Annotated in this window: 71 protein-coding genes and 2 pseudogenes (1 of these 73 cut by a window edge); 43 read left to right on the forward strand and 30 right to left on the reverse strand. The window is 48.0% G+C overall.

The window, feature by feature from the left end:
- Together IC229_RS23965 and IC229_RS23970 are read left to right on the forward strand one after the other, a co-directional pair.
- Positions 1-1,414: the 3' portion of a glycoside hydrolase family 28 protein gene (locus IC229_RS23965; protein WP_190889611.1), read on the forward strand. 236 nt of this gene lie to the left of the window's left edge; only the last 1,414 of its 1,650 coding nucleotides appear in the window; the start codon falls outside the window, past its left edge; it ends in the stop codon at positions 1,412-1,414.
- Positions 1,415-1,481: 67 nt separating this feature from the next.
- The gene (locus IC229_RS23970; RefSeq protein WP_190889612.1) at positions 1,482-1,784 is read left to right on the forward strand and encodes a DUF1330 domain-containing protein; all 303 of its coding nucleotides are present in this window, start codon (positions 1,482-1,484) and stop codon (positions 1,782-1,784) included.
- Positions 1,785-1,910: 126 nt separating this feature from the next.
- Here IC229_RS23970 and IC229_RS23975 read toward each other — a convergent pair whose 3' ends face one another.
- Positions 1,911-2,927 carry a LacI family DNA-binding transcriptional regulator gene (locus IC229_RS23975; protein WP_190889614.1) on the reverse strand — a complete coding sequence of 339 codons (1,017 nt, stop codon included), beginning with the start codon at positions 2,925-2,927 and terminating at the stop codon, positions 1,911-1,913.
- Positions 2,928-3,256: 329 nt separating this feature from the next.
- Here IC229_RS23975 and uxaC point away from each other — a divergent pair, with 329 nt between their 5' ends.
- From uxaC to IC229_RS23990, 3 genes are all read left to right on the forward strand, one after another.
- Positions 3,257-4,687, forward strand: a complete 1,431-nt coding sequence (gene uxaC, locus IC229_RS23980) for a glucuronate isomerase (RefSeq protein ID WP_190889621.1) — start codon at positions 3,257-3,259, stop codon at positions 4,685-4,687.
- Between the two features lie 433 nt (positions 4,688-5,120).
- On the forward strand, positions 5,121-6,146 hold the full coding sequence (locus IC229_RS23985) for a sugar kinase (protein ID WP_190889622.1): 1,026 nt from the start codon (positions 5,121-5,123) through the stop codon (positions 6,144-6,146).
- 7 nt (positions 6,147-6,153) lie between these two features.
- Positions 6,154-6,822 (forward strand): beta/alpha barrel domain-containing protein, encoded by a 669-nt coding sequence (locus IC229_RS23990; protein WP_190889624.1) that lies wholly within the window; start codon positions 6,154-6,156, stop codon positions 6,820-6,822.
- A 75-nt stretch (positions 6,823-6,897) separates the two neighbouring features.
- Here the strand turns inward: IC229_RS23990 and IC229_RS23995 are convergent, their stop codons facing one another.
- On the reverse strand, positions 6,898-7,287 hold the full coding sequence (locus IC229_RS23995) for a winged helix-turn-helix transcriptional regulator (protein ID WP_190889626.1): 390 nt from the start codon (positions 7,285-7,287) through the stop codon (positions 6,898-6,900).
- Between the two features lie 149 nt (positions 7,288-7,436).
- On the opposite strand from IC229_RS23995, the gene IC229_RS24000 reads away from it, so the two are divergent.
- A complete protein-coding gene (locus IC229_RS24000; RefSeq protein WP_223834167.1) occupies positions 7,437-7,796 on the forward strand; it encodes a DoxX family protein in 360 nt (119 codons plus the stop codon).
- Positions 7,797-7,802: 6 nt separating this feature from the next.
- On the opposite strand, the gene IC229_RS24005 is transcribed toward IC229_RS24000, so the two are convergent.
- A complete protein-coding gene (locus IC229_RS24005; RefSeq protein ID WP_190889627.1) occupies positions 7,803-8,531 on the reverse strand; it encodes a LytR/AlgR family response regulator transcription factor in 729 nt (242 codons plus the stop codon).
- Positions 8,532-8,550: 19 nt separating this feature from the next.
- On the reverse strand, positions 8,551-9,672 hold the full coding sequence (locus IC229_RS24010; RefSeq protein WP_190889629.1) for a sensor histidine kinase: 1,122 nt from the start codon (positions 9,670-9,672) through the stop codon (positions 8,551-8,553).
- Positions 9,673-9,930: 258 nt separating this feature from the next.
- On the opposite strand from IC229_RS24010, the gene IC229_RS24015 reads away from it, so the two are divergent.
- The 14 genes from IC229_RS24015 to IC229_RS24080 all read left to right on the forward strand — a co-directional run bounded on the left by IC229_RS24015 (position 9,931) and on the right by IC229_RS24080 (position 28,976).
- Complete coding sequence (locus tag IC229_RS24015; protein WP_190889631.1) at positions 9,931-10,407, forward strand: (2Fe-2S)-binding protein; 477 nt, start codon at positions 9,931-9,933, stop codon at positions 10,405-10,407.
- Positions 10,404-12,566 carry a xanthine dehydrogenase family protein molybdopterin-binding subunit gene (locus tag IC229_RS24020; protein WP_190889633.1) on the forward strand — a complete coding sequence of 721 codons (2,163 nt, stop codon included), beginning with the start codon at positions 10,404-10,406 and terminating at the stop codon, positions 12,564-12,566. The genes IC229_RS24015 and IC229_RS24020 overlap by 4 nt, the downstream gene beginning before the upstream one ends.
- A gap of 86 nt (positions 12,567-12,652) precedes the next feature.
- A complete protein-coding gene (locus tag IC229_RS24025; RefSeq protein WP_190889635.1) occupies positions 12,653-14,794 on the forward strand; it encodes a xanthine dehydrogenase family protein molybdopterin-binding subunit in 2,142 nt (713 codons plus the stop codon).
- A 163-nt stretch (positions 14,795-14,957) separates the two neighbouring features.
- Positions 14,958-17,036 (forward strand): glycoside hydrolase family 97 protein, encoded by a 2,079-nt coding sequence (locus IC229_RS24030; protein ID WP_190889637.1) that lies wholly within the window; start codon positions 14,958-14,960, stop codon positions 17,034-17,036.
- Between the two features lie 57 nt (positions 17,037-17,093).
- A complete protein-coding gene (locus tag IC229_RS24035; protein WP_190889639.1) occupies positions 17,094-17,678 on the forward strand; it encodes a hypothetical protein in 585 nt (194 codons plus the stop codon).
- A gap of 143 nt (positions 17,679-17,821) precedes the next feature.
- Positions 17,822-18,244 carry an OsmC family protein gene (locus IC229_RS24040; protein WP_190889641.1) on the forward strand — a complete coding sequence of 141 codons (423 nt, stop codon included), beginning with the start codon at positions 17,822-17,824 and terminating at the stop codon, positions 18,242-18,244.
- Positions 18,245-18,412: 168 nt separating this feature from the next.
- Positions 18,413-19,702 (forward strand): pectate lyase family protein, encoded by a 1,290-nt coding sequence (locus tag IC229_RS24045; RefSeq protein WP_190889759.1) that lies wholly within the window; start codon positions 18,413-18,415, stop codon positions 19,700-19,702.
- A 216-nt stretch (positions 19,703-19,918) separates the two neighbouring features.
- Positions 19,919-20,863: an RraA family protein gene (locus tag IC229_RS24050; protein ID WP_190889643.1), complete on the forward strand. Its 945-nt coding sequence runs from the start codon at positions 19,919-19,921 to the stop codon at positions 20,861-20,863.
- 165 nt (positions 20,864-21,028) lie between these two features.
- Positions 21,029-22,306, forward strand: a complete 1,278-nt coding sequence (locus tag IC229_RS24055) for a mandelate racemase/muconate lactonizing enzyme family protein (protein ID WP_190889645.1) — start codon at positions 21,029-21,031, stop codon at positions 22,304-22,306.
- Between the two features lie 160 nt (positions 22,307-22,466).
- Positions 22,467-23,768, forward strand: coding sequence for an MFS transporter (locus IC229_RS24060; protein ID WP_190889761.1), 1,302 nt, complete (start codon positions 22,467-22,469; stop codon positions 23,766-23,768).
- A 100-nt stretch (positions 23,769-23,868) separates the two neighbouring features.
- Entirely contained in the window at positions 23,869-25,080 is a 1,212-nt protein-coding gene (uxuA, locus tag IC229_RS24065) for a mannonate dehydratase (protein ID WP_223834168.1), read from the forward strand.
- A 100-nt stretch (positions 25,081-25,180) separates the two neighbouring features.
- Entirely contained in the window at positions 25,181-25,735 is a 555-nt protein-coding gene (locus IC229_RS24070) for a DUF4136 domain-containing protein (protein WP_190889647.1), read from the forward strand.
- A 341-nt stretch (positions 25,736-26,076) separates the two neighbouring features.
- Positions 26,077-28,188, forward strand: a complete 2,112-nt coding sequence (locus IC229_RS24075) for an alpha-glucuronidase family glycosyl hydrolase (RefSeq protein WP_190889649.1) — start codon at positions 26,077-26,079, stop codon at positions 28,186-28,188.
- Positions 28,188-28,976: an SDR family NAD(P)-dependent oxidoreductase gene (locus IC229_RS24080; RefSeq protein WP_190889651.1), complete on the forward strand. Its 789-nt coding sequence runs from the start codon at positions 28,188-28,190 to the stop codon at positions 28,974-28,976. The genes IC229_RS24075 and IC229_RS24080 overlap by 1 nt, the downstream gene beginning before the upstream one ends.
- 155 nt (positions 28,977-29,131) lie before the next feature.
- Here IC229_RS24080 and IC229_RS24085 read toward each other — a convergent pair whose 3' ends face one another.
- Complete coding sequence (locus tag IC229_RS24085; protein WP_190889653.1) at positions 29,132-29,587, reverse strand: DUF2147 domain-containing protein; 456 nt, start codon at positions 29,585-29,587, stop codon at positions 29,132-29,134.
- Between the two features lie 311 nt (positions 29,588-29,898).
- Here IC229_RS24085 and IC229_RS24090 point away from each other — a divergent pair, with 311 nt between their 5' ends.
- On the forward strand, positions 29,899-31,428 hold the full coding sequence (locus tag IC229_RS24090; protein ID WP_190889654.1) for a PD40 domain-containing protein: 1,530 nt from the start codon (positions 29,899-29,901) through the stop codon (positions 31,426-31,428).
- Positions 31,429-31,502: 74 nt separating this feature from the next.
- On the opposite strand, the gene IC229_RS24095 is transcribed toward IC229_RS24090, so the two are convergent.
- Positions 31,503-31,949, reverse strand: a complete 447-nt coding sequence (locus IC229_RS24095; RefSeq protein ID WP_190889656.1) for a hypothetical protein — start codon at positions 31,947-31,949, stop codon at positions 31,503-31,505.
- Positions 31,950-32,044: 95 nt separating this feature from the next.
- Between IC229_RS24095 and IC229_RS24100 the strand changes: the two genes are divergently transcribed.
- The 6 genes from IC229_RS24100 to treZ all read left to right on the forward strand — a co-directional run bounded on the left by IC229_RS24100 (position 32,045) and on the right by treZ (position 42,426).
- Positions 32,045-32,341, forward strand: coding sequence for an SCP2 sterol-binding domain-containing protein (locus IC229_RS24100; protein ID WP_190889658.1), 297 nt, complete (start codon positions 32,045-32,047; stop codon positions 32,339-32,341).
- A 96-nt stretch (positions 32,342-32,437) separates the two neighbouring features.
- Positions 32,438-33,874, forward strand: coding sequence for a Gfo/Idh/MocA family protein (locus IC229_RS24105; protein ID WP_190889659.1), 1,437 nt, complete (start codon positions 32,438-32,440; stop codon positions 33,872-33,874).
- 409 nt (positions 33,875-34,283) lie between these two features.
- Positions 34,284-35,810, forward strand: coding sequence for a T9SS type A sorting domain-containing protein (locus tag IC229_RS24110; protein WP_190889661.1), 1,527 nt, complete (start codon positions 34,284-34,286; stop codon positions 35,808-35,810).
- Positions 35,811-35,988: 178 nt separating this feature from the next.
- A complete protein-coding gene (locus tag IC229_RS24115) occupies positions 35,989-38,316 on the forward strand; it encodes an alpha-amylase family protein (protein WP_190889663.1) in 2,328 nt (775 codons plus the stop codon).
- 154 nt (positions 38,317-38,470) lie between these two features.
- Positions 38,471-40,444, forward strand: a complete 1,974-nt coding sequence (locus IC229_RS24120) for a sensor histidine kinase (protein ID WP_223834169.1) — start codon at positions 38,471-38,473, stop codon at positions 40,442-40,444.
- A 122-nt stretch (positions 40,445-40,566) separates the two neighbouring features.
- Complete coding sequence (treZ, locus tag IC229_RS24125) at positions 40,567-42,426, forward strand: malto-oligosyltrehalose trehalohydrolase (RefSeq protein ID WP_190889664.1); 1,860 nt, start codon at positions 40,567-40,569, stop codon at positions 42,424-42,426.
- A 365-nt stretch (positions 42,427-42,791) separates the two neighbouring features.
- Here the strand turns inward: treZ and IC229_RS24130 are convergent, their stop codons facing one another.
- From IC229_RS24130 to IC229_RS24150, 5 genes are all read right to left on the reverse strand, one after another.
- The gene (locus IC229_RS24130; RefSeq protein ID WP_190889666.1) at positions 42,792-43,535 is read right to left on the reverse strand and encodes a hypothetical protein; all 744 of its coding nucleotides are present in this window, start codon (positions 43,533-43,535) and stop codon (positions 42,792-42,794) included.
- Between the two features lie 124 nt (positions 43,536-43,659).
- On the reverse strand, positions 43,660-44,367 hold the full coding sequence (locus IC229_RS24135) for a LytTR family DNA-binding domain-containing protein (RefSeq protein ID WP_223834170.1): 708 nt from the start codon (positions 44,365-44,367) through the stop codon (positions 43,660-43,662).
- Between the two features lie 213 nt (positions 44,368-44,580).
- Positions 44,581-45,585, reverse strand: coding sequence for an SGNH/GDSL hydrolase family protein (locus IC229_RS24140; RefSeq protein ID WP_190889670.1), 1,005 nt, complete (start codon positions 45,583-45,585; stop codon positions 44,581-44,583).
- 266 nt (positions 45,586-45,851) lie between these two features.
- Positions 45,852-47,120: an AGE family epimerase/isomerase gene (locus IC229_RS24145; protein ID WP_190889671.1), complete on the reverse strand. Its 1,269-nt coding sequence runs from the start codon at positions 47,118-47,120 to the stop codon at positions 45,852-45,854.
- Positions 47,113-48,126: a bifunctional heptose 7-phosphate kinase/heptose 1-phosphate adenyltransferase gene (locus IC229_RS24150; protein WP_190889673.1), complete on the reverse strand. Its 1,014-nt coding sequence runs from the start codon at positions 48,124-48,126 to the stop codon at positions 47,113-47,115. The genes IC229_RS24145 and IC229_RS24150 overlap by 8 nt, the downstream gene beginning before the upstream one ends.
- A 241-nt stretch (positions 48,127-48,367) precedes the next feature.
- Here IC229_RS24150 and IC229_RS24155 point away from each other — a divergent pair, with 241 nt between their 5' ends.
- From IC229_RS24155 to araA, 3 genes are all read left to right on the forward strand, one after another.
- Positions 48,368-49,069 carry an NUDIX hydrolase gene (locus IC229_RS24155; RefSeq protein ID WP_190889675.1) on the forward strand — a complete coding sequence of 234 codons (702 nt, stop codon included), beginning with the start codon at positions 48,368-48,370 and terminating at the stop codon, positions 49,067-49,069.
- Between the two features lie 103 nt (positions 49,070-49,172).
- Positions 49,173-50,834, forward strand: a complete 1,662-nt coding sequence (locus IC229_RS24160; RefSeq protein ID WP_190889676.1) for a ribulokinase — start codon at positions 49,173-49,175, stop codon at positions 50,832-50,834.
- A gap of 72 nt (positions 50,835-50,906) precedes the next feature.
- On the forward strand, positions 50,907-52,397 hold the full coding sequence (gene araA, locus IC229_RS24165; protein WP_190889678.1) for an L-arabinose isomerase: 1,491 nt from the start codon (positions 50,907-50,909) through the stop codon (positions 52,395-52,397).
- A 97-nt stretch (positions 52,398-52,494) separates the two neighbouring features.
- Here araA and IC229_RS24170 read toward each other — a convergent pair whose 3' ends face one another.
- Complete coding sequence (locus IC229_RS24170) at positions 52,495-54,492, reverse strand: T9SS type B sorting domain-containing protein (protein ID WP_190889680.1); 1,998 nt, start codon at positions 54,490-54,492, stop codon at positions 52,495-52,497.
- Between the two features lie 356 nt (positions 54,493-54,848).
- Entirely contained in the window at positions 54,849-55,361 is a 513-nt protein-coding gene (locus tag IC229_RS24175; RefSeq protein ID WP_190889681.1) for a DUF2480 family protein, read from the reverse strand.
- A gap of 202 nt (positions 55,362-55,563) precedes the next feature.
- On the opposite strand from IC229_RS24175, the gene dnaN reads away from it, so the two are divergent.
- Both dnaN and IC229_RS24185 read left to right on the forward strand, forming a co-directional pair.
- Positions 55,564-56,685, forward strand: a complete 1,122-nt coding sequence (gene dnaN / locus IC229_RS24180) for a DNA polymerase III subunit beta (RefSeq protein ID WP_190889683.1) — start codon at positions 55,564-55,566, stop codon at positions 56,683-56,685.
- 142 nt (positions 56,686-56,827) lie between these two features.
- Positions 56,828-58,111 (forward strand): TCR/Tet family MFS transporter, encoded by a 1,284-nt coding sequence (locus IC229_RS24185; protein WP_190889684.1) that lies wholly within the window; start codon positions 56,828-56,830, stop codon positions 58,109-58,111.
- On the opposite strand, the gene IC229_RS24190 is transcribed toward IC229_RS24185, so the two are convergent.
- From IC229_RS24190 to IC229_RS24205, 4 genes are read right to left on the reverse strand one after another with little or no spacing between them, the layout of a single operon-like run.
- Positions 58,049-58,354 (reverse strand): hypothetical protein, encoded by a 306-nt coding sequence (locus IC229_RS24190; protein WP_190889686.1) that lies wholly within the window; start codon positions 58,352-58,354, stop codon positions 58,049-58,051. The genes IC229_RS24185 and IC229_RS24190 overlap by 63 nt on opposite strands.
- Positions 58,354-59,025: a hypothetical protein gene (locus IC229_RS24195; RefSeq protein ID WP_190889688.1), complete on the reverse strand. Its 672-nt coding sequence runs from the start codon at positions 59,023-59,025 to the stop codon at positions 58,354-58,356. Before IC229_RS24195 ends, IC229_RS24190 begins: the two co-directional genes overlap by 1 nt.
- Before the next feature lie 35 nt (positions 59,026-59,060).
- Complete coding sequence (locus IC229_RS24200; protein ID WP_190889690.1) at positions 59,061-59,237, reverse strand: hypothetical protein; 177 nt, start codon at positions 59,235-59,237, stop codon at positions 59,061-59,063.
- A 29-nt stretch (positions 59,238-59,266) separates the two neighbouring features.
- Complete coding sequence (locus IC229_RS24205) at positions 59,267-60,349, reverse strand: MFS transporter (protein WP_190889691.1); 1,083 nt, start codon at positions 60,347-60,349, stop codon at positions 59,267-59,269.
- A 383-nt stretch (positions 60,350-60,732) separates the two neighbouring features.
- On the opposite strand from IC229_RS24205, the gene IC229_RS24210 reads away from it, so the two are divergent.
- Positions 60,733-64,266, forward strand: coding sequence for a YCF48-related protein (locus IC229_RS24210; RefSeq protein ID WP_190889693.1), 3,534 nt, complete (start codon positions 60,733-60,735; stop codon positions 64,264-64,266).
- Positions 64,267-64,342: 76 nt separating this feature from the next.
- On the opposite strand, the gene IC229_RS24215 is transcribed toward IC229_RS24210, so the two are convergent.
- The 6 genes from IC229_RS24215 to IC229_RS24240 all read right to left on the reverse strand — a co-directional run bounded on the left by IC229_RS24215 (position 64,343) and on the right by IC229_RS24240 (position 69,460).
- Complete coding sequence (locus IC229_RS24215) at positions 64,343-64,903, reverse strand: YceI family protein (RefSeq protein WP_190889695.1); 561 nt, start codon at positions 64,901-64,903, stop codon at positions 64,343-64,345.
- 3 nt (positions 64,904-64,906) lie between these two features.
- Positions 64,907-65,593, reverse strand: coding sequence for a hypothetical protein (locus IC229_RS24220; protein ID WP_190889696.1), 687 nt, complete (start codon positions 65,591-65,593; stop codon positions 64,907-64,909).
- Between the two features lie 18 nt (positions 65,594-65,611).
- Complete coding sequence (locus IC229_RS24225; protein WP_190889698.1) at positions 65,612-66,124, reverse strand: QcrA and Rieske domain-containing protein; 513 nt, start codon at positions 66,122-66,124, stop codon at positions 65,612-65,614.
- A 73-nt stretch (positions 66,125-66,197) separates the two neighbouring features.
- Entirely contained in the window at positions 66,198-67,847 is a 1,650-nt protein-coding gene (locus IC229_RS24230) for a porin family protein (RefSeq protein WP_190889700.1), read from the reverse strand.
- Positions 67,828-68,406: an RNA polymerase sigma factor gene (locus IC229_RS24235; protein ID WP_190889701.1), complete on the reverse strand. Its 579-nt coding sequence runs from the start codon at positions 68,404-68,406 to the stop codon at positions 67,828-67,830. Before IC229_RS24235 ends, IC229_RS24230 begins: the two co-directional genes overlap by 20 nt.
- A gap of 205 nt (positions 68,407-68,611) precedes the next feature.
- On the reverse strand, positions 68,612-69,460 hold the full coding sequence (locus IC229_RS24240; protein ID WP_190889703.1) for a hypothetical protein: 849 nt from the start codon (positions 69,458-69,460) through the stop codon (positions 68,612-68,614).
- Positions 69,461-69,692: 232 nt separating this feature from the next.
- Here IC229_RS24240 and IC229_RS36165 point away from each other — a divergent pair, with 232 nt between their 5' ends.
- Positions 69,693-69,833, forward strand: a complete 141-nt coding sequence (locus IC229_RS36165; protein ID WP_394355983.1) for a TilS substrate C-terminal domain-containing protein — start codon at positions 69,693-69,695, stop codon at positions 69,831-69,833.
- Positions 69,834-69,885: 52 nt separating this feature from the next.
- Here IC229_RS36165 and IC229_RS35795 read toward each other — a convergent pair.
- Positions 69,886-70,842, reverse strand: a pseudogene (locus IC229_RS35795) (App1 family protein); the annotation flags it as partial.
- A 290-nt stretch (positions 70,843-71,132) separates the two neighbouring features.
- On the opposite strand from IC229_RS35795, the gene IC229_RS24250 reads away from it, so the two are divergent.
- The 8 genes from IC229_RS24250 (at position 71,133) to IC229_RS24285 (ending at position 79,391) form a co-directional block, all read left to right on the forward strand.
- Positions 71,133-71,513, forward strand: a complete 381-nt coding sequence (locus tag IC229_RS24250; RefSeq protein WP_190889719.1) for a Rid family detoxifying hydrolase — start codon at positions 71,133-71,135, stop codon at positions 71,511-71,513.
- A 78-nt stretch (positions 71,514-71,591) separates the two neighbouring features.
- Positions 71,592-73,133, forward strand: coding sequence for a glutamate--tRNA ligase (gltX, locus tag IC229_RS24255; RefSeq protein WP_190889721.1), 1,542 nt, complete (start codon positions 71,592-71,594; stop codon positions 73,131-73,133).
- Positions 73,134-73,197: 64 nt separating this feature from the next.
- Positions 73,198-73,491 carry a hypothetical protein gene (locus IC229_RS24260; protein WP_190889722.1) on the forward strand — a complete coding sequence of 98 codons (294 nt, stop codon included), beginning with the start codon at positions 73,198-73,200 and terminating at the stop codon, positions 73,489-73,491.
- A gap of 138 nt (positions 73,492-73,629) precedes the next feature.
- Positions 73,630-74,409: a TIGR00266 family protein gene (locus tag IC229_RS24265; protein ID WP_190889724.1), complete on the forward strand. Its 780-nt coding sequence runs from the start codon at positions 73,630-73,632 to the stop codon at positions 74,407-74,409.
- A gap of 143 nt (positions 74,410-74,552) precedes the next feature.
- The gene (locus tag IC229_RS24270; RefSeq protein WP_190889726.1) at positions 74,553-74,843 is read left to right on the forward strand and encodes a hypothetical protein; all 291 of its coding nucleotides are present in this window, start codon (positions 74,553-74,555) and stop codon (positions 74,841-74,843) included.
- Between the two features lie 213 nt (positions 74,844-75,056).
- Entirely contained in the window at positions 75,057-75,644 is a 588-nt protein-coding gene (gldD, locus tag IC229_RS24275; protein ID WP_190889727.1) for a gliding motility lipoprotein GldD, read from the forward strand.
- A gap of 14 nt (positions 75,645-75,658) precedes the next feature.
- Entirely contained in the window at positions 75,659-76,078 is a 420-nt protein-coding gene (locus tag IC229_RS24280; RefSeq protein ID WP_190889729.1) for a c-type cytochrome, read from the forward strand.
- A gap of 97 nt (positions 76,079-76,175) precedes the next feature.
- On the forward strand, positions 76,176-79,391 hold the full coding sequence (locus tag IC229_RS24285; protein ID WP_190889732.1) for a ligand-binding sensor domain-containing protein: 3,216 nt from the start codon (positions 76,176-76,178) through the stop codon (positions 79,389-79,391).
- Between the two features lie 14 nt (positions 79,392-79,405).
- Here IC229_RS24285 and IC229_RS24290 read toward each other — a convergent pair whose 3' ends face one another.
- The 6 genes from IC229_RS24290 to IC229_RS24315 all read right to left on the reverse strand — a co-directional run bounded on the left by IC229_RS24290 (position 79,406) and on the right by IC229_RS24315 (position 88,281).
- Positions 79,406-80,335, reverse strand: a complete 930-nt coding sequence (locus IC229_RS24290; protein WP_190889734.1) for an alpha/beta fold hydrolase — start codon at positions 80,333-80,335, stop codon at positions 79,406-79,408.
- Positions 80,336-80,625: 290 nt separating this feature from the next.
- On the reverse strand, positions 80,626-83,397 hold the full coding sequence (locus IC229_RS24295; protein ID WP_190889742.1) for a putative Ig domain-containing protein: 2,772 nt from the start codon (positions 83,395-83,397) through the stop codon (positions 80,626-80,628).
- A gap of 502 nt (positions 83,398-83,899) precedes the next feature.
- Positions 83,900-85,510: an acyl-CoA carboxylase subunit beta gene (locus tag IC229_RS24300; protein ID WP_190889744.1), complete on the reverse strand. Its 1,611-nt coding sequence runs from the start codon at positions 85,508-85,510 to the stop codon at positions 83,900-83,902.
- 31 nt (positions 85,511-85,541) lie between these two features.
- The gene (locus tag IC229_RS24305) at positions 85,542-86,129 is read right to left on the reverse strand and encodes a Uma2 family endonuclease (protein WP_190889746.1); all 588 of its coding nucleotides are present in this window, start codon (positions 86,127-86,129) and stop codon (positions 85,542-85,544) included.
- Between the two features lie 121 nt (positions 86,130-86,250).
- Positions 86,251-87,258, reverse strand: coding sequence for an MlaD family protein (locus tag IC229_RS24310; RefSeq protein ID WP_190889748.1), 1,008 nt, complete (start codon positions 87,256-87,258; stop codon positions 86,251-86,253).
- A gap of 180 nt (positions 87,259-87,438) precedes the next feature.
- Complete coding sequence (locus tag IC229_RS24315) at positions 87,439-88,281, reverse strand: N-acetylmuramoyl-L-alanine amidase family protein (protein WP_223834171.1); 843 nt, start codon at positions 88,279-88,281, stop codon at positions 87,439-87,441.
- A 157-nt stretch (positions 88,282-88,438) separates the two neighbouring features.
- Here IC229_RS24315 and IC229_RS24320 point away from each other — a divergent pair.
- Positions 88,439-88,713: pseudogene (locus IC229_RS24320) on the forward strand (hypothetical protein); the annotation flags it as partial.

Genomic DNA, 88,713 nt, shown 5'->3' on the forward strand with positions numbered 1-88,713 from the left:
GATACCGCGCGGTCTCTGGTTAACCGGCCCTGTTACGTTGAAAAGCAACGTTAACCTGCATCTGGCCGAGGGCGCTCTACTCCAGTTCAGCGACCAACGTAGCATTTATCCGCTGGTCAGTACAAACTGGGAGGGTGAAGATGCCGTTCGGAATCAGGCTCCGATTTCAGGGACCGATCTAGAAAATATTGCGATTACGGGCAAAGGCATTCTCGATGGCGCAGGCGATGTCTGGCGCATGGTGAAACGTAGCAAAATGACCGACGACCAATGGGCGAAATTAGTCGCATCGGGCGGGGTTGTGAACGACAAAAAGGACATGTGGTATCCATCGGAACAGTCGTTTAAAGGTGCAAACATGGCGGTTAAGAAGTCGGGCCAACCGATGACGTATTACGAGGGGATCAAAGATTTTTTGCGGCCCAATATGCTTAGTTTGCTACGTTGCAAACGCATTTTGCTCGAAGGCGTTACGTTCCAGAATTCGCCCGCCTGGTGCCTTCATCCGCTTCTGTGCGAGCACTTTACGCTACGTAAAGTAACCGTTAAAAATCCGTGGTATGCCCAGAACGGCGACGGCCTCGACCTGGAATCCTGCCGCAACGGACTGGTGGAAGATTGTACGTTCGACGTAGGCGACGATGGTATTTGCATCAAGTCGGGGCGGGATGAGCAGGGTCGTAAACGCGGTATTCCGACGGAGAATATCATCGTACGGAACTGCCGGGTTTATCATGCTCACGGCGGCTTCGTGATTGGCAGCGAAATGTCGGGTGGAGTTCGCAACCTCTACGTATCAAACTGTCAGTTCATGGGCACCGACGTAGGACTTCGTTTCAAAACGACGCGTGGTCGCGGTGGCGTTGTCGAAAACATTTTCGTAGATGGTATCGACATGACTAACATTGCTGGTGAAGCCATTCTGTTCGATATGTATTACGCGGCCAAAGATCCGGTACCGCAGCATGGCGAAAGTAATGAACTTCCCGAAATTCCTGTCCAGCCGTTGTCTGAAGGAACGCCCCAGTTTCGGTCGTTTCAGATTCGGAACGTAACGTGTAAGGGCGCTGAAACGGGCATTTTGGTACGCGGTTTACCCGAAATGGCCGTGAAAGATATTCTAATCGAAAATGCGGTTCTGCAAAGTCGGAAAGGGCTTGTCTGCATTGAAGCCGAGAATATTCGACTGAAGAACGTAGCGCTACTCACGCCCGCCAAAACGGTAATGCAGCTTCAAAACAGCCGGAGCATCACACTCGACAACATTCGCTACGTTGATAAAGCTGACCTGCTGATGCACGTATCGGGCGACCGTACTAAAGAGATCCGTTTGTTAAATACTGATACATCTCGCGCCAAAAAAGCCGTCGAAACAGCCAGTAACGTACCAGCTAATGCGCTGACGATGAAGTGAGATAATGATTTTCTGATTTTAGTTGGCGGTAAATTTTCCAGATATTGCCATACAAACCCTGTTTTGTATGATTTACTTTACACAGTTGATTTACGTCAAAGAAGGCCAGGAAGCCGTGTTTCACGAATTCGAAGACGTAGCAATCCCTCTGATTACGAAGTACAATGGCCAGCTTCTGCTACGTATCCGGCCCTCCAACGATGCCTACATTGAGCACCAGATGGATAAACCATATGAAATTCACTTGGTGAAATTCGACACGGAGCAGGATTTTCACGCCTTCAGTCAGGATGAAAGCCGGAAGCAGTTTTTGCACCTGAAAGAGCAGTCGGTCAAAACTGCCATTCTCATTCAGGGAGTGAAACTCTGAGAATTGTGGTAGTTAATTTTTGTCATCCTGACGCAGGAAGGATCTTAAGGTGTCCTTGCAAGAGTGCCTGGGAACGTTAAGATCCTTCCTGCGTCAGGATGACAAAAATCGGAATGACAAAAATAATTACTTCCCAGCCGGCTGCGATGATGCGCGTATGACCATGGTTGTTGGAATTCGATTTGTGCCGGGCTGAATGTCTTTTTGCTTGCCTTCAATCAGATTAATAAGTTGCTCGGCAGCCATCTGACCAATTTCCAGAGCGGGTTGTTCGACTGTACTCATCGGCGGAGCCAGCAAATCGGCGACTGGTAAGTTGGTGAAACCAATCAGTGAAACCTGCTCAGGAATGGCTATATTTCGGCTTTTCAGCGCGGCCAGACAACTGGTTGAGAGCCGGTCACTGGCAGCAAAAAAGGCGTCAGGATTATAGCTAAGTAGCTCATCGATAATTGGTTCTACTTCATTCTGACCGAAACTCGCATAACGTATCAGATTCTCGTCGTAAGGAATTTCGTATTTTTCAAGAGCCGCCCGATAACCCGCCAGACGCTCCTGCGTGATGGAAATATGGGGCGGAATCGCAAGATGGGCAATACGTCGGCGTCCCGTCTGAATCAGGTGTTCGGTAGCAGCAAAAGCGCCCCCAAAATTATCGGCCGTCACACACAAAATATCCAGGTCATTTACCACCCGATCAAAGAGCACGATGGGCAGTTTCCGTTGCTGAAGCTCCTTAATCTGCGACACATCGGACGTACTGCTTGACAATGAAATCAACAAACCGTCGACCTTCCGGGCGACGGCCTGTTGCAGTGTTATCATTTCCTGTTCGTACGACTCGTGACTTTGAAAAATGATAACGTGGTATCCCCGATCATGGGCAGCGGCTTCGATACCGTTGATGACCTGCGAGAAGAAGTTGTTGGCAATCTGAGGAACAATCACACCAATAACCCGACTTCGGTTCTCTTTCAGGCTAAGTGCAATAGGATTAGGACGATAGTTAAGCCGTTCGGCGTACTCAGTGACTAATCGTTTGGTTTCCGGATTGATTTCATAGCTATCCCGCAACGCTCTTGAAACCGTCGACGTAGAGAGATTTAAATCCCGGGCAATATCTTTTATGGTGACAGTAACCAAAATAAAATATTAGTAAAATACAAAAACACTAATATGATTGCAGCTCGGGCGGTGGATAAATGGCTGGTCAAATAGCCGATTGGCACACATTACTCATTTCTAAAATGAAAAACTGACAACGTTCCCGATAACGATTGCGTGAATAAATATCTTGAAAAATTTCAATATAAAAAACATCCTCAGTAGTCTTACTTCCTAAGTTTAGAAAAACAACTGTAAATGATCCATTGTCTTTCCTACAAAAAAGACAATTTTCGTCTATATTTCTCTGCATCAGGTTTCATAATGAATTCAATAGCTGCGCAATCGCTCATTCCAATAATACCATCATGAAAAAGCCCTTTCTGAACGATGATTTTTTGCTGCAAACCGAATCGGCCCGGCAGCTCTATCATGATTTTGCGAAGTCGATGCCGATCATCGATTACCATTGCCACCTCCCACCCGACCAGATTGCCGAAAACAGACAGTTCGACAATATCACGCAAATCTGGCTTTACGGCGACCACTACAAATGGCGGGCCATGCGTACTAACGGCATCAACGAACGCTATTGCACAGGTAACGCCGACGATTTCAGTAAGTTTCAGAAATGGGCCGAAACGGTTCCGTACACCCTTCGGAACCCGCTTTACCACTGGACGCATCTGGAATTACAACGGTATTTCGGAATCACCGAACCACTGAATGGTAAAAACGCCCGACAGGTGTATGATGCCTGTACCGAGCAGTTGCAATCGCCCGATTTTTCGGTTCGGAATCTGCTACGTCGGATGAACGTCGAAACGGTTTGCACGACCGACGACCCCGTTGATACGTTGGAACATCATAAAAAACTGGCCGACGAAGGATTTGAAATTGGCGTACTGCCGACGTTCCGTCCTGATAAATCGATGACGGTGGAAGACAGTGCTACGTTCAATCAGTATGTTAATCGGCTGGAAGCGGCTAGCAACGTAGCAGTTACTACGTTCGATGATTTTCTGGCTGCGCTACGTCAGCGGCACGATTTCTTTGCTGGGATGGGCTGTAAACTCTCCGACCACGGTCTTGAACAGATTTACGCCGAAGATTATACCGAGAGTGAAATCAAAGCGATTTTCGGCAAAATTCGCTCGGGAGCGGAACTGACGAATACAGAAGTGCTGAAATTTAAATCGGCCATGCTGGTATATCTGGCGGAGATGGACTGGGAAAAAGGCTGGACGCAGCAGTTTCACCTCGGCGCGTTACGTAACAACAACAGTCGGATGCTACGTCAGCTTGGCCCCGACACAGGCTGGGACAGCATCGGCGATTTCTCGCAGGCCCGTGCCATGTCTCGCTTCCTCGACCGACTGGACACCAACGACAAACTGGCCAAAACCATTATTTATAACCTGAATCCTGCCGACAATGATCTGATTGCCACCATGATTGGCAATTTCAATGATGGTTCGGTAGCCGGTAAAGTACAATTTGGTTCGGGCTGGTGGTTCCTGGATCAGAAAGACGGCATGGAACGCCAAATCAACGCACTCTCGAACATGGGCTTGCTGAGTCGATTTGTAGGAATGCTGACCGATTCGCGGAGTTTTCTGTCGTATCCACGTCACGAGTACTTCCGCCGGATTCTGTGCAATCTCCTCGGCAATGACATCGAAAACGGCGAGATCCCTGACGATATGGAATGGACCGGCCAGGTGGTGCAAAACATCTGCTACGGCAATGCAAAATCGTATTTCGGATTTACGAGTAAGCCACAGGAATTAGCTGTTTAATTTTAAAAAGTTGTAGAGCTGTAGAGTTATAGGGTTATAAAGTTTAAATACGAACCTGTTTACACTTTTAAAAGAGCTGAAAATGAGGTTTTTTGTCATGCTGACGAAGGAAGCATCTCAAGGCATCATAAGACTCAACTAAGTAATCTTTAAGATGCTTCCTTCGTCAGCATGATAAAAATGGCATCGGAGCAAAAGTTTAAACAGTCTTTACTTATGATGCCAACTCTATAACCTGAGCCTGTTCAAACGTTCAGACGCAATTCTAAAAGGAGTGTTTTTGTCATGCTGACGCAGGAAGCATCTTGAGGCATCCTAAAGTACTAATGAGGAAAGTTTAAGATGCTTCCTGCGTCAGCATGACAAAAACCGCACTCGAATTAAAGTTTAAACAGGTTCCCTTATAACTCTAAAACTTTACAACTTTTAAAAAATGCAAGTTTGTTGTTTTGGTGAATTATTGTTGCGGTTTTCCCCGATTGCTCAGGGTGAGTGGATTCGTCAAACGTCTATGCCCGTATTTGTGGGCGGAGCCGAACTGAACGTAGCAACTGCCCTGGCCACTTGGGAAATCCCGGTAAAATACAGCTCAGTACTTCCGCAAAATTCACTGGCCGACGACATTATCAGCTACGTAGCGAATAAAGGTATCGACCCATCGGGCATTGTTCGATTTGGGGAGCGTGTCGGTTGTTATTACCTCCCGCAGGGTACCGATTTGAAAAACGCAGGTGTCATTTACGACCGCGCTTATTCCGCTTTTTCCGAATTAAAACCAGGTAAGGTTGACTGGAACGCCGTTCTGGAAAACACAAGCTGGCTTCATGTCAGCGCCATTAGCCCGGCTTTAAACGCAGACGTAGCAGCAGCCTGTGAAGAACTGGTAGCCATAGCATCGGCCAAAGGAATTACCGTTTCGATAGATCTGAACCATCGGGCGCGGCTCTGGCAATACGGCGTTTTGCCAGTCGATATGATGCCGGGAATTGTGCAGCACTGCGACGTAGTGATGGGAAATATTTGGGCGGCCAACGCTTTATTGGGCATTTCGGTCGATGACGACATCCATGCTAAAGGGCAGCAGTCAGACTACGTAGCACACGCCCTCGCTACATCGGAAGCGATTCAGACACGTTTCCCAAAATGTAAAGTTGTCGCCAATACGTTCCGGTTCGACGTAGCACCGACCGGCCTTCGGTATTATACTACGTTATATAAAGATGGTGAGCAGTACGTATCGCCGGAGTTATTGACCGATTCTGTGGTCGACCGGGTTGGCAGTGGCGATTGTTTCATGGCGGGACTGATTTATGGGCTTTATAAGCAACACAGTCCACAGGAGGTGCTTAACTTTGCGGCCGAAGCCGCTTTTGGCAAATTGCAGGAAATGGGCGATGCCACTAATCAGACTGTCGACACAATTAAGCGACGTCAACAATTGCTCACTTCGCTAATTTAAACCGATTATGCCCGCATTTTCTTCCGATACTATTCTCGATCTGGTTACTAATCATCCGATTGTACCGGTTTTTTATCATGCCGATGCCGCCCACGCGCAAAGCATCGTACAGGCCTGTTACGACGGTGGCCTACGTGTGTTTGAATTCACGAACCGGGGTGACAGAGCCCTGCCGGTATTCACACAACTCGCCGGATACGTAGCAAAAAACTGCCCTGATATGGCCCTGGGCATCGGCACCATCCTGACGCCGGAAGATGCCACCAAATTCATCGAAGCTGGTGCTGCGTTTGTGGTCCAGCCGGTTACGACAGCTGCTGTGGGCGATGTTTGCCGGGAAAAAGGTGTCCCCTGGATGCCCGCCGGTTCAACGCTCAACGAAATTTATCAGGCTACGTTGCTGGGCGCCAGGTTGGTGAAAGTGTTTCCCGGTAACGTAGTAGGGCCAGATTTCATCAAAGCCATCAAAGGTCCAATGCCCTGGCTGCAACTGATGGTAACTGGTGGCGTTGAACCAACTTACGAAAGCATCAACGCCTGGTTTAAAGCGGGCGTAACGGCCGTAGGTATGGGGTCTCAATTATTCGCCGGAGACGGTGCCAATCCAGACGTGTTACGTGAACGCGTGGATTCCCTGGTTCAAATTGTCAGGCCTTTTATTAGTAAAGCCAAATAGGCCCCGACAGGCTCTGGCCGCTTCGGCGGTCCGACGCTTCGGCCCGTGCCTGTCGGGGCCCACTATCACTACATTTTACTCGTTTCTCAGAATACGCGCTCGATGCTGGATGCCCCAATTTCGTAGGGCTTCAATAATATCATCCAGCGAGCTGCTGTATTCCGTCAGTTCATATTCAACCGTAACGGGCGTGGTTGTATACACGTTACGTATCACGAACTGATTCATTTCCAGCTCTTTCAATTCTTTGCTCAGCACTTTGGCCGTAATGCCCGTCACGGTCCGCTGCAACTCACGAAATCGTTTGGGTCCGGTGCTCAAGCCAATAATAATCGGCAGTTTCCATTTTCCATTCAGGACGTAGAGCGCGTCCTGCACCGCCATCAGACTTTGCGAACATTCCCGCTCGGTATGCGGGTTATGGAGTCGCGTCACGAGCGATGGTTCTTCAACGAGTGTGCTCATAGAATAAAGATACTACACCCTAACGAATTGATAATGTGGTATCCTAAACGATACTGGTATCCTTTGGTATACTGCTACCAAATGGATACTTCCGTTGAGTAGGTTTGCTTCATCAACCGCAGCGCAAACGGCTGCCTTAAATCACTCTAATGATGAACTCGAAAAGCAAACGTATCATAACCATCGTTGTTACAGCACTGGCGGCCGGGATGGTTGTTCTTAGTGGTATTATGAAGTTAACACAATCGGCGCAGGTCATGGAAGGTCTCAATAAAGTGGGCGTTGGGCCGTATGTGATTCTGCTGGGTTGTATGGAGATTGGCTTCACGCTGCTCTATCTCTACCCCAAAACGATGAAACTGGGTTTTATTCTACTATCCTGCTACTTCGCCGGCGCTCTGGCAACTGAACTCTCGCACGGAACACCGTTTAACGCCATTACACCAATCGCGTTAGTATGGATTAGTGCTTTCCTGCGCGATAGAACGACATTTTTGCCAACGACATAGTCAACTTCACTTCTTCCACAACTTATCCGACAGCACCTGATTCATAACCTGGTCGCGGTAGTTGCGACTGATGGGAATACGGTGGGTCTGGATGAAAATCTCATTACCTTCAATGCCTTCTATTTTGGGAATCGAAACCATGTAGGATTTATGCACCCTAAGAAACCCATGTCCATCTAGATTTTGCTCTAAGCTTTTCATATTCAGCAGCGTTACGTATTTCCCTTTGCTCGTAAAAATCGTTACGTAATTCTGCAAACCCTCCACAAACAGAATATCATCGAAGAAGATTTTCTCGTACTTATTACCGCATTTGACAAAGAAATAATCGTCGCTGGTTTCTGATTTCGGTGCGCCCAGCGCAGTCGATTGGTTCAGAAGTTTGTGGTATTCTCTGGCTTTATTGGCCGACTTAAAAAACCGGTCGAACGTAATGGGTTTCAGCAGGTAATCCAGTACGTTGAGTTGAAAACCTTCCAGCGCAAAACTCGGATAGGCCGTTGTGAGAACAACCATCGGCGGTTTGGGTACCATTTTCAGGAAATCAATCCCACTCATTTTGGGCATCTGAATATCCAGAAAAATCAGGTCAACCGATTGCTGTTCCAATACGTTGATAAGCTCCAGCGGGTTTTCGCAGGTACCAGTCAACTGCAGAAAATCAACCTCCCGAACGTAGCTGGCCAGCCCCTCGCGCGCCAACGGTTCATCATCGACAATAACACAGTTCAGCATTGTTATGGAGGTTAAATTATCAGGCAACCTGCAACGTAGCAGCTTGCGCTATTTCGGTCAGTTTCAGCCGTAGTGCTACGTTGAAACTCATCTTATCCTGCTGAATATCCAGTTCATATTGGCCAGGATACAGCAAATCCAGTCGACGCTGTACGTTCTTCAGGCCAATACCTCCGTAGTGAACGGCTTCCTGATGTTGACTAAACGTAGTACTATTCGATACAACCAAATTCAACTGCTGGCCTTCCAGCGCCAGTTTGATACGTATCCAGTTTGGTCGGTCGCTGTCTTTTGATACGTGCTTAAAGGCATTTTCGACAAACGTCATCACGATAAACGGCGCGATGCCCAAGTGATCGGAATAACCCGACTCGATGTCAACGGTAACCGTTACGTTGTTATTCTGCCGAAGTCGCTCCAGTTCAATAAAATTTTCCAGATAGGCAATCTCGCGACCCAACGGTATCTGCTGATCATTACACTCATAAAGCTGATACCGAAGCAGTTCCGAAAATTTAGCCAGCGAATTCGACGCCATATCCGGGTTTTTGTGAATCAGAAAAAAGATCGAATTGATCGTGTTGAACAGGAAGTGCGGATTGAACTGATTTTTCAGGAATTTAAGTTCAGTTTCCAGTTTTTCTTTTTCCAGCAACTGCTGTCGATTACGTGTCTGAATCCAGCTTTTCGTCAGCTTAATGCTCATTGCCAACGTCATACTGGCCATCGTCGAGGGCAATGCATTTCCCAGAAACTGATAATAGCAGGCCGATTCACCAAACAATTCCTGTATGGTTTTCCCACTGACAAAGGCACTAAAATAATACCCACCGGCTATGCAGAACGTAGCAAACAATATCGTCAACAGCAAATAGAGAATGTACGGGGTAAATCGGCTTTTTTCCAGGTATCGGGGAATCAGGAAATACAAGTTGAAGTAGACGGCCAGCGCCTGAAAAATGACGTAGAAACTGTATTTAAGCGTGTAAGGCAGGATTACAATCGTCTGAAGAACCGCTACCGGATTTCCCCACGTAATGACCCACGAGATATAATGATACAAAAACCAGAATGGCAGGTGGTAGAGTTTGTACCTAAAAAACCAGCTCTGACTCAATTGATTATAGGATAAGGCACGCATGTCCGTCAGCACGATTTACTCGATAACAATTGCCACAAGTTACGTGAATCAGCCAGAACTATGCTGCTCCATTCTATGAACGGCCAGAACTAATTGACCAATTACCCAGCCTGAAGGACAACCTGCACGTCAACAACCATTTCTAAAATTCCGCGATTTTCCTGCTGTTCGTCAACTAAATCGAGTCAGTTGTCAATCCATTTTTTTATTCAGCTAAGCCCATTTTTTCTTTGATACGTTGGTCTAAATACGACTGTTATGCCTTTGTATCAATTATCCATCAACGGAAAAAAGTATAGGGTTAACGCTGATGCTCAGATGCCTTTACTTTGGGTCATTCGGGAACTGGTTGGCCTTACGGGTACGAAATATGGCTGTGGCATCGCTCAGTGTGGCGCTTGTACGGTGCATCTTAAAGGTGCTCCGGTACGTTCCTGTTCCTTTCCGGTATCGGCTGTACTGAATCAACCCATCACCACTATTGAAGGGATTTCGAATGATAATTCTCACCCGGTGCAAAAAGCATGGATTGACGAGCAGGTGCCGCAATGTGGCTATTGCCAAAGTGGGCAGATTATGTCAGCGGTTGCACTGCTGAGAGATAATCCTCATCCTTCCGATGCTGACATTAATGCGGCCATGCAGGGAAATATTTGCCGTTGTGGCACGTACCCGCGCATCCGAAAAGCCATTAAACGAGCCGCTGCTACGCTTCCTAAAACGAACGGTCAATGAAAATAATGAAGGAAATTTCTCGCCGAAATTTTATCCGCCAGACGAGTCTTTCAGGAATTGCCTTGACCCTTGGGGCTTCGGTTTCAGGAAAAACAGCGGTGGAAATCATCAATGCCCAGACGCCCGACAAAATGGGTACCGAATTGATGTCCTGGATTTCCATTGACAAGTCCGGAAAGGTAACGATTGTGAGCCATCGTTCGGAAATGGGACAGGGAACGTACCAGGCCATTCCGCAGATGATTGCCGAAGAACTGGAAGTCAATCTGGATCAGGTAACCATTTTTTTCGCACCGGCGAATCCGAAAAAATACGGCCCGCAGCCGCAGGAAGGCAGTTTTTCGGTACGTGGCTGGTATAAGCAACTGCTACAGGTTGGCGCATCAGCGCGGGAAATGCTCATCGACGTAGCGACCAAACGATGGAATGTCGCTACGTCGGAATGCTACGCGAAGAACGGCGACGTCATTCATAGACCTTCCGGCAAAAAGCTTGGCTATGGACTTCTGGTTGAAGAAGCTGCTACGTTAACGCCCCCTCAGAACGTAGAACTAAAAAGTCGGAAGGCGTATAAAATCATTGGGAAGCCGTTGCGCCGTCAGGATATTCCACTGAAAATCAACGGCACGGCTCAATTCGGACTCGACAAAAAACTACCGGGAATGCTGTATGCGGTGGTCGAACGGAGTCCGCGATTTCGGGGGAAAGTAAAACGATTCGACGATTCCAAAACGAAAGCCATACCGGGTGTAAAACAGGTTCTGACGGTCAAGCGAGCCGTTTTTGGCAGTTTGTTCGAAGGAGTCGCTGTTGTAGCCGATTCGCTTTGGGCCGCGCTGCAAGGGCGAAAAGTGTTGGTAGTCGAATGGGATGATTCGGGCTTTGATCATCCTGGTTCTGAACAGCTTGCTAGTCAGATGCGGGAGAATCTTAAAAAACCTGGGCCGTCTCCCCAATTCGAAGCTGCTTTTGAAAACGCGACTAAAAAGCTGGAAGCGGTTTACGAAACGCCTTACCAATCACACAGTTGCATGGAACCGCTCAACTGCATTGCTCACGTACAGGACAATCGCATCGAGATTTGGGGGCCCATTCAGGAAGCGAACTGGATCCAAGCCGATTTGAGTGAACGAATGGGCATTCCGAAAGAAAATGTCACCGTAAACATGACTTTTCTGGGCGGTGGTTTCGGACGTAAAGCCTTTCCCGACTACCCCCATGAAGCGGCTTTAATTTCCAAAGCCATAAATGCACCTGTTCAGGTTGTATGGACGCGGGAAGATGATATGCGTTTAGGTCCGTTTCGTCCGGGTGCTTTTTACGCATGTAGAGGTGGGATTGATAACAAAGGCCAAATCCAAGCTTTACAGACAATAACGGCCACACAATGGCTTGGCGAGGGCTGGAGTCCCGAACCCTATCCTGATCCGAAACCAGCGGGGTATAATTCAGGAAGTTTAGAAGGAATGCCAAGCCCTTATTTCAAGGCAATTCCGCATTACAGTTTTGGTGGCGTGGGGACCCGTTCGCCAATACCGGTCATGTGGTGGCGTGCCCCGATGGCCAATACAGCGGGTTTCGCGGGCGAAAGTTTCGTAGATGAACTCGCTCATCTGGCTGGTCAGGACCCGATGGATTTCCGCCGAAGTCATTTACCTGACAAACGATTTCAAGCTCTTCTTGACCAGTTGGAAGCTATTAGCAACTGGAAATCAAGAGGTAAAAATGCGGGTTGGGGCGTAGCGATTACGGAATGCTTTGGTGGTATCTGTGGTCATATCGTTCAGGTCGTTCGCAAAACCGATGGCAAACTCAACATCAATAAAGTGATTGCCTTAATCGATTGCGGCTGGTATGTCAATCCCGACATCATCCGCGCTCAGGTAGAAGGAAGCATCATTATGGGTCTGGGAGCGGCCATCAAGCATGCCACTACGTTCAACGACGGAAAAGCTGTACACCAGAATTTCAATACGTACGAAATGCCCCGCATGACCGATACGCCTGAGATTGAGGTGCATATCATGGAAAACGATGAGCCTGCCGGAGGTGTCGGCGAACCCGGCCTCCCTCCATTCGCCCCTGCCCTATGCAATGCCATTTTCGACCTGACGGGCAAACGCATCCGCACATTGCCGTTCAAACTGGAAGAAGTATAATTATGAGGCTATTTAAGGAATCAAAAGAAGCTGAAAATGAGCCTTTTTGCAACAGGAACTATCCAACGTAACGACGAAGCGATCCAATGAACAAAAACGGTCAGATAAACCGTAGAGATTTTCTAAAAATCGGTACGTTCGCCACCGGAGGTCTTTTGGTTGCTTTTACCGTACCGGATAAGATTCCTTTTGCCAAACCGACTGCTACGTCCGAAGCCGCCCTGAATGCGTTCCTACGCATCGGTACGGATAACAGCATTCACATTACGTTGTCGAAGGTTGAAATGGGGCAAGGCATCTGGACGACTTTACCGATGCTGATTGCCGAAGAACTGGATTGCGATTGGAGCCAGCTACACGTAGCACACAGCCCGCCGGGGAAAGCGGGGGATTTTCTGGAACCACCAGTCTATAAATCCACCGGCGGTTCCGAAACAACCATTCGGGAATTTGACCGCTATCGCATGGCCGGAGCCATCGCCCGAACGATGCTGGTAGCAGCCGCTGCGAAACGGTTTGGTGTACGGTCCGAAGATTGCCGAACCGAAAACAGCTACGTTATTGCTGGTAATCAACGTATCAGTTACGGCGACGTAGCAACCGAAGCGGCCAAACTACCGGTTCCGAAGGTGACACTTCGTGATCCTAAAGATTGGAAATACATTGGCAAATCGCGGAAACGGCTGGATGCACCCGAAAAAATTAACGGCAAGGCCCGCTACGGTTTTGATAGTCAGTTTCCGGGTTTATTGACCGCACTGGTGTCGCATCCACCGATTTTCGGCGCAACCGTAAAAACACTGGATGCTACGCAGGCCAAAGCAATCAAAGGCGTTCGGAACGTAGTACAGATTCCGACCGGTGTAGCGGTACTGGCCGATCATTTCTGGGCTGCCAAACAAGGTCGCGATGCGCTGAAAATCGAGTGGAATCTGGGCGAGAACGCCAATCTGGACACAAATATGCTGACTGATACGTATCGACAATTGGCCAAAACGGAAGGGTTGACCATTCAGAAAAAAGGCAACGTAACGTCGGCGCTGGCTAAATCAGAACGTAGCATTGACGCCGAATACAGCTTTCCCTACCTCGCTCACGCGCCAATGGAACCGCTGAATTGTACCGTAAAAATCGGGAAAGATTCCTGCGAAGTCTGGGCGGGTACACAATCGCCTTTGCTGCATCAGGCAGAAGTAGCAGCTTTTCTGGGACTAAAACCCGAGCAAGTCCAGTTCCATACGCCCTGTATTGGTGGCAGTTTTGGCCGACGCGGTTCCTTTAGTTCCGACTGGGTGATGGAAGCGGTACACATCGCCAAAGCCAGCGGCAAGTTTATTAAGCTTGTCTGGACACGCGAAGACGATATCAAAGGTGGCTATTACCGACCGATTTACGTGCATAATGCGCAAATTGGGATCGGTGCGGATGGCTTTCCGACTGCCTGGCAACACCGGATTGTTGGGCAATCGCTGTTCGTAAATACACCTTTGGCCGATGTCATCGCGCCTAAAGGCATCGATTATAGTTCGGTTACGACCGGCGCTCCCTATTCCAAATCCATTCCTGATTATTCGTTTGAATTGCATACTACGTCGGTAGGAGTTCCGGTGCTTCCCTGGCGATCTGTAGGCAGTACGCATACAGTTTTTGTTGTGGAAACGCTCATCGACGAACTTGCTTTCCTTGCCAAAACTGACCCGGTTGTTTATCGCCGTGCATTCTTTAAAAACTCCCCAAGGCATCTGGCCGCCCTCAATCTCGCAGCCGAAAAATCAGCATGGAGCAAACCTTTACCCAAAGGCCAATTCAGGGGAATTGCCGTTTGTGAAGCGATGGGAAGCTACGTAGCACAGGCTGTTGAATTATCCGTTGAGAATCAGGCGATCCGTGTTCATCGGGTTGTCTGCGCAATTGATTGCGGACTAGCCGTCAATCCCGATGGCGTTCGCGCCCAGATGGAAAGCGGCATTGTTTTCGGGCTTACGGCCGCCCTTTACGGCGAAATCACCATTCAGAACGGCGTGGTTCAGCAAAGCAATTTTCACGATTATCCAATGCTACGTATGAACGACACGCCCATCATCGACGTACACATTGTACCCAGCACCGGAAAAATGGGTGGGGCCGGCGAACCCGGAACAGCGCCCATCGCCCCTGCTTTGGCCAACGCCATTTTTGCCGCAACAGGTAAACGATTCCGGCAGTTGCCAATACCTGCGTTCTGGTAGAGACAAGGCATGCCTTGTCTCATTGGCGTCAGCAAAACCATCCGGTCATGAGACAGGGCATGCCTTGTCTCTACATAGCTATAGGTTAAAAAAATCACATATTTTTTGCCTATTGTTCTAAACCCACTACATTGTTGGCAGCGTTTTCTTTAGCCTAGCCAACATGCTCACTATTAAACCGATTCTACTGGTCCTGCTTATCTGGCCTGCTACGTTCCTGTTTGCCAAACCGACGTTTTCAGTCACGTCGCCCAACGATGCGCTTCGGTTATCGGTCGCCAATGGGCCAACGGGCAACGTAACGTATCAACTGACCTACAAAGGCAAAAAGGTAATTGAGCCGTCGAGCCTTGGCTTTGTGCTGAGCAAACCCAAGATATCGCTCACTCAGTTTACGATTACCGCAGCTGACTCATCCTCTAAAAACGAAACCTGGAAACCAGTCTGGGGCGAAGTCCGCGAAATTCGAAATCACTACGACGAACTGGCTCTTACGTTGACCAGTAAGGATACGATGGCAATCAAAGTAGTCGTTCGATTTCGGGTATTTGACGATGGCGTTGGTTTCCGCTACGAATTCCCTGAGCAGAAATCACTGACCCATTTTATCGTTGACGATGAGAAAACGCAGTTCGTGCTGGCCGGCGACCATAAAATCTTCTGGATACCGGGCGATTACGAAACCAACGAATATCTCTACAACACGACCCGAATAAGTGAAATCGACGCAAAAACAGCATTTGACAAGGAGAAAGATATTGCGTTAACGTCCTTCATCGGCCCCAACGCCGTCCAGTCGCCGTTGCTGATGAAAACTGGCGATGGATTGTACATCAGCATCTACGAAGCGGCCCTGATTAATTACCCGGTCATGCATTTGCAGGTGGATAAGCGTAAACTTGCGTTCACGTCGCAGTTGACGCCCGATGCGGTGGGCAATAAAGCTTATCTGCAAACACCCGCCCAAACGCCCTGGCGTACGATTCTGGTTAGCGACAGAGCTACGGATTTGTTATCGTCCAAACTGATTCTGAACCTTAATGAACCCTCAACCATTACTGACCCATCGTGGATAAAACCACAGAAATTTGTGGGTATGTGGTGGGAAATGCATGTTGGTAAAGCGACCTGGGAGAAAAAAGGCGGCAAGCACGGCGCGAACACCCAGAACGTAAAAAAATACATCGACTTTGCCGCTAAATATGGTTTCGATGGTGTATTGGTCGAAGGCTGGAATGTGGGTTGGGAAGACTGGTTTGGCAACTGGAAAGAGAACGTATTCGATTTTGTAACTCCCTACTCCGACTACAATCTGGACTCATTGACCACCTACGCGCAACAAAAAGGGGTACGTATCATCATGCACCATGAAACGTCGGGCTCCGTCACCAACTACGAACGGCGGATGGATGCGGCTTTTCAGTACATGCAAAAGGAAGGTATCAACACCGTGAAAACGGGTTACGTAGGTCGAATCATTCCGCGTGGAGAACACCATGATAGTCAATGGATGGTTGGTCATTACCAGCGCGTTGCGGAGAAAGCAGCTCAGTACAAACTCATGGTCGATTCGCATGAATCGTCGCATCCAACCGGGCTGCATCGTACGTATCCGAACTGGATGGCCAGTGAAGCCGCCCGAGGTAGTGAATTTAACAATGCGCCCACACTCGGAATCACACCTGAACACACGACCATTCTGCCTTTTACCCGATTGCTGGGCGGACCAATGGATTTTACGCCGGGGCTGTTCCGGTTCAAACTCGACCAGTTCGATTACAAACGTACCACACGGGTACGTACTACGTTGGCGAAACAACTGGCGCTCTACGTAACGATTTATAGCCCACTACAAATGGCCGCCGATTTACCCGAAAATTACGAGGCTCATCTGGACGCGTTTCAATTTATCCGTGACGTACCAGTCGATTGGGATGACACTAAAATCATTGCTGCCGAACCCGGCGATTATATCACAATTGCCCGTAAAATCAAAGGAAAAGACAGTTGGTACGTGGGCGCCATCACCGACGAAAACAGCCGTGACATCGCCATTGGACTGGACTTCTTAGAACCGGGCAAAACCTATCAGGCTACCATTTATCGAGACGCCCTCACCGCCGACTGGCAAACTAATCCAGAAGCCTACGTCATTGAAAAGAAGCCGGTAAATAGCAAAACTAAGTTACCAATTCATCTGGCCAAAGGTGGTGGTTGTGCGATTCAGTTTATCAGGAAATAAAGGGCATTCCAACCCTGATAGCTGTTGCTGAGTCTATCCGGTAAAATCGCAATAGTTATGAAAAATTTACTTGGATTTATAAGCTTATTGTTCTGTTTTTTAGCCTGTTCACGCTCGGACAAAGACCTGCTTCTCACGCCAGATGGGCCTGATGGCTCCAAGAACGTAACGGCTCTATTAAACGATTCTACCTGGTACGGGCGTGGAAATGCGTCTAAAGTAATAGCCGTAGCAGGTGATGCCTGCCGATTGAATCGATTCAACCTTTATGTCTCGAATGAACTTCCTTATCCTAAAGGAGCCAGAGAATCAGCGCCATACGACTGCATCGGCCCTTGTAATACGACTCAGCACCTTAGTTTTGAGAAAGTCCCCCTAGCAGTTGGCAAATACAATATGACCGATTTGACGGCCTGCTCACCCTATCCGCTGACAGGGGCTAGTTACGGCCTGTTGATTGGTGGCGACGCAATATTTGCCTCGTATACAGCAAAAGGTACAGATAGCGGCTGGATCGAAGTGACTAGGGCTGATACGGTGGCTAACGTAGTAGAGGGCAATTTTGAGCTGGCGCTTACGTCGCAATCAGCGAAATCGGTTCGCTTTCGAAATGGACGTTTTGCGGTTCGTTTGCAGAAATAATGTAAACGGTATCTACGATGAATAAGTAGCCGGACAGTAGGTCGTTGTAAAAACGTTTGATTTATCCAACAAAGTCGCGCTATTTTGTCCCACTCAATTCGAGAACGACAATAGTTTCGACAATCACTTAACATTCAGTTATTATGCCAATCAAACGGAATGCTTCCGCTCATTGGGAAGGCTCAGGCAAAGACGGCAAAGGAACCGTATCGACTGCCAGCACCGTACTTAATCAAACTCAGTATTCCTTCAACACGCGCTTCGCCGACGGCGTGGGTACTAACCCCGAAGAACTGGTAGCCGCAGCACATGCGGGTTGTTTTTCCATGAAACTGGCCTTTAACCTTCAGGGAGCCGGTTTTACAGCCGATTCGCTTGATACAAAATGTACAATCACGCTCGACACTGACAGCGGTAGCATCAGCGAATCGCACCTGGTTGTAACAGCAAGTGTTCCAGGTATTGATCAGGAAAAATTTCAGGAACTGGTTGATGACGCCGAAGCCAACTGCCCAATTTCCAAACTTTTCAACACGAAAATCACCGTTGAAGCGAGTTTGGCGTAACGGAAGAAGTTAGATCATGATAAAAGTAAAAAGCCGGGGCGACCTGGCTTTTTCGTTTCAAGTCTGTAGGTAACGTAACAACGTATGAAATTCCGCAAAATCTTCCCTCAATCGATACGTTGGCGGCTTTGGCAAGTCGTCGGATTAGCAGTTTTGTTGCTGCCAATTATGTCCCAAGGTCAATCCGGTTTTTCCAAATCGCTCGCTTTTCCGGGCGCAGAAGGGTTTGGCCAATACACCAGCGGTGGCCGGGGTGGTAAGGTCTTGATCGTCAAAAATCTGGATGATAGTGGGCCTGGAAGTTTCCGGGAAGCCATCGAATTTCGTGGACCACGTATCATCGTGTTTGCCGTATCGGGTACCATCGCCCTGAAATCAAAAATCCTTATCCGTCAGGGTAATCTTACCATTGCGGGCCAATCGGCGCCGGGGGATGGTATCTGTCTGAAGAATTACAACGTATCGATTGAGGCCAATAACGTTATCATTCGCTACCTGCGTTTCCGTCTGGGCGACGAAGCCAAACAGCAGGACGATGCCATTACGGGCCTTCGGCAGAAGAGAATTATCATCGACCATTGCTCCATGAGCTGGGCCACCGACGAATGTGCTTCGTTTTACGATAACGAGAATTTTACGATGCAGTGGTGCCTCATCTCCGAAAGTCTCAATAAGTCGGTTCACGAAAAAGGGGCGCACGGCTACGGCGGCATCTGGGGCGGTTTGGGCGCTACGTTCCATCATAATCTGATCGCCCATCAGCACAGCCGGACACCCCGTTTCTGCGGTTCGCGCTACCACAAGCAGCCCAAACGCGAGATAGTCGATTTCCGAAATAATGTCATTTACAATTGGGAGATCAACAGCGCGTACGGCGGTGAACAGGGTAATCATAACATGGTCAACAACTACTATAAAGCTGGCCCGGCCACACGCGATACGTTACGTAGTCGCATCATCAATCCCTTCAAACCGTATGGAAAGTTCTACGTAACAGGCAACGTAGTAGCTGGAAACGAACGTATTACCAGCAATAATCTGTCGGGCGGAATTCAGGGCGCACCTCTCGATTCGGTACTAGCGAAAACTCCCTTTTTCGTCGAACGTATCACCGAGCAAACAGCGCAACAGGCTTATGAACAGGTACTTGCCAAAGTTGGGGCCAGCCTCCGGCGCGATGCCGTCGATAGCCGCATTGTGAACGATGTCCGGCAGGGAACCGCTACGTTTGGTCGGGATCATAAAGGGATTGTTGATTCGCAAACCGACGTTGGTGGATGGCCCACACTGAAACAAACTTCAGCACCAACCGATACCGACGCCGATGGTATGCCTAATATGTGGGAAAAAGCTAAGGGATTGAACCCGAATAGTGCGGACGATGCCAGCTTGTTCACGCTGGACGAGCAGTATTCGAATATTGAGATGTATCTGAATAGTTTGGTCACTACGCCCTAACAAGTAATAAGCCTATATATTGATTGTTTTTGTCATGCTGAGGCACGAAGCATCTTAAAGTTCCTAAACCTGAGGGTAAAGAAACTTTAAGATGCTTCGTGCCTCAGCATGACAAAAACTACGCATCAATCACCGTCTGCATAAGTAAAGGGTAGAAGCGTTTAGCCTTCGTCTTATCACAACCGAATCCTCAAACCAACCTTACGCCTTAATCTGATGAAACCACAACTCGCTCTGGTAGCCCTGCTGAGCCTAAACGCCTGGAAGACGCCTGTCTTTTGCCAGCAGATTTCGAAAGAAGAACTCATTTTCTTAACGCCCGACTGGAAAGGCGAACGCTTCCCCGATGGCCGCCCAAAAGTGTCCGACGCGATTCTGAAACGAATGAAACTCGTTACGCAGGAAGAAGCCTGGGCTGTATTGAAAGGTGAGAAATACCGGTATCAATTCGCAGGAGGCTGGCAAACCATCAACCCCGACAGTGTGTTGGTGGGTAGAGCCTTGACCGCTACATTTATGCCTGGACGCCCTGATGTTCATCGGGTTACGGACGACAAAGGGCATAACAAAGATGGGCGCGTGAAATCGCAGAATGCCTGGCCTATCGATATGCTGGTGAAAGGCGATGTATACGTAGTAGATCAGTTCGGTATGCACGAAGATGGCCCCACCATCGGCGACAACCTGGGCAACTCGATTTACGCAAAAACCGGCAACGGCATCATCTACGAAGGGGCCGTCCGCGACGTAGCAGGGTTGAAAGAAATTGGTGGTTTTACGTCCTATTTCCGTAGCTATCACCCATCTCACCACAATCCCGAAGGCGATTTGAACACTACGTTGGTAGGTATCAACCGCCCGACACGTATCGGCAAAGTGATGGTGATGCCCGGCGACATAGTGCTGGGACGCGACGGTGGCGTGTGCTTCATTCCGCCACATCTGGCCGAAAAAGTGGTCAAGACCTCCGAGATCATCCGTTTGCGCGATATGTTTGGGCATCTACGCTTGCGGGAGCAGAAATATACGCCCGGCCAGATCGACTCGCGCTGGTCGGACGAGATTGAGAAAGATTTCTCGCAATGGCTCAATGCGCATCTCGATAAATTACCCGTTCCGAAAGAGCAAATTCAGGACTACTTGAAAACACGTACTTGGTGATTTTGTCATTGCTGACGAAGGAAGCATCTTAAAGCTTCCCAACGAGCTAGTAAGGTAACGATAAGATGCTTCCTCCGTCAGCATGACAAAAATTGTTTCTGACAAAAAGTTAAACAGCTTCCTGGTTTTACTCCTTTATTCCTGATAACCTTCTGACCTAATTTTATGCATACCTCTCGCCGATCTTTTTTAACCAAGAGTGCTTTAGCCAGTGTTTTCAGTGCCAGTGCGTTATCCAGTTTTGGTGAAGGGCTGGAAACCGCCGTCAACCACGCTCCGCAATCTTCAGCGCCATCCGATCTGAAAATCACCGATATCAAATGCGGCTACATACGTAACGGTCACAGTTTGTTCGTAAAAATCCATACCAACCAGGGCATCTGGGGCTGTGGAGAAGCCGTCGACGCGTCGGTTGGTACGTATCACCTGGTAAAAATGATGGGCCAACGTATCCAGGGAAAAAGTCCGCTCAACGTGCATCGGCTGTTTGAAGACGTTCGGAAGTCAGGTTTTTTCGAGGGAGCACAAGCAGGTATCTACATTTCCGTGCTGTCTGCCATTGAAACGGCTCTTTGGGATCTGGCCGGGAAAGCGCTCGGTCTGCCGGTTTATCAACTTTTAGGTGGAAAATTCCGGGATAAGGTTCGGGTTTACTGCGATACGGGTGCGTATCGCGAAACCGATACCAGTCCCGACGCTTTCGGGAAAAGTGCAAAAAAAGCCGTCGATATGGGTTTCACAGCCGTGAAATACGACATCGATGAACGTAACGATCCCAACAAATATGACCCGTATAACTGGACCGCCAGCCAGGGCGAACTGGAGCGGATGTACAACCAGATTGCCGGTGTTCGGAAGGCGGTCGGCCCCAAAATCGACATCTGCGTGGATATGCACGGTCGGTACGACGTAACAACCGGTCGGCGGGTGGCCAAGATGATGGAGCCGCTGAATCTGCTGTTTCTGGAAGAGCCCATTCCAGCCGAAAACCCCGAAGCATACCGGCAAATTCGGGAAGCTTCAAATACGCCCATCTGCGCAGGCGAAAACCACTACCTGGCTCACGGTTTCCGTAAACTACTCGAAATTGGTGCTGTCGACATCATCATGCCCGATTTGCAGAAAGCCGGTGGTTTGGGTGAAGCGCAACGTATCGCCAATCTGGCCAATCTTTACTATGTACCGTTTGCTCCGCACATGGTGGCGTCGTATCTGGGTGCCATGGCGTCGAGTCATGTCTGTGCGTCGGTGCCTAATTTCCTGATTCTGGAGTGGCAAATTTATTTCCACGAAGAGCCCATGTTTAAAGAAATCGTTACGTTCGATGGTCCGATGGTTGAAAAAGGATTTATTCCTGTATCGAACAAACCGGGTATTGGCGTGGAAATCAACGAAGAAGGCATGAAAAAATACGCTCCTAAAGACGTACCATTCTTTGTTTAGAACCGAGCTTCGGTCAATTTTATTCGACCATTCCATTGTTTGTAGACAGTAGCTAAACGGACTACCTGTGTTTTAACGTAGTAAGCCAACATTTTTTTAAATCGAGTTTCGCTCAGTGACTTCAAAACCGACCTCCTCAGCCGCTACGTCCAGTCCAGTAATGGGCAACGTATCAGGCCCTAAAACGAATTATCGCTGGATAATTGCTACGTTGCTTTTTGTGGCCACGACTATCAATTACCTCGACCGCCAGGTAATCGGTCTGCTGAAACCCATTCTGGAGCAGGAGTTCGGCTGGAGCGAGCTGGACTATGGCAATATCGTCGCCGTATTCACATTTTTCTACGGCGGCACTACGTTGCTGGCTGGCTACATCATCGACCGCATTGGCACCAAGATGGGTTACATCTGGGCCATTCTGATATGGAGTATTGCAGCTATGGGTCATGCGCTGGCCGGTGGCACGTTTGGTTTCATGGTGGCGCGGGCGCTGCTGGGTATCGGTGAGGCCGGTAACTTTCCGGCTTCCATAAAAACCGTTGCCGAATGGTTTCCGCAGAAAGAACGCGCACTGGCCGTTGGCTTTTTCAATTCGGGGGCTAATATTGGAGCGGTAGTTGCTCCGGCTATTGTTCCCCCGCTGGCATTGATGGCCGGTTGGCAAATGACATTTATTCTGACAGGAGCGTTAGGTTTTCTCTGGATCGTGGCCTGGTGGTTCTATTACGACATACCAACCCAACACAAAGGTATCAATCAGGCGGAGTTGGCGCACATTACCGAGGAAACAACCATTACCGATGCGGCTCCTGTTCAGCTACCCAGCGATGATACGGCTAAAGGTTACCCTATTTTCTCAAACAAAGCCATCTGGGGATTTATGGGCGGCAAATTCATGACTGACCCCATCTGGTGGTTTTTCCTGTTCTGGCTGCCTACGTATCTGTCGAAAATCTACAACCTCGATCTGAAGAAACTAGGCGCCCCGCTCATCGTGATCTACCTGGCCGCGACCGTCGGTAGCGTAGGCGGTGGCTGGCTCTCGTCCAGGCTGATTCAGAGCGGATGGCATCCGACGCGTGCCCGTCAATGGGCGATGGCTCTGTTCGCAATCTGCGTAACGCCCGTGATGCTCATTAGCCAGATGAACAGTTTGTGGCCCGTTATCGGCATTCTCTCGCTGGCGGTGGCTGCTCACCAGGCATGGTCGGCCAATATTTTCACCGTAGCCGCTGACCAATTCCCCAAAAGCGTACTTAGCCGCGTCGTTGGGCTGGGTACTATGGCAGGAACAATTAGCGGTTTCTTCTTCCCGCTGCTCGTTGGACAGATACTGAACCATTATACGAATCTTGGAAATCTATCGCAGGGGTACTACATCATTTTTTACATTGCCGGCTTTGCTTACCTCATCGCCTGGAGCGTCCTTTACTTCTTCATTTTCAGTAAAGTGAAAAAATAGGTTAATGAGATATGAAGTAGGATATATGAAGTATGGTATGGGTACTATACTTCATATATCCTACTTCATACATTGACAACCACACTACACAAAGTTCCTTATGTTACAAACCATGCGCTGGTTCGGGCCGAACGACCCGGTTTCGCTAATGGACATCCGCCAGGCGGGTTGCGCGGGCGTCGTGACGGCGCTTCACCAGATTCCGGTGGGCGAACTTTGGACGGTCGAAGAAATTAACCGGCGAATTCAACTAGTTGAAGCGGATAATCACCGCTATTCGCACCTGCACTGGGCCGTTGTTGAAAGTTTGCCGGTGCACGAAGACATCAAAAAAGCGCGTCCCGGACACGAGCGCTACGTTGAGAACTACAAACAATCAATTCGAAATCTGGCTTCCTGCGGCATCACAACCGTTTGTTACAATTTCATGCCCGTGCTCGATTGGTCGCGCACCAATCTGAGCTATGAGATGCCCGACGGTTCGCGCGCACTTCGGTTTGTGTGGGAAGATTTCGTCCTATTCGATCTGTTCATCCTGAAACGCCCCAACGCCGAAGCGGATTATGAACCCGAATTGATTGAAGCCGCCCGTCAGAAATTCGCCCGTTCATCAGCCGAACAGATTGCCCAGCTGACCAACACAATTCTGTTAGGTTTACCCGGTTCCGAAGAAGCGTTTTCGCTCGCTACGTTCCAGGGCTTACTAAATGAATACGCGACCATCGGCGACGAGCAACTTCGGAACAATTTGTATGCATTCATTCAGCAGGTAGCTCCGGTGGCAGAGGAAGTTGGAGTTAATCTATGCATCCACCCCGACGACCCGCCATATCCACTATTGGGCCTACCCCGCGTCGTCAGTACAGAAGCTGATTTGGCTCAATTGATGGCTGCCAGCAATGTAACGGCCAATGGTATTACGTTCTGCACCGGCTCGCTGGGCATTCGCGCCGACAACGATCTGCCCGGTATAATCGAGCGATTCGGTGAACGGATTCACTTCATTCACCTGCGAACAACCAAACGAGAAGAAGAGAATGTAGTAGGTGGCCGTCATAATTTCCACGAAGCCGACCACCTCGAAGGCGATGTCGATATGTACGCGGTCATCAAAACCATTGTGCTGGAACAGAAACGGCGGGAGATGGTCGGTGTTGGCGTTACGTCCATTCCGATGCGCCCTGACCACGGCCACCAGATGCTCGACGATTTACACAAAAAGACGTATCCGGGTTATTCGGCCATTGGTAGGCTACGCGGTTTAGCCGAACTACGAGGTCTGGAACTGGGCATACTACGTTCGTTAGATTAAAGAGCGGAAGAGCGTTAAACAATCGGATGGCTTTGCTCTTTGCTTACTTTTCTGCACAAAATTCAACAACGAATCGTTGTTTATAAAACAGCTATTCGTTATGAAAAATCAACTTGGAATTAGCATCGTCTGCCTACTTCTGGGCTTATTAACTTCCTGTTCCTCTTACCGAATTACTCGTAATCAATCGGATAACACAGCTACCTGGTCGGATTACCGCACCTATGCCTTCCTGGATACGACCCGCCTAAGCGATAGCCCTCGGACGATAACGTACCGGACAGCTATGGAGCAGCTTAAGCAGGCTGTGGCGGCTGAATTTCGGAACCTGGGTTACCAGCCAACAAAAGATAATCCTGATTTATTGGTTAATCTTGGCGCGGTGGTACAGGAGCGAACGCAGACCCGTACGACAACCATCCAGGAGGCTCCGCGCTATATCGGGCAACGACGTTATCACTGGCAAAGTCAGGAAGTGCCCGTTGGTACGTATGAGGAAGGAACTGTCAATCTGCATGTGGTCGATGCGCAGAAAAACGCGTTGGTGTGGGATGTTGCCCTGTCGAGCGTGCTTAACCGGCAGGGCCTTTCGTCTGAACAGATTAACAAGGCTGTGGCAAAACTTTTCGAGAAGTTTCCGGGACAACAGAAATAAGGCTACAGCAGATACCACACACGCAGAAAACGATCAGCTTGAGCTTGCGAGTCCGAGTTGATCGTTTTTTGGGGCAGCCGCTATAGATCGGTAAAAAAGCTTAAAGAACTACGGATTGATACGTTAATTTGCTAGCATGGCGGCCCGTTGTGCGGTACCATTCAGGAGCTTTCATCCAATCTTCTATCCAGATATCCGGCTTACGCCTGATTCCGCTCTGGTTTAAAACGGTACGTACCACGCTCCCATCTCAGTATATAAGCTCCCTGATAGCCTTCCATACGTAAACATTTACATACAGCTTTGGTTGCTGACCAATCGCCTTATCGTTCCCTTGAATTATGAAAAAATCGTTTGCCTGGCTACTCTTTCTCCTACTATTTGCCGGACGTAGCAACGCAGATGATGGGTATCGGTTGTGGCTGAAATATGACTTGATTCGCGACGCGGCCAAACGTACTACGTATGCTCAGTCGGCGCAGTTCATTGCGCTTACGGGTAACAGTCCAATTTTGCAAACGGCGGCTAATGAATTGCAAACGGGTTTGCAGGGACTGCTCGGTAAAACCATTCCAATTATTGCCAATGCAGGAAATCGGACGGGAGGAATAGTTCTTACGCTACGTAACACTCCCGACGCCGGGGCTGGTACGTTGAACGATGAAGGATATCAGATTGAACAACGTAGTAATATTCAGATTTCCGCTAAAACCGACCGAGGTGTGCTCTACGGCGTTTTTGCGCTGCTACGTTACGTTCAAACCGGCCAGTCGTTACACCGTATCACGCTGACCAGCAATCCTAAAGTTCGGTATCGATTACTCAATCACTGGGACAATACGAACGGAACCATCGAACGTGGCTACGCGGGTGAATCGCTCTGGAAATGGTTCGAACTGCCCGCTACGGTCGATTCGCGTTACCGCGATTACGCCCGCGCCAATGCGTCGCTGGGTATTAATGGCACGGTAGTCAACAATGTGAATGCCAGTGCGCGGTTTATGACCGACGAGTACATCGAAAAAGTGGCCGCGCTGGCGAACGTATTTCGCAACTACGGCATCCGTCTTTACTTATCGATTTATTTCCCCGCTCCTAAAACCATCGGTGGCCTGAAAACAGCCGATCCACTAGAGCCGGAAGTGAAAAAATGGTGGGCTGATAAGACCAAGGCGATTTACAAAGCTATTCCCGATTTTGGCGGTTTTCTGGTCAAAGCGAACTCCGAAGGCGAACCCGGCCCGCAGGATTACGGCCGCACTCACGCTGACGGAGCCAACATGCTGGCCGAAGCACTGGCACCCTACGACGGCGTAGTGATGTGGCGGGCATTTGTTTACAAAGCCGACCCCAAAGCCGATCGTTTCAAAGCTGCTTACGAAGAATTTGTCCCGCTAGACGGTAAATTCAACAAGAAAGTGATCATTCAGGTGAAGAATGGACCAATTGATTTTCAGCCTCGTGAGCCGTTTTCGCCCATCTTTGGCAACATGCCTCAAACGCCATTGTCGATGGAGTTTCAGATTACGCAGGAGTACATGGGATTTGCCACGCATACTGTTTTTGAAGCACCGTTGTTCAAGGAATGCCTCGACAGTGATACGTTCGTAAAAGGCAAAGGTTCGACGGTAGCGAAGGTAGTTGATGGGAGTTTGCATGGCTACAACGTAACAGCCATGGCCGGGGTCGCGAATACGGGCTCCGACCGAAACTGGACCGGCAATCCGATGGCGCAGGCCAACTGGTATGCTTTTGGACGGCTGGCGTGGGATCATACGCTTTCCGCCGAAGCCATCGCCCGCGAGTGGGTGACCATGTCATTAACATCAGAGCCCAAATCGGTACAGACGATCATCAATATGCTGCTAAAATCACGGGATATTTACGTAGCATATAACACTCCATTAGGTTTGTCACGTCCGTGGACGGGCGCACACTTCGCCCCCGAACCCTGGCAAAATCGAAGCTCGCGCCCCGATTGGACAGCCATTTACTACCACCGCGCCGATTCAGCAGGATTGGGTTTCGACCGAACGACAACAGGAAGCAACGCTCTGGCTCAGTATCGCCCGGAAGTACAGCAGCAATGGAACAACGTAGAGACTTGCCCCCTGCCCTATCTGCTCTGGTTTCACCACGTTCCTTGGACGAAGAAACTCACTAATGGCCGCACACTCTGGGACGAGCTTTGTGTTCATTTCTACAGCGGTGCCGATTCGGTACGTTGGATGCAGCAGCAATGGGTGCAGGTGAAACCAGCCGTTGATCCAGCGATTTTTGCCGACGTAGCAGGCCGATTATCAACGCAGTATAAAGAAGCCATCTGGTGGCGCGATGCGTGGGTGCTTTACCTTCAGCCGTTCGCCCGACAACCAATTCCAGCACCTTTCAAGAAACCAGACCGAACGCTGGATGAGGTTAAAAATCTGGTGAATATTTACCAAATGCGATAATGGAAGAACAAATCACAGAAACCCAAAAAAATCTGACTGTTTTCTCACTTGAAGGCAAACTCGCCCTGATCACTGGTGGTGGCAGCGGCATCGGTTTCGACATTGCCCGCTGTATCGTACAGGCCGGGGGGCGTGTCGTTATTACGGGTCGGCGGGAGCAGCCGCTTCAGGAAGCAACCAACGTACTGGGCGAACGTGCTACGTATCAGGTCAATGACGTAACGGAACGAGCATCGCTGAACAAGTTGGTCGAACGTATCGAAACGACGGTGGGACCGATTGATATTCTGGTTAACAACGCAGGTATCAACTTAAAAAAACCGGCTCTCGACGTAACAGATGAGGATTTCGACCGGATTGTACATACTAATCTGAACTCCGTTTTCAGCCTCACGCGGGCCTGTGCTCAACAGATGATGGCGCGTAAAAGTGGTTCGATCATCATGATTTCGTCGATGGCTGCTTACTATGGTATCGACCGGGTGGTGGCTTATGCCGCTTCAAAATCAGCTGTTGAAGGGATGGTAAAAGTATTGGCTTCGGAATTTTCGGGCAACGGCGTGCGGGTGAATGCCATCGCACCCGGATTCATCGAAACGGCCATGAGCAAAACCGCCATGAGTGGCGACCCCGACCGGTTTGCGCGCGCCATGCGCCGGACTCCGATGGGCGCTTTCGGCAAACCTGAAGATATTGGGTGGGCAGCTGTGTTTCTGGCATCTGAGGCTGCTCGCTACGTTACAGGCGTTTCGCTGCCTGTTGATGGGGGCAATTCGATTGGTTTTTAACGTAGTGTTTGCTCTTCGAATCAACCTGTAACGCTTTTTTGTCATTCTGAGGAACGAAGAATCTTAACATATCCTTACCTGAGTGGTAGGCGTTTTTAAGATTCTTCGTTCCTCAAAATGACAAAAAAGCGTTACAGGTTGATAGCTACAATTTTCTACTTCACCCGTGTCCAGGTACGCGTTTTTCCTAACATACTGATGCCCATTACGTAGCCGCGCATATCAATCGCATTTGGGTCTCTTAGGGTGATTTCGCAGCCGTAGGTTTTCCCATCTTCGGGATTATAAACCTCTCCATCGCCCCAGACATTATTGCCTTTATAACTTAAATTAGAAACCAATATCATCTGCATCAGCGGTCGGCTCCGAAGGTTTTCATCAGGATTTTCGCTATCGACTTTCGGCTTTTTCGTGACCGGGTCGATGGGTTCCTGCATCCAGACGAGTTTGCCGTAATATTTATTTCCCTGTTTATAAATCTGAACCTGGTTCCGTTTTTTAGAACTCAGCCATCGCCCCAATACGGCATCAGGGTCGTCAGATTTCGGCGCCAGGGAGGATAATGTCATACCCAGAATCATCAATAAAGCGCCAACTCGAAAAGCATTCATAAGGCAGTTAACACAACGTTTGGATATATAACGAATTACAAGCCCATTTGTCGATTCAACCTGAAAATTGCCCGAAGGTTCTCTAAATTTGGATGGGTTCATCACACCTGCGCCCTTATAGAAAGTGTTAATAAAATCCGCTGTGTCAACGCTCTACACGCAGCGTAATTTAAAGACCAATTAGCTCATCTAAAGTTTAATACGTAGACATATTTCTGCAAAAAAATTTGCCACAGAAAGTAAGTTGGCAATACCTTTTTCTTTTCTCAGGAAACACTGCTCTGGCCATCCATCCTACTCCTTTTACAAAAATGAAACAACTGTTTTTTCTCATATGGGCAGTCCTATTCTGGTCGTCTAATTTGTCAGCATCGGCCCAGCAAAATCCGGTGGGTATTTTTGACGGACAAAGCAGCAGCGGCCCGGCAGTACGTCCCGGCACAGCTACGTACAAAGCTGTTAATCAGACGTATGAGCTGAGCAGTTCCGGCACAACAGTGGGTGGTACGCAGGACGGATTTCACTTTCTGTGGAAACGTATCAAAGGCGATTTCATCGTGTATGGACGAGGGCAACTTATCGGCAAAGGCACTAATTCCGGGCGAAAAATGGGCTGGATGGCACGTAGCAGTTTATCGGCTGATGCCGCTCAAGTGAGCGCTGTGGTTCAGGGTGACGGCGCTACGTTGTTGCAGGTTCGGAAAACTGCCGGTGCTACGTCCGAAGAAAATGCTACGTCTGTAAAAAACGCCGATATCATTCAGCTTGAGCGTCGCGGTACTACGTTCACCGTGCGGGTAGCTCGTTTTGGCGAACCGTTTCAGACCCGCGACATAACGGAGCTCGATTTGGGCGAAGAGCTTTACGTTGGTTTGTTCGTCTGCGCGCCCAATCGGAACGTAACAGAAAAGGCACAGTTCGAGGATGTACGTATCAGTGTTCCAGTGAGCCTTACCGAACAGCCGAATCGCATGAATCTGGGCAGCCGACTCGAATTGCTCGACGTAGCGACGGGTAAACGAGATGTCATTCATACCGAAACTTATTCCATTCAGGCTCCTAACTGGACAAGTGATAACAAGTCATTGATTTATAATGGACGTGGCTTGATACAGGCGTTTGATTTCGCTACCAAACAGGTACGTACTGTGAACACGGGCGATGTAAAAAACAACAATAACGATCATGTCATCTCCTTCGATGGTAAACAAATAGGATTGAGCAGTGGTGTGACCGCACTCGGTGGTTCTATTATTTACACCGTACCCGTAGAAGGAGGTACGCCGAAACAGATTACCCCAAAAGGGCCTTCGTACCTGCACGGCTGGTCGCCCGATGGCAAACATCTGGTTTTCTGCGGATCGCGCGATAAGGAATTTGACGTATATAAAGTCCCCGCTGATGGTGGTCCAGAAGTTCGGTTGACCGACGCGCAAGGTCTGGACGATGGCCCCGAGTATACACCCGATGGCAAATGGATTTATTTCAATTCCAACCGCACCGGCACCATGCAAATCTGGCGCATGAAACCCGATGGCAGCGGTCAGGAAGCGGTTACGGACGGCGAATTTCACGACTGGTTCGCCCATATTTCGCCCGATGGCAAATGGATTGTTTTTCTGTCGTTTCTCAAAGACGAAGTCAAACCCGGCGAACATCCGCCCTATAAACACGTTTACCTACGTCTGATGCCCATGTCGGGCGGCAAACCCAAAGTTATTGCGTATATCTATGGAGGTCAGGGCACGATCAATACGCCATCCTGGTCGCCCGACAGCAAGCGCGTGGCGTTCGTCAGCAATACGGATGCGAGTGTCCTGAATCCGGTGGAGGTTAAGTGAGTTGGCAGGGATTGCAGGGTAGCATAGAACGCGGTACAATCCCCGCTCTGCGCTACCCTGCAATCCCTGACTAGCTAGTGCATTTCCTTCAGTGTCGTCCAGTATAATCCGACGAAAAGCAGGCTAAAAAATACACCGAACGACGTAACAAGCGCTCCAAATCCGTCCAGCGCAACAGGTAGTAGTAGTCCAGCAGCAACGCCTGCTACGTATATCCAGAAACCAACACGTAACAATCTGAACATCAGAATAGCTCCAATAAGCGTCAGCAACGAATAGGCAAATTGCGCAATGGCCAGCGACCGTACTTCGTCGGGGTCATTTGATACCGGTACGTCGCCAGTGGAGCGGTCTTCGTAATATTGTTTGGGTGTTTTTTCAGCTTCTGGAGTTGGGCGATCGATACGTTGGGTAGTAGAAACAGCATCCGTTTGCAGAAACGATACCGTAGCATCGAACAACCCCAGGGCGCAACTTAGAAAAGTAAGAATGCAGAGTACTGTTAAAAATTGAGAGCGCATAAGTAAGGCGGCCGGGCTGGCGTTCCAGCATCATGTCTGCAATAGAAACTTTATTGACTCGGTAGCGTTTTCTGAAAAACCATAAGCCAATCGCTATGACTCTTCAGGAACTGACCGACCAGATTCGGAACAAATTTACGAACGCCGACAGCATAAACGCCACCATTAAAATCGTAACCGAGCAGGGAAACATTTTTATTGATTCCAAGCAGTCGCCTGCCCAGGTCACAAATGACGACAAACCGGCCGATTGCGAACTGCACATCTCTGTGGATAACCTGGTTAAGTTAGGTACTGGCGATCTGAATCCTATGATGGCAGTAATGACAGGCAAACTGAAAATAAAAGGCGATATGGGCACCGCCATGAAAATGGGGCAGGTTATGGGATAAATTAAAGAGCGAAACACTGAATGAGTGAAAGAGTGAATAAGTAAAAATCTTAAGTTTGTATACATATACAATTATCCGCTCTTTCACTCTTTGGTTATGTCTAAACCCTCTCGCCGTAAATTTCTGGAAGGTAGCGTACTAGCTACTGCTGGCTTCTTTATTGTTCCCCGTCATGTGTTGGGCGGAAAATCTCCAGATGGTTCACGTATCATCGCACCGTCCGACAAACTCAATATCGCGGCTGTCGGTTGCGGTGGCAAAGCTGACGTCAATATCCGCCTATCGTTTAATAATGGCTCCGACAATATCGTCGCTCTGTGTGACGTAGATGATCGGCAGGCTAAAAAATTCCGGGAGCAGTTTTCCAGTGCGCCTTATTTTCAGGATTATCGGGAAATGTTCGACAAAGCCGGAAAAAGTTTCGATGCCGTTATTGTCAGCACACCCGACCACATGCACGCGCCCATCGCAATGGCGGCCATGCAGTTGGGTAAGCACGTATACGTAGAAAAACCGCTGACGCACGACATCTACGAAGCCCGCATGTTGACCGAAGCTGCTCAAAAGTACAAAGTGGTGACGCAGATGGGCAATCAGGGCAGTTCGGGCGATGCAACCCGCGTTATCGAAGCGGTCATTCAGAAAAAAATGATTGGCCACGTGCATACGGTTTATTGCTGGACAAACCGCCCAGTGTGGCCGCAGGGTGTTAAATCACCGAAAGACAAAGGTGAATCGCAGCCGGTTCCGGCCGAAGTGAACTGGCCACTTTGGCTTGGTACGGCCCCCCAGCGCGAGTATCATTCAGCCTATATGCCTACCCGCTGGCGCGGTTACTGGGATTTTGGTACGGGCGCCCTGGGCGATATGGGTTGTCATTTCATGGACGTACCGTTCCGCGCCCTCAATCTGAAATACCCAACTTCAGTCGAATGCAGCGTCGGATCGGTGTATTCTGACTTTTTTCAGGAAGCATTTTATGACGACGTCTGCCCACCTTCGTCGGCGATTCACATAACGTTTCCATCTGACAATAAGAAGGTTAAGGAAATAAAATTTTCCTGGTTCGATGGCGGCATCCGCCCCCAGTTACCTGATGGCGTGGAGTACAGTGATGTCTTCCGTGATATCGATGGTGGTATTCTCTTCATCGGAACAAAAGGCATGTTGACGGGTGGACTGTTCGGAAATAACCCGAAACTACTACCTGTGGATAAGTTTGGGGATAAAACCCTGCCAGCACCGGAGCGGCCGCTCGTGGAGGGAAAAACCGAAGGCCACCAGCAACAATGGGTAAAAGCCTGCAAACAAGGATTTGGCGCCTATACGTCCTCCTCATTCGATCAGTCCGGGCCACTCACCGAAACCGTTCTGATGGGTAATCTGGCCACACGTTCCTATCTAGCGCGCGAAGACGGCAAGTTTACGGGCCGTAAAAAGCTGTTATGGGATGGTAATGCAATGAAAATCACGAACTACGACTATGCGAATCAGTTCGTGAAGCGGCAATATAACGGCGGGTATACCTTGTAAATAGGTTGTTTAAACTTTTATTCGTGAACGGTTTTTGTCATTCTGACGCAGGAGAAATCTTAAGGTATCCTTGTTTGAGAGTCAGGATATTTTAAGATTTTTCCTGCGTCAGAATGACTAAAACGCTCGCTTGTATCCTGTATTCAAAAGTGTAAACAGGTTCAATACAAACCTTAATGTTCTATTGGAGTCAGGTTCAAGAATTAGACTCCAATAGCCCGTTACCAATGTCACGCCTTTCTGTCTTATAGGAAATCGTAGTTATGTAAAATCCATGTCAATAAAAAAGCAAGAATCAGTTTAGTGAATTTAATTAACATTTCAGTATATTTATTTGTATCATATTTGTTTGTAAAAGATTATTTTATGTATTTCAGGGCTGACTATTCCTAAGCTCTGCAAATACGCTATGAGAAAACGATACGTTGCTGCTACACTTTTCTTAAATACGTTATCCCTGATTTCGGTTGCGCAGCCTTCCATTACTCCCGCATCGGGTTACGTTTGGCAGGCCGTTAGTTCCAGTACATATACAACAGGTCCGCAGCGAACGGGCTGCAAATCTGGTACGGGTAGCTGCGGCACAAATGATAGTTCTTTTGGATTGGATCTAAAATGTCCGCCCGATTTACCCTCAACCGTCGTATCCGGTTGTCCAATTATTCAGAAGCAAATTTTCGGCAACATCGGCGAAAGCGGCAGCAACTTGAGCGGACTGACTATATCTCAAAATCCCGGTTGTGGAGGCACTACGTCGGGCAGCAACTGGCCCTCTTCCTCAACTGCTACCCGGCGCGTCACCCTGACCGAATGGACAAATCTCCACCCAGAATCATCTGTTCCAAACGGAGCTACCGCCGGAACAGTCTGCCTGCCAACTGCCGCCCGGATTGTCATCGACGACGGTTCCGTCTGCGACGGCTCGGGTGTAGGCGCGGGTGAACTTCGATTTCTGGTGATTGGTGGAAACTCAGGCGGGCAATCCAGTTTCAATATCACGGCCAACTATCAGTTAAACTGGTTGTCGAGTAAATATGGTGGTAGTGGTTCAACAGGGAATCAGACAGTTACGCAAAATCTGGTAGTGAACGATGCCGGAAATGGTAACCAGTACGATTGGGCACTACAGCAACCCAACCAGTCGTGGTATTACCCATCGGCGGGCAACAACGTAGCATCGTTTGGAACTGCTCTTCAGCAAACGTCAACCGTTCCTATTGGCAGCATCAGTCAGACTGGCGGTACGTTCACCATCGACTTTTCAGCCACAGCCGCTATTGATCTGGGTCGGGCGTTTGGCAATGCAGATGCCCGTGTAACAATTGGGCCGGGATTTCATGGTCGCGCACGCTACGAAGTTGATTACCAGTGCTGGCAGATTGTCCCGAATCCCTTGCCGGTACGTATCGTTTCGTTCAGTGCAAAAGCAGGCGATGGCCTCATCAACGTAGTATGGGAAAGTTCAATCGAGCAAAATAATAGCCATTTTATCATCGAACGTAGCGCTGATGCTACGTCATTTGAAGCGATTGGTCAGGAAAATGGCAAAGGCACTACATCATCGCGACAACAGTACGTTTTCATTGACAAATCACCCTTGAATGGGGATAATTACTACCGCTTACGACAGGTTGATACAGATGGTAGTACGTCCTATTCTAAAACTATCGGCGTCGTGTTTAACGAAAAGCAGCCTCTTTTGGAGATACTAGGAAACCCCGCTGAAATGCAGCCGATACGTATCCGTCTAAAAAACGTACGCCCCGCAAACCTCCGATTAACTTCGCTGAATGGGCAATCCGTTACGTTCGACCTTCAGGTTGAATCCGGAACCACCTATCGACTTATTCCCAAAACTTCCCTTTCAACAGGCGTGTATCTGCTAACGCTACGTGAGGGGGTGATACGTCTCAGCCAGCGCATTGTTCTGAAATAAAAGTTTCAGCAGCTTTTTAGTAGCCTGGACGTCCGGGTGAATTACTTCTTTCCGCTCCTGGACGTCCAGGCTACTAAAACTCACCTAAGAATCCAACCAGCTTTCTCAGCTAATAAAAACTAAACCCATGAAATTAGCGCACAACTTTCTCCTCCTAATTACTGGATTTACTAGTATCATGAATTCCGTAAACGCCCAGCAAGTATTGATGCAGGGGTTTTACTATGATATACCCAAAGCCCAGTGTGGAGCTGTCTGGGCTGATACAATGGGGGCCAAAGCGGCTCAATTGGCCGGATCTGGTTTCACTCACATCTGGACACCACCGTTTCAGGGAAACGGCCCAAACAGTGGCGGCTACGACCCGAAAGACTTGTACATCGGCACCAACAGCACGCTTACGGCCCTCGGCACAAAACAGCAGATTCTGAATATGGTATCCACATTTAGTAGCGCGGGAATGCAGGTCGTGGGCGATATGATTTACAACCACCGCGATGGTGGCGCTCCTGAAACCAACGATCCGGTGCTGGATTATGTCATGAACCATTCGGGCAATATGAGCAATCAGAATTGCTATCAATACGCCATGCCGTCGGATCGTTACCGACTAATTTTGCCTGTGGGTGGTTCATCAGGTAACGGTATCGGTAACTACTATGTTAACATCAGTTCCCGAACCAATACGTACTCAGGAAGCCAATATATGCTCTATGTTACTACGAACAAAATAGGTGGTTCGCGCTGGTCGCCCGTTAATCCGACAGCGGTCGTAGCTCCTGAGCAAGGCCCTGCTTACGCGATTCAGTTGGGAACAAATTACCAGGTTACGATTGATTCGAATGGCGATAATGATGAGTTTCAGATTGCACTCAATACGTCCGATTTCAACGCGACCGATACGTTGTTTATCCAGATGATCAACATCAATCCGGGCGATATTACGTCTTACTCCAATCATCGCCCCTGGAAAATCTGGTACGACCCCTTAGGTGCGTCAGGAAACGGTTCGGCGCGCGATTTGGCGGAGGTAGGTACTATGTTTTTGAGTGGCGGCATCAACCCCAGTTATAAACTTCGGGCGCAGACGTTTACCAATTTCTGCGGTTTGCTGGGTGGTGGCCCCTGCATGAATGGCAACAACTTCCGGCCCAACTGGTCGGGCGACCCGGCGTCAGATGTAAGCGCTACGTGTCTGGGTCCCGCCTGGAGTCAACAGAGTATGGATTATTTCTATGATTATGACCACCAGAATCCCGATACAAAACAAAAACTAATCGACTGGACGCTCTGGAGTTGGGATCAGGTTGGCATTCGAGGGCTGCGCATGGATGCCATCAAGCATTTTCCGGCGTCGTTCGTGGGCGATTTGCTCTGTGCCATGCACGCGGCTGGTAAAGATCCCAGCCTGATTGTAGGCGAATGGTATGGACAAGACCCTGGTCCACAGGGGAGCTGGCTTAATGAGGTATACAACAAACTAAACGCTTGTGGAGCAGGTAATCTCAATCCGAAAGTATTTGATTTTAACCTCCGCGACCAGTTGAAAAAAGCCAGCGATGGTGGTAACGGCGTCAGTACGTCATCCGATTGTAATGATTCGAACTCGTGGGATGTACGTAGCATTTTTACAGGCAGCCTGCACGATGGTAGCGGCTTCAGTCGAAACAACGTAGTGACAATGCTAAACAATCACGACTTCCGTAGCACCGACCCAACGTTTGGTGATGCGCTCATACACGACCGGGCCGACGCGATCAACAGCTACGCGTACTTACTCACCAACAATCACTTAGGCGTACCAACGGTATTCTGGCCCGACTACTACGGCTATCCAGCCACGGTAACGACCTGGAACGGTTCGACCTGTGTACCGCAGACATACATCTATTTCCCGAACTGGCCTCAAGGTGGCTTAAAAACCGAAATCGACCAGTTACTGCATGTACTAAAAACGTACATCAGCGGCTCGACCGGAATCGATTACCTTAATAAATTTGGTGGCCCTGCACTCAACTATTTCACGGGTTGCTACAAACGGACGCTCATTTATCAAAACAATGCTTCAGGTAGTATCGGTGGTAAGGAAGTACTCAACGTGATTAATTATAGCGATCAAACTGCCGATGTAGAGGTGCCGGTAGTGCAACGTAACGGTGTGGCTTCGGGTGTGATATTCAGGAACGTAGCAGGCACAACTTCAACTACTCAACCGATTGTGTCGAGCAGCGGTATGCTACGTGTTACGGTGCCTGCACATAGTTTCGGCATCTGGGTCCAGGGAGCGCCTTTACCAAGTCCGGCTATCTATACGGTACGTAACGGCTTGTGGAATGAGCCTACCACCTGGTCCTGTAATTGTTTGCCAACCAGCAGCGATGTTGTTCAGATTAAACACAACGTAACGGTACCGGCCAGCTACATCGGCGTGGCCCTTCAGATCAATTTTGACCTCGGTCAGAAGCTGATTTTTGAATCCGGCGCTAAAGTAAATGTAGGTCAGTAAATTAGTTATGCAACGTAGCGCAGTCTGTTACGTTGTAGCGCAGGTAGAAACCCTCTTTTGCTACACCATACGCTCAGGTTTCCAACTGCATTACGTTACATTATCGCCCGAAGAATCCATAAATTACCTACATTCGTGGTATTCAGAAGCACGAATGAGACATTCTCTGTACCGGTTTATATGGCTACTGAGCGGTTGCCTGATCGCTTTCCAACTGATGGGGCAACCTGTAGCCGACCAACCGATTCTGGTGCTCCCGACCGATAATCAGCCGCTTTCCCTACGCGGCCACATGGCTTATTTTCTGGACTCGCTACGTATCCGTAGCCTCGACGACGTAATGCATCCGGCCATCAGTTCTGCTTTTCGTCCCGTCGATAGCCCGGTGCCCAATTTTGGCTATATCAGTGGTATTCAGGCATCGCGCCCTATCTGGCTACGTTATCGATTACACAATCCTACCACAAAACCGCAAAAATGGCTGACTGAAATAGACTTCTGGAGTTTCGACCAGCTACAGCTTTTTGTCGTCGATGACCAGCAGAGAATTTTGTCGATTTCGCCGGTCATTGGGTGGAAAACACCAGCTAACCAACGTATCAAAAATCACCGGCATTACTGGTTCCCGCTAACAATACCAGCCGGACAGAACGTAACAGCATACCTGCGGATTTACAAACAACGGGGTGCGCAGCTTATTCCGATCAACTTCATTCCCGAATCTTCCTACGAAAGTGAGGTTCAGAAAGGGTATTTATTCTGGGGAGGGGTTTTGTTCACGCTCACGTTTGTAGCGATCATGAGCCTGATTTTTTTCCTCACTACGTTCGCGCCTATTTATTCCCGATATATTTTCTGCCTGCTCGGGCTGGTTGGTTTTTTCGTTATCAACGACGGTTTTCTGAATCAGTTCGCCTTTGATGAGCAGTTTCTGCTTCCCCGGCAAAACGTTTATTTTCTGTTTCCACTCATTCTGTTCTATTCACAGCTCACCTTTGTTCGTACTTTTTTGCCCTTGCGCCATACACCCTCGCATCGCTGGCATACCGTCGGGACGGTGGTGCTGTGGTGCTGTGTAGTTGGGCTTATTGCCCTGACGATTGAACGTTTTGTTCCGTTCACCCCGCTGGTTGAGTTGGTTGCCGTACGTCTTTTTACGATTATATACTGGATTCCGATGCCCATAATCGTAGCGTATATAATCATTAGTATTGTTCGGCGGTATCACGTTCGTGAAGCCTGGTTATACCTGATTGCGGTATTACCCTATTATACCCTCAATCTCGGACAGGTATTTTCAAATTTCGGCCTTATTCCTACGTATGAGGCTGTTGCTAATTTTGCGTATTACGCCCTTGCTGGTCTGTTTGAGGTATTTGTCCTGACCATTGGTCTAGCTTACCGCTATAAAGTGGAGCGCGACAAAACCGAGCAGCTCATTAAAGAACACACTGCTCAGCAGCAGCGAACCTACGAAGCCGAGGTCCAGACATTGGCCCTCAAAAACAACTTACTGGTTGAAAAAGAACGTATTGCCCGCGATTTACACGATAATGTCGGCGCCCACCTGGCTTTCGTCGTAACGAATCTGACCCATATCAGTGATCAGGCCGAACGCCAACCGGTTAAGGACGGTAAAAAATGGGCGAATCAGTTACGGACTATTGTGCTGCATACCCGCGAGGCCGTTAAACTCCTGCGCGAAACGATCTGGGCCATCCATCAGGAAAGCTTTACGGTAGAAGAGTTTGGTGAGCGACTCAATCAATACATCAACCGCTACGTTCACGAAACCGATGGCCTGTCGGTCGATGTGCAGTTGACGGGCTCAACAACCAAACGGCTTACGTCGTCGCAGGTGCTGAACCTATTCCGAATTGTGCAGGAAGCGCTTAATAACGTAGTGAAACACGCCCGCGCAACAGAGGCTATCGTGCAGCTAAACGTACAGGAAACCAAAGGTATAAACCTGAGTATTCACGATAATGGGCAGGGGTTCAAATTACCCGATGCAACCATTTCTGAACAACATTACGGCCTGCAAAACATGCAGAAGAGGGCCCAGGAATTGGGCGGTACGTTCCGCGTTATTGCTGATAAAGGAACCACCATCGAAGTGAACGTCTGATAAGCAGCGTCTTCCCAAAACATCTGACGCCACGGAAATCCTGATACCCCGAAACGTTTTTTTCATTTCTGCTAACACAACTGACTGATGCATAGTTTGATGCATAACCACTGATTCAACCTATGCATCAAACCTTAATTAACCGTCGAACTCTCGGCGTTACGTTCTCACCAGAAGGGGCTTGTGTACGTGTCTGGGCTCCTTTTGCACAAAGTGTCTGTCTTCGCCTTCATCAACAACAGCAAACCATTCATCTACAATCGGATGGTACGTACTGGCAAACCTCTACCCAGCAACTCCAGCCCGGCGATACGTATACATTTATTCTGAATGATACTCTCGACAGGCCCGACCCGGCTTCGCTTTCACAACCTGAGGGTGTTCACGGTCCCTCGCAGGCCATCGATACGTCGGAATTTAACTGGACGGATGCCGACTGGAAAAATCTACCGCTCGACGATTATCTGCTTTATGAACTTCATACCGGTACGTTCACGCCCGACGGTACGTTTGCGGGCATCGAAAGCCGGCTCGATTACCTGATTGAACTGGGTATCAATGCCATCGAAATCATGCCAGTTGCGCAGTTTCCAGGTACACGTAACTGGGGCTACGATGGTGTTTGCCCATATGCCGTGCAAAACTCATACGGTGGTGCAATCGGGCTGCAACAGTTAGTCGATGCCTGTCACCGAAAAGGTTTGGCAGTCGTTCTCGACGTAGTGTATAATCACATGGGTCCTGAAGGGAATTATTTTGCCGATTATGGCCCCTACTTCACCAACCGTTACCAGACGCCCTGGGGCCATGCCCTCAATTTCGATGATGATTACAGCGACAGCGTACGCCGGTATTTCATTGAGAACGTATTGATGTGGTTTCGGGATTTTCACATCGACGCGCTACGTATCGACGCGGCCCACGCCATTCACGATGCTCGTGAAGTGCATTTGCTACGTGAAATTAAGGAATATGTCGATGAATTGATTCGCCAAATGGGCCGGCAGCATTACCTGATTATCGAATCGGACCAGAACGAAACCAAATTTATTCAGGCACTGGCGCAGCAGGGTTATGGTATGGATGCTCAGTGGAACGACGAATTTCACCATGCCCTCCGGGTAACGGCTACCGGTGAGCAGAAAGGCTACTACGCTGATTATAACGGAGTTCAGCATCTGGCAAAATCCTACAAAGACGCTTACGTATACGACGGTACGTATATGCCCCGGCGGGCACGTATCGTCGGAAAATCGACGGCGGGTCATGCGGGACGACAGTTTGTGGTTTTCTCGCAAAATCACGATCACATTGGCAACCGAATGCTGGGTGAGCGACCTGCTCAGCTCGTGAGTCTGGCCATGCAGAAACTCATGGCGGGGGCCGTTATGAGCAGCCCTTATCTGCCGATGCTGTTCATGGGTGAAGAATGGGGTGAGTTGAACCCGTTTCTGTATTTCGTGAGTCATACTGATCCAAACCTGATTGAAGCTGTTCGGCAGGGGCGTCGTCGGGAGTTTGCCGCGTTTCAGGGCGTGGCCGAAGCCCCCGATGCGCAGGATGAGCGAACCTTCGGGAAATCGAAACTTAATTGGGAACTGCGCGATCAGGAGCCGCACGCTACGTTGTTCCGTTATTATCAAACCCTGCTGGCTCTCCGAAAACAATCGTCGCTACGTCATCCAGACCGTGAATCAGTAGCTGTTGTTGTTGACGAAACCAAACAAACGATTATGCTGCTGCGACAACACAAACAGGTCGATTGGGTAGCTACGTCGGGTATGGAAACGGTCGTTTGTCTCCTGAATTTTTCGAAAGAAAGTCAATCATTTACGATGCCTGTTTGCGACCGTCCCTGGCAAAAACTACTCGATTCGGCCGATCCGAAATGGCATGGGCTTGTTGCGGCTCCTGAAAATTTGAACGGCTGCGATTCGGTAGTCGTGCAGGCCGAATCCATTCTGATTTACACCAATAAATAGCCTTTACATTCGATCCAGTATTCTGAAAAAAGCGATAGGCTACCAAATTACTGGTAGCCTATCGCTTTCGGGAATATGTGGCCAAATTATTTTACGATTTTTCTCAGCATAGGTTATCGCCAGTCAGACGCAACGCGAGTAGGAGTTTTCTTAGTTAATTAACGAAAGTCGGAGGATATTGATACGTTCTAAAGTGCCGGAAAAAGTCAATATCTTATGCCTATCCTGCTGATAAACATTTGTTTTCTACTAAATAAAGATCGTTCACAAGTCACCAGTCAGGTAGTTAGTTAACTGCATGAATCGTTTGGACAGAATAACAGGAAATGCTACGTATATCCTTGCTGTAGAGAGCGTTTTGGTAGTCAGACTGACGCTACTGACAATCTGGAACGACGTAGTACTGAAATCAACTGAAGCAGGCTAACCACATGACTGAATAATACCACCGGCACAATGAAACCCGGCAACCAGACATAAGGAGCCTTCAACACGCCCACGTTTGGCTGGCCGAAAGCAAGTTGCTGGAACGGAAATGGAGCGGACAAAATCGCGTGAATGACAATATTCAGCACCAGCCCCAGCGCTACTACGTTCCAGAGAAGCAGCCAACGTAGCGAAATAGATTTCTGACGAAACACCAGCCAGGCCATCACGGGAGCCGTTAGCCCTGACAGTACGTCGAAATTGCGTCCTGCAAACGTCATCAGTTCGGGAATCTGCTGATAGAGAAACAAACTGTATAATGTCAGCTCAACCGGCACGCGCACTACGTGTACAAGCGTGAGTGTGGAGAGCGGCAACCCACGTATCCAGGCGCGGCTTTTTGGGATAATCAAAACGCCAATGATCAGCCCAAACGGCGGGCCGATTGCCAGCAAAAAGTGGGGTGGGAAGCCAGCAAGTTGTTGAAAAAAGTGTTGATAAGCCAGCCAAATTAAAAAGGTCAGCCAGCACATACAGATTATTAGCAGACTTGTAGCTTTCCGTTTCGAAACGCGCCCGACTGCTACGTAGAGAAAATACAGTGTTACAAACGTAGTGAGTACAAACTCTGCCTCTAACCAGGGAGGTGTTGATTCATGTAAGTGTGTTAAATTGGGTTGCATAAGGTTGTTGTTTTCAGGCAAGCATCAGGGCTTGCAGCTACAAAGGAAAACCCCAACCAGCTTCAAAAAACGGTATTTGTTGTGGCAAAAAATGAATGGTAGCCCAAACAACGATGAGTGGTCGCTATTCGACAGACTGCATCCATTTGTGCAGGTCAATACGTCGGTATCGGCTCACGACAACCTCCTGATGCGATTCCTGGCGGTGCAGGGCGGGTACTAACGTAACGATCAGTTTACGATTGACGTCATCCTGAACAGCGCGAACAGCTCCCAGGCTCACTATAAACTGGCGACTCAACTGAAAGAAATACCGGCCGTCAAGACTGGGAGTCAGTTGCGCAAACGATGCATAGCGCGTAGCAATCTGTAGTCCATCGGTTTTGACCAATAAAATCAGTCCACCTGCCGAATAGAAATACGCAATTTCCTCCGGGGGCAAGCGTAACTGCCCATTGCTTACGTCTACACTGACCAGAGTTTGAGAATTTGGTAACGTATTGGCATCGGCCAGAGCCAATTTACTTTCAGACGTATTATTCTGACGTTCAGCCCAAAATGCCTGCATCAGATAAAAACCAACGTAGCCCCCGTTGACAAATGTGGCTAACGTAACACAAACAACTACGCCCCTTGTTACCATAGCTGGAGTGGGCCAATGCTGCATGTATAAGCGCTGTGCCAGCGGAAACACCACTGCGAATGTTAGCAACGTAGCAACGCCACCGAGTATAATCTGAAATATAAGCCGACGAGTGGGATTCTGCCAGAAAGGCAATCGATCATCGAGCCATCTGAAAATGAACAGGTTAACTTCCCAACAGGAAAACATCACTGTAGCAACGGTCAAGAAGTACGACCAGGGAAAGTGATAGCCAGGCTGGCCGGGAAAGATCTGACTAAAAACGACATGCGAGGCTACTAATGCTGCTATGGGAATAACCGCTAATCGAAGAAAGATGCTTCTTCTGTAAGAGATAGTAGCGTTAGTAGCCACAGTTTTACGGCTTAATCATCGCAACAAATATCGTTCTTTATGGAAATTTTATTTTGTAAGTACATCTGAAATGATTTGAGCCATTACTTTATTCCCTTTTATAGTCAAATGGTCCGTCTCATCTAATAGTGTTGTTGTATTTTTACTATATTCATTAACAGGACTGACGTAACGAATATTCTCTTTTTTGAGGAACTGTTCAATTTCATCTGTCATATCAGCTAGCTCATACGTATTATTTTTATAACCAATTCCAGCTGGTAGAATAATTACACTAAATGGAACAGTAGTTTGTTCTTTTAAGGTATGTAAACTTTCAAATATTTTATCTTTTGTACCGTTAAATGCCCAGTGATAGTAGGCAGAATTATACATCACTTCTCCTTTTTTCTTTATCCGATAAATCAGTTTTCGCAAAAACCATAGTGATTTAAAAGTAGGTGGATTAAAGTAACGATAAACGCCGTTATCGGCCCCTTCATAGATCGAATTTCTTAGCGTAAAATCATTGAGATTCAGCAAATAAACAACCTCATCAAATTGATACGTTGGCTGGTATTTTTTTAACTGAGGAATCATTTGTGGAGTAGCATAACCAGGTACACCCAGATTAATCACCTGGATGTTACCTCCTCTAATATCTTCCGTTAGCTCACTTAACGTACTATCCTGACTCTGATTGATACCAAAAACAACTGAATCTCCCAGCAGACCGATACGTCGTTTTTGCTTTTGTATCGTGTCTGATTTTTCACGAACGCCCAACGGATTAATTAGCAATAGTCGTCCATCATTTATAAGATTTACTGTGGGTCTAAGTTCATAGCCCAGTTCATCATTACCTGATTTTTGGAGATAAAAAAAAGCCGAGGTTTTTACAGAATCCAGTTGCCTTTTTACAACAAAAAAGTAAAAAGCCTGGGCCACTAATTCAACCATTATAACACACAATAACAAACCAATTAGCAAAGCAACTATTGATGCTTTACGGGAGGTAGCCTCTGGCTTTTTAGAGACTGTTACGTTATTAGTGCGGACGTATTCACTATTCATATACCGATACTTGCTTACTAAATGGCTATGAACCTAACTATACAACGAAATTTAACCTAGTTATTGGCTATCGATCAGTTATGTGCCTGATTTAAAACCATGCCCAGGTCACCACAAAGATTTAATTACAGAAAACTATCAATAACAAAAATAATAAATCTTCAGAATGAGTCTGCAAGATTTATTATTTTTTTATAGGGCACTTTAGTAAAATAAGTGACGCCTTAATGCCTCATTTACTTACCTACAAACCAGAATTAATATACCTACGCCGACAGCAGCATATCCAGACGACGTATCGACTGAATTACCGAACGTACTGTGTGATAATTGATTTTCCAGGAATGGCTCATGTGCGTCCAGATGGGTACACCTTGTCGGGTCATTAGAGGCCACCACTCGCCAATTGGATGGTTAATCATTTTATCTATTACAAATCGATGAACGTTTTCATAGGCATTTCCGTATTTCTCGTCGCCGAAAATTCGATACGCATCTAAAAGACCGATGAGCACTTCGGCCTGCTGCCAGAATTCTTTTTCCCGATCATAAACTACGCCGGCATGAGAACCTTCCACAAAAACGCCCCCAAATTCCCAGTCGATTCCAAAATCAACAGCGTGTGAAAAGGATTTCAAAAGCTGTTCCTGATATTCGCTATGAGGAATGCCCAGTACGTGCAGCGCGTGCAGCAACAGCCAGGCGAATTCAACATTGTGACCATAACTGGTATTATCCTCGGCCTCCCGTTTCGCGCCATCTTCCGTGAATCGATCCCAGCCCCAGATCACGTCGAATTTTATCTGCGGTGCCACGCGCCAATCGGCCCAGAACTGTGGAATCCCGGTGCCGTGTATGGGGTGCATGATTCTCTCCGTCAGTAACGTAATGACTTCCAGCAGCTTCCGGCGATGTAATTCCTGCTGCGAGCATTCGTACAACGTAGTGAAGGCTTCCATCAGGTGCATGTGCGCATCGAGCGTTTTCCGATCTCCCCCGGCTGCACCCGGCCCTTTGAGTGTCCAGTTGCGGTGAAACATCTCGAAATAGCCACCGTAGCACGTATCAACAGCGTATTTCTGCAACAAATCGAATACCCGCTGTGCATACTCGATACCACGACTATCGCCCGTGGCAAGGGTATATTCACTCAGACAGTAAATAGCGAAACTTTGCCCGTAAACGATTTTCTGGTCGATAATTACTTCACCTTTTCGGTTGGTCATCCAGTAAAAACCACCGTGCTCTTCGTCCCACATCCGCCCAATAAGGTAATCGACTCCATGACGAGCCATTTCAGCCAGTGCACCATTGCCATACCCCGCCCGATGCGCTGACGCATACGTATAAATGGAGCGTGTTTGCGCAATGAGCGACTTTTCATCCTCACCCGAATCGTTTCCGTCTTTATCAAAATGCGTGATAAATCCACCGTTTTCCCGGTCGACCGCGCGATTCATCCAGAAAGGCAATAATTCGTCGATCAGGTGGTCATGCAGTTCCTGACGGCACTGCTCAAGGGTTTGGTTAGTCATTAGTAAAGAATTGTTTATGAATGGTAAGGATTTCGGGCAACGTAGCAGTACCCGTCTGTTGGAGTTTCTGAACCGTAACGGCGGCTGCCAGATTCGCCATTTCCAGCGCCTGATTAACCGTAGCACCAGCGCCCCGGCAAGCCGACCAGGCGGCAACCACCGTATCGCCCGCGCCAACTGTATCCAGTTCGCCCGATAAATGTAAGCCATCGACGTATTGCGCACCGTGTTGGTCCAGATACAAAATGCCAGCAGGGCCACGGGTAATTAGTAACGCTCCACCCAAATTTTCCCGCAACGTATTGCCGTTCTCCACGCACCAGTTTAGTTCGGGATGCTCTGGGGCTGCTACGTTCAGGAAACGAGCTAGTTCGTTCGTATTTACTTTCAACGTAGCACCCCGAACATACGTACCAACATCGCGCATGTCGGCCACGAATTGTACGTTTGGAAAGCGTTGAATTAAGCCATTTATCGCCGACACACGTTCCTGCGTAAGAAGTGGTTTAGCAAATTGCTGGTTGATGATCAATACGTCCAGGCTCGTTACTAACGACTCTAAACCGGTCAGCAACGTATCAAAAAACGTATCAGAAAGCGAATTGGCTGTTCCGAAATCAATACGATTGGCTTCTTCGCCAGTTTCGTTCGGTTTGGTATAAACGCAGGTATCCCAGTTTTCAGAAGCCTTCAGCAAATGTTGCGAATTGACGTTCAATGTCTGGAACAAATGCTGCATTTCGCGCCCATACAGGTCATCGCCTACGCAACCGACGGCATGAACAGTATGGATACCAAGCGCGGCCAGGTTCTGAACAACATTGCCAGCCGCGCCCAGCGACGCCTTTGGCTGGCTTCCCCAGAAAACGTCTTTTTTTGTTTCCAGCGATTGCTCGCCCGTCTGGGTCTGCAGGCTATAATAAAGATCTACGGCAAAGTCGCCGATAACGCCAATCTTCACCTCTTTGATTTGCTCAAAGAGAACCTCAATTTCGTTGGTTGTCATCTGGGCAACCCGTTTACAGTATGGTTTTTCATGTTAGCTGCAATTTTATTCGATACGCGGCTTAATCAAAAAAAATTTGCATTATTTAGCGAGAAATAATCACGGATTAGTTTTGTCATGCTGACGCTGGAAGCATCTTAAGGTGCCCAAGCGAACTAGTAAGGATACTTTAAGATGCTTCCGCTCCGGCGGCCCGGCTGCGTCAGCATGACAAAATACGCTTCTCCTCCTTCAACTGCTCATGACGCACTATTCTCATTCGAGTCGAATTTTAGTGGCGCTCGACTGCATTATTTTCGGTTTCGATGGCAACGAGCTAAATGTTTTGCTGATTAAGCGAAATTTTGAGCCTGAGAAGGGGAATTGGTCGCTCATGGGTGGGTTTCTGAATGAACAGGAAGACCTTGAACACGCTGCCCAGCGCATCTTATTCGAACTGACTGGCCTGAAAAATAACTACCTCGAACAGCTACAAACGTTTGGTGCCGTCAACCGAGACCCCGTCGAACGTACCGTTTCAGTAGTCTATTATGCCCTGATTAACAGCCAGCAACAGGATACCAACGCCCTGAAAACGCACAATGCCTATTGGATTAGCCTGACTAAAAAGCCCCGGCTCATTTTCGACCACGACCAAATGGTTGAGCAAGCGATACGTCAGCTTCGTTACAAAGCAGCCCTACACGCCATCGGTTTGGGACTAATGCCCGAAAAATTTACCATTCCGCAGTTGCAGAAACTGTATGAAGCCATTTACAACACCCAACTCGACCGCCGAAACTTCAGCCGCAAAATCATGTCGACCGATTTGCTGATTGACACTGGCGAAAAAGACGCTAATTCAGCGACCAAAAAAGGAAAGTTATACCAACTGAATACAGAAAAATATCAGCAGTACCTCACCAATTACGTTAGTTTCTTCCCGGAACTCACGCTAACGTAGCGAATCGCCTTTTTCAAAAAATAATTACGTTTCTCATTGAAAAAGCACAAGTAAGCCCTAATATTGTGTCAAACAAACACGATACGTTGACTAACTGTTAAACATGCATAATAAATACGTTATCGGCGTCGATTTTGGAACCGATTCGGTTCGGGCGCTGGTTGTGAACGCTCAAACGGGTGAGGCCGTGGGTACACACGTACATGAATACGCTCGCTGGAAACGAGGACTTTACTGTAATCCGGCAACGTCGCAGTTTCGCCAGCACCCGCTCGATTATCTGGAAGGGCTGGAAGCGGCCATCAACGGGGCATTAGCCCAGACCTCATCGGACGTTCGGCAGCAGGTGATTGGCATTTCGGTCGATACCACTGGTTCTACGCCCTGTGCGGTTGATGAAACGGGGCTACCGCTGGCACTACGTCCTGATTTTGCGGAGAATCCCAACGGCATGTTTATTCTCTGGAAAGACCACACGTCAAACGCCGAAGCGGAGGAAATCAATACGTTGGCGCACCATTGGGATACCGATTACACTAAATACGTTGGCGGAATTTACTCGTCGGAATGGTTCTGGGCGAAAATCCTTCGGACGCTACGTGTGGATGAAGAAGTTCGTCAGCACGCATTTTCCTGGATCGAACACTGCGACTGGATTTCGGCGGTATTAACAGGTAATACAAATCCGCTGACACTACGTCGCTCGCGATGTGCGGCTGGCCATAAGGCGCTCTGGCATAGCGAATTCGATGGACTTCCTTCCGACGAATTTCTGACCCGACTTGATCCATTGCTCGGTGGACTACGTAACCGACTCTTCACCGATACGTTCACCGCCGACCAGTCGATGGGAAATCTTTCAGCGGAATGGGCTGAAAAACTCAATCTTTCGACGAACGTAGTGATCGGCGTTGGCGCGTTCGACGCTCACATGGGTGCCGTCGGTGCCGAAATTGAGCCGTATGCCTTTGTACGTATCATCGGTACGTCGACCTGCGATATTCTGATGGCTCCAAATGAAGAAATCGGTCATCAGTTAATACGTGGTATCTGCGGTCAGGTCGATGGGTCAGTAGCGCCGGGAATGCTCGGTCTCGAAGCGGGGCAATCAGCTTTTGGTGATTTATATGCGTGGTTTGCGAGGCTGATAACCAATCCGGTACGGCAATTATTGGGTGATGAAGCCGCTGATACGTTGGAACGCCAGCTTATTCCACATCTGTCGGCGCAGGCTGCTACGTTGCCTGTTACCGAGAACGATGTAATTGCTCTCGATTGGATAAATGGTCGCCGAACGCCGGACGCGAATCACACATTGAAGGCAGCTTTGTTGGGTTTGAGCCTGGGTACAAATGCTGCTACGGTTTTCAAAGCTCTTGTCGAAGCAACCGCTTTTGGCTCGCGCAGTATTGTTGATCGGTTTTTGGAAGAAGGCGTTCCGATCAAGAAAGTGATTGCGATTGGTGGCGTCGCTAAAAAATCGCCGTTTGTGATGCAAACCCTCGCTGACGTACTGAATAAACCGATTCAGGTAGCCCGCGCCGACCAGGCCTGTGCGCTGGGAGCAGCCATGTGTGCGGCTGTAGCAGCTGGCGTGCATCCGACCCTGGAAGCAGCTCAGCAGGCTATGGGTTCCGGCTTCGACGCCGAATATCAACCTCGCCCTGAGACAGTTGCTACGTACGAAAAGCTGTATCAGAAATATTTGAAGTTAGGTGAATTTGTAGAAAAGGATTTTGTCATGCTGAGGCACGAAGCATCTTAAGGCCCCCAAGCTTATAAGCAAGGAAACGATAAGATGCTTCGTGCCTCAGCATGACAAAAAAATATAAACAACATGATTGATTTAAAGCAGTACGAAGTTTGGTTCATTACAGGCAGTCAGCACCTGTACGGCGAGGAAACGCTGAAACAGGTCGATGCTCATTCACATATCATTGCCGATTCGTTTAATACGTCGCCAGCCATTCCGGTCCGGGTTGTTTTCAAGCCAGTCGTCAAAACGCCTGACGAAATTTATACGATCTGTCAGGAAGCGAACGTAGCGCGTAACTGCGTCGGTATCATTACGTGGATGCACACATTTTCGCCCGCAAAAATGTGGATTCGGGGGTTAAACGTCCTGAAAAAGCCGATGCTTCACCTGCACACGCAGTTCAACCGCGATATTCCCTGGAACGACATCGACATGGATTTTATGAACCTCAACCAGTCGGCCCACGGCGACCGGGAATTTGGGTTCATCATGTCGCGGATGCGCTTAAATCGGAAGGTAGTTGTCGGCTACTGGCAGGAGCCAGACGTGATCACCAAAATAGCAGGCTGGACGCGTGTGGCCGTGGCAGCCTATGAGTTAAAAACCATGAAAGTGGTTCGATTTGGCGATAACATGCGCCAGGTCGCCGTTACCGATGGCGACAAAGTAGCCGCCGAAATGACGTTCGGTATGTCGGTAAATACGCATGGCATCGGCGATCTGGTAGCGGTCATCAATCAGGTTACAGATGCTGAAATCGACCAGTTAGTAGCCGAATATTCCGACAGTTATACATTGATGGATTCGCTACGTAAAGGCGGTGCCCAGCATGGTTCACTACGTGATGCCGCCAAGATTGAAATCGGTTTGCGGGCGTTTCTGAAAGATGGCAATTTCTCAGCCTACACCGATACGTTCGAAGACCTGCACGGCATGACCCAATTACCGGGCATACCATCCCAACGACTCATGGCCGACGGCTACGGTTTCGGGGGGGAAGGCGACTGGAAAACATCGGCAATGGTACGTACGCTGAAAGTGATGGCGGCTGGACTTCCGGGTGGCAACTCGTTCATGGAAGATTATACGTATCATTTCAATCCGGGAAATCCGCTGGTGCTCGGCTCGCACATGCTCGAAATTTGTCCATCGATAGCGGCTGCAAAACCTACCTGCGAGATTCATCCGTTGGGTATCGGAGGAAAGGCTGATCCGGTACGTTTGGTATTCAACGCTCCGGCGGGGCCAGCGATTAACGTATCGTTAATTGATATGGGTAATCGGTTCCGGTTGCTGGTCAATGAAGTCGAAGCGGTGGAAGTACCCGAAGCACTCCCCAAACTGCCCGTTGCCCGCGCCATCTGGAAACCCCTTCCCGATATGCAAACGGGTTGCGCGGCCTGGATTCTGGCTGGCGGTGCTCACCACACGGTCTACAGCCAGAATCTGACCACCGACCACATCGAAGATTTTGCCGATATTTTTGGCGTAGAACTGGTCGTGATCGATCGCAATACAAACCTGCGTCAGTTGAAAAACGAGCTTCGCTGGAGTGAAGCCGCTTATCGGTAATTTCCTAATTAAACTGTTTTTGTAGTGCATTTTTGTCATTCTGACGAAGCCGGGCCGCCGGATCGGAAGAATGACAAAAATATTGCTCAGCCCAACCTTAACGTAGCAACGTAACAACACCACGGCGGGAGATTGTAACGTTGTTGATATCGACGTATTCGAAATAATACGTATAGGCTCCCGCATCGGCTACTACGCCCTGGGACGTACCATCCCACCAGCCATCTTTTTCAAGTATCGAGAAATTTTCCCTGGAAAACATCACTTCTCCCCAACGGTTGTAAATGGCTAAGTTCCGAATGGTATAATTGATTTTATAACCGGATACCAGTTGAAAAAAATCGTTTACTCCATCACGATTCGGGGTGAAGGCATCGGGCACAAATACGTAGCAATCGCCTGATGCGCTGATACTTACCTCCCGTTTCACCGTACAGTTGGCAGCGTCTCTAACAGTTACTGTATAACTACCGACGGCCAGATTCTGAAACGTAGTGCTCGACTGATACGTTTGCCCATTCAACGAATACTGCCGGTTGCCGCTGCCCCCCGATACAGTCAGGATTAACGTACCATCCTGTTGTCCACAGGTAGATTCGCTGGTCTGCATACCGTCGATAGTTGGGGCAGACTTCGCACCCACAGTAGCTGTCTGGCTGGCCGTGCATCCGCCATCGGTCACTGTAATTGTATAGTTTCCACCGGCCAGATTCTGAAATGCAGGGCTGCTCTGTGAGGCCTTTCCATTCAGTGAATACGTCTTCGTTCCGTTACCTCCCTGAACACTAGCCGTAATGCTTCCGTTTGCCTGATTACACGTAGCATCCTTGATTTGAAAAGTATTGAAAGTAAGTTTTTTAAGACCTACTTTCACGGATCTATCCACAAGACATGCCCCATCTTTGACTGTTGCCTTGTAATCGCCACTTGCCAGATTTATAAAAACAGGTGTCAATTGATACGTTTGCCCGTTCAACGAATACTGACCCGCCCCGCTCCCACCCGTCACAACTAATGTTACTGTTCCATCGGGTTGGTTGCAACTGGCATCTGTAATCTTTACGTCATCGATACGTGGTAAACTTTTATTGCCAACCGTTATTGAGTCCGAGACAATACAATCCCCGTCCTTCACGGTCACTTTATACTTTCCGCCTACCAGATTAAAAAAAACGGGCGTAATCTGAAACGGTTGACTATTCAGGGCATATTGACTGGCCCCACTCCCACTGGCTAAAGTTAATGATATGGCTCCATCGGCGCGGCCACAACTGGCACTTGCTGAGTTTACTCGATCTAACTTCGGTGGATTTTTAGTACCTACGGTAGCCGTTTGGCTTTGCACGCAGCCGCCATCTTTTACCGTAACCGTATAGTTTTTACTGGCGAGATTTATAAAAGTAGGGCTTGGCTGAAATATCTGTCCGTCGATAGAATATTGTCGGGATGCAATCTGCGGGCCTGCGGCTATGCTCACCGATAGCACTCCGTCTGTACGACCGCAACTGGCCGGAAGTGCAGTTGTCGACGCTATCGTAAAGTTCTTTCCCTCGGGTGTTGCCGCTAGCGCCAGATCATCAAAATAAGCGTCATTAGTTGTTCCACTTTGACGGGTGCTACGTAGTCGTATTTTAATTTTTCGGGTTTTAACCGGCGCAATGAAGGAATAAGTAACCGGTGTCCACGTAGCATAATTATACGGACCAAGTTTATATGAACCTAGCACGACATCACCAGCATCCAGTACGTCAATATTAATAGTAGTCTGATCAGGCGGATTTTTGGCAGTAGACATGACTGACCCTATAAAGAAAAATCGCTGATTACCCAGGTCAATAGAACACGAATAATCATCTAAGGCAATAGTCTGGTTTAATTCAGCGTCGGCGGTATTGCCCGCGAAGAAATACCCCTGCCCTTCTTTTGGGCGTGGGTCAGTCGTACGCTTCGTCCACTCATTTCCAACCACTTCCACCCAGTTTGGTATTTTTCCATTTACCAGAGGCAATTCACAACCAGGATTTTTGATCAGGTTTTCTTGAGCACTGACAAGGGTAGATAATGAAAGAAATAGAATTACTATTTGAATTTTCATTATATGGTAAAAATTACATCAGAATCATTTCGTTATAAGTGGCCCAGCAAATACATAATAAATTGTTAATCAGGCCATTAATCCAAAACACATAAACTCTAATATACTACTTAATAAAATACGCGACTATAGAAAAAGCATAAATAGTCACTCCGGTATACAATTGTTACCAGAGCACTAGCAATGCACTGAAAATAGACTGCATCAATCTAAATTCTATGCAATTAGTATACCAGCATGTAATAGTTGGGAGAAGATCTTTAAGAGAAAGTAATTAAAATAGAGTCAGAAGGTAAATCTAGCTACAATAGCTGGAGCCTGACACGGCCCGCCTAATTACTCCATTTACTCAATCACTACGTCTTTAGGCGTTTGTAAAGGGGAACGGTGCTACAGGGTTCGCCAAACAGCAGGCTTTGCACCACCGGACGTAGCACGCGGGTCAGTTCGACGTAGGCTGCCGTAGGAACGGGCACTTTTGAGCAGCCTTTTACCACAACACGGGCGTCGCGATAATCATCGGGGTTGATTTGGGCGATGGCATCGAAATAAAGTTTCTCCTCCAGATCAGCTAACGTACCAAATACTACGTTGCTGGCGTAAGGCTGCAATTGCAACGTAAGCAGCATATAAGCCCAGGTTGGCACAATGGCATCTTCAGTGCAGGTAATCGCTACGTTCTTACCAGCATATTGCCCCCAGTCGTGCTCTTTCAGGAAAGCCCGAAAATCTTTCTCTTTCAGAATCAACCCCATATAGAGGTTATCTTTCAAGTCATACACCACACGCTCACCTGCGTGATAATAGTCTTCCAGATCGAGCGTAATCAGGCCGCTATTGGCCACACGATTGACAATTTCAGCTTCCATTTTTAATGAGCGAAAGAGTGAATGAGTGAAAGAGCGAATGGCTGACGCAAGCTACTTTGCGCTCTTTCACTCATTCGCTCTTTCACTCTTTACAACGGCTATTTACGGTCGAAAGGTTCTCGAAAAACTTCCATGGGCTGTCGGCTTTTTTTGCTACTTTTGTTCTTATATCCAAATACTAACCGACTTAACCGCCTGGCTAATGAAATTTATTGTTTCCTCATCTGTTCTGCTCAAAAACCTTCAGCATATCAATGGCGTCGTGGCTACCAACCCGATTGTGCCGATTCTTGAAAATTTCCTATTTCGTATTGAAGATGGCAATCTGATCGTAACAGCTTCGGACCTGCAAACGACCATGACCACGCAAATACCGGTTGAGTCGAGCGAAAACGGGTCTATTGCCATTCCTGCTAAACTTTTGCTCGATACGTTACGTAGCTTACCTGAACAGCCTGTCACGATTAATATCGATATCAATACGTTCGGCACGGAAATCCTGACCGATAATGGCCGCTATAAGCTTTCTGGTGAAAATCCAATTGATTTTCCCAAACTTCCGACGGTAAACAAGAACATGTCGGTGGATATGACATCGGACGTATTGCTGAGTGCTATTAACAATACTGTTTTTGCGACCAGCACCGACGACCTGCGCCCAGCCATGACGGGTGTCCTTCTGCAACTCACTGCAGACAACGCTACGTTCGTTGCGACCGACGGCCACCGGCTCATTCGTTACCGACGTACTGACCTCGGTTCGGCGGCTAGTACGTCCATTATTATTCCCCGGAAGGCCCTTCAATTACTCAAGGCGTCTTTGCCGGAGAATGTTCCGGTTACGGCCGAGTTCAGCCAGTCGAACGCTTCCTTTACGTTCGGCCCTACGCAGCTCATTTGCCGGTTGATCGACGAGCGTTTTCCAGATTACGAAAATGCCATTCCGACCAACAATCCGAACGTAATGACGATTGGACGTAGCGATTTGCTCAACTCACTGAAGCGGATCATGATTTACGCCAACCGCACAACGCACCAGATTCGGCTTTCCCTCAAAGCCGGCTCCCTGACCATTTCAGCCGAAGACCTCGATTACTCCAACGAAGCCAACGAAAAACTCCTCTGCGAGTACAACGGCGACGCAATGGAAATTGGCTTCAACGCCAAGCTGATGTCAGAAGTTTTAAGTAATCTGGCCGCCAAAATGGTTTCGTTGGAAATGTCAGCACCCAACCGGGCCGGTCTGCTCATCCCAGCCGATAAGGAAGAAAACGAAGATATTCTGATGCTGGTGATGCCTGTAATGCTGAATACTTACGCGTAAAAAAAATAATGACGGGGCCGCCCGTGCGGTTATAAACGATGAATGGTGGGTTTGCTGACGCCAACAATTACGTAGTGCGTCAGCAAACTCACCGCTCATCGTTTATAACCGCACGGGCGGCCCCGTCATCACTCACCTTCTCATGTCCAAACAACGTAACGCCCCAGCTCTCATTTTTATTTTTATTACGTTGCTAATTGACGTAACGGGGCTGGGTATAATTATTCCGGTTTTCCCGAAGCTACTTGAACAACTTATTCACGGCAATATTAGTCAGGCAGCCAGTTGGGGAGCTTTGTTGACGCCCGCTTATGCGTTAATGCAGTTCATCTTCGCGCCGGTTTTAGGTGGATTGAGCGACCGATATGGACGTCGGCCTGTTTTGCTGTTTTCGTTGTTGGGCTTTGGTGTTGACTATCTGTTTCAGGGATTTGCGCCCAGTATCGGCTGGTTATTTTTAGGTCGGGTTTTGGCCGGGATAACCGGGGCAAGCTTCACCACAGCAACAGCCTACATTGCCGATATCAGTCCACCGGAAAAGCGAGCGCAGAACTTCGGTCTGGTAGGGGCGGCTTTTGGTGTGGGCTTCATTCTGGGACCAGCCATTGGTGGGCTTTTAGGGCAATATGGGCCACGTGTACCGTTTTTTGTAGCAGCTGGCCTAACGTTGGTCAATTTCTTTTATGGCTTGTTGATTCTTCCCGAATCGCTTTCTCCTGAAAACCGCCGTCCGTTCAACTGGAAACGGGCTAATCCACTTGGTTCACTGCTGCGGCTGGGAAAATACCCCGTTATTCTAGGCTTAGTGGCGTCGCTGGTGCTGATTTACATTGCTGGCTTCGCCGTACAGGGCACGTGGACGTTCTACACCATTGAGAAATTCAAATGGGATGAAACAACGGTAGGTTTCTCGTTAGCTACGATTGGCGTAGCATTTGCGCTGGTACAGGGCGGTTTGAGCCGGGTACTAATTCCTAAATTAGGTCAGCAGCGGTCGGTGTATGTGGGCATGATGTTCAGTGCGATTGGCTTCTTCCTGTTCGGTCTGGCGAATCAGAGCTGGATGATGTTTGCCTTTATGTTTATTTATGCATTGGGCGGTATTGCCGGACCATCCATTCAGGGAATTATTTCCAATCAGGTTCCAGCTAATGAGCAGGGCGAATTGCAGGGCGCCTTAACGAGCCTAACTAGTGTTACGTCTATCGTTGGGCCGTTCATTATGGGGAATTTGTTTTCATTCTTCACCTCACCCAAAGCGCCTACCTACCTTCCTGGCGCTCCGTTTTTTTTAGCTTCGCTCCTGATTATCATTAGCGGCTTTCTCGCCCGGCGCGGGTTAAAGCGAAATCTGGTAGTCAGTTCAGACCCACTCCAACCAGCCCAGGCCGAAACTAACAGCGTTGCAGGTAAAGCCGATAACTAAGCTATATAACCAGGATGTTTTCCACAACGAACGTACCCACAGGCTTTCCACCAAAGCCACGATACCTTCAAGCAAAAAAATGTTACCACCGAAGCTATACCAGTAATACATCAGAAATGTCCAGGTCGATGCACTTATCAACATGCCTAACCATAGGATGTTGATAAACCGGTCTTTGTGCCTCAGAAATAGAAATAAAATCGGGATCTCAATCAGCCAGGTTTTTACCAGATAAATCCACATCAGCGCTTCCGATTACGCATAAACAAGGCGCTTAGAAGCCCGACAATTGATAACCCTCCGGCTACTAACCACCCTTCGCCCACAACCGACGCTTTTGATGAGGAGGCTTTCGGTTTCAAAGACGGTGAAGGGCGCATATCCTGCTCAGTATATGGTTTTTTCTCCGTAGTCCCATCGTCATACCTATACACTACGTTGTCGTAGTCAATTTGTAACGTACTACCCGACAGCTTTTTAACAGTCAGTACGTCCTCAATTGACTTGGTCGGGTTTGATTTCGACAGCGTCGATACTGCACTTATTTTCACATCCGACCGAATTAAGTTTGGGTTCGACTCAAAATAGCGCTGTAGTTTATCCCTGATGCTTTGATTTCGTGCCTGTTGATATGCTCTGAGACTATCTTCCCGAAAATGATTCTTGGCTATGGCACAAATGACGGGTCGGCTGAGGTGGTAGAAATGAACGCATTCGCCAGATTTGATAATCGCATAATTAGGTGTCGGAAACGGGTAGTAAGCGATAAATACGTACTTGGGATACTGATTGATATTCGCTAATCGAAAACAGTAGCTCACACTACGTCGATCATACGGAATAACATCGGCCCAGGCACAACGTATTACGTTAGCCAATAGCAGACTCAGAAAAATTAGTCGTTTGATTTTCATATGAGTAGCCAGAACAGCGTTTTTCAGAAAGGCGATTAACTATTTCGCTGCCTGCGAAGTTGGCGAACAAGTAACAGAACCGCCACAGCAACAATCCCAATAACCAATGCACTATTCAACATGGGAGAGCCTGTTGGTCTTGGATCAACAAGATCAGCAAACGTAGTGGAGCATGTGCTGAATAACAGAATCAAAAGGGCGTATTTTTTCATGGCAATAAGGGTTTAAAAGTTTGAATAAATCATTTGGTACGTAGTGAAAGTTCTTTATCCGTCGATAAAAAGACGTAGTATAATCCCCAGGTTAACAAGCCTAAAAGTAGCAATTGAGTGAACAGAGAAAAGTAAGAATCCAGCGGTAAAAACGAGACTGCTCCGCCTAACGCAATGGCCAGCCCGAACGTAGCACCGCTTACTGTGGCCGGTACGTTAGGTAAAAGGCGTTGCAAAGCCACTACGCTGATGGGCGTCAACGACTGAAGCAAGCCCGTTCCGACCAAAAGCCAGAACAGCTTTCGATACCCGAAACTCAGCGACGGGATAGCAATCGCCAGCGCGAACAGCGCATACACTCGCCACGGAATTCGGTCGGCCAGCCAGCCACCAACTAGTTTCCCGGTCATCGCTGCCAGTGCTACGTATAACAGCCAGTCGTACTGCTCGGCATGCAGCAATTGAATCACATTCCAGACCGCCGAACGTAGCGCAATGGCCACCAGCAACAGAATCATTACGTAGTCGTGGTTGTCCAGGTGCGGTTTTTCGGGGAAAATTGTTTGCTGAGTCTCCGTCGGGAACGTAGCGCTACGTAGTACAAGCCCGATGGTCAGCAATCCAGTCATGAGCAGATAACCGACGCCCTGCCAGTGCATCGCTCCCGACCAGCCACCCAGCGCAAGACCTAATACGCCAAAACCTGAGAATATCCCAACGAAGCGAGCCTGTTGCGGAAAGCTGATCAACGTAACGGCGCCCCCTGCTACATGGTAAATCGCTGAGCTAACACCCGCCAATACAACAGCCGCCCATACGTAGTGAGCCAACGAAAGGCCTAAAGCCGCCATCATCCCCACTGACGCCAGTATTGACCATTTTCGATACGTCCCAACACAGTCGAGCCAGATTCCGGCGGGCAGTTGGCCACCAAACGCCAGAATGTTGTATAGAAGAACGGCACTGCCTGTCTCAACAAAACGGGATGTATGGCTAAAGCTTCCGATTAAATATCCGGCTGCTGCATCCGAAAAACCATGCCCGAGCCCTAGCGTCAATACGGTGGTTCGGTAGTTTGCAACTTTTGTCGATACGTTTGCCCAGGTGCACATAATTTCTATAGCGTGTTGAACAGAACAAAGGTCGGATACGTATCACGCTTTTGAAATGGAGGAAAACCTATATTTTACTGTAAGATAACCTATATATTTTCAACACAGGTCTAATAAAACGTAAGCCTTTATTTTATCACTATTCCGGCTTACAAATTCAGTAAACGCTCTTCCAGAATATTCTTTTAAAATGATTTATAAGGCAAAGTTTCTTTTTGTAAATACAATTTCTACAGTTATTTTTGATGTTTATATGCACGCTATAATTTGCTGATGTACAGTGATTTGATCAAACTGAATTCATTTATTATTTCGGCTTGACAACATAAACAAATTATCAAGTTTGCATATTTTTTTAGTCCACACCAATCCATATAATTAATATGAATCCACACGTTTTACGTTCCAGAATTACTACGTCCTTTTCTGCGACAAAGTCAATCACACAAAAATTCGTTGCCATTATTCTAGCCAGCATTTGCATACCGGCTTTTGGGCAGGTGTCTATATCGGCCAATACCAATTCGTTGTGTGAAGGCCCGCCTGTTTCTATCTCACTAACCAACAGTAATCCCAGCTTCTTCACGACTGGAAGTTTGCAACGTAACGGTACAACGGTAGCTAGTACTACGAATGGTCAACTAAACTATACAACGACTCTGCCCGGAGCCTACCAATTTGTTTATAATGAAAAGAGCGGCTTTAGCGATGTCTACGCGGGCCAAAGCACGTTTTTAGAGTTTACCGATATGTATTTTTTGAATACATCAACAGGTTTTGTTTTATCTGGGCAAGGCATTCATAAAACGAGCAATGGTGGTAAAACATGGAGTAAGACAGCCGTAGGAAATAATTTCAACACAGCTGTTCATTTCAGTGATAGCCAAAACGGTTGGGTAGTTGGCTGGGGCGGTAATATCAACCGAACAACCGATGGAGGTGCTACCTGGGTTACACAACCCATCAATTTTGGGTATGAGCTCTATGATGTTTTTGCTACGTCGTCGACAACAGGCTGGGTTGTAGGTCGAAAAAATAAAGTGCTATATACCAGTAATGGCGGTGGCACCTGGACGGACGTTAACCTGTCTATTCCGTACGATGATGCATCTGTACAGGGCATATATTTCATCAATCAAAATACTGGCTGGATTGTTGGTCAGGGTGGTATTATCCGAAAAACAACCAACGGGGGAAGCAACTGGACATCCCAGTCCTTGCCGAGCCCTTATGCACAATTGTGGATCACGGATGTCTCTTTCGTAGATGCAAACACGGGATGGGTATCTACTGTATACGGAGGAGTGTTTAAGACGACCAACGGTGGTGCAAGCTGGACTTTACAACGAGCTGAAAGCCAGAATTCACCACAAGGAACCAGCAGAATTCGGTTTAATGACGCCAATACAGGTTTTTATAACTTGAATTCAGTGGTATATCGATCAACGGATGGCGGAACGAACTGGACGCCTATAGGCAATCCGACATTTTCTTACACACATCCCAATATTCTATCTTCCTTTTGGTTTTTTTCTGCCACCGAAGGTTTTACGGCGACAGCAGGTCACTTGTATAAATATTATGCTAGTCTTCCCGACCGAACTAATATTATTTCCATAACTCCAACGCCCACCATAAACGCAAATGCAACCAATATATGCGCTAATCAGCCAGTACAACTTTCGAGCAATTCGGTATTGCCGGGCACTGCCCTACAATGGTTAAAGGATGAAGTACCTGTTGCATCAGCCACCAGCCTAACCTATTCACCCAGCCAACCCGGTAACTATAAATTGCAAGCGACACAATCAGTTGATAGTTGGCAAGTTGCCGGTAATGGCTATTATTCATTCATTGATCCTACAAACGGCTGGACGCTCAACCCGGGTGCTGGAGGAACGAACAATCAGGTGCGTCGAACCACAGATGGCGGGCAAACATCTAATACGTATAGCACGGTAGATGGCTATTTAAGTAGTATATACTTTGTTAATACGTCGAATGGATGGATTACGGGTAGGGAGGATGGAGTAGGATATCCCCCCGCTTTCATTGCCAGATCGACCGATGGGGGCATGTCATGGACGAAAACACCTGTTAACATAGACTATTCAGTACTAAATGGTATCTATTTTACAGATGCCAGTCATGGCTGGATATTTGGTCAAAAATACGCATCGAATACCCCATATGCGGAATATCAGGCGTTAATCCTGCGTACTACAGACGGTGGTAATACCTGGATACAGCAATCGAGTGTGAACCAGTTTGTTAAAGCATCTAAAGCATTTTTCGTCAATAATACGACAGGCTGGATTGCCGGTAAGTATGGCGAGTCGGCTGTGGCCTTGCTAAAAACCACCGATGGCGGTAATACCTGGACACAACAACTGGTAATAGACGACGCATTTGATATAAATCTGTTTTTTAAAGATGCTGCTACGGGCTGGGTGTCAATTCCAGGTCAATTTATCTTAATGACAACCAATGGAGGTAGCACCTGGACCGCTCCATCTACACAGACTAATGCTGGACCATTATTTTTTGAGGATGTTCTAAATGGTGTAATGGTATCTGGTAGTAATCTGTTCAGAACATCCGACGGTGGGCAAACCTGGCAACATAAAGCTACTTCGCCCATTGGGCTAACTTCTGCAAAATTTTTCACTAGTAACTCGCTATATGCTTTTGGTGCCAACGGTGATTTTTACCGAATTGTGAACCAGCCTTATACCTGTATTTCTGCCCCAATCGCAATTGGGACGCTTTGTTGTACAAGTATGGAAACCGTAAAAACCGGCGTCTGGAACGACCCTACAGTTTGGTCCTGTGGGCGAGTTCCTAAATTTTCAGATACGCTGACAATACGTTCAGGCCATATTATTTCACTGAATGAAACAGGCTACGTTAAGAAACTAACGATTCTGGGAACGCTACGTAAAGGTTCCGGCGCACAGATGCGTATGTCGATCATACCTCCTTCGGCACTGAATCTGAGCGGTAATATGAACTTTGGACAAATTAATGTCGGGCAAACTGCCAGTCGAACGCTCGTTATTCAAAATACAGGTTCCGACGTAACGGTTACAGGACTTACTCTACCATCTGGCTTTTCAGGTTCCTGGAATGGTATACTGGCAATGGGAAGTTCGCAGTCAGTGGTTATTACGTTTGCCCCTGGCGCGGCTGGTACGTTCGATGGTCAGCTTACAGTAAATACTACGTCTGTCGTAACGGGTAACACAATTAGCTTGACTGCCTCTGCCACAGTGAATACACTCCTGAATGGTTTGGTTTTATACCTGCCTTTTAATGGAAATGCGAACGATGCCAGTGGTAACGGCAATCATGGCATTCTAACAGGTGCTGTGATTATTAATGACCGATTCGGCAATTCAAATCAGGCCTGTGGCTTCATCCGATCAAATGGAACCTACCTCCGCGTACCCAATAGTCCGAGTCTGGATATTACAGGTTCTGGCCTGACGATCTGTGCCTGGATAAACCCTGTTTGGAATGGTAGTGGCATTAATATGCAGGTTGTCTCGAAGGCGCAGGATGCTTCTAATCGTAAGTTTGGATTAGGAACCGGAGGTCCTTCACTCATGAATTTTGAACTTAAAACCACAACCGGTACAACCGATCAGGACTGGGGTTGTGGTAGCTGTAACCTACAGGAATCTGTTTGGCAATTTGTAACCGTTACGTACGATGGGAGCAATATGAGGTGGTATAAAAATGGCTCGCTTATTTACCAGACCACCAAAACAGGAACCATTGTCAGCACGAACACCGATTTAATTATCGGCAGCTTTGCAGACCGAACGCAGTCCTATTTCAACGGGTCTATGGATGAGATTCGGATTTACAACCGGGCGCTGACAAACACCGAAATTCAACAGCTTTATCAGTTATAAATAAGTGCTCTTTCTGCTTTTAAACCACAGAGGTTCGCAAAGTTATTCTTTGCGAACCTCTGTGGTTTAAAAGGCATTATAAACTAAACACAATATTGAAACGTAGCACCATACCATCTTCAACTTTCATACCCATGAGCGATGGCCGTTCAACACCGTAATCAGTCATATTTACCGGAAACTGACCCGTTAGCGTCATTTTCCCACCTGCCTCTTTATGCGTAGCCTGCAACGTAACAGGTTTGGGGACACCATGAAACGTCAGCGTACCCTGGGCCGATAACGTACCGTCTTCGGCAGTTTTAATAGTCGAGCTGGTAAACGTTACGTTCGGAAACTTAATCCCATCGAGCACCTCCATAGCGTGCGAATCGCGGTTGTTGTTATCGCTGTCGAACGAAGATACTTTTATCGAAACCGCAATACTTTCGGGTTGCTTGGTTTCGTCGTTGTACATCATGGCGCAGTTAACCTCCTTGCTTACCCCTTCCCAACTGTGAAGCGGGTGTTTAGCAGCATACGTAATGGTCGATTGTCCTTTGTCGGCCATCACTTTGCGTTTGGCCATTGGCGCAGTAAAGGCAAAAAAAGCCCAGGTGGCTAAAAGTAAGCCACTCAAAATCAGGTATTTTTTCATAGCTTAAAAAGTTAATGAAACAATTGAAGCAGCATAGGCACCGAACGTAGTATAAGCGGCCGCCCGGTGATACGGTTTAAGTTCTGGGTTACTCTGAATCATATGCGCCAGAATATTCGTGGTTACCATTCCGGTCAAATGCACAATAGCCAGGTATTTATGCAGTTTAATGGTCGTAAATCCCTTGCGGGCACCAACTACCGGCGGTGGTGTCGTCAGCGATAAGGCCAACGTAGTGCCATAAGCGATGTTGATATACGTAGCAGTACGTTCATGCCATTTTTTTGTATCGGTATATTCCTGACCTTTAGCGTTATAGAGTTTGGCTCCCAGCAAACCCTGCGCAATAAATCCGGCCAGTGTTACAAACCCGCCAATCTGGTGCATGCCGAGCATGGTACGTCGCACTTTAAGCTCCTTTGCCCGACCTTCGGGAGTAAGCGGAGCCACTTTCATACTACGTAGTAATCCCTTCGGCCCCCAGAAGACTCGTTGCGTAAAAATCATTTTATGCGGAAGCAACTCCTGTTTATCAGTCGAATCGGAAAGGCTGGCCAGCAGATCGTCATCCGACGATTTTGGTTCAGCCGCAGGCGCGCGGGACGAATCCCGGCGCACCGCTGTCGAATCCTGAGCCTGTAGCGAACCTACCTCAAGCCATAAAAGCGTGACAAAAATGATGTATTTCATCGCGTTGATTGTTGAAAATTAGGCAGTCACTGTCAGCGTATTTCCGTCTGAAGAGAGATTTGCTTTGTATTGAGTTAAAGCCTGGGTGGCTGGGCCCACTTTAACAGCACCTGTTACTGCATACTCAGAACCGTGATTGGAGCAGTAAATATCGTCCTGTGTAGCTCGATACTGAACCTCTGTTCCCTCATGGGTACAGGTTTTCGAAAGCGCAATAACGGACCCGCTTTTTACTTTCGCTACGATAATACCGCCAACAATAGCGTACTGACCCGCTGTTTTCAGTTTACTATACGTAGAAGAGGTCAGATCCAGCGTAAAATTAACGGCCCCTTTCGACGCATCAGCATTCCCGGTAAAACCACTTCCGGTGGGGTTACCGGTAGACGGCGTTGGATCACTGTTACTTTTTGAACAGGATGTCAACGTAGTACCCATGCAATAGAACGCCATTAAGGCTGCGCTACTCAGGCCTAGACTGCGCATAAATTCTCCGCGCTTCATTTGTTCGGTCGTTGGATTGCTTTTCATGGCGTTATAGTTAAATTTAGTGTATTTACATGAATTAACGAACAACTCGATTTCGCTTGTACACTCACGGGTTTTACAGTTTATAGCGAATCGAAAAAAATGCACCCGTACTCAATAAATCAATTTTGTAATAGCCGACCTTCTTTATCGGCACTTTTATGAACGGCTCTACCTGCCAGGATAATCGTTTACTTATAGACCGTTCGTATCCAATCGAGAAGTTGAGGTTGCTGAGGCCGTAGCCACCACTGCGGGCAGTGGTATCTGTCGGATTACCTGCATAAGAATGGTAATACTTATATGAGTAATCTTCCTTATTCATAATATAGCTTGTCAGTCCACTACTAATGAACCAACGGGTTGGCTGTCGGCCGTTATCACGAGGTTTTACTAAAACATCATAACGTAGGTTTATCGGGATGTCGAGCATATTACACCGACCATCTACTCCAGCGAAATTGGCCGGGTATCTTTTAATTTCAGACGGCAGATTGTAATAGTCATATTCGCCCGGCAGCGCCTTGTACACTTTCGTGCTCTGAATCACACCCGCCTGAACACTCCAGCGCGACGCGAATCGGTACTCCAGCAACAAGCCCACATTGGTACCCGGTCGTGTAAAGTTTTTCAGACCAATTGAACTCAAGTCCGGCGCTACTACGAATCGCACACTCAAACCGCGTTGAACCGTTACGTTGGGTATAACCTTACGTACTGTTGTATCAGGATGAGCTTCTACCGGTCGACCAACAAACGACAGGTTCTTGGGCCAACGCGCCGATTTACTGGCCAGCTCGTTTATGTTCATTAGCGCAACGGCTTCGGGTTCAGCTTCCACCGACTCGGCCAACGTAGCGCTACGTGGTTCATCGGCAGGTGGCATACCTGCATTCGACTTTCTGGCGGCATCCGGTTGGTTATCAAACGATACAGAAGGAGTCATTACATTCCCATCCCGGCGGGCATAGATCCGTCTGCGATTTGTAAAAACACTACGTTGTTGGGTAAAGGAACCGATAGTCGATACGTTGGTTTGCGATGAACGATTTACGCGTCCTTTTGCTTTACGTCCGGCCAAAGGTGCTACGTTACGTAACGACGACTTTACTACGTTGGCGCTCTTTACTGACTTATACGTCGATGTTACTGGTTTCGTTGCAGTCCGGAAGTCAGACGCGGACGAAGCAGGCGAGTTCGCAGGGGTAACCGCTACGTTATCAGCAGCTTTTGGCAAAATCTTTTGTTCATCGGTCAACTTTACCTGACTGGTGGAATTCGCTTCCGGTGTCCGTCCATCGGTCGATTCCGCCCGATTAGTCGATGGCTGAACGTCGCTGGCGGGCTGTTCTACGGCCTGTTTCTGCGGCTCAGTTGGCTGTTCAGTATCGGCTAATCGGGACGTTTCGATTTGATGTGACCCTTTAGCTGTTGTATTCCCTTCCGGCTGTTGGCTGACGACTGTCGATGACAAAGCGTTACGTTCGCCACTAGTTACCTTTTGATACACGAACCATCCTCCACCCGTCAGCAGCAACAGCAGCACAACAGGCAACCCCCAACGTAGCAGATTCTTCCAGAGCAGGGCTCCGGCAGGTCTGGTCTGGTCGGTCGAATCCAGCAGGGCGCTCATCTTAGGCCATGCTCCTGGATCGTGAGTAGGTTCGAACTCTTCAGCCGACTTTCTGAAGAGCTCATCCAATTGGTCATCGGTTAGCTCTGACATACTCGTCGTAGTTTATCTGCTTCAATAGTACGCGTAGGTTTTCCCGCGCCCGGGCTAAGTTTGACTTCGACGCCCCGACCGAAATACCAAGCTGGCTGGCAATTTCTTCGTGCGTGAATCCATCGATTACATACAAGTTAAATACAAGCCGATACGCGGGCGACAGCCGTTGAATCAGGGCCATTAAATCTTCGTGTGCCAGTTGACTATACGCGTCAGCCGCTTCCGAAGCCACCGTTTTCTCAACAAAATCAACTGATTCCTGATGATGATGCTTCACTTCCTGGCGGTAATGATCCACGGCTGCATTGATCATGATTCGCCGAAGCCAACCTTTAAATGGTTGGGCCGGGTCGTACTGATCCAGTCGGGTAAATACCTTCAGGAACCCATCGTTGAGGACTTCCAGCGCACCGTCTCGGGTGGGTGCATACCGCAGACAAACACTCATGGCATATCCATAGAATTGCCGATATAGCAACTCCTGACTTTGCCGCTGGTTACGTAAGCAGCCAGCAAGCAAGTCGGATAAAGCAGGTATGTTCGATGCGTTGGACAAGCTATTCCACGTTTGGGTTACATGTAATCAGGCAATCAATAAGATTCTGTCGGCTTAAAAGTATAACTTTAAGTGAATGAATAATGTAGAATGAATAATTAATAATGAATTCCAGGCCGATAATCCTCAAGATCATTACTCATTATGCATTATTCATTCTACATTTCATGCTGCTAACAGAATCGAAATTAACCCAGTTACTTTATTAATTCGGCGCTTCCACCGTTGTACTGTTCACTACAGGCCATACGCCGGGTTTCGGCACGCTCACCCCTTTTGTGGCACCCCGCTGATTATTATCGGGACCGAAGAGATAAAGCGGCCATCCTTTGTACGTTAGTTGCGTTTTGCCAACAGCCGTAATGGTTGCAAAATCAGACTTTTTAAGCGCCGACGGAATTTCACCAATCGTAGCCGACGTTTCGAATATCGGCCAGGTTGGGTTGTTACTCAAATCGGCCTTCGTATACGTATTTTTATTCTTCTTGTCGGGAGCGTAAGCGTAGAGTGTACGGCCAATACTGTCGGTCAGAAAAATGGAGTTGCCCGTTCCTTCTTTAGTATCGAAGGTGTAGTTTTTGCCATCCATCCCCACCAATTGCCGCGACGCCAGCATAACCGAATAGTTTGGTTTAGCTACTAACCAGACGTTACCGACGTTTTCGCCGTTTACATCACCCGTTTTGGCATCGTTCTGGTAATAGTAGAGCGGCCAGCCTTTAAACGTTGTTTGTTTCGCCCCGTCGGCGCGGGTAATGGTCGCAAAATCACTGGCTTTCAGGCCTGTTCCCATCGAAGGGTTCTCTTTATAAAATACCGGCCAGGTTGTAGCGCAACCACCCGAGCAACTCGAGGTACCCGTTACATCGGGCGCAAAGAAATAAAGCGTTTTTCCGTTTTCACCGGCAATAACGTTACCAAGCGTCGTTGTTGCGAGCGATAAATCCGTACCACCGCCAACGGTTGTCGGGTTTTCTTCCTTACAACTCCATAGCGCAATCATCAGTAAAGCCGTTAGCACAGGCAGGCGCTTCACAAAATAGGACGTTCTCATGTCAACTGTAGTTAGATATAAAAGATTGAACAGTTGAACCGGTTCGTCCGTCAATACGGAGGGTTTTGGGAAAGGGTTGCGTAGGATGTGAAAAATTTATTCTGAACCAGAATTTAACGGATTTAGGGATTTTCAGGATTTTGTCGTTCGCTTTTTTGAAGCGTATTGATTTAATCAAAATAAAATCCTGAAAATCCCTAAATCCATTAAATCCTGGTTCAGACAACTTCTTATTCTTTATCAGCCCGACGGTCGGCGCGAATTTCGGGAATGGTATCAGGATCGATCAATCCCAGCGAAGCTGCGTGTTCGGCTGCCGCTACTGTATCCGATACCAGCAACATTGGTACGTTATAGGTATCGGTTGTGCTAATCAGTTCACGAACAGCTTCATCGCGCACGTCTTCTGATACGTCACGAATGTAAATCGCCAGAATTCGACCGGGATTTTCACGAACTACCTGTGAATAAATTTCGGGGTCCTGCTGACCGCTGTCGCCGATGAGTACGAAAGGCAGTTGTGGATTCACATCCAGCACTTTACGTATCATGCCTAATTTGTGTGTATGATGCCCGCCCGATGAAAGCATTTCTTTGTTCAGGCCAAAATCACGTAGCAACAACGGGCCTTTAGGAATGCCCTGAATCCGGAAAAAATCAACTAACAAATCATACAGATTCCACGGACTACTGGATACAAAGTAAATCGGGTTGAACAACGTAGTAACCGGCCCGCTCTGCAAAGCCCGATAAAAAGCACCAATACCGGCAAATGGCAAGCGGCTATAAGCGTTACCCAGAAACGTTAGCCGGGCAGTCTGGAGTAAATTGGTGGCATCGGTTACCAGCACGGTATCGTCGATGTCGGAAATGACGCCAAACTTGCTGAACGGTGGCGAAATCATCATATAACCCGCTTTCTCTACCGGCTGTGCTACGTTGTCTGGGTTCAATTCCGTGGCAGGCTGTACTACGTTATCCAGCGCATATTGAACTGGAAACCAGGCCCGGCCCGGCGGCAGATCATCCGGCGGATTGATGGTGAGTTCAAAATAACCTTCGTTGTCAGTCACAGTTGTGTACGACGTACCAAACGCGTCAACCCGAACTGTTACGTTGGGTACTTCATCGCTTTCGAACCGTTGATACGTTGCCAGCAGATTCTGCCAGAACGTATCATGGTCGCTGGGTGTGCTCAGATCGCGCTGTCGCAAAACACGCCCTTTCAGCCAAACGGCCGTAGGGCTTCCAAAACCACGGTAGTAGACTATTTTATACGGTTTTTCAGCGTCCAGCCGACCAAAAAGCTTATTTTTCAAGCGATCAAATTGAGCATCGGCGTCGGACGCTACGTTGTGTAAGAAGTCTTTCCAGGATGCCATAGTTTATTTGATTATTTTTTGTCGTGTAGCGACCTAATGTTTGTAGAAACAGAGGAGTCCAGGTCTAACTTCCGTCGCGTAACGACCTAACAAAATCCCGCCTATTTGTTAGGTCGTTACGCGACGGAGCTAGATTAGGGACAATTTTGCTATAAACATTAGGTCGCTACGCGACGATTTATTAAGTCAAACAGTTTCTTAGTGATACCTTTGCGGTGTAATAGTTGGCAGTCGGCAGTCAATTTAGACTATCTCGACTGTATGAGTATCAGCTAATAGAAATTAAAATCATGAGCAAACAAATTGTTTATACGGATCAGGCACCAGCGCCCATTGGTCCTTATAGTCAGGCCGTAAAAATAAACGTAGCGTCTCCTGCGAGCATGTTATTCGTTTCGGGACAGGTAGCCATTGATGTAGCAGCCCAAGGCGACATTCAGGCCGAAACCCAAAAAGTAATGGAGAACATAGGTGCCATTTTGAAAGCGGCTGGCATGGATTTCTCAAACATCGTGAAGAGCAGCATTTTCGTGAAAGACATGAATAATTTCGCGGCTATTAACGAAGTATACGGCCAATTCTTCACCACCCAACCACCCGCCCGCGAAACCGTTGAAGTGGCCCGACTGCCTAAAGATGTCAATGTTGAAATTTCAGTAATAGCTATTTAAAGTGTGAAAGAGTGAATGAGTGAAAGAGCGAATATGTCGCGTCAGCCACTCTTTCGCTCTTTCACTCATTCACTCTTTATGTCAACTTCTGTTCGCGTTCGTTTTGCCCCTAGTCCGACTGGCCCACTGCACATTGGCGGGGTACGAACTGCGCTTTATAATTATTTATTCGCCCGAAAAATGGGTGGCAAAATGCTCCTGCGTATCGAAGATACCGACCAAAATCGATTTGTGCCGGGAGCCGAAGATTACATTCTGGAAAGCCTCCGCTGGGTGGGCATCGAGATCGACGAAGGTCAGGGGAGCGGTGGCCCACACGCACCGTATCGGCAATCGGAACGTAAGGACATTTACCAGAAAGAGGCCCAGCGACTAGTTGATGAAGGCAAAGCGTACTACGCCTTCGATACGGCTGAAGAACTGGACGCCATGCGGAAACGCCTTGAAGAAGCCAACGCGCCAGCCGCGCAATATAACGCCATTACACGGATGCAGATGCGTAACTCGCTGACGATGAAACCCGACGACATTCGCGCACGTATCGACGCCGGTGAGCCTTACGTTATTCGGTTAAAAACACCCCGCAAGGAAGAAGTTCGCCTGAACGATATTATTCGGGGTTGGGTAAACGTGCATTCGTCGGCCATTGATGATAAGATTTTACTGAAATCGGATGGGTTGCCAACGTATCACCTGGCTAACATTGTCGACGACCATCTGATGGGCATTACGCACGTTATTCGGGGAGAAGAATGGCTTCCGTCGGCTCCGTTGCACGTATTGCTGTATCGCTATCTGGGTTGGGAAGACACCATGCCTCAGTTCGCGCACCTACCGCTGCTGCTGAAACCAGAAGGAAACGGCAAGCTCAGCAAACGTGACGCCGATTTGGGTGGTTTCCCAATTTTTCCGTTGCAGTGGACCGATCCGGTTACGGGTCAGGTAGCGCGTGGGTTTCGCGAAGATGGGTATCTGCCGGAAGCTACCGTCAATTTTCTGGCGCTGCTGGGCTGGAATCCCGGAACGGAACAGGAGTTATTTACGATGGATGAACTGATCGCCAGTTTTGATCTGGCGCAAGTCCACAAAGCTGGGGCGCGTTTTGATATTCAGAAAGCGCAGTGGTTTAATCATCAATACGTTCGCCAGCGCCCCGATGCTGAGCTGGCTCCTATTGTACAGCAACAGGCTGAAGTTGCTGGATTTACTTGTTCAGCTGAAAAGGCCGAGAAGATTGCTGCGTTGCTGAAGGGACGTGTCAATTTTGCGCGCGACATTTTCAACGAAGCTACTACGTTATTTCAGGCACCTGCTTCGTACGATGATGCCATCGTAGCGGCTAAGTGGAACGAGGATGCCAAACGCGCCGTAACCGTTTTCCGCGACGCGCTACGTTCGTTCGAGGGCGATTTTGTGGCCGATACTATCAAGAACACCTTGGGCGACGCTATGCAGCAAGCCGGTATTAAACAGGGAAAAATCATGCAGGCAATGCGTTTGGCCCTAACTGGTCTGGGCGCTGGCCCCGATCTGATGCTGACAATGGAAATCATTGGTAAAGGGGAAACGATTAGTCGCTTGGAAACCGCGCTCGCGACACTTGTGGCACCGGCTAACTAAAAATTTTGAACCTAATAACTACACTCGTGTTTCGGTTTTAAGTTTGTACTCAAACGCAAAACTCATGGCAAAGAAAAAATCCAACCCCGACGAAAATGATAAACCACGCGTTCATAAAGAACTCGAAGGTTTTGACATTAAGATTAACTCGTTCGGTGAAATCACCACGAGTTTTGACATTGACCGTATCAATCAGTTTCTGAATAAAACCGTTGATGATAAAAAGCTCCGACACCGTACCGATCTGAATCTGAAGGGAGAAGCCGACTCCGACGAACCCGATGACAAAGACGACGATGACGAACGTCTGTTCGACGAGAGTGACAACGATTTGCCTGATGATATTAATCAACGCTAAAAAGTCCGACCTGATAAATTGCCCGGTCGGGCTTTTTTTGTGCCGTTTGTCAGAAAAAGTATCCGGAAAATGACCACGATTCTGTAGTTTTCGACTATAGTTCACTAAACTTTTGACGAATCACTAACGACTCCTAGCATGTATTCTCACGAAATCGACTACAAAATCATCGGCGAAGACATTCAAATCGTCGAGATCGAACTTGACCCCAACGAAACCGTAATTGCCGAAGCAGGTTCCATGCTGTTCATGGAAGACGGTATTACGTTCGAAACTAAAATGGGTGATGGTTCACAACCTGACCAGGGCTTTCTAGGCAAATTGTTAAATGCCGGTTCGCGCATGATTATGGGCGAATCGCTGTTTATGACTCACTTCACCAACCGGGGCGTTGGCAAGCGAAAAGTGGCTTTTGCGGCTCCTTATCCGGGAACGATCATGGCGGTTAACCTGGCGAATATCTACGGCAATACGTTGATTGTGCAGAAAGATGCCTTTTTGTGCGCGGCTCTCGGTACAAAATTGAGTATTCAGTTCAATCAGCGATTAGGCGCAGGTTTTTTCGGGGGTGAAGGTTTCATTCTGGAAAAAGTGCAGGGCGATGGCATGGCCTTTATTCATTCGGGTGGCGTAGTGGTCGAGCGGACGCTGAACAACGAAACGCTACGTGTCGATACGGGTTGCGTAGTAGGTTTTGAACCGAGTATCAGCTTCGATATTCAGCGGGCGGGTGGCCTACGTAGCATGATTTTCGGCGGAGAGGGCCTTTTCCTGGCTACGTTACGTGGTACCGGAAAAGTCTGGATTCAGTCGATGCCGATTTCCAAACTTGTACAGCGTCTGGCACCCTACAGCGCTCAGTCTCATAAAGAAGGCGGTTCGGTATTAGGAAATTTGGGGAATTTGTTTGAAGGTTAATCAGAACCGGGATTTAGGAGATTTGGGGATTTTCACGATTTTGTGTTACCAATTTTTTGAATTTTTCGGACATTTTTCCTCAAAATCGTGTTAACCATAAAAATCCTAAAAATCCATAAATCAGCTCAATCCCGGTTCAGACAATGGAAGTTATTTGCACCAACGACAGCTTTCCAGCGCCTGTGCTGGCTTTTTACGCTGAATTTGGCATACAGACGCCTAAACGTGATACGTTGTATACCATTCGGCAGGTAAAACGCCACACTACTGGCGAAACGGGTGTTCTTCTAAATGAAATAAAAAACCCGGATGTCCCTGTAAAACACCCGGTTATGGGCCAAGTATGGTTTGAGCCTACTTTCAATATCAATCGGTTTGCTACGTTGATGGGTCAGCCCGTTCGGCAGGAACAACTGGAAGATGTGAATGCATAAATACGTCAAAATCATTGTTTTGACCAAAAGCCTGACACCAAAATGCCGGGCTTTTGCGTTTTTCTAGAGTCCGAATTTGTCATGCTGAGGTACGAAGCATCTTAAAACTTCCTTACGCTCATGTCTGGATGCTTTAAGATGCTTCGTACCTCAGCATGACAAATTCACTCGCTTTTTTTTATCAAAAGTTTAAACGGCTTCAACGTATCATTCGTGTTCAAGCAACTTCTTTTTGTTTTTACTACGTTACTGGTAGCGGCCTGTAGCGGCAGTTCTTCCGACAATTATACGCCCAAACCGAAAGGCTTTCCCCGCTTCGATTTGCCCAAGCCCGTTTATAAACAGATCGAGGCAACGCATCCGTATCAGTTTGAGTACAATTCAGTTGCCCGCATTTTGCCTGATACGTTCGCCCGCTCCGAACCACACTGGATTTTCATCAATTACCCAGCCTGGCACGCCAGCGTTCAGTTGACGTATAAGCCCGTTCTGAACGACGTGAACCGGCTACGTAGCATGCTCGAAGATTCCTACAAACTAGCGGCTCGACATAATATTAAAGCGTACGCGATTGAGCAGCGAAAACTGCGGTTGAAATCCGGGCTGGAAGCTAGTATAATCGATTTGGCCGGTGAAGTTCCGAGTCAGGTTCAGTTCGTTACGACTGATTCGACGACAAACTTTTTGCGGGGAGCCTTATATTTTAACGTAGCAACGGAAAACGATTCGCTCCAGCCCGTTATTCAGTATATTCGGAACGACATTGTACATATGCTGAATACGCTAAAATGGCGCAAATAACGTATCGATTGATAATGAACGTCTTACAGAGCAAGATTTGGAAATTCTCACTTATTACATTGCTTCTGCCTGCCGCTGTTCTGGCGCAGGCGCCAGCCAAAAAACCAGCCGCTAAATCATCCGGACAGGTTATTTACGAACAACATTGCCTTACTTGCCACCAAGTAAATGGGTCGGGCGTACCTAATCTGAATCCGCCGTTACGTAACACCGATTGGGTAAACGGCGATAAAAACCGCCTGATTAACGTAGTGCTGAAAGGCTTGCAGGGACAGGAAATCGAAGGTGATATGTATGACAACGCCATGCCCGCTCACGATTTCCTGACCGACCCTCAAATCGCCGATGTACTGACTTATATACGTAGCAGTTTCGGCAATAAAGCGGGCGCCGTTACCGCCGAAGAAGTAAAAGCAACACGCAGTCAGAAATAATGTTACGTTTGCTTACCCTAATGAATCATCCCAAACTGATAAAGTGGAATCGCTTCGGCGGTAGGTTGAAAATGCACGGATTTCGATGAATTAACCAATGATGTGGATTTCTAGTTGGTTTACCCTTATCCTAACCTTACTAAAAAAGACAAAACCTATTTGCTTCAACCTGATAGGTTTCCTCCTCATTTTCTCCTGTTGCGGCTGGGCTCAATCGCCTACTGTTCCTGTTTCTTCTAATATTTTCTTTAGTCAGCTTTCAACGAAAAACGGCTTATCCTACAATCTGATCAATTGCCTCCATCAGGATCGTCAGGGTTTTATCTGGATCGGTACGTTTAATGGGCTAGATCGGTTCGACGGAACTCATTTTATCCCTTTTAAGCATAACCGCACACAGTCCAACTCGATTGCCCATAACAATATTATGGACATTTGCGAAGATAAAGCCGGTAACATCTGGGTGGCGACGGTGAACGGAGTAAGCCGCTATTCGAAAGACTCGAATACGTTCACTAATTATTTATTGGAAACAAATTCATCGGAGGCTTTTAGTAACAATGTTGTCAACAATATTCTTTGCGATCGAAACGGGACCATTTGGGCAACCTCGCTGGGCGGATTATTTGAGTTTTTGCCGGCCAAAAATCGGTTTAAAGCGTACCGGCATGATCCCGCCAATCCAGCAACCCTTTCGTCGAACCTGATCCATCGTAATTCGCTTGTTGAAGACCCCAATCATCCCAGATTGTGGTTGGGATCAGGAAAAGGGCTTAACTGTTTCGATCTGAACAAGAAGGTTTTTTACAATTACCGAAACAATCCACAACATTCGACCGCTTTCACCGATCACCGAATCTATCCGCTGGCTTTCGACCGACTTGGCCAATTGCTATTCGGTGATGAACACCAGCGACAATTACTGGCGTATAACGCAAAAAATAATCAAACTACGGCAATAACCCCTGTTTTAGCGTCGAACAAACAAGTTGAACTCGCTTCTATTTCGGCCATTTACATCGATCCGCAAAATGATATCTGGCTGAGTAGCTGGAATAATGAGATTTTCCATCGGACTTCAGCTACCAATACCTGGATCCAACTACAGCACGACGATGCCGATCCAGGTAGTATAAATTCAAACTTTTTCTGGGATGCGCTCCAGACTCGGGAGGGTGTTACGTTTGTTGGCGGTCTGTATGGTTTGTCTATTTATAAACCGAACAATGCCTATCAAACTATTTTTAATCCTGCTCTTGCTTTTCCCGAGCGCAAATCCCCGCTCCGCATTTTTTCTTTAGTTGAGGATGACGCGGGTACGGTATGGATGGGTACGAATTGGAATGGTTTGATCGCCTATAATGTAAGCAAGCAGACATTTACAACTCATCCGGTTGCTGGCCATGCTACGTTGCCTTTATCGGTAAGTACTGTTTTTCATCTGGCGATTGTCGATGATAATATCTGGGTATGCACACGTAACGGCATTCAAATTTTCAATCCCGTTACCCAACAGTATAAACCCTTCACCGGAATACCTGCGAAAGAAAAATTGCAGGAATCCTATGTCACCTGGATGTTTCAGGACAGCCGTAAAACGGTCTGGATCAGTGCTTCATCCAGATGGCTCTTCGAGTATCATCCGCAAACGAAAATATACAAACGACATAATTTAGACAGTTTATCGGGTTCTTCCGACGTAACAAACGTTACGTCCTTTGCGGAAGATAAACTGGGAAATGTCTGGTTTGGTACGTATCTGGGGCGATTATATCAATACAACAGCAATCAGCAGACATTTACGGTTCATTTGCCGAATCAGAATCAAAGACCCCGGGTACTGCAACAACCGATCAATGACCTTTGGGCCGGACCTGACAACAAAATCTGGTATGCTTCGGAAGGAGGTGGTTTGGTCCAGTATGATCCAGTGCGGAACCGGTTTAAATCCTGGATGGAAAGTGATGGTTTGCTGATGGATGTATGCAACCGAATACTGCCTGATCGTCAGGGGAATCTATGGGTCAATTCGTATGAAGGACACACCATCTTTGATCCGGTACGTGAGCGGATTGTAAATCCGCGTGTCAGGTATGGGCAACGGGAAAATAACTTCTTTTCAAATACGCAGTATCGACTTCGCAACGGTGATCTGTTATTTGTCAATACGGGTAATCTGATCCGGGTCAACCCCGACAAAATTGGTGGCGCACAAGCTGCCTCGAAGCCTGTCATCAGTAGTTTGGCCGTATTTGAAAAATCCCGCCCACTTTTTTCCGATACGTCCCCTATTGAGTTAACGTATAAAGAAAATTTTTTTACGCTGGCATTTTCGTCCCTGGCGGCTCCTGGCAGCGCTCCGATTGAGTATACGTATCGGCTGACAAACTATGACCCGGATTGGGTACGTAGTGAAAACCGAACGTTTGCTACGTATACGGGCGTAAAAGGAGGGCATTATTTGTTTCAGGTGAGAGCCCGTACGCAGCAGGGCAACTGGAGTTCGGTTCAGTCGTTACCGATTTATATTCAGCCTCCGTTCTGGCAAACAGGCTGGTTTCAGCTTGGCTTATTCGGTACGTTTATTGGCCTGTTTATCTTCATTGCCCGAAATCGGGAGAAACGACTGATGCTGCAACAAGCCGAGAAAAGTGAGTTTAAGGAACGACTTGCAGCCACGGAAATGAAAGCGTTACGTTCGCAGATGAATCCGCATTTCCTGTATAATTCATTGAATGCGATTCGGCTGTTTGTGTTGCAGAACGACAGTGATAATGCGGATAAATACCTCGTCAAATTTTCCCGATTAATGCGACTGATTCTGGATAATTCGCGTCAGGAATGGGTCACACTGGCTAGTGAACTGGAGCAACTTCAACTCTATCTGGAACTGGAGCAGCTACGTTTCGATCATAAATTCGAGTTTGTCATCGAAACAAATCCTGATCTCAACAAGGAAAGTCTGCTCATTCCGCCCATGATTATCCAGCCCTACATTGAAAATGCAATTCTTCACGGCATCGCGCATAAAACAGAAACCGGTACGATCTGGGTACGGGTACGTTCAACGCCAGACCATCTGGAATGCGTTGTGGAAGATGATGGTATTGGCCGACGTAGAGCCGCTGAACTCAAGAGCCGAACCCCAACGTCGCACCGAAGTGTCGGGCTTCAGGTGACCGCCGAACGACTTCAGCTAATTGGGCAACGTAACGGAAAACAAACGGGTGTTACGGTTATTGACAAAGAGAACGAAGACCATCAGGCAACGGGTACGCGGGTTGTGATCGAACTACCGTTAATGAACGCCTAAATCGTCAAATCATACTACGTTGTTACTACTGCGGAAGAGGCCTGTTTGAAGAACTCAAAAGCGAGTTGCAGGGCCTGCCGCGACGTTTCGATGCCATGACCCGTCTGCGGTAAAATCCGACTGGCACGCAATCCCGGAATATGAGCAGCCGCCAGTCGTTGGGTTTCTCGTGGTGGAAATAACAGATCATTTTCACCCAGAATCAAATAGATATCGGTTTGTATTCGTGCTAAATCGTGTTGAGGCAATGGAGCTGGATAATCGCCTTTGAACCGATGATTTCGCAATACATAAAGAAAATAGCAATCGATAAGATTACGATAGGCGCTGGATGGCTGATGAAAGGGCGCACAAAATATAGCCTTATTCAGAAATTTAGATATAGTGGTCGATGAAGGCCATACAACAGGAAGTATGTTGTAGAATAAATTCTGAATCGAGAGTGAAAACGGTTGTATTCCTGCCGGATTCAGCAGAATGGCTTTGTGAACCCGCTGCGGTGCTACGAGGCATAAATTGAGGCAAATCAGTCCTCCCAACGAAGCGCCAAGTATGGTTGCTTTGCTTATGTCGAGCGCATCGAGAAGTTGAGCAGCCCAATAGCCATAATCCCGACTTTTTATATTCAGGTACTGCCCATCGCTCAGGCTAGGTTGCCCGTTTACATCCACAATATAATACCGGCAATTATCGCGAAAGGGCGCCAGCACATTATCCATGTCCCAGAATAGGCCACAGGTACGGGCACCCGGAAAAAACACCAGCGTTGGTGCCTCTACCAGATGAGGATTCGCAGCCCAGACCCTGGTATTACCAAACGCTGTTTGAATAGTGAGTTGCTGATACTTGAACCCATTGAGGAGTTCAACCTCCTGATTCCAGTTTTCCAGAAACTGGACGGCTTCGTCAGGCTTTTTGAATGTGGATTGTCGATACGTCTTCATAGACTTACTGATTATAGTCAAAATTAACAGCGTTCATTGCCGGTAAAAAAATGAACTTAACAGCTGGTAGTTAGCAGCTTACAATAGGCTCTACTTATTTGATAATTGGAACTGGTTTGGCTTTTTAATTGCCGTTTGAGGAGCTAATAGCGACTTTCCTTTATTATTCCGGGAACAAAACTCACAAAATTCATTACCCCGATCTGCGATGATACGTAGCAGACCGGGGTAATGAATTTCGGATTCTGAAAAGCTAACACCAACGTAGTAGTAAGCTGGCAAAGAAGAACTTATTGTTTAATGACTTTGATAGACATGGTTTCTCGAGCAGTGCTGACACGTAGCAGATACATCCCACTGATTGCCTGACCGATACGTAATCGCTCCTCATGACGTAGCGTTGTTACGTTGATAGCCCGGTCGAGTAAGGGGCGTCCGTTCAAATCCGTTAAAAAGAGACGTACTGATTGGTCCTGCGCATTGTCAATCGTAACCGTAAACTCCTCCCCTACCGGATTTGGGTAAACCCCGGCTTTCAGACTGGCAATTGACTCCGTTGTTACGTTGGCAGCGAGTCGGGCACCAACCGGGCACTGGGCGCGAATGTCCCAGATATACGTTACTTCCTGACCACTCTGACGGGCACGTAGCAGCAAGGGTTGCGCATCGGCAGCGGTCCGTAAATCCAGGTCAACAAACTGGTTCGGGTTTGTCGTCCAATCAGTGATACCGATGGAACGGAACTCGATGGACGTACCATTTCCGCCGGTAGTCTGGAACGTAAAGGCGCCCGTCTGGCAGTTGTACTGGGGCGCTACCAGTTGCAGCCCATTACCACCGCCATTGGCCGGATTAACCGTCAGGGTAAATAGTCCAGCCGCCGACAACCCGCCCGAATCGGTGGCCTGAATGCTAACCTGAAAACTACCCGATTGAGTAGGTACGCCACTGAGTGTCATACCATTGAGTGAAATTCCATTTGGCAAACCCCAGGCTGTAAGCGTCATGACCTGATTTTCAGGGTCTGAAAATACGTTGCCCGGCAATACGTAGCTGAACGGACTATTTTGCTGAGCTACCTGATTAACCAGGTTACCCGTATAAAAAGGCGGGCTGTTGGGTCCAACCGGGCACTGAGCGCGGATGTTCCAGATGTACGTTACTTCCTGTCCGTTCTGACGGGCACGTAGCAGCAGGGGCTGTGCATCGGCGGCCATCCGAAGCTCAGTATCAACAAATTGGTTTGGATTGGTCGTCCAATCAGTGATACCGATAGAGCGAAACTCAATAGTCGTACCATTTCCGCCGGTGGTCTGAAAGGTGAAAGCACCCGTCTGGCAATTGTACAAGGGCGCGATCAATTGCAAATTACCCGGTTGAGGTGGGTTAACCACCTGTTTAACCTGAAGCATGTAGCTGGTCGAAGCAAATAATCCACCAGTATCGGTCGCCTTAATTGTAATTGTATAATCCCCTAGTGCCAGCGGAGGGCCGGAGAGCGTGTTGCCATTTAACGTAACACCATTGGGCAAGCCTGTTGCGGAGAGTGTGAGCGGTTGCCCTTCCGGGTCAGTAAACGTGTTGGCGGGAATAACGAAATTGTAGTTACTTCCAAATTGGACTTCCTGATTACCAATGGGCTGACTTACGTAAGGAGCCTGATTTGCAACGCTTTGGGGAGTGAATAAATAGGTCGTGCCTGCACCATATTTGTACTCTCCACCAGCAATATCAGTACTATTGTAATAAGCGCCTATCAACGCCATATCTCCTTCTAAAGCCACTTCCTGACCAAAGAAGTTGTAGTTTGTCCGGTCATTAGCCACGGTTTTGTTGGCCAGATTCCAGGAGCCGTTGGGCTGGCGTTTATAAAAGTAAGCACCGCCTGATCGATCAATTGGATTGCCACCCGAGGGATCGAACGCGCTACTGGGGCTACCTACCAGAAATGTACTACCCGACAGAGCCACCGACATCCCAAAGCGATCATTGGCCGCTCGATCAGGAGCAGTCACTTTACTGACTTGCTGCCATTGACCATTTATCTGTTCAAATAGATAGGCTGAGCCGGCATCCGTCAGGGCATTCCCATTTTGCTGATCAGTCGTGTTATAAGGGGCGCCTACCCCTATGTAATTCCCTGATATACTGAGCGATGTGCTAAAATAGCTACCAGCCGAGCGGTCGTTGGCCACCAGCTTTGCCTGTTGCTGCCATTGCCCGTTCGGCTGCCGGACAAACACATAAGCAGAACCGGCAGCTAGTGCAAAATTGTTGCCTTGAGCATCATAAGAATCTGTGGAACCAATCACTGCATAATTGTTGTCAAGAGCGACCGTTTTACCGAAATTAAGCCCCGATCTGCGGTCAGATGCCAGAAGTTTTGCGACCTGCGTCCATTGTCCATTTGGCTGGCGTTGAAACACAAAGGCCGCTCCCGCACCAGTTAATGGATTACCACCGTTGCCATCTGTCGTGTTGTTGTACGAACCGGCAATGATAAAATCACCGGAGATAGCAAGGGCATTGCCAAAATTATGATTAGCACCCCGATCTGGCTCAACCAGTTTAGCGACCTGCGTCCACTGCCCATCCCCCTGTCGTTCAAATATATACACTGCACCCGCGTTCGCAATTGGATTAGCGCCATTGGCATCGGTTTTACACCAATGGGCACCAACAGCCGCATAATTTCCCGAAATAACTGCCTGCTCACCGAAATAGTCCTGCTGTGCCCGGTCGCTGGCTACAAGTTTCTGTTTTTGGATAAATTGCCCGTTAGGTTGCAATTCGAAAATATAAGCAGCCCCTGCATCCGAAATAGGATTGGCATTGTTGGCATCTGTATCGGTATTCAGAGCGCCGATAATGGCGTAGTTTCCCGAAATGTCTAGTGAATTACTAAAGAAGTTAAAAGAATCACGGTCGCCTGCCACTATTTTCTGCTTCTGCGCAAACTGAGCCTGTACAGGCTGGAGCATACCAAGCAGCAGACATGTAGTGATCAGGAGTAATTGGTGAAGCTGGAACCGTTCGCGAATGGATTGAATAAACGTTAGCATAAACGTGAGGTTTGATTAAGATACAGTGACCAGGCTCTGAAACCTTGTTCAGATAGGCGACGGCGAAAATAGAAGACAGGAGGTAGGAGCTGCGAGCGAGACTAAATAGCTGGCGGCTTTACATAAGCAGTAGGTAGAATCGATTGTATAGTTGACAGCCTTATCATCTGTACAATCGGGGCCAGCTACGTTACTAAACCAACGCAAAAAGTGAATTTGCTACGTTTAAACGAAGCCTTTCCCAGGCAGATTTGGAACTGAACGTAATACGTTTGGAGAGGAGAAGAAACAACCGACGAGTTGCCAGTATGCAAAACGACTGTTTATTCTCGCTCGTAATGCATTGTTAATTGAAGGACGTAGCAGCAGTTTGGCATACGAACGTAGTGGTTTGACGTATCACTCTCGAAATAGATTGTTCGAGTTTTTGTATAAAAATGCTACGTCCGTGATTCAACAAAGACGCCTTTATAACTGCTACGTTGTTTAGGGAGAAAAACCACTACGTCTGAATCACCCCTACGCTGTATGGCTTTGTGATGGGTGCATGGTTGGCGGCCGCCATGCCCTCGGAGAGAATTGTCCGGGTTTGCAGCGGGTCAATAACTGCGTCGACCCAGAGTCGGGCGGCTGCATAATAGGGCGACAGTTGGGCGTTGTATTGATCAGTTATTTTTTTCAGTTGTTCCTGTTCTTCTTCAGGCGTCATGGGCTTGCCTTTCGCTTTCTGGGCCGCTACCTGAATCTGGAGCAGTGTTTTGGCGGCCGAAGCGCCACTCATTACGGCCATCTGTGCCGTCGGCCAGGCCAGCATCAGGCGAGGATCGTAGGCTTTGCCGCACATGGCGTAGTTGCCCGCTCCGTACGAATTTCCAATAACAACCGTGAATTTGGGCACCACCGAGTTAGCCATGGCGCTGACCATCTTGGCACCGTCTTTAATAATACCGCCCTGCTCAGCCCGACTGCCAACCATGAAGCCTGATACGTCCTGCAAAAACACCAGCGGGATTCGTTTCTGGTTGCAGTTCATGATAAAACGAGCAGCCTTATCGGCGGCATCTCCATAAATGACACCGCCCATCTGCATTTCACCAGCCTGTCCGGTACGTCCTTTAGCTTTCACCACTTTACGCTGGTTGGCCACAATCCCCACCGCCCAACCGTCGATTCGAGCGTAGCCACATAGTAGCGACTGACCATAACCTGGTTTATAGGCATCGAATTCGGAGTTGTCGACAATCCGCTCAATAATCTCCAGCATGTCATATGGTTTGACGCGGTCGGCTGGGAGAACTTGGTAAATCTCGTCGGGGTTTTTCGTTGGCGGAGCAGATTCAGTACGGTCGAAGCCAGCCGATTCGGTATGACCGGTTTTATCGAAAATCCGCTTGATAGCGTCCAAACAGCTTTTATCGTCGGGGTATTTGTTATCCACTACGCCCGAAATGTCGGTTTGCGTGGTAGCTCCACCCAGCGTTTCGGCGTCAACATCTTCACCAATAGAGGCTTTTACCAGATAAGGGCCAGCCAGAAAAATGGAACCGGTTCCTTCCACGATCAAGGCTTCGTCGGACATAATTGGCAAATATGCACCGCCCGCTACGCAGCTTCCCATGATAGCCGCTACCTGCAAAATACCCATCGCCGAAAGTTGGGCGTTATTGCGAAACGTCCGGCCGAAGTGTTCTTTATCGGCAAAAACTTCGTTCTGCAAGGGCAAATAAACGCCCGCGCTATCGACCAGATAAATAATCGGCAATCGATTTTCCAGCGCGATTTCCTGCGCCCGCAGATTCTTTTTAGCTGTAATTGGAAACCAGGCACCGGCTTTTACAGTCGCATCGTTCGCCACAATCACGCACTGACGACCTGATACGTAGCCAATCCCCACCACTACGCCCCCCGATGGACAACCGCCGTGTTCGGCATACATACCCTCACCCGCAAAAAGCCCGATTTCAACAAACGGTTTTCCGTCATCAGCCAGGTAATCGATACGTTCGCGTGCCGTTAGTTTTCCTTTCCGGTGCTGATCGTCGATTTTTTTGGGCCCACCACCGAGTTGAGTTTGGGTGCTTCGTTGGGTTAATTCGTCGAGGAGAGATTGCATGTAAATAGGCGTCAGTGGTAGGGCTAAAATATTAGCTGACTGCTAAACCTGTTGTACGGGCGTACGTTTTAGCCAGCGAAAGAGTCAGGCCGATGGTTTGAATGGTAAACTGATGAGCTAGATCATCGGTAGTCTGCTCAGCGAGTGTCCATTGGCTAAGATCATTTTTACGCCATACCTCTACAGCAACTCGTTGTGAATCAACCAATACGTATTCCTGAAACGTAGGAATGCTACGATAGCGCAGAAACTTCCGTCCCCGATCGAAATCTTCCGTACTTGCTGACATTACCTCAATTAAAACTGCTGGATTGAGTAAGTTGTCAAATTCATCGGGCACTAATTCGGGCTCATCACAAACAATCACAATGTCGGGATAGGCAAACAATTCCGTCGCGGGCAAGTAAACGCGCATATCCGACGAAAAAGACTGGCAAGACGCTTCTTCGAGAAAAGCACCAATTAGTACGGACAAGTTCTCAGTAATACGATTATGATTGCGGGTTGCACTAGCCATAGGAATTACTTCACCATTGAAAAACTCGCTTTTGTCGAGGGCCTGCCGTTCGGCGGAAAGGTATTCCTCGGGGCTCATTATCCGTTTTTCAACTGCTACCATATCCTAAGGAGTTTATTTTCTTAAAAATACACGCCCGTTCTCGAATTAACAACGTAGTTCCTCACCAACGTAGTGAAGACGTATTACGTTACGTTTGGTAACGTATCACCAGTGCGTTACGTTACTTTTGGGTTGAATCAGCCTTCGTCGGAATCACAGTGGCTGTCGTGATGGTCGTATTCGCAGGAAGCTCAGTTTTGGCTTTATCTTTTTTGCCGAAAAGTGAAAAATGAACGTAGCGTCTGGGGTTTTCGCGCAAGTCGGTCAGGAGTTTTTCAAGGCTGGCCGTCGTTTTGTTTACGTTGCTGTACAGCGCTTCGTCGGAGGTTAATTTACCCAGCGAACCTTTTCCCTGGTTAACGTCCAGCAGGATACGTTGCAGGTTATCGACCGTTTTGTTAACTGTCAATAAAGTTTGTTTCAGTTGCAGACCCTGAAGCGAGTCGGCAAACGTATCGGCTTTGGCCAGAATAGGTTTGAGTTGTTTTTCGGTTTCGACCAGCGATTTGGACAGGTTGCTCACGTTCGCCAACGTAGCACGAAGTCCAGCCCGGTTTTCGCCGATGGTCAGATCGAGCGTTTTCACACCATTATTGGCGCTACGTAGCGTCTGATTGAGCATCACGCCCGTCTGGTCGAACTGGGCTACTACCTTATTTAGTTGATACGTTAGCGAATCGACGTTGTTCAGAACAGGTAGCGTTTTTTCGCGAATCAACGCCGATAAGCCTGTCTCCTTCGCCGATACTAGATTTCCCCCGTCTTCGAGCAACGGTTTGCTGGCGTTAATACTACTGAGTTGAATCATTTTTCCACCCAGCAGCCCATCATCGGACAGGAAAGCTTTCGTACCCTGCGTGATACGTATGCCCTGGTTAATCTCTACCGTAACGAGTAGTTTATTTTCCTGATCCTGAAGGATTTCAATAGCTTTTACCCGGCCGACAGTTAGGCCGTTAATTTTGATAGGATTTGAAACGGTCAGGCCATCAATATTGTCATATACAACCTTGTATTTATTGGTTGTATTGAAAAAGTCAGAGCCTTTTAGAAATCGAAAACCAAAGTAAAACATCGCCAGTGAGACAACCGCCAGCAATCCTACTTTTACTTCCTGTGAAATTTTCATGCGTGAGAAAACGTGAACAACTCAACGAGCTGCGTCACTCCGTTGATTGACCATATAACCAACTTCGACGCCAGTTTGTCCCTTAATTTAGGGAAATAATTGATTAATCAGGACCCGACAGTGGGAGTCGCGCCAGCGACTAACTGGGTTGCAACAATGTCGCCGACAGCCGGAGCCTTTTTACTCTGCCGTTTCGATTTCTTCTTTATACCGGGCGAACGCTTTATAAATAGCATCCGCCATTTCCTCCTGTCCATCTTCGGAACGCAGGTAATCTTCCTCTTCGCGGTTCGACATATAGCCGGTTTCAATCAACACACTGGGCATCGTCGTTTTCCAGAGAACGATAAATCCTGCCTGTTTTACCCCGTTGCTTTTCCGGTTGGCGTTTAACCGAAAGCTGCGCTCAATTTTTTCGGCAAAGTTGATACTGCTTTCCATAAACGCGTGCTGATAATTAGCCAGCATAATAGTAGCGAGGGGCGAATTCGGATCGAAACCTTTGTACGTCTGCTGGTAATTTTTTTCCTGGAGAATTACCGCATTTTCCCGTCGGGCAACGTCCAGATTACTTTGCGTACGGTGTAAGCCCAACGTATACGTTTCGGTTCCATAAACCTTACTACTCGAAGGACTTGCGTTACAGTGAATCGAAATGAACAAATCGGCCTTATTGCGATTGGCAATAGCACCGCGTTCATACAAATCCACAAAGTGATCGGTAGTTCGCGTGTAAATGACCCGAACATTTGGATGGCGTGACTTAATTTTACGACCAAGAAGCAGAATTAGCTCCAAGTTGACTGTTTTTTCTTTGGCATACCGGCCATGCGTCCCTGGGTCTTTACCACCATGTCCGGCATCAAGCACAATAGTGCGTACCTGATTCGGAGCCGCCTGAGCCTGAGATGCCTGCCGAGTGGTATCCTGTGGCGGTGCCTGCAGGAGCGCGTCGGGCGTTGTCAGGGCAAGGAGGGGTAATACCAGAATAGCCAATGTTGTCACTATTCCGTGAGTTGACATCTTTATGGGTTTAATAATATTTAACAGCCGAAAACGGTTCAAAAAGACAGTGGGATAATCGTTCGTGAATACCTTTGTAAGCCATAGACTTTGCAGTCTTTAGGCAAATATAATTTTTTTAATAAACCTGAAAAAAGGACACTTTATTTTGCGGCCCTTGCAGATTCGACTTATTACCGCATTACGGGCCTTTCTGGGGCTTACTGGAATGCTATTGACATTCAGCGCATTGGCCCAGAATCCAACCTTACCCAGACTGCCCGCAAAGGGTGGCATCCCGCCCACTACGGTGCCTTCTCAGCGCGTTGCAGACCCATCCAAACCGGGGCCATCCAGTCCGGGACAATCCAGTCCGGGACAATCCAGTCCGGGACAATCCAGTCCGGGACAATCCAGTCCGGGACAATCCAGTCCGGGACAATCCAGTCCGGG

Source organism: Spirosoma profusum, from assembly GCF_014699005.1.
Taxonomy (GTDB): Bacteria; Bacteroidota; Bacteroidia; order Cytophagales; family Spirosomataceae; genus Spirosoma; species Spirosoma profusum.

Bases quoted from the DNA above. Each gene is read 5' to 3' on its own strand.
- IC229_RS23970 (WP_190889612.1), top strand. From the start codon at position 1,482: ATGATTTACTTTACACAGTTGATTTACGTCAAAGAAGGCCAGGAAGCC.
- uxaC (WP_190889621.1), top strand. From the start codon at position 3,257: ATGAAAAAGCCCTTTCTGAACGATGATTTTTTGCTGCAAACCGAATCG.
- IC229_RS23985 (WP_190889622.1), top strand. From the start codon at position 5,121: ATGCAAGTTTGTTGTTTTGGTGAATTATTGTTGCGGTTTTCCCCGATT.
- IC229_RS23990 (WP_190889624.1), top strand. From the start codon at position 6,154: ATGCCCGCATTTTCTTCCGATACTATTCTCGATCTGGTTACTAATCAT.
- IC229_RS23995 (WP_190889626.1), bottom strand. From the start codon at position 7,287: ATGAGCACACTCGTTGAAGAACCATCGCTCGTGACGCGACTCCATAAC.
- IC229_RS24000 (WP_223834167.1), top strand. From the start codon at position 7,437: ATGATGAACTCGAAAAGCAAACGTATCATAACCATCGTTGTTACAGCA.
- IC229_RS24005 (WP_190889627.1), bottom strand. From the start codon at position 8,531: ATGCTGAACTGTGTTATTGTCGATGATGAACCGTTGGCGCGCGAGGGG.
- IC229_RS24010 (WP_190889629.1), bottom strand. From the start codon at position 9,672: ATGCGTGCCTTATCCTATAATCAATTGAGTCAGAGCTGGTTTTTTAGG.
- IC229_RS24015 (WP_190889631.1), top strand. From the start codon at position 9,931: ATGCCTTTGTATCAATTATCCATCAACGGAAAAAAGTATAGGGTTAAC.
- IC229_RS24020 (WP_190889633.1), top strand. From the start codon at position 10,404: ATGAAAATAATGAAGGAAATTTCTCGCCGAAATTTTATCCGCCAGACG.
- IC229_RS24025 (WP_190889635.1), top strand. From the start codon at position 12,653: ATGAACAAAAACGGTCAGATAAACCGTAGAGATTTTCTAAAAATCGGT.
- IC229_RS24030 (WP_190889637.1), top strand. From the start codon at position 14,958: ATGCTCACTATTAAACCGATTCTACTGGTCCTGCTTATCTGGCCTGCT.
- IC229_RS24035 (WP_190889639.1), top strand. From the start codon at position 17,094: ATGAAAAATTTACTTGGATTTATAAGCTTATTGTTCTGTTTTTTAGCC.
- IC229_RS24040 (WP_190889641.1), top strand. From the start codon at position 17,822: ATGCCAATCAAACGGAATGCTTCCGCTCATTGGGAAGGCTCAGGCAAA.
- IC229_RS24045 (WP_190889759.1), top strand. From the start codon at position 18,413: ATGTCCCAAGGTCAATCCGGTTTTTCCAAATCGCTCGCTTTTCCGGGC.
- IC229_RS24050 (WP_190889643.1), top strand. From the start codon at position 19,919: ATGAAACCACAACTCGCTCTGGTAGCCCTGCTGAGCCTAAACGCCTGG.
- IC229_RS24055 (WP_190889645.1), top strand. From the start codon at position 21,029: ATGCATACCTCTCGCCGATCTTTTTTAACCAAGAGTGCTTTAGCCAGT.
- IC229_RS24060 (WP_190889761.1), top strand. From the start codon at position 22,467: ATGGGCAACGTATCAGGCCCTAAAACGAATTATCGCTGGATAATTGCT.
- uxuA (WP_223834168.1), top strand. From the start codon at position 23,869: ATGTTACAAACCATGCGCTGGTTCGGGCCGAACGACCCGGTTTCGCTA.
- IC229_RS24070 (WP_190889647.1), top strand. From the start codon at position 25,181: ATGAAAAATCAACTTGGAATTAGCATCGTCTGCCTACTTCTGGGCTTA.
- IC229_RS24075 (WP_190889649.1), top strand. From the start codon at position 26,077: ATGAAAAAATCGTTTGCCTGGCTACTCTTTCTCCTACTATTTGCCGGA.
- IC229_RS24080 (WP_190889651.1), top strand. From the start codon at position 28,188: ATGGAAGAACAAATCACAGAAACCCAAAAAAATCTGACTGTTTTCTCA.
- IC229_RS24085 (WP_190889653.1), bottom strand. From the start codon at position 29,587: ATGAATGCTTTTCGAGTTGGCGCTTTATTGATGATTCTGGGTATGACA.
- IC229_RS24090 (WP_190889654.1), top strand. From the start codon at position 29,899: ATGAAACAACTGTTTTTTCTCATATGGGCAGTCCTATTCTGGTCGTCT.
- IC229_RS24095 (WP_190889656.1), bottom strand. From the start codon at position 31,949: ATGCGCTCTCAATTTTTAACAGTACTCTGCATTCTTACTTTTCTAAGT.
- IC229_RS24100 (WP_190889658.1), top strand. From the start codon at position 32,045: ATGACTCTTCAGGAACTGACCGACCAGATTCGGAACAAATTTACGAAC.
- IC229_RS24105 (WP_190889659.1), top strand. From the start codon at position 32,438: ATGTCTAAACCCTCTCGCCGTAAATTTCTGGAAGGTAGCGTACTAGCT.
- IC229_RS24110 (WP_190889661.1), top strand. From the start codon at position 34,284: ATGAGAAAACGATACGTTGCTGCTACACTTTTCTTAAATACGTTATCC.
- IC229_RS24115 (WP_190889663.1), top strand. From the start codon at position 35,989: ATGAATTCCGTAAACGCCCAGCAAGTATTGATGCAGGGGTTTTACTAT.
- IC229_RS24120 (WP_223834169.1), top strand. From the start codon at position 38,471: ATGAGACATTCTCTGTACCGGTTTATATGGCTACTGAGCGGTTGCCTG.
- treZ (WP_190889664.1), top strand. From the start codon at position 40,567: ATGCATCAAACCTTAATTAACCGTCGAACTCTCGGCGTTACGTTCTCA.
- IC229_RS24130 (WP_190889666.1), bottom strand. From the start codon at position 43,535: ATGCAACCCAATTTAACACACTTACATGAATCAACACCTCCCTGGTTA.
- IC229_RS24135 (WP_223834170.1), bottom strand. From the start codon at position 44,367: ATGTTTTCCTGTTGGGAAGTTAACCTGTTCATTTTCAGATGGCTCGAT.
- IC229_RS24140 (WP_190889670.1), bottom strand. From the start codon at position 45,585: ATGAATAGTGAATACGTCCGCACTAATAACGTAACAGTCTCTAAAAAG.
- IC229_RS24145 (WP_190889671.1), bottom strand. From the start codon at position 47,120: ATGACTAACCAAACCCTTGAGCAGTGCCGTCAGGAACTGCATGACCAC.
- IC229_RS24150 (WP_190889673.1), bottom strand. From the start codon at position 48,126: ATGACAACCAACGAAATTGAGGTTCTCTTTGAGCAAATCAAAGAGGTG.
- IC229_RS24155 (WP_190889675.1), top strand. From the start codon at position 48,368: ATGACGCACTATTCTCATTCGAGTCGAATTTTAGTGGCGCTCGACTGC.
- IC229_RS24160 (WP_190889676.1), top strand. From the start codon at position 49,173: ATGCATAATAAATACGTTATCGGCGTCGATTTTGGAACCGATTCGGTT.
- araA (WP_190889678.1), top strand. From the start codon at position 50,907: ATGATTGATTTAAAGCAGTACGAAGTTTGGTTCATTACAGGCAGTCAG.
- IC229_RS24170 (WP_190889680.1), bottom strand. From the start codon at position 54,492: ATGAAAATTCAAATAGTAATTCTATTTCTTTCATTATCTACCCTTGTC.
- IC229_RS24175 (WP_190889681.1), bottom strand. From the start codon at position 55,361: ATGGAAGCTGAAATTGTCAATCGTGTGGCCAATAGCGGCCTGATTACG.
- dnaN (WP_190889683.1), top strand. From the start codon at position 55,564: ATGAAATTTATTGTTTCCTCATCTGTTCTGCTCAAAAACCTTCAGCAT.
- IC229_RS24185 (WP_190889684.1), top strand. From the start codon at position 56,828: ATGTCCAAACAACGTAACGCCCCAGCTCTCATTTTTATTTTTATTACG.
- IC229_RS24190 (WP_190889686.1), bottom strand. From the start codon at position 58,354: ATGTGGATTTATCTGGTAAAAACCTGGCTGATTGAGATCCCGATTTTA.
- IC229_RS24195 (WP_190889688.1), bottom strand. From the start codon at position 59,025: ATGAAAATCAAACGACTAATTTTTCTGAGTCTGCTATTGGCTAACGTA.
- IC229_RS24200 (WP_190889690.1), bottom strand. From the start codon at position 59,237: ATGAAAAAATACGCCCTTTTGATTCTGTTATTCAGCACATGCTCCACT.
- IC229_RS24205 (WP_190889691.1), bottom strand. From the start codon at position 60,349: ATGTGCACCTGGGCAAACGTATCGACAAAAGTTGCAAACTACCGAACC.
- IC229_RS24210 (WP_190889693.1), top strand. From the start codon at position 60,733: ATGAATCCACACGTTTTACGTTCCAGAATTACTACGTCCTTTTCTGCG.
- IC229_RS24215 (WP_190889695.1), bottom strand. From the start codon at position 64,903: ATGAAAAAATACCTGATTTTGAGTGGCTTACTTTTAGCCACCTGGGCT.
- IC229_RS24220 (WP_190889696.1), bottom strand. From the start codon at position 65,593: ATGAAATACATCATTTTTGTCACGCTTTTATGGCTTGAGGTAGGTTCG.
- IC229_RS24225 (WP_190889698.1), bottom strand. From the start codon at position 66,124: ATGAAAAGCAATCCAACGACCGAACAAATGAAGCGCGGAGAATTTATG.
- IC229_RS24230 (WP_190889700.1), bottom strand. From the start codon at position 67,847: ATGTCAGAGCTAACCGATGACCAATTGGATGAGCTCTTCAGAAAGTCG.
- IC229_RS24240 (WP_190889703.1), bottom strand. From the start codon at position 69,460: ATGAGAACGTCCTATTTTGTGAAGCGCCTGCCTGTGCTAACGGCTTTA.
- IC229_RS24250 (WP_190889719.1), top strand. From the start codon at position 71,133: ATGAGCAAACAAATTGTTTATACGGATCAGGCACCAGCGCCCATTGGT.
- gltX (WP_190889721.1), top strand. From the start codon at position 71,592: ATGTCAACTTCTGTTCGCGTTCGTTTTGCCCCTAGTCCGACTGGCCCA.
- IC229_RS24260 (WP_190889722.1), top strand. From the start codon at position 73,198: ATGGCAAAGAAAAAATCCAACCCCGACGAAAATGATAAACCACGCGTT.
- IC229_RS24265 (WP_190889724.1), top strand. From the start codon at position 73,630: ATGTATTCTCACGAAATCGACTACAAAATCATCGGCGAAGACATTCAA.
- IC229_RS24270 (WP_190889726.1), top strand. From the start codon at position 74,553: ATGGAAGTTATTTGCACCAACGACAGCTTTCCAGCGCCTGTGCTGGCT.
- IC229_RS24280 (WP_190889729.1), top strand. From the start codon at position 75,659: ATGAACGTCTTACAGAGCAAGATTTGGAAATTCTCACTTATTACATTG.
- IC229_RS24285 (WP_190889732.1), top strand. From the start codon at position 76,176: ATGATGTGGATTTCTAGTTGGTTTACCCTTATCCTAACCTTACTAAAA.
- IC229_RS24290 (WP_190889734.1), bottom strand. From the start codon at position 80,335: ATGAAGACGTATCGACAATCCACATTCAAAAAGCCTGACGAAGCCGTC.
- IC229_RS24295 (WP_190889742.1), bottom strand. From the start codon at position 83,397: ATGCTAACGTTTATTCAATCCATTCGCGAACGGTTCCAGCTTCACCAA.
- IC229_RS24300 (WP_190889744.1), bottom strand. From the start codon at position 85,510: ATGCAATCTCTCCTCGACGAATTAACCCAACGAAGCACCCAAACTCAA.
- IC229_RS24305 (WP_190889746.1), bottom strand. From the start codon at position 86,129: ATGGTAGCAGTTGAAAAACGGATAATGAGCCCCGAGGAATACCTTTCC.
- IC229_RS24310 (WP_190889748.1), bottom strand. From the start codon at position 87,258: ATGAAAATTTCACAGGAAGTAAAAGTAGGATTGCTGGCGGTTGTCTCA.
- IC229_RS24315 (WP_223834171.1), bottom strand. From the start codon at position 88,281: ATGTCAACTCACGGAATAGTGACAACATTGGCTATTCTGGTATTACCC.